General features: G+C 62.9%; 103 protein-coding genes and 3 pseudogenes (1 of these 106 only partly in view). 58 read left to right on the top strand and 48 right to left on the bottom strand.

The genetic code is table 11. From position 1 onward, the window contains the following. Positions 1-1105, top strand: partial view of an adenylosuccinate lyase gene (gene purB, locus GZ092_RS07480; RefSeq protein ID WP_293635767.1) — the 3' portion only. It extends 275 nt beyond the left edge of the window; 1105 of the gene's 1380 nt are visible here — the last part of the coding sequence; its start codon lies off the left edge, out of view; it ends in the stop codon at positions 1103-1105. Between the two features lie 264 nt (positions 1106-1369). On the opposite strand, the gene GZ092_RS07475 is transcribed toward purB, so the two are convergent. The 3 genes from GZ092_RS07475 to GZ092_RS07465 form a co-directional block, all read right to left on the bottom strand. Further along, positions 1370-1681, bottom strand: coding sequence for a DUF2007 domain-containing protein (locus GZ092_RS07475; protein ID WP_293635766.1), 312 nt, complete (start codon positions 1679-1681; stop codon positions 1370-1372). Between the two features lie 907 nt (positions 1682-2588). Further along, positions 2589-2999 (bottom strand): DUF3717 domain-containing protein, encoded by a 411-nt coding sequence (locus GZ092_RS07470; protein ID WP_293635765.1) that lies wholly within the window; start codon positions 2997-2999, stop codon positions 2589-2591. 73 nt (positions 3000-3072) lie between these two features. Further along, positions 3073-4035 carry a TerC family protein gene (locus GZ092_RS07465; RefSeq protein WP_293635764.1) on the bottom strand — a complete coding sequence of 321 codons (963 nt, stop codon included), beginning with the start codon at positions 4033-4035 and terminating at the stop codon, positions 3073-3075. Between the two features lie 283 nt (positions 4036-4318). Here GZ092_RS07465 and GZ092_RS07460 point away from each other — a divergent pair, with 283 nt between their 5' ends. Beyond that, positions 4319-4672 (top strand): phage holin family protein, encoded by a 354-nt coding sequence (locus tag GZ092_RS07460; RefSeq protein ID WP_293635763.1) that lies wholly within the window; start codon positions 4319-4321, stop codon positions 4670-4672. Here the strand turns inward: GZ092_RS07460 and GZ092_RS07455 are convergent. Further along, entirely contained in the window at positions 4628-6190 is a 1563-nt protein-coding gene (locus GZ092_RS07455; RefSeq protein WP_293635762.1) for a M48 family metalloprotease, read from the bottom strand. The genes GZ092_RS07460 and GZ092_RS07455 overlap by 45 nt on opposite strands. Before the next feature lie 177 nt (positions 6191-6367). On the opposite strand from GZ092_RS07455, the gene moaC reads away from it, so the two are divergent. Next, positions 6368-6856 carry a cyclic pyranopterin monophosphate synthase MoaC gene (gene moaC, locus GZ092_RS07450; RefSeq protein WP_293635809.1) on the top strand — a complete coding sequence of 163 codons (489 nt, stop codon included), beginning with the start codon at positions 6368-6370 and terminating at the stop codon, positions 6854-6856. Between the two features lie 150 nt (positions 6857-7006). Here moaC and GZ092_RS07445 read toward each other — a convergent pair whose 3' ends face one another. The 10 genes from GZ092_RS07445 to sucC form a co-directional block, all read right to left on the bottom strand. Further along, a complete protein-coding gene (locus tag GZ092_RS07445) occupies positions 7007-7396 on the bottom strand; it encodes a hypothetical protein (RefSeq protein ID WP_293635761.1) in 390 nt (129 codons plus the stop codon). Between the two features lie 80 nt (positions 7397-7476). Beyond that, the gene (locus tag GZ092_RS07440) at positions 7477-8601 is read right to left on the bottom strand and encodes a hypothetical protein (protein ID WP_293635760.1); all 1125 of its coding nucleotides are present in this window, start codon (positions 8599-8601) and stop codon (positions 7477-7479) included. A 436-nt stretch (positions 8602-9037) separates the two neighbouring features. Further along, complete coding sequence (locus GZ092_RS07435; protein ID WP_293635759.1) at positions 9038-10651, bottom strand: Wzy polymerase domain-containing protein; 1614 nt, start codon at positions 10649-10651, stop codon at positions 9038-9040. A gap of 177 nt (positions 10652-10828) precedes the next feature. Further along, complete coding sequence (tfpZ, locus tag GZ092_RS07430) at positions 10829-11596, bottom strand: TfpX/TfpZ family type IV pilin accessory protein (protein ID WP_293635758.1); 768 nt, start codon at positions 11594-11596, stop codon at positions 10829-10831. An 85-nt stretch (positions 11597-11681) separates the two neighbouring features. Then, positions 11682-12227: a pilin gene (locus tag GZ092_RS07425; protein WP_293635757.1), complete on the bottom strand. Its 546-nt coding sequence runs from the start codon at positions 12225-12227 to the stop codon at positions 11682-11684. A 447-nt stretch (positions 12228-12674) separates the two neighbouring features. After that, on the bottom strand, positions 12675-13241 hold the full coding sequence (locus tag GZ092_RS07420; RefSeq protein ID WP_293635756.1) for an FHA domain-containing protein: 567 nt from the start codon (positions 13239-13241) through the stop codon (positions 12675-12677). A gap of 39 nt (positions 13242-13280) precedes the next feature. Next, positions 13281-14066 carry a Stp1/IreP family PP2C-type Ser/Thr phosphatase gene (locus GZ092_RS07415; protein WP_293635755.1) on the bottom strand — a complete coding sequence of 262 codons (786 nt, stop codon included), beginning with the start codon at positions 14064-14066 and terminating at the stop codon, positions 13281-13283. 152 nt (positions 14067-14218) lie between these two features. Further along, a complete protein-coding gene (locus GZ092_RS07410; RefSeq protein WP_293635754.1) occupies positions 14219-14920 on the bottom strand; it encodes a TerC family protein in 702 nt (233 codons plus the stop codon). 117 nt (positions 14921-15037) lie between these two features. Continuing rightward, the gene (sucD, locus tag GZ092_RS07405; protein ID WP_293635753.1) at positions 15038-15931 is read right to left on the bottom strand and encodes a succinate--CoA ligase subunit alpha; all 894 of its coding nucleotides are present in this window, start codon (positions 15929-15931) and stop codon (positions 15038-15040) included. Between the two features lie 65 nt (positions 15932-15996). Next, on the bottom strand, positions 15997-17160 hold the full coding sequence (sucC, locus tag GZ092_RS07400) for an ADP-forming succinate--CoA ligase subunit beta (protein ID WP_293635752.1): 1164 nt from the start codon (positions 17158-17160) through the stop codon (positions 15997-15999). 241 nt (positions 17161-17401) lie between these two features. On the opposite strand from sucC, the gene argC reads away from it, so the two are divergent. Both argC and GZ092_RS07390 read left to right on the top strand, forming a co-directional pair. Then, positions 17402-18313: an N-acetyl-gamma-glutamyl-phosphate reductase gene (gene argC / locus GZ092_RS07395; RefSeq protein ID WP_293635751.1), complete on the top strand. Its 912-nt coding sequence runs from the start codon at positions 17402-17404 to the stop codon at positions 18311-18313. A 12-nt stretch (positions 18314-18325) separates the two neighbouring features. Further along, positions 18326-19459 (top strand): alcohol dehydrogenase family protein, encoded by a 1134-nt coding sequence (locus tag GZ092_RS07390; RefSeq protein WP_293635750.1) that lies wholly within the window; start codon positions 18326-18328, stop codon positions 19457-19459. A gap of 108 nt (positions 19460-19567) precedes the next feature. Here GZ092_RS07390 and recX read toward each other — a convergent pair whose 3' ends face one another. Both recX and recA read right to left on the bottom strand, forming a co-directional pair. Next, positions 19568-20047 (bottom strand): recombination regulator RecX, encoded by a 480-nt coding sequence (gene recX, locus GZ092_RS07385; protein WP_293635749.1) that lies wholly within the window; start codon positions 20045-20047, stop codon positions 19568-19570. Positions 20048-20159: 112 nt separating this feature from the next. Beyond that, complete coding sequence (gene recA, locus GZ092_RS07380) at positions 20160-21323, bottom strand: recombinase RecA (RefSeq protein WP_293635748.1); 1164 nt, start codon at positions 21321-21323, stop codon at positions 20160-20162. A gap of 188 nt (positions 21324-21511) precedes the next feature. Here recA and GZ092_RS07375 point away from each other — a divergent pair, with 188 nt between their 5' ends. From GZ092_RS07375 to GZ092_RS07340, 8 genes are all read left to right on the top strand, one after another. Then, positions 21512-22009 carry a MarR family winged helix-turn-helix transcriptional regulator gene (locus tag GZ092_RS07375; protein ID WP_293635747.1) on the top strand — a complete coding sequence of 166 codons (498 nt, stop codon included), beginning with the start codon at positions 21512-21514 and terminating at the stop codon, positions 22007-22009. Positions 22010-22163: 154 nt separating this feature from the next. Beyond that, on the top strand, positions 22164-22838 hold the full coding sequence (locus GZ092_RS07370; protein ID WP_293635746.1) for a response regulator transcription factor: 675 nt from the start codon (positions 22164-22166) through the stop codon (positions 22836-22838). 235 nt (positions 22839-23073) lie between these two features. After that, entirely contained in the window at positions 23074-24513 is a 1440-nt protein-coding gene (locus GZ092_RS07365) for a sensor histidine kinase (protein WP_293635745.1), read from the top strand. A 297-nt stretch (positions 24514-24810) separates the two neighbouring features. Further along, positions 24811-26196, top strand: coding sequence for a glutamine synthetase family protein (locus tag GZ092_RS07360; protein WP_293635744.1), 1386 nt, complete (start codon positions 24811-24813; stop codon positions 26194-26196). A 32-nt stretch (positions 26197-26228) separates the two neighbouring features. Then, the gene (locus GZ092_RS07355) at positions 26229-26741 is read left to right on the top strand and encodes a GNAT family N-acetyltransferase (RefSeq protein ID WP_293635743.1); all 513 of its coding nucleotides are present in this window, start codon (positions 26229-26231) and stop codon (positions 26739-26741) included. Continuing rightward, positions 26738-27871 carry an iron-containing alcohol dehydrogenase gene (locus GZ092_RS07350; protein WP_293635742.1) on the top strand — a complete coding sequence of 378 codons (1134 nt, stop codon included), beginning with the start codon at positions 26738-26740 and terminating at the stop codon, positions 27869-27871. The genes GZ092_RS07355 and GZ092_RS07350 overlap by 4 nt, the downstream gene beginning before the upstream one ends. 86 nt (positions 27872-27957) lie before the next feature. Beyond that, entirely contained in the window at positions 27958-28761 is an 804-nt protein-coding gene (locus GZ092_RS07345; protein WP_293635741.1) for a type 1 glutamine amidotransferase, read from the top strand. After that, positions 28758-30131, top strand: coding sequence for an aldehyde dehydrogenase family protein (locus GZ092_RS07340; protein WP_293635740.1), 1374 nt, complete (start codon positions 28758-28760; stop codon positions 30129-30131). Before GZ092_RS07345 ends, GZ092_RS07340 begins: the two co-directional genes overlap by 4 nt. A 126-nt stretch (positions 30132-30257) precedes the next feature. Here GZ092_RS07340 and GZ092_RS07335 read toward each other — a convergent pair whose 3' ends face one another. Further along, positions 30258-33242: a DNA topoisomerase III gene (locus GZ092_RS07335; RefSeq protein WP_293635739.1), complete on the bottom strand. Its 2985-nt coding sequence runs from the start codon at positions 33240-33242 to the stop codon at positions 30258-30260. A gap of 196 nt (positions 33243-33438) precedes the next feature. On the opposite strand from GZ092_RS07335, the gene GZ092_RS07330 reads away from it, so the two are divergent. From GZ092_RS07330 to GZ092_RS07320, 3 genes are read left to right on the top strand one after another with little or no spacing between them, the layout of a single operon-like run. After that, on the top strand, positions 33439-33963 hold the full coding sequence (locus GZ092_RS07330; RefSeq protein WP_293635738.1) for an SET domain-containing protein-lysine N-methyltransferase: 525 nt from the start codon (positions 33439-33441) through the stop codon (positions 33961-33963). A gap of 54 nt (positions 33964-34017) precedes the next feature. Continuing rightward, entirely contained in the window at positions 34018-34908 is an 891-nt protein-coding gene (locus GZ092_RS07325; protein ID WP_293635737.1) for a biotin--[acetyl-CoA-carboxylase] ligase, read from the top strand. Then, complete coding sequence (locus GZ092_RS07320; protein ID WP_293635736.1) at positions 34902-35579, top strand: SPOR domain-containing protein; 678 nt, start codon at positions 34902-34904, stop codon at positions 35577-35579. Before GZ092_RS07325 ends, GZ092_RS07320 begins: the two co-directional genes overlap by 7 nt. Positions 35580-35584: 5 nt before the next feature. Here GZ092_RS07320 and GZ092_RS07315 read toward each other — a convergent pair whose 3' ends face one another. From GZ092_RS07315 to nosZ, 7 genes are all read right to left on the bottom strand, one after another. Beyond that, positions 35585-36214: a nitrous oxide reductase accessory protein NosL gene (locus GZ092_RS07315; protein ID WP_293635735.1), complete on the bottom strand. Its 630-nt coding sequence runs from the start codon at positions 36212-36214 to the stop codon at positions 35585-35587. A gap of 7 nt (positions 36215-36221) precedes the next feature. Next, positions 36222-36704: a nitrous oxide reductase accessory protein NosL gene (locus GZ092_RS07310; protein WP_293635808.1), complete on the bottom strand. Its 483-nt coding sequence runs from the start codon at positions 36702-36704 to the stop codon at positions 36222-36224. A 65-nt stretch (positions 36705-36769) separates the two neighbouring features. After that, positions 36770-37582 carry an ABC transporter permease subunit gene (locus tag GZ092_RS07305; protein WP_293635734.1) on the bottom strand — a complete coding sequence of 271 codons (813 nt, stop codon included), beginning with the start codon at positions 37580-37582 and terminating at the stop codon, positions 36770-36772. 7 nt (positions 37583-37589) lie between these two features. Then, a complete protein-coding gene (locus GZ092_RS07300; RefSeq protein ID WP_293635733.1) occupies positions 37590-38522 on the bottom strand; it encodes an ABC transporter ATP-binding protein in 933 nt (310 codons plus the stop codon). Further along, positions 38500-39714: a nitrous oxide reductase family maturation protein NosD gene (locus GZ092_RS07295; protein WP_293635807.1), complete on the bottom strand. Its 1215-nt coding sequence runs from the start codon at positions 39712-39714 to the stop codon at positions 38500-38502. The genes GZ092_RS07300 and GZ092_RS07295 overlap by 23 nt, the downstream gene beginning before the upstream one ends. Positions 39715-39770: 56 nt before the next feature. Continuing rightward, on the bottom strand, positions 39771-42407 hold the full coding sequence (locus GZ092_RS07290) for a NosR/NirI family protein (protein ID WP_293635732.1): 2637 nt from the start codon (positions 42405-42407) through the stop codon (positions 39771-39773). Positions 42408-42472: 65 nt separating this feature from the next. Further along, complete coding sequence (gene nosZ / locus GZ092_RS07285) at positions 42473-44410, bottom strand: TAT-dependent nitrous-oxide reductase (RefSeq protein ID WP_293635731.1); 1938 nt, start codon at positions 44408-44410, stop codon at positions 42473-42475. Between the two features lie 247 nt (positions 44411-44657). Between nosZ and GZ092_RS07280 the strand changes: the two genes are divergently transcribed. From GZ092_RS07280 to GZ092_RS07270, 3 genes are all read left to right on the top strand, one after another. After that, positions 44658-45065 (top strand): c-type cytochrome, encoded by a 408-nt coding sequence (locus GZ092_RS07280; protein WP_293635730.1) that lies wholly within the window; start codon positions 44658-44660, stop codon positions 45063-45065. A gap of 11 nt (positions 45066-45076) precedes the next feature. Continuing rightward, entirely contained in the window at positions 45077-46099 is a 1023-nt protein-coding gene (locus GZ092_RS07275) for an FAD:protein FMN transferase (protein ID WP_293635729.1), read from the top strand. A gap of 69 nt (positions 46100-46168) precedes the next feature. Further along, positions 46169-46366, top strand: a complete 198-nt coding sequence (locus GZ092_RS07270; protein WP_293635728.1) for a hypothetical protein — start codon at positions 46169-46171, stop codon at positions 46364-46366. 63 nt (positions 46367-46429) lie between these two features. Here GZ092_RS07270 and ypfH read toward each other — a convergent pair whose 3' ends face one another. Continuing rightward, the gene (ypfH, locus tag GZ092_RS07265; protein ID WP_293635727.1) at positions 46430-47071 is read right to left on the bottom strand and encodes an esterase; all 642 of its coding nucleotides are present in this window, start codon (positions 47069-47071) and stop codon (positions 46430-46432) included. Between the two features lie 215 nt (positions 47072-47286). Between ypfH and GZ092_RS07260 the strand changes: the two genes are divergently transcribed. The 5 genes from GZ092_RS07260 to GZ092_RS07240 all read left to right on the top strand — a co-directional run bounded on the left by GZ092_RS07260 (position 47287) and on the right by GZ092_RS07240 (position 53433). Beyond that, the gene (locus GZ092_RS07260) at positions 47287-47763 is read left to right on the top strand and encodes a peptidylprolyl isomerase (protein ID WP_293635726.1); all 477 of its coding nucleotides are present in this window, start codon (positions 47287-47289) and stop codon (positions 47761-47763) included. A 169-nt stretch (positions 47764-47932) separates the two neighbouring features. Next, entirely contained in the window at positions 47933-48220 is a 288-nt protein-coding gene (locus GZ092_RS07255; protein WP_293635725.1) for a DUF2249 domain-containing protein, read from the top strand. A gap of 64 nt (positions 48221-48284) precedes the next feature. Next, positions 48285-49481, top strand: a complete 1197-nt coding sequence (locus tag GZ092_RS07250; protein ID WP_293635724.1) for an NnrS family protein — start codon at positions 48285-48287, stop codon at positions 49479-49481. Between the two features lie 229 nt (positions 49482-49710). Continuing rightward, positions 49711-51855: a PAS domain-containing sensor histidine kinase gene (locus GZ092_RS07245; protein ID WP_293635723.1), complete on the top strand. Its 2145-nt coding sequence runs from the start codon at positions 49711-49713 to the stop codon at positions 51853-51855. 297 nt (positions 51856-52152) lie between these two features. Further along, positions 52153-53433, top strand: a complete 1281-nt coding sequence (locus tag GZ092_RS07240; protein WP_293635722.1) for an MFS transporter — start codon at positions 52153-52155, stop codon at positions 53431-53433. Between the two features lie 922 nt (positions 53434-54355). Here GZ092_RS07240 and GZ092_RS07235 read toward each other — a convergent pair. Together GZ092_RS07235 and GZ092_RS07230 are read right to left on the bottom strand one after the other, a co-directional pair. Further along, positions 54356-54976 carry a flavin reductase family protein gene (locus GZ092_RS07235; RefSeq protein ID WP_293635721.1) on the bottom strand — a complete coding sequence of 207 codons (621 nt, stop codon included), beginning with the start codon at positions 54974-54976 and terminating at the stop codon, positions 54356-54358. A 98-nt stretch (positions 54977-55074) separates the two neighbouring features. Continuing rightward, a complete protein-coding gene (locus GZ092_RS07230; RefSeq protein ID WP_293635720.1) occupies positions 55075-55551 on the bottom strand; it encodes a thrombospondin type 3 repeat-containing protein in 477 nt (158 codons plus the stop codon). A gap of 369 nt (positions 55552-55920) precedes the next feature. On the opposite strand from GZ092_RS07230, the gene GZ092_RS07225 reads away from it, so the two are divergent. The 3 genes from GZ092_RS07225 to GZ092_RS07215 all read left to right on the top strand — a co-directional run bounded on the left by GZ092_RS07225 (position 55921) and on the right by GZ092_RS07215 (position 57962). Further along, a complete protein-coding gene (locus tag GZ092_RS07225; protein ID WP_293635719.1) occupies positions 55921-56481 on the top strand; it encodes a DUF1439 domain-containing protein in 561 nt (186 codons plus the stop codon). Between the two features lie 94 nt (positions 56482-56575). Then, positions 56576-56998 (top strand): VOC family protein, encoded by a 423-nt coding sequence (locus tag GZ092_RS07220; RefSeq protein WP_293635718.1) that lies wholly within the window; start codon positions 56576-56578, stop codon positions 56996-56998. Positions 56999-57167: 169 nt separating this feature from the next. Then, the gene (locus tag GZ092_RS07215) at positions 57168-57962 is read left to right on the top strand and encodes a hypothetical protein (protein WP_293635717.1); all 795 of its coding nucleotides are present in this window, start codon (positions 57168-57170) and stop codon (positions 57960-57962) included. A 27-nt stretch (positions 57963-57989) separates the two neighbouring features. On the opposite strand, the gene GZ092_RS07210 is transcribed toward GZ092_RS07215, so the two are convergent. After that, positions 57990-58412 carry a DUF1566 domain-containing protein gene (locus GZ092_RS07210; protein ID WP_293635716.1) on the bottom strand — a complete coding sequence of 141 codons (423 nt, stop codon included), beginning with the start codon at positions 58410-58412 and terminating at the stop codon, positions 57990-57992. A gap of 250 nt (positions 58413-58662) precedes the next feature. On the opposite strand from GZ092_RS07210, the gene GZ092_RS07205 reads away from it, so the two are divergent. The 5 genes from GZ092_RS07205 (at position 58663) to GZ092_RS07185 (ending at position 64869) form a co-directional block, all read left to right on the top strand. Then, a complete protein-coding gene (locus GZ092_RS07205) occupies positions 58663-60474 on the top strand; it encodes a 3'-5' exonuclease (protein WP_293635715.1) in 1812 nt (603 codons plus the stop codon). Positions 60475-60481: 7 nt separating this feature from the next. Continuing rightward, on the top strand, positions 60482-61411 hold the full coding sequence (locus GZ092_RS07200) for a hypothetical protein (protein WP_293635714.1): 930 nt from the start codon (positions 60482-60484) through the stop codon (positions 61409-61411). After that, entirely contained in the window at positions 61408-63147 is a 1740-nt protein-coding gene (locus GZ092_RS07195; protein WP_293635713.1) for an RNA-directed DNA polymerase, read from the top strand. Before GZ092_RS07200 ends, GZ092_RS07195 begins: the two co-directional genes overlap by 4 nt. Positions 63148-63625: 478 nt before the next feature. Further along, positions 63626-64603: a DUF4172 domain-containing protein gene (locus GZ092_RS07190; protein WP_293635712.1), complete on the top strand. Its 978-nt coding sequence runs from the start codon at positions 63626-63628 to the stop codon at positions 64601-64603. Then, a complete protein-coding gene (locus tag GZ092_RS07185; protein ID WP_293635711.1) occupies positions 64600-64869 on the top strand; it encodes a hypothetical protein in 270 nt (89 codons plus the stop codon). Before GZ092_RS07190 ends, GZ092_RS07185 begins: the two co-directional genes overlap by 4 nt. 454 nt (positions 64870-65323) lie before the next feature. Here GZ092_RS07185 and GZ092_RS07180 read toward each other — a convergent pair whose 3' ends face one another. Beyond that, the gene (locus GZ092_RS07180) at positions 65324-66454 is read right to left on the bottom strand and encodes a Fic family protein (protein ID WP_293635710.1); all 1131 of its coding nucleotides are present in this window, start codon (positions 66452-66454) and stop codon (positions 65324-65326) included. A 238-nt stretch (positions 66455-66692) separates the two neighbouring features. Further along, positions 66693-66905: a hypothetical protein gene (locus tag GZ092_RS07175; protein ID WP_293635709.1), complete on the bottom strand. Its 213-nt coding sequence runs from the start codon at positions 66903-66905 to the stop codon at positions 66693-66695. Positions 66906-67191: 286 nt separating this feature from the next. Here GZ092_RS07175 and GZ092_RS07170 point away from each other — a divergent pair, with 286 nt between their 5' ends. Next, positions 67192-67572, top strand: a complete 381-nt coding sequence (locus tag GZ092_RS07170; RefSeq protein WP_293635708.1) for a VOC family protein — start codon at positions 67192-67194, stop codon at positions 67570-67572. 55 nt (positions 67573-67627) lie between these two features. On the opposite strand, the gene GZ092_RS07165 is transcribed toward GZ092_RS07170, so the two are convergent. From GZ092_RS07165 to msrB, 3 genes are all read right to left on the bottom strand, one after another. Next, positions 67628-68593: a metallophosphoesterase gene (locus GZ092_RS07165; protein WP_293635707.1), complete on the bottom strand. Its 966-nt coding sequence runs from the start codon at positions 68591-68593 to the stop codon at positions 67628-67630. A 210-nt stretch (positions 68594-68803) separates the two neighbouring features. Further along, positions 68804-69424 carry a peptide-methionine (S)-S-oxide reductase MsrA gene (gene msrA, locus GZ092_RS07160; protein ID WP_293635706.1) on the bottom strand — a complete coding sequence of 207 codons (621 nt, stop codon included), beginning with the start codon at positions 69422-69424 and terminating at the stop codon, positions 68804-68806. After that, positions 69421-69921, bottom strand: coding sequence for a peptide-methionine (R)-S-oxide reductase MsrB (gene msrB, locus GZ092_RS07155; RefSeq protein ID WP_293635705.1), 501 nt, complete (start codon positions 69919-69921; stop codon positions 69421-69423). Before msrB ends, msrA begins: the two co-directional genes overlap by 4 nt. A gap of 320 nt (positions 69922-70241) precedes the next feature. Here msrB and GZ092_RS07150 point away from each other — a divergent pair, with 320 nt between their 5' ends. The 3 genes from GZ092_RS07150 (at position 70242) to GZ092_RS07140 (ending at position 72242) form a co-directional block, all read left to right on the top strand. Further along, positions 70242-70991: a tRNA-uridine aminocarboxypropyltransferase gene (locus GZ092_RS07150; protein WP_293635704.1), complete on the top strand. Its 750-nt coding sequence runs from the start codon at positions 70242-70244 to the stop codon at positions 70989-70991. A gap of 74 nt (positions 70992-71065) precedes the next feature. After that, positions 71066-71317 carry a hypothetical protein gene (locus GZ092_RS07145; protein ID WP_293635703.1) on the top strand — a complete coding sequence of 84 codons (252 nt, stop codon included), beginning with the start codon at positions 71066-71068 and terminating at the stop codon, positions 71315-71317. Positions 71318-71537: 220 nt separating this feature from the next. Beyond that, on the top strand, positions 71538-72242 hold the full coding sequence (locus GZ092_RS07140) for a glutathione S-transferase N-terminal domain-containing protein (protein WP_293635702.1): 705 nt from the start codon (positions 71538-71540) through the stop codon (positions 72240-72242). A gap of 46 nt (positions 72243-72288) precedes the next feature. Here GZ092_RS07140 and GZ092_RS07135 read toward each other — a convergent pair whose 3' ends face one another. Next, positions 72289-72927, bottom strand: a complete 639-nt coding sequence (locus GZ092_RS07135; protein ID WP_293635701.1) for a methyltransferase domain-containing protein — start codon at positions 72925-72927, stop codon at positions 72289-72291. A gap of 432 nt (positions 72928-73359) precedes the next feature. Here GZ092_RS07135 and GZ092_RS07130 point away from each other — a divergent pair, with 432 nt between their 5' ends. Then, positions 73360-74193: a transglutaminase family protein gene (locus GZ092_RS07130; RefSeq protein WP_293635700.1), complete on the top strand. Its 834-nt coding sequence runs from the start codon at positions 73360-73362 to the stop codon at positions 74191-74193. A 100-nt stretch (positions 74194-74293) separates the two neighbouring features. Here the strand turns inward: GZ092_RS07130 and GZ092_RS07125 are convergent, their stop codons facing one another. Further along, positions 74294-76396: a D-(-)-3-hydroxybutyrate oligomer hydrolase gene (locus tag GZ092_RS07125; protein ID WP_293635698.1), complete on the bottom strand. Its 2103-nt coding sequence runs from the start codon at positions 76394-76396 to the stop codon at positions 74294-74296. A 546-nt stretch (positions 76397-76942) separates the two neighbouring features. On the opposite strand from GZ092_RS07125, the gene GZ092_RS07120 reads away from it, so the two are divergent. After that, positions 76943-77776 (top strand): aldo/keto reductase, encoded by an 834-nt coding sequence (locus tag GZ092_RS07120; RefSeq protein WP_293635806.1) that lies wholly within the window; start codon positions 76943-76945, stop codon positions 77774-77776. A gap of 66 nt (positions 77777-77842) precedes the next feature. Here GZ092_RS07120 and GZ092_RS07115 read toward each other — a convergent pair whose 3' ends face one another. From GZ092_RS07115 to GZ092_RS07105, 3 genes are read right to left on the bottom strand one after another with little or no spacing between them, the layout of a single operon-like run. Next, entirely contained in the window at positions 77843-79483 is a 1641-nt protein-coding gene (locus tag GZ092_RS07115) for a M48 family metallopeptidase (protein WP_293635696.1), read from the bottom strand. Beyond that, on the bottom strand, positions 79470-79829 hold the full coding sequence (locus GZ092_RS07110; RefSeq protein ID WP_293635694.1) for a hypothetical protein: 360 nt from the start codon (positions 79827-79829) through the stop codon (positions 79470-79472). The genes GZ092_RS07115 and GZ092_RS07110 overlap by 14 nt, the downstream gene beginning before the upstream one ends. A 15-nt stretch (positions 79830-79844) precedes the next feature. Next, on the bottom strand, positions 79845-81440 hold the full coding sequence (locus tag GZ092_RS07105) for a CHASE2 domain-containing protein (RefSeq protein ID WP_293635692.1): 1596 nt from the start codon (positions 81438-81440) through the stop codon (positions 79845-79847). Between the two features lie 196 nt (positions 81441-81636). Between GZ092_RS07105 and GZ092_RS07100 the strand changes: the two genes are divergently transcribed. Beyond that, entirely contained in the window at positions 81637-82668 is a 1032-nt protein-coding gene (locus tag GZ092_RS07100; RefSeq protein WP_293635690.1) for an SDR family oxidoreductase, read from the top strand. Positions 82669-82715: 47 nt separating this feature from the next. Here the strand turns inward: GZ092_RS07100 and GZ092_RS07095 are convergent, their stop codons facing one another. Beyond that, positions 82716-83276 carry a DUF427 domain-containing protein gene (locus tag GZ092_RS07095; RefSeq protein ID WP_293635688.1) on the bottom strand — a complete coding sequence of 187 codons (561 nt, stop codon included), beginning with the start codon at positions 83274-83276 and terminating at the stop codon, positions 82716-82718. Between the two features lie 72 nt (positions 83277-83348). Beyond that, positions 83349-84249, bottom strand: a pseudogene (locus GZ092_RS07090) (formylglycine-generating enzyme family protein). Between the two features lie 390 nt (positions 84250-84639). Here GZ092_RS07090 and GZ092_RS07085 point away from each other — a divergent pair. From GZ092_RS07085 to GZ092_RS07075, 3 genes and pseudogenes are all read left to right on the top strand, one after another. Then, positions 84640-85437 (top strand): annotated as a pseudogene (locus tag GZ092_RS07085) (alpha/beta hydrolase); the annotation flags it as partial. Beyond that, complete coding sequence (locus GZ092_RS07080; protein WP_363254343.1) at positions 85411-86589, top strand: PAS domain-containing sensor histidine kinase; 1179 nt, start codon at positions 85411-85413, stop codon at positions 86587-86589. The pseudogene GZ092_RS07085 and the gene GZ092_RS07080, both read left to right, overlap by 27 nt. A 179-nt stretch (positions 86590-86768) precedes the next feature. Beyond that, complete coding sequence (locus tag GZ092_RS07075) at positions 86769-88148, top strand: leucine-rich repeat-containing protein kinase family protein (RefSeq protein ID WP_293635686.1); 1380 nt, start codon at positions 86769-86771, stop codon at positions 88146-88148. Positions 88149-88310: 162 nt separating this feature from the next. Here the strand turns inward: GZ092_RS07075 and GZ092_RS07070 are convergent, their stop codons facing one another. Next, positions 88311-88673 carry a collagen-like protein gene (locus GZ092_RS07070; protein ID WP_293635684.1) on the bottom strand — a complete coding sequence of 121 codons (363 nt, stop codon included), beginning with the start codon at positions 88671-88673 and terminating at the stop codon, positions 88311-88313. Between the two features lie 355 nt (positions 88674-89028). On the opposite strand from GZ092_RS07070, the gene GZ092_RS07065 reads away from it, so the two are divergent. The 6 genes from GZ092_RS07065 (at position 89029) to aroE (ending at position 95387) form a co-directional block, all read left to right on the top strand. Further along, on the top strand, positions 89029-89481 hold the full coding sequence (locus GZ092_RS07065) for a YsnF/AvaK domain-containing protein (RefSeq protein ID WP_293635682.1): 453 nt from the start codon (positions 89029-89031) through the stop codon (positions 89479-89481). A 49-nt stretch (positions 89482-89530) separates the two neighbouring features. Continuing rightward, positions 89531-90700, top strand: coding sequence for a YsnF/AvaK domain-containing protein (locus GZ092_RS07060; protein ID WP_293635680.1), 1170 nt, complete (start codon positions 89531-89533; stop codon positions 90698-90700). A 123-nt stretch (positions 90701-90823) separates the two neighbouring features. Next, positions 90824-91933 carry a pirin family protein gene (locus tag GZ092_RS07055; protein ID WP_293635678.1) on the top strand — a complete coding sequence of 370 codons (1110 nt, stop codon included), beginning with the start codon at positions 90824-90826 and terminating at the stop codon, positions 91931-91933. Positions 91934-92091: 158 nt separating this feature from the next. Continuing rightward, complete coding sequence (locus GZ092_RS07050; protein WP_293635676.1) at positions 92092-92508, top strand: response regulator; 417 nt, start codon at positions 92092-92094, stop codon at positions 92506-92508. Between the two features lie 198 nt (positions 92509-92706). Next, positions 92707-93633, top strand: a complete 927-nt coding sequence (locus tag GZ092_RS07045; protein WP_293635674.1) for a ketopantoate reductase family protein — start codon at positions 92707-92709, stop codon at positions 93631-93633. A gap of 926 nt (positions 93634-94559) precedes the next feature. Beyond that, positions 94560-95387 (top strand): shikimate dehydrogenase, encoded by an 828-nt coding sequence (gene aroE, locus GZ092_RS07040; RefSeq protein ID WP_293635672.1) that lies wholly within the window; start codon positions 94560-94562, stop codon positions 95385-95387. Positions 95388-95471: 84 nt separating this feature from the next. On the opposite strand, the gene GZ092_RS07035 is transcribed toward aroE, so the two are convergent. After that, the gene (locus GZ092_RS07035; protein ID WP_293635670.1) at positions 95472-96248 is read right to left on the bottom strand and encodes a TerC family protein; all 777 of its coding nucleotides are present in this window, start codon (positions 96246-96248) and stop codon (positions 95472-95474) included. A 333-nt stretch (positions 96249-96581) separates the two neighbouring features. Between GZ092_RS07035 and aroQ the strand changes: the two genes are divergently transcribed. Then, a complete protein-coding gene (aroQ, locus tag GZ092_RS07030; protein WP_293635668.1) occupies positions 96582-97031 on the top strand; it encodes a type II 3-dehydroquinate dehydratase in 450 nt (149 codons plus the stop codon). A 192-nt stretch (positions 97032-97223) separates the two neighbouring features. Continuing rightward, entirely contained in the window at positions 97224-97529 is a 306-nt protein-coding gene (locus GZ092_RS07025; protein ID WP_293635666.1) for a hypothetical protein, read from the top strand. Between the two features lie 163 nt (positions 97530-97692). On the opposite strand, the gene GZ092_RS07020 is transcribed toward GZ092_RS07025, so the two are convergent. After that, positions 97693-99918: a heavy metal translocating P-type ATPase gene (locus GZ092_RS07020; protein ID WP_293635664.1), complete on the bottom strand. Its 2226-nt coding sequence runs from the start codon at positions 99916-99918 to the stop codon at positions 97693-97695. Between the two features lie 55 nt (positions 99919-99973). On the opposite strand from GZ092_RS07020, the gene GZ092_RS07015 reads away from it, so the two are divergent. The 3 genes from GZ092_RS07015 (at position 99974) to GZ092_RS07005 (ending at position 102457) form a co-directional block, all read left to right on the top strand. After that, positions 99974-100432 carry a MerR family transcriptional regulator gene (locus GZ092_RS07015; RefSeq protein ID WP_293635662.1) on the top strand — a complete coding sequence of 153 codons (459 nt, stop codon included), beginning with the start codon at positions 99974-99976 and terminating at the stop codon, positions 100430-100432. A gap of 292 nt (positions 100433-100724) precedes the next feature. After that, positions 100725-101699, top strand: a complete 975-nt coding sequence (locus tag GZ092_RS07010; protein ID WP_293635660.1) for an ABC transporter ATP-binding protein — start codon at positions 100725-100727, stop codon at positions 101697-101699. Further along, positions 101696-102457: an ABC transporter permease gene (locus tag GZ092_RS07005; RefSeq protein WP_293635658.1), complete on the top strand. Its 762-nt coding sequence runs from the start codon at positions 101696-101698 to the stop codon at positions 102455-102457. The genes GZ092_RS07010 and GZ092_RS07005 overlap by 4 nt, the downstream gene beginning before the upstream one ends. 169 nt (positions 102458-102626) lie before the next feature. Here GZ092_RS07005 and dkgB read toward each other — a convergent pair whose 3' ends face one another. Continuing rightward, entirely contained in the window at positions 102627-103439 is an 813-nt protein-coding gene (dkgB, locus tag GZ092_RS07000) for a 2,5-didehydrogluconate reductase DkgB (RefSeq protein WP_293635656.1), read from the bottom strand. A gap of 173 nt (positions 103440-103612) precedes the next feature. Here dkgB and GZ092_RS06995 point away from each other — a divergent pair, with 173 nt between their 5' ends. After that, on the top strand, positions 103613-104740 hold the full coding sequence (locus tag GZ092_RS06995; RefSeq protein WP_293635654.1) for a DUF3616 domain-containing protein: 1128 nt from the start codon (positions 103613-103615) through the stop codon (positions 104738-104740). Positions 104741-104883: 143 nt separating this feature from the next. On the opposite strand, the gene GZ092_RS06990 is transcribed toward GZ092_RS06995, so the two are convergent. Continuing rightward, positions 104884-105114, bottom strand: coding sequence for a hypothetical protein (locus GZ092_RS06990; RefSeq protein WP_293635652.1), 231 nt, complete (start codon positions 105112-105114; stop codon positions 104884-104886). Between the two features lie 133 nt (positions 105115-105247). Here GZ092_RS06990 and GZ092_RS06985 point away from each other — a divergent pair, with 133 nt between their 5' ends. Further along, entirely contained in the window at positions 105248-106525 is a 1278-nt protein-coding gene (locus GZ092_RS06985) for an amidohydrolase family protein (protein ID WP_293635650.1), read from the top strand. Positions 106526-106674: 149 nt separating this feature from the next. Here GZ092_RS06985 and GZ092_RS06980 read toward each other — a convergent pair whose 3' ends face one another. After that, entirely contained in the window at positions 106675-107598 is a 924-nt protein-coding gene (locus tag GZ092_RS06980) for a restriction endonuclease (protein WP_293635648.1), read from the bottom strand. A gap of 223 nt (positions 107599-107821) precedes the next feature. Between GZ092_RS06980 and GZ092_RS06975 the strand changes: the two genes are divergently transcribed. From GZ092_RS06975 to GZ092_RS06965, 3 genes are all read left to right on the top strand, one after another. After that, the gene (locus tag GZ092_RS06975) at positions 107822-108160 is read left to right on the top strand and encodes an XRE family transcriptional regulator (RefSeq protein WP_293635646.1); all 339 of its coding nucleotides are present in this window, start codon (positions 107822-107824) and stop codon (positions 108158-108160) included. A 276-nt stretch (positions 108161-108436) separates the two neighbouring features. Further along, a complete protein-coding gene (locus tag GZ092_RS06970; RefSeq protein ID WP_293635644.1) occupies positions 108437-109906 on the top strand; it encodes an RNB domain-containing ribonuclease in 1470 nt (489 codons plus the stop codon). 125 nt (positions 109907-110031) lie between these two features. Further along, the gene (locus GZ092_RS06965) at positions 110032-110307 is read left to right on the top strand and encodes a YkvA family protein (protein WP_293635642.1); all 276 of its coding nucleotides are present in this window, start codon (positions 110032-110034) and stop codon (positions 110305-110307) included. Between the two features lie 192 nt (positions 110308-110499). Here the strand turns inward: GZ092_RS06965 and yjjJ are convergent, their stop codons facing one another. After that, positions 110500-111813: a type II toxin-antitoxin system HipA family toxin YjjJ gene (gene yjjJ / locus GZ092_RS06960; protein ID WP_293635640.1), complete on the bottom strand. Its 1314-nt coding sequence runs from the start codon at positions 111811-111813 to the stop codon at positions 110500-110502. Positions 111814-111979: 166 nt separating this feature from the next. After that, a pseudogene (locus GZ092_RS06955) lies at positions 111980-112119 on the bottom strand (type I glyceraldehyde-3-phosphate dehydrogenase); the annotation flags it as partial.

The following is a 112119-nucleotide window of genomic DNA, read 5'->3' as shown; positions in this document are numbered from 1 at the left end:
GAAAGCGGTCGAATACTGGATCAAGTCCAAGTTCGAGGCCCGGCCCGAGTTGCAGGCCGCCAGCGAATTCGTGCACTTTGCCTGCACCAGCGAAGACATCAACAACACCAGCCAGGCGCTGCAGCTCAAAAGCAGCCGCGAACTGGTGGTGCTGCCGGCGCTCGACAAGGTCATCGACAAGCTGCGCCAGATGGCGCATGCGCATGCCGACGTGCCGATGCTCAGCCGCACCCACGGCCAGACCGCCAGCCCGACCACCGTCGGCAAGGAACTGGCCAACGTCGTCGTGCGCCTGGTCAACACGCGCGAGAAGATCGCCGGCATCAAGCTGATGGCCAAGATGAACGGCGCCGTGGGCAACTACAACGCCCACCTGGCCGCCTGGCCCGACTTCGACTGGGAAGCCTTCAGCCGCCACGTCATTGAAACCCCCGAGCCGCTGGGCCTGGGCCTGACCTTCCAGCCCTACAGCATCCAGATCGAGCCGCACGACTACATGGCCGAGCTGTTCGACGCCGTGGCCCGCACCAACACGATTCTGATCGACCTGGCGCGCGACATCTGGGGCTATGTCAGCGTCGGCTACTTCAAGCAGCGGCTGAAGGAAGGCGAAATCGGCTCGTCGACCATGCCGCACAAGGTCAACCCGATTGACTTTGAAAACGCCGAGGGCAACCTGGGCCTGTCCAACGCGCTGCTGCGCCACATGAGCGAAAAGCTGCCCATCAGCCGCTGGCAGCGCGACCTGACCGACTCGACCGTGCTGCGCAACATGGGCGTGGCGCTGGGTTATGCCGTGCTGGCCTACAACTCGCTGTGCATCGGCCTGAACAAGCTGGAACTGAACGAAGAAAACCTGGCCGCCGACCTGGACAGCGCCTGGGAAGTGCTGGCCGAGCCGATCCAGACCGTGATGCGCCGCTACGCCGTAGCGGGCGCCTACGAAAAGCTCAAGGAAGTCACGCGCGGCAAGACCGTCAGGCCGGAAGACCTGCACGGCCTGATCCGCTCGCTGGACATTCCCGAGGCCGAAAAAGAGCGCCTGCTGGTGATGACGCCCGGCAGTTATGTCGGCATGGCCGCCGAGCTGGCTCGGCGAGTCTGAAAAAAAGCCCCCACGCTTGTCGCTTCGCGTACTGCGCTGCCCCCCGAGGGGGCCGCTGCGCCTGCGGTCTGGCAAAGCCAGTCCCGCGGCCCTGGCTGGTGGAGAATGCGCCCCCACGCTTGTCGCTTTGCGTACTGCGCTGCCCCCCGAGGGGGGCCGCTGCGCCTGCGGGCCCCTGCTGGTGGACTATTGCCCTCACGCTTATCGCCTGGCGTGCTGCGCTGCCCAAGGTTGAACTTCCCCTGAACTGACCCAGCGCTGCGTTCAGGCCACGTCTGCCGGCATGGCGGCGCCGCACTGCCAGCACTGCTCGAAGCCGCCCTCGACCGTTTCCCCGCAGCGGCACAGCCAGCGCCGCTGCGGCATGTTCTGCAGCGCGTCGAGCAAGGCGCGGGCGCCCGCCTGCTCATGGTCGTGGGTCAGCCAGATTTCCGGCTGGCACTGGTCGGGCGGCAACTCGCCGGCCACGCTGCCCAAAAAATAGCGCTGCACGCTGGCCGAATAGCCGGCCTGCTGCAGCGCGTCCGTCCACAGCGCGGCAATGGCAATGTTGGGGGCACGGGTCAGGCGAAGCATGCGGGCAGTTTACGCCGGAATCAGGCAACTCCTGAATTGATAGCTGTTAGCGTATGCTGGATGTGCGGAAACGGCTTTTTTCACTTAAAAACTTATAGCTGTTAAAGCTTTCGGTTCGCTAGCTTCAGATTCTATTTTTGGGCTTTGAGTGGGTTTTTCTGTGTTTTGAGGGGTGAGCGCCTGCCCGGCGGGGGGTGGCTTTCTTTTCGGGCAAAAAAGAAAGTCACCAAAGAAAGTTGCCTTGGGGCGGGATCGGATCAGAGCTGAACGCTCTGTCGGGCCATCGCTTCGCTCGGCCCTGGGTTCTCTGATCGGCAGCCAGGAGCCCATGCCGCAGCTTGCTGGTGCTACCCTTCGTTCGCCAACAGCTTCACGCTCTGCTTGATCGTTTTTTTGGTTCTTCAAACACTGCTGGCAGTTTCGTAGGTCGGATTAGCCGCAGGCGTAACCTGACCGTGAGGACGCTGAGTCGTGGCGCTTGTGATGAAGAATTCTTGATGGGACAGCGCTGATGCGCGCAGGGCGAGCAAACCAGAACAGGCAGAGCGTGAAGCTGTTGGCGAACGAAGGGTAGCACCAGCCAGCCACAGGCATGGCTAGCAGCACTAACCTCCAGGTGCCCAGGGCCCAGCGAAGCGACGGCCCGTCAGAGCGTTCAGCTCTGATCCGCTCCCGCCCCAAGGCAACTTTCTTTGGTGACTTTCTTTTTTGCCCGAAAAGAAAGTTACCCCCTGCCGGGAAGGCGCTCACCCCTCAAAACACAGAAGAAGCAACCCAAAGCCCCAAAAATAGCAAGCAAAAGAGACAGCCACCATGCGTATCACCAAGCAAGGCCAAACACAACTACCAACAAAACCATTGCTCTGCAGCAAGGTAGGCATTAACTAAAAAGCAGACAATCGACCGACTACTTCTTCTCCAGCGCCCGGTCGGCGTAGCGGCCAAAGCGCCAGGCCGTCGCCTGCCGGGTGATGCGCCGCCAGGTGATGCGTTTTTCAACCGGGCTCATCGACAGCCAGTGCTGCACTTCTTCGAAGGTGCGGCCGCAGCCCTTGCATTCTTCGTCGCCCTGGCTGGTAGAACAGATGGCAATACACGGCGTGTCGGCAGTGGTGTCGTACCAGGCATGCCAGGCGTGCATCGCCTCGGGTGAAAAATCCGCCTCGTCGGCGCTGTCCTGGTGCGCCAGCGCCATGCGCGCATAAATGCCGGCCAGGGCGCGCACCTCGGGCGCCAGGCTGACGCCGTCGGCCGAAGGGTTGCGGTGGCGCCAGTAATTGATGGCGGCTTCAAGGTCGATGATGTGGATGCCGGGCATGGGAAGCGAATCATAGCCAGCCCGGCCCGGCCGCGCTCCTTTGCCCCTGCCGGCTGGGGCTTCTCTGCCGGGCTTATCCGCGCGGCACGTCAGCCGACGCCGAACGCACGCTGAGCAGCATGGTCAGCGCCAGCACGCCGACCACCACGCCCAGCGACGCCATCACCGGAATCTTGTAGACGTCGATCAGGCACATCTTGGCGCCGATGAACACCAGGATCACCGCCAGGCCGTAATTCAGCAAATGGAACTTGTTGGCCACGGCGGCCAGCAAAAAGTACATGGCGCGCAGGCCCAGAATGGCGAACACGTTGCTGGTCAGCACGATGAACGGGTCGCTGGTGATGGCAAAAATCGCCGGGATCGAGTCGACCGCGAAAATCACGTCGGTCAGCGCCACCAGGCAGATCACCATGAACAGCGGCGTGGCGATTTTCTTGCCGTTCTCGACAGTCCAGAACTTCTCGCCGTCGTAATGCTTGCTGACCGGCAGGATGCGGCGCAGCAGCTTGAGCGCCGGGTTGTCGTCCAGCGCCGGCTCCTTGCCGGCGGCCCACCACATCTTGATGCCGGTCAGGATCAGGAAGGCGCCGAACACGTACAAAATCCAGTGGAACTGCGCCAGCAGCCAGCCGCCCACCAAAATCATGATGGTGCGCAGCACGATGGCGCCGATGATGCCGATCATCAGCACCCGCTTCTGGTAGTGCGACGGCACCGCGAAATAGGTGAAGATCATCAGGAAGACAAAGATGTTGTCCACCGCCAGCGATTTCTCGATCAGGTAGCCGGTCAAAAATTCCAGCGACTTGGTGTTGGCGATCTCGGCAGAACCTGTGCTGTCCCTCACCGCCCACCAGAACAGGCCGTTGAACATGAAGCTCAGCGCGACCCAGACCAGCGACCAGTTGAGTGCTTCCTTCACGCCGATGTCATGGGCGCCCTGCTTTTTCAGCACGACAAAATCAACGAACAGGGACACCAGAACAATGCCGATAAAGGCGGCCCACAGCCACAGGGGCGCAATGGTTTGCATGACAAGACCTTTTTAAAAAATGGAAGACGCAGGTGCGTCCCAAAAGGTCTTGCGGGAAAGAGCCGCACGGCTCCTTTATGTGCTCCGGCTGCCGTTTTGACGGGCAACGTATTGACGAAGCACAAGCGCTTGCAGCTAATGAGCCACAAGGTCGCTACTCCCCTTTCAGGTGACAAAAAGTATCGGTGTTTTGGAAATTCCACACGCTCTCTGCGGATTTGCGCAGGCGCCTGCCGGTCCGCAGCGCAGGCGGCGGCGTCAAGCCGGTGCTATCCTTCAAGCCATGAAACTCATCCTCAAATGGCTCCTGAGCGCCGCCGCCCTGCTGGCGGTGGCCTACCTCTATTCTGGCGTGACGGTGACCAGCTTCACCGGCGCGCTGGTCGCGGCGGCCGTGCTCGGTGCGCTGAACATGGTGGTCCGACCGCTGCTGGTGCTGCTCACGCTGCCGGTGACGGTGCTGACGCTGGGGCTGTTCCTGTTTGTCGTCAATGCCCTGATGTTCTGGGCCGCCGCCGGCCTGGTCAGTGGCCTGAACGTCAACGGCTTCGGCGCGGCGCTGCTGGGTTCGCTGATCTACTCGGTGCTGCAGCTAGCGATCGATTTTCTCCTGGAGCGCCTGTTCCTTAATGATTGACTCGGTCTGCCGCGTCCGGGTGTCGATGATCGATGCTTCCACATAGTCGGCGCTGCCCGGCTGGCTGCGCATCAGCCCCTGCGCCGCCTTGAAGCGGTCCAGCGCGGCGCCGTAGTCGAGCTGGGCGGCGCGGCTTTCGGCATCGGCCCGAATGGCGCGCACCGTCTGGTTCTGCTGCCCGTAGGCGACGGCCAGCAACTGCCAGGCGGCAGCATCTCGTGGATGCACGGCCACCCAGGTCTGCAGCGCCTGCGACACGTCTGGCGCGCGTTTCGCCGCCATCAGCGCTTTCGACATCAGCAGCAGTTCGGCCCGCGAGCCGGTCTTGCCGATATCGGCCGTGGCGGCCGCAGCCGGCACCTTGCCGTCCATCAGGTCCAGCTCGACAGCCAGCAGCTGCACCGCCTTGCCCGCCGCGTCCGTACCGGCGGCAAGTCCGGCAAGCCGGTCCAGCAGATTGCGCGCCGCAGCGAAATCACGCAGTTGCGCTGCGGCAAAGGCGCCGCCATAAAGCGTGCCGGCATCGCGGGCACTCACCACTGAGACCGCCGACGCGGGCAAGGCCGCCGACCTGCGCTGCGCTTCGGCGACCAGGGTGCGCAACACGTCCACGCCGGGAACGGCCAGAATGCGGGCGCGTACGGCCATCATGGCGTGCAGGCGCTGCGTCCGTTCGACAGCCGCCTGCTGACCGGCTGACGGCGCGGCCACCGTCGCCGCCAGCTGCACGCGGGCCTGCGCCTCGGCAATCCGTTCGGTGTTCAGCGGGTGCGAGCGCAGGTAGGGAAACGAGCCGTTGTCGTTGAGCCGGTTGGCCTGCTGGAGTTTTTCAAACATGGCCGTGATGCCCCGGCTGGCAAAGCCGGCACCCTGCATCACGCCAAAGCCGACGCGGTCGGCCTCACGCTCCATGTCGCGCGAAAAATTCAGCTGGCCCTGCGCCAGGATCGCCTGCCCGCCGACCATCGCGGCCGTGCCGGCATCGGGATGCCGGCTGGCCGCCAGTGCGCCAAGCACCATGGCGGCCAGCATCCACGGTGCCTGGCGCGACTGCTGCGTCATCAGGCGCGCAATATGCCGCTGCGTGACATGGCTCATCTCGTGCGCCAGCACGGCGGCCAGCTCATCGGCGCTGCTGACGCTGCTGATCAGGCCCAGGTGTACGCCGAAATAGCCGCCGGGCAGCGCAAAGGCATTGATGCTCCGGTCGCGGATCATGAACAGTTCCCAGGCAAACCGCTCGTCAAGTTCGGCCGACAACTCGCCGCGCGCACGGGCCGCCGTCATCAGGGGCTGCCAGATGCCCTGCAGGTAATCGGCCAGCACCGGGTCTTCGACCAGATCGGGGTCGCGGTAGATGCTGGCCGCAATGCGGTCGCCAATGCGGCGTTCGGCCGCAGGCGACAGATCGGAGTTGTCGCCCAGCGTCGGCAGCGAGCGGGCGCCGGGCGCAGGCAACAAGGTTCCGCCGCCCGGCGACTGGGCCGGCGACGCCGTGGTGACCGCTATCAGGACCATAGCTGCCAACGCCCGCTGGACGTGCGCAAAAGCACGTTCTGGCTTAAAAATTTGGGGGCAGGTCAATGAAGTCAAGGGCAGTCACCTTTGGGGCCGAAAGAAAGACGCAGGCAAGCCTCTTATGATGCGGCATCCTTGTAAAGGTTCTGTATCAGCATGACGACGCCCCTTTCTCCCATTTCCCCCCTCACCCATTTCGACGCCCAGGGCCAGGCCCACATGGTCGATGTTGCCGCCAAGGCGGCCACGCACCGCATTGCCGTCGCGCAGGGCCGCATCGACATGCAGCCCGCCACGCTGGCGCTGATCGTCTCCGGCTCCGCCAAAAAGGGCGATGTGCTGGGCATTGCCCGCATCGCCGGCATCATGGCCGCCAAGAAAACCAGCGACCTGATTCCGCTGTGCCACCCGCTGGCGCTGACACGCGTTGCGCTTGAGTTGGTGACGGCCCCGGCAGATGGCAACGACACCGGCAGCGTGACCTGCACCGCCACGGTGGAAACCGTCGGCCCCACCGGCGTCGAGATGGAAGCGCTGACGGCCGTGAATATCGCCCTGCTGACGATTTATGACATGTGCAAGGCGGTGGACCGTGGCATGACGATCAACGACGTGAAGCTGCTGGAAAAGCACGGCGGCAAGTCGGGCAGCTTTGTCAGTGGTTGACGGCTTGGCTTGACGGGCCATTCAAGACAGCTTGCGAACGGCCAAAGCGGCATCGGAACCGGCCTTTCCTGGCAAGCTTGCGCCCAGGGTTCGGCGTTTTTCCGACACCAGCGGATTCGATGGCTGGAGCGCCTTCTTCCTTGTTCCTGCTTATTTCTGCGGCGCCTTGCCGTTGGTGTTATCGCCGGGTTTGGCCGCAGACGCAGGCGCGGGCCTGACCGTGACTGAAAGCCGGTCGGCTTCGCTGCGGGCAGGCGCCACGCTGGCACCCTGGACCACTTCGGTGTTCGGGAAGCTCGACAGCGAAATCTGGGACATGGCCGCCCTTCGCTCGACATCGGTCAGCATCACCTCAAACACCATGACCTCTTTCTTGAGCTCGACAATCTTGGAGCGAATCACCCGGGACTGACCTTCCAGCGACAGATTGGTCGGAGCCGGGGCCGCCGTGGACTGCGCGCTGGAAGCAGAAAAGCCAGGCGCTGCGCAGCCCGACAGGAAAAAGGCCGCCAGGCCGGCCACGGTCATCAGTTTGGTCATCTCGTGCTCCCTTTCGTTGTTGATCATTCCACGCCATCGACCGCATCGCCTGCACGGCGGGCATTTTCATGGGATTTGTCCTAGCGCCAGGTCATGGAGCGCGACGGCGTGTGCCCTTCGATTTCGTTCAGCAGCTGGTCACGCCGGTAGGCATACCAGCGCTGCAGGCAGCCGCGATCCCGGCAAATCGATTCGCGCCTGCGCGCTTCCACATCATTCTGGCGCCGGAAGGCTGCGCGGTCGGCGGTGGCATTTTTTGCGCGCGCGTACACCCGGCCGACTTCATGGTTGAGCTGAAAAAGCTCGGCATCCGAGCAAATCATCTTTTCGGGCGCCGAGCGCGCCCTGCTGCAATCAAAACTGGCATCCGAACGCATTCCCGGGCGTTCATCCTGTGGCGCTTCGGATGCGGGCAAGGCGGCTTTGGCGACCTCGACCTTGCGCACTGGGGGGCTGGCAACGGGCACCGGGGAAGACGCTGGAGCGCTCTCCAGCCCCAGAATGGCCAACGCTGTGGCTTGATGCGCTTGTTCAGGTGCGTGCGCGGGCTGCGCTGCTGGCGCCTGCGCCTGCGTCTGGCGCACCGCCGCCAGCCCGTCGGCCGCAGACCGCGAACGCTCATCGGCCTGGCCGTAAGCGGCGGAATAAATGCGCAGGCTGTCCACATAAAGGAATTCGGCGCGCCTGAGCAACTCCGGCCGGCTGGCGTCAGGGGCAGAACCTGCCCCCAGCGCCAGCTGGGCATAATGCCCGCCCAGCAGGTATTTGCCATCGGCCGACTCGACCGAATCCGTGCCCTTGAGCTTGTCGGCCAGGCGGCACGACATCAGGAAAGCCACCTCGGCGTCGCGCGGACGGCGGGACGCAGCGGCATCCTTGCCCATCACCATAAACGACGCCATGTCCGTCGCCGTCAGGCCGGGCACGTCAGGCTGGAAAGGAAACCGCCCGTCCTGGCTGCCAGCCACGGCCGTTGCCGGCACCAGCGGACAGCTCGTGACCGGCCCGGAAGCCTGCGGCGCCGAAGCAGACGCCGTTGTTACCGCTTGGCCAGGCATGGGTAACCCCAAGGGGTCCAGCAGCAGCCATGCGCCGGCGATGGCTGCGGCAGCCAGCACGCTGCCCGAGATGAACACCTTGAGCTGCCGTGGCGTTGGTGCTGCCGTCTGCAGCGACGGAGCACCCGTTGCCGGAGGATCAGGCAAGGGCTGCCGTGGCGCGAGCCTGGCTTTTTTTGGTCCGCTTACAGTCTCGGGTGCTGCCGCCTGCAACGGCGATACATCTTCCTTCGGTGGCTCGGCCACAAACCGGGGATTCCTGGCGCTTGCTTCCAGCTTTCCGGGCTCAGGCCGAGGCAAGGGAACGCGTGTTTTCAGGGCTTCAGGCGCTTGCGGTGGGACAGGGCCACGTTTTTTCCAGGCTCCGGCGACAGCCGCAGCACCGAGCAATACCCCCGACGCAAAAACTGCCCCCTGACGCTTATCAATAGTCATGTCCGAACCATAGCGCGGCTGGCAAGCCAGCAAATGCACAAGTCACACTTTGATGCAGAACTTTCCCTTTATGCCATGCAACGATTTACAACCTTTTGCAGCGCATGAGGCATGCCATGCCGCTCGCCATGCCAGCGCCACATGCAGATCAAACCGCTCGCCGCGCTCCCGGGCCTGGAAACGGCAGGAAGGCCGGTTCCAGCATCAAGACGGCTTGGGGCCAGCCCTGCGTGCCGGACGCCAGCGGCGCAGCGTTTTGCCGGACCCAGCGCGCATGCTCCTTCGGAAAAGCAGCCCGGTAGCGCAGCAGGTAATACAGCGCCTCGTCATTGCGCCCCAGCATCACCGCACTTTCAATCACCTTTTCAATCACGCGGGGCTCGGGCGAATAGTGGAGCAATTCAATCGCCATGGCATGCAGGGCGGCGGCATTGTCAGGCGTGAGCGGTGTGATGCTCAGGTAGGCAAAGCGCGCCTGTTCCCGGAACATCCAGCTGCCCTGCACCTTGGCCAGCGTACCTTCGCGGTAGGCGGCGCTGCGCTTGTCAGGCGGCAGGTAAATCTGGCTGACCCGGTAGTAGCTGACCGCCACAGCGGCCAGAGTCACTATCATAATAATAGCTATAAGTGCCCGCAGATAGTGCGAAAACAGGCTATTTTGCTTGAATTTTGAGGAAAATGCCTGGTTCAAGCCGGGCTTTGCCTCTCGCGAGGCGAACAGCAACCAGGCCGCCAGCACGGCGGTCATCTGGAACGGCCCGTACCACAACGGGTATTCAAGCAAGCTGTGCAGGCCAATGACAGCCAGCACCGCCCAGGCCATCTGGCGCAGCGGATTGGTTTCACGCCAGGGCCGGGCGCGCCACGTCAGCCAGCCCAGCACACCGCAAATCACCACGGCCGCCGGAATGCCCAGTTCCACCGCCAGCTGCAGCGGCAGGTTGTGCGCGTTGTCCAGGATTTCGCAAAAGCGCGGACCGGCGTACAGGGTGATGAAGTGCGCATAGTCCAGTTGGCCCCAGCCCCAGCCCAGCCAGGGCTTGTCGGCAATCAGCGTCAGCACGTTGGACCAGAGGATCTTGCGGCTGGAGCAGCCCGTCGAATCGACCAGCCGGCCAAACAGGCCGCCACTTTGCATCCCGGTGGCCAGCGCCAGCAGCCAGGGCAGCAGGAGCACAGCCAGGCCGTACGCCAGCACGGCCTGCACGGCAAACACCAGCAGGTGCCGCCGGCGGGGCAGAAACCACCAGGCACAGAGCAAGGCGATCAGCCCCCATTGCAGCAGGCCGGTGCGCGAACTGCTGGCGGCATTGCCCAGCGCCAGCAGCAAGGCGAACCCATAAGCCCACCACGGCATCAGCCAACCCTGCATCTGCTGCTGTTCAGCAAGCTTTTCCCGCAGCGCCAGCCAGCCGATCAGCGCAGCCAGGCCAATGCTCGTCAGCGTGGCGAACTGGTTGCGCTGGCGCAGGTTGGCATAGGCTTCGCCTGCCTGCGGCTGGTTGATCCAGGGGCTCAGGGCCGGCGCCAGGCCGAAGTACTGCACCAGACCGATCAGCGCGCTGACGACGGCGGCCAGCACCCAGGCCAGCGTCACCAGCCCGGGATCGAGCCGGCGCCGGAACAGCCACAGAAAAACTGAGCACAGCGCCGACAGCAACCACGGCCAGACATTGGGCGTGGGGCCGGCGGTGTAGGGACTGAGCCAGGGCAGGAGCAGGAATGCGGCCAGAATGCAATTCTGCAGATACTGATTTTTCAAAAGTGACAGCAGATAAAGAACCGGAGGGCTTTGGGTAAACGCTGGATAGTAAGGCGTCACTCGATGGAGAGAAACGAATTCTCCAATTTACTAGCGGTTCATCAGTTCTTGATGAAAAGGCTGTACTGCCCAGCTCGTCCCTGCGGCCAGTCCAAACCGTTTAGTAAACTAACGCCCTTAAAACCCGTCACCGCGCAGGAACCCCTGGATCTGGCCCTGCTTGTCGAGCACGGCGATCCAGTCCTGGCGGGCAATGACCGGCAGGAAAAACCATTCTTTCAGGTCCACGCTTTTTTCCAGCGCCAGCTTGCGGGCAGCGTCTTGCTGGTCGGGGTGTTTTTCCAGGAACACTGGCAGGGGCTTGGCGCGTTTAAGAGACTTGAGCGCTGCCTCGCCTTCGTAAGGAAGGTAAAACTCGGGCCGCTCGCCATAATCACGTCCGCCTTGGATAGATTCAAACAAGACTTTATTGCGCTCTGAAGCATTTTTGGGCTCGCGGATGGCTACGGTTTGCGGGCCATCCAACCAATGCGGCTGCAAGGCGGCGGGCAAGGCGGCAACGGCAGCGCTGTCAAGTAATGGTGTAGCGATGACTTTGAAGCGGTCAATTTCCTGAACTAGGAACAACGGGCGGACTTGCCATACGGTATGCATTCCATAGCCCAGGGCAGCCAGTTGCAAGAGTGCAATCAGCGCCAGATCGCGCCACAGTTCTGCGAGTGGCTTGGAGGGGTTGAACACTACCAGCGTCAGCAGCGGGCCGCAAATCACATCGACTGTCACCACCAAGAAAAACAGTTCGCGTCCGCCCGACAGGTCGCGATAGGGAAAGGGATACCACAGGCCGAACACCACGGCAGCGGCCAGCAAAGCCATGCCGACACTGCACATTAGATGCCAAATGGCCGCTTTGAAGGCAAGGCGCAAACGGAAAGGAAAATTCATGTCTTCAAAAAATCAAAAAAGAAGGCAATTGCTGATTTTTAGTAAAAAAAAGAGCGCCGAAGCGCTCTTCTAGAAGACATTGATATTACCGGCACTCACCTGGAGCATACTTTGCCAGAAGCGAACCAGCTGTTCCGAAGCCAGCAGCGCCAGCTGCCTTGCAACGCCATTTAACTTGCGCTGTAGGCAAAGGAACTGGAGTTGTAGCCGTGGGAGCTGCTAATGCTGTACCACCTGTGCCATACACATCACTACCGCCTGTGTAAGGGGATACGATGATTGAGCCAGCACCAGCATTAGCTGTAGTTGTCATCGTGATAACACCAGTCAGACCGGTAATTACTACGTTTGCAACGTTCTTGCTTGCAACGGTCAGTGTGCCATCTGCAATTCCGGTTGCAGCTGTAGTTCCGTAGCCAGAAGCGTATCCAGATCCACCGCCTGTAGCGTTCTCGTTGGCAACCAATTTTGCATCAGCGATAAATCCCATACCCTCCGAAACTCGGGCTCGCACCGTGTAATCCTGATAAGCCGGCAAAGCCACAGCCGCCAAAATACCAATGATCGCCACAACAATCATCAACTCGATCAGGGTGAAACCCTTTTGAACCATTTGCATAGAACGCTTCATGAAAAACTCCTTGGTTGAAAAAAACTTGCGAAGAAACTATTGCAGATTGTGTGCCAGGTTGCAAAAAGTCACTTTATCTAGGCAACTCCAGCACAATTCTTGAAAAATCGAAGAAATAGTTACTTTTTTGATATATTTTGATATTGGCAGCGACATTTTTGTCACTGCCAATTCAAAATTGACAAGAGTGTTGCAAAAAACTGTCCGTTGATACCTTTAAATAGGTACACATCTGGACAGTGATCTTGCCCAACCGCAAAAAATCATCCCTTGATCGCAAGGTAGAAGGGACTATTCCGAAAGGGCAAGGCTTTGCCTCACGGCGCATTGTTCAGTTGAACGCAACCGTTCAGCGCTGGCCGACACAGTTGCAAATGGAATTTGCGGAGTTCCGCGTTGGAGATGGAAAGCGGCACAAGGCCGCAAGGCAGCGCTCCAGCCTGCGCCTCAACGCTGCACGAACTGCATCTGCGTTCCGGCCAGTTCCAGCTGATCGCCATCCCTGAGGGCCACGCCTTCCCGGCCGACCGCTGTACCGTTCACACGGGGCGGTGTGTCGCCTTCGACATGCGCCAGCGCAAAACCCCGGACGCCCCGGGTGATGGTGGCGATGGACACGCCGGCCTTGCCCAAGGTGGTCACGGGCTTGACGAGCGCCATTTCACGGCCGGCAGCGGCGCCCGACATCACCTTGATGGTGCCATTGACGGCGCTTTCACCGGCGTTGGCCTCGTCGACATACTGGAGCTTGTACTTGCCGATTTCGACCGTGTCGCCGTGGTGCAGCTGCTGCTTCTTGACGGTCTTGCCGTTGACGTACGTGCCGTTGGTGCTGTTGAGGTCTTCGATGTAGCCTTCGGCGCCTGACATCTGAACCACTGCATGTTCGCCGCTCACGGCCATGTTGTCGATCACGATGTCGTTGTAAGGCCGGCGGCCCAGCGACGTGCGGTCTTTCGTCAACTGGACTTCCTTCAGGACGGCCCCGTCCAGGGAAATGATCATTTTCGGCATTGCCGGTTCCTCCGAGTTTTGAATTTTTTCATCACGGCGCTATTTTCCCAGCATTCTGGACAGCAGGCCGCGCCGGGAATCGTCTTCCGAGGCCTGCACCAGCAGGACCGAGATATTGTCGCGTCCGCCGCTGTCGTTGGCCACCCGGATCAGCGCCGCTGCTTTTTGCGCCAAGGCGCCGGGGACATTCAGGATGGCTTCGATCACGGGGTCCATGACCATGTCCGTCAGGCCGTCGGAACACATCAGGTACAGATCGCCCGGCTCGACCCGGTAATCGTTTATTTCGGCTGAAACCGCATCCTCGACGCCCAGGGCGCGGGTGATCAGGTTGCGGTGCGGCGACATCAGGGCTTGCGCGGCCGTCATCAGCCCTGCGTCCACCTGCTCCTGCAGCAGCGAATGGTCTTTGGTGATTTGCTGCAGCACACCGCCGCGCAGCCGGTAGCAGCGGGAGTCGCCGATATGGCCGAGCACCAGCCGGGTTTCCAGAAAAACACCTGCCACCAGTGTGGTGCCCATGCCGGCCTGGTCAGGATTGGACGAGCCGGCGCTGAAAATCGAATGGTTGACCTGGTTGATGCAGGTTTCCATCGTGCGGCGCAGATCCTTGCTGGATGCCCGGTTGCCGGCCTGCGACAGCCACGCCGTCAGCGCCTGGCTGAGAAAGGCGACCGCCATGCTGCTGGCCACCTCGCCGGCGTTGTAGCCGCCCATGCCGTCTGCCAGCAGGCACAGGCCGGTCTTCGGATCAAACGCCAGAGCATCTTCATTGTTTTTGCGCACCAGGCCCTGGTCGGTTTGCGCGAAGATTTCATACATCATGGGATGCCGGGCATGACTTCTGTTGGATCGGCTTGCCCTGTCGAATGCATTGATCCAACCGGCGGTGCCTTAATAAACCGGCCGTGTCCCGCCAGTCTCGGCTGCACGTTAACAGACGCTCAAGCATGTAACAAGGAATTAATGCGCAGTTTTCAGCCCGCGCCAGCCGGCTTTCTGCCGGCCTGTATCACCTTGCCCATCACCAGCACCAGCAGCGCGCCGGCAGCGGCCACGGCATACCCCCAGTACGCGCCTTCGGGCAGGTAAGGCTTGAAGGCCGGATCGGTGTAAGCCATCTGGCCGGCAATCCAGCCGAGCAGCATGGCGCCCAGGGTGATGACAACCGGAAAGCGTTCCATCAGCTTCAGCACGAGCTGGCTGCCTCCTATGATGATGGGAATGCTCACCAGCAGGCCAAAAATCACCAGTGCCAGCTGGTGCTCCTGATGCGCACCCTGCGCCGCGCCGGCAATTGCCAGCACGTTGTCCACGCTCATGACCAGGTCGGCAATGATGACGGTCTTGACCGCGCCCCAGAGCTTGTCGCTGGAGTTGATGTTGTGTTCACCTTCATCTTCCGGGACCAGCAGCTTTACGCCTATCCACAGCAGCAAAAGGGCGCCGACGATCTTCAGGTAGGGAATGGACAGCAGCGCCAGCGCGAAGGCAATCAGGATCACCCGCAGGACGATGGCACCGGCCGTCCCGTAAATGATGCCCTTGGTGCGTTGCTGGGCGGGAAGGTTTCGGCAGGCCAGAGCTATGACCACGGCGTTGTCGCCCCCCAGCAGAATGTCGATCATGATGATCTGCCCCACTGCCAGCCAGAAGCTGGCCGTCATGAACTCTTCCATGGAAACCTCTTGAGAAATGAAAAAGACCGATTGTCAACGATGACAACCGGCCTTTCTATTGTGGCTAACCGCAGTCTGCGTCAGCTTGCGCCATACCCTGCGGGTGCGCGCGCCTGTTTACAGCAAAGCTTTGAGCAGCTTTGCCATTTCCGACGGATTGCGCGTGATGGTGAAGCCGCAGGCTTCCATGATGGCCAGCTTGGCATCGGCCGTGTCGGCACCGCCAGAAATCAAGGCACCGGCATGGCCCATGCGCTTGCCGGCTGGAGCCGTCACGCCGGCGATGAAGCCGACGATGGGTTTTTTCATGTTGAGCTTGCACCATTCAGCGGCTTCGGCTTCGTCCGGGCCGCCGATTTCGCCAATCATGATGACGGCGTCGGTGTCCGGGTCGTCGTTGAAGGCGCGCATCACGTCAATGTGCTTGAGGCCATTGATCGGGTCGCCGCCAATGCCGACAGCTGTGGACTGGCCCAGGCCGATTTCGGTCAGTTGTGCGACGGCTTCATAGGTCAGCGTGCCTGAACGCGACACGACGCCGATGCGGCCCTTGCGGTGGATGTGGCCGGGCATGATGCCGATCTTGATCTCTTCAGGCGTGATCAGGCCGGGGCAGTTGGGGCCCAGCAGCAGCGTGCGCTTGCCGCCAGCGGCTTCCTTGGCCTTCATGCGGTTGCGCACTTCGAGCATGTCCTTGACCGGGATGCCTTCGGTGATGCAGATGGCCAGGTCCAGGTTGGCCTCGACGGCTTCCCAGATGGCAGCGGCGGCACCAGCAGGCGGCACGTAGATCACCGACACGGTCGCGCCAGTGGCATTGGCCGCTTCGCTCACGTTGGCAAAAATCGGGATGCCTTCGAAGTCTTCGCCGGCGCGCTTGGGGTTCACGCCCGCCACAAAGGCTTCTTTGCCGTTCGCGTAGTCACGGCACATGCGGGTGTGGAATTGACCGGTCTTGCCGGTAATGCCTTGCGTGATGACTTTGGTGTTTTTGTTGATGTAGATCGACATGGGGTTACCTGTTCAGTTGGGGACAGAGCTGGACTGCTGCGCAGTCTGCGGTCTGTCCCGCAAAATTATTTCGATACGGCTTCGACGATTTTGGTGGCCGCGTCGGCCATGGTGTCTGCGGCAATGATCGGCAGGCCCGAGTCGGCCAGCATCTTTTTGCCCAGGTCTTCGTTGGTACCCTTCATGCGCACAACCAGCGGCACACTCAGGTTCACGGCCTTGCAGGCGGCGATGATGCCGTCGGCAATGGTGTCGCACTTCATGATGCCGCCGAAGATGTTGACCAGGATGCCCTTGACTTCCGGGTTCTTGAGCATGATCTTGAAGGCTTCGGTGACTTTCTCGGCCGTGGCGCCGCCGCCGACGTCCAGGAAGTTGGCCGGCTCGCCGCCGAACAGCTTGATGGTGTCCATGGTGGCCATGGCCAGACCGGCGCCATTGACCAGGCAGCCGATGTTGCCGTCCAGGCTGATGTAGGCCAGGTCGAACTTGCTGGCTTCGACTTCAGCCGGGTCTTCTTCGTCCAGGTCGCGGTAGGCGACGATGTCGGCGTGGCGGAACAGCGCGTTCGGGTCAAAGTTGAACTTGGCATCCAGCGCCATCAGCTCGTTCTTGCTGTTGCGGTTCAGCGGGTTGATCTCGACCAGCGACGCGTCGGTGTCCATGTAGCACTTGTAGAGCTTCTGGAAGATGTCCACGGCCTGGGCGGTGGACTCTGCCGGCAAGCCGATGGCGTTGGCGATCTTCGTGGCTTGTTCTTCGCCCAGACCGGTCAGGGGATCGATGAACTCGGTGATGATTTTCTCGGGCGTGGAATGGGCCACTTCCTCGATGTCCATGCCGCCTTCGCTTGACGCGATGAAGGCGACCTTTTGCGTGGCGCGGTCAGTCACCAGGGAAACGTAGTATTCCTTCTGGATGTCGGCGCCGTCCTCGATGTACAGGCGGCGGACCTTCTGGCCTTCGGGGCCGGTCTGGTGCGTGATGAGCTGCATGCCCAGGATTTCGCCGGCGATGCGCTTGACGTCTTCAATCGTCTTGGCAACCTTCACGCCGCCGCCCTTGCCGCGTCCGCCGGCATGGATCTGCGCCTTGACCACCCACACCGGGCCGCCGAGCTTTTGCGCGGCTTCCACCGCCTCTTGCACCGTGAACGCCGGAATGCCGCGCGGCACTGGCACACCAAAATTGCGCAAGATTTCCTTGCCTTGGTACTCGTGAATTTTCATGAAAAACCTTCAGGATTCAGTAAGAAGAGGGGTGCAACAGGAGCTGGGCAAGGCTGTTGGGAAGTGAAAAACAGGCCATATCGGCGCAAAACCAGCATGTTAGCGTTTACTGCAGGCAGCAGCACGGAACTGTATCATGCTGCGACGCACCAAACTTATATGGTTCTTACACAGACAGGCACGAGAAACCGAACCCTGAATATTGGCCCTGCGAAACAGTGGTCTTAGCTTGAAAGTATTTATGCCCAAAATTTTTATCGACGGCGAAGCCGGCACCACCGGCCTGCAGATTCGTGAGCGTCTGCAGGCCATGCCGCAGATCGAACTGGTCAGCATTGCCGCCGAATTGCGCAAGGACCCGTCTGCCAAACGCGACCTGATGGCGCAGGTGGACCTGGTGATCTTGTGCCTGCACGACGATGCAGCACGTGAATCGGTGGCCATGATCGACTCGCTGCCGGGCAAAAAACCGAAGATCATCGACGCTTCCACGGCGCACCGTACGGCGCCAGGCTGGGTGTTCGGGTTTCCCGAATTGATGGCAGGCCAGCGCGAAGCCGTCATGGCAGCCGACCGCGTGGCCAACCCGGGTTGTTACGCCACCGGCGCGATTGCGCTGATACGGCCGCTGGTCGATGCGGGTCTGATGCCGGCCGACTTTCCCCTGAGCCTGCCAGCGGTCAGCGGTTATTCCGGCGGCGGCCGCCAGATGATCGAGGCTTATGAAGCCGGCACCGCACCCGCGTTCGAGCTGTATGGCCTGAGCCTGGAACACAAGCACCTGCCCGAAATCATGAAGTACACCGGCATGCGCCGTCGGCCGGTGTTCATTCCCTCGGTGGGCAATTTCATCCAGGGCATGCTGGTGCAGTTGCCGCTGCACCTGGACCTGCTGCCCGACCAGCCGAGCGCCGCGCATCTGCATGACGTATTGTCCAGCCACTATGCCGGCAGCGAATGGGTGACCGTCGAAGCCGCGCCCGAATCGGGCAAGCTCGATGCACTGGCGCTCAAGGACACGAACAAGATGGAATTGCGGGTGTTTGGCAATGACAGCTACCACCATGCGGTGCTGGTGGCGCGGCTGGACAACCTGGGCAAGGGCGCATCGGGTGCGGCGGTGCAGAACCTCAAGCTGATGCTGGGGCTTTGAACCCTGGCAGTCATGACACCTCAAGACCCCAAGCGCTTTGCCCTGAAAGCCAGCCAGCCCACGATGAAGGCGGTGGTCACCACCGGCCACGGCGGTTACGAGCAGCTGGTCTACCGGGACGTCCCGGTTCCTGTGCCGGGGCCGGGCGAGGTACTGCTGCAGGTGCTGGCGTCCAGTGTCAACAACACCGACATCAACACCCGACTGGGCTGGTACTCGGCCGCAGTCACCACGGCTACGCAAGACGCGGCAACCGCGGTGAAGGCCAACGCCGCCAGCCCCATACCTGACGGCGGCTGGGGTCAGCCCACGCCCTTCCCCTTCATCCAGGGAACCGACTGCTGCGGCCGCGTCGTGGCCGTCGCCCCGGGCGGCAACGCGCGCCTGATCGGTCAGCGCGTGCTGGTTCGCCCCAGCATGCGGCCCTCGGGCTTCGGCTCTCTGGACAACCTCTGGATGGGTTCGGACTTTGACGGCGCCTTCGCGCAGTTCGTCAAGGTACCCGCCAGCGAGGTGTTTGTGGTCCACAGTGACTGGAGCGACGCCGAACTGGCCACCATCCCGTGTGCGTACGGCACCGCCGAGAACATGCTGCACCGGGCCAATTTGCGCGCGGGCGAGCAGGTGGTGGTGGCAGGCGCGTCGGGCGGCGTCGGTTCGGCGGTGGTGCAACTGGCCAGGCGGCGCGGCGCCAGCGTCACGGCCATTGCGGGAAAATCCAAGATGGCGCACGTGAAGTCGCTGGGCGCCGACCGCGTGGTGGCGCGCGATGACGACCTGGTGGCCTGCCTGGGCGAGAACACGGTGGACCTGGTGGTGGACAACGTCGCGGGGCCGGCATTTGGCGACATGCTCAAGCTGCTCAAACCCGGCGGCCGCTATGTCTCGTCGGGTGCGATTGCCGGTCCGCTGGTGACGCTGGACCTGCGCACGCTTTACCTGAAAAACCTCACACTGCTGGGCTGCACGGCCTGGGACGAGCCGGTGTTTGCCAACCTGGTGTCCTACATCGAGCGCGGCGAGTTGCAGCCGCTGGTGGCGCAAAGCTTTGCGCTGGCGCAGATCGCGCAGGCGCAACGCGCGTTTCTGGACAAGACCCATGTCGGCAAGTTCGTGCTGATTCCGCCCGCGCCCGACCAGGCGTGACGCGCCGGCTTGGCGCGGCCCAAGCCGACGTTTCCTGGTTGCTGGGCTGCGGTCAAAAGCGGGGATGCCGGATGACACTGCACCAATCTGGCCTGCAGGGCGGCTTCGTCAGTCCTCGTCGGCGCCAGCGTGCGACACCACGCGGCGAATCACGTCGCCGCCAAAGCCCCGGGCTGCCAGGAAGCGCATCTGTTTGGCGCGGGCGGCGGCATCCGGCGCTGGCCCGTCAAACTTTTTGCGCCAGATGGCCTGGGCGCGTTCGAGTTCGCTGCTTTTGAGGCGATTGACGGCCTCTGCCACCGCTTCGGCGCCCAGCCCCTTGTTCAGAAGCTCGTACTTGATGCGTGAAGCACCAAACCGGCCGGAACGACGGTTGATGACCGATTCGACAACCCGCGCTTCGCTGATGAAATCCTTGGCCTGCAGCTCATCAAGCACCTGCGCCAGCTGGCCCAGCGTTTCCTCATGGTCTTTCAGCTTGCGTTCCAGTTCGGCGCGCGAATGTTCGCGGCCGGCCAGGTAACGCAGCGCGCGGCCCTTGAGCGACAGGCCAAAGCCCGCGCGGACGGCGGGTTTGGCTTCGTTCATGCGGCGGCTCCCGCGCAAGACGTTATTGCGTCGCACATGACAGCTATGCTTTCAATAGCTGCTTGCGCCCGTGGAGACTGCGAAAAAGCCTGATTTGGCATGTAAAACCGGCTCAGGACGCGATCGGCGCGACCGGCGGCAAAGGCGCCATCAGTGCTTTGTCGGCAGTCGCCTTCAAAGGCTTTTCCGCCTTTTCGGCTTTCTCGGGCTTGGCGGCTTTCTCAGGTTCGGCGCTGCCTTGCGCAGCCTGGACCGGCGGAATGCCCAGCGATTCGCGCACCTTGTTCTCGATCTCGATGGCCAGCGCCGGGTTTTCCTTCAGGAATTCGCGTGAGTTGTCGCGGCCCTGGCCGATTTTTTCGCCGTTGTAGGCATACCAGGCACCGGCTTTTTCAACGATGTGGCCAGCCACACCCAGGTCGAGCACTTCGCCCAGCCGGCTGATGCCCTCGCCATACAGGATGTCGAACTCGGCCATCTTGAACGGCGAGGCGACCTTGTTCTTCACCACCTTGACGCGGGTTTCATTGCCGATGACCTCGTCGCCCTTCTTGATCGAGCCGATGCGGCGGATGTCCAGCCGCACCGAGGCGTAGAACTTCAGCGCGTTGCCGCCGGTCGTGGTCTCCGGGCTGCCAAACATCACACCAATCTTCATGCGGATCTGGTTGATGAAGATCACCATGCAGTTGGCCTTCTTGATGGTGGCGGTCAGCTTGCGCAGCGCCTGGCTCATCAAACGCGCCTGCAGGCCGGGCAGCGAGTCGCCCATCTCGCCTTCGAGTTCGGCCTTGGGCGTGAGTGCCGCCACCGAGTCGATGACGATCAGGTCCACCGCGCCCGAGCGGGTCAGCGAATCGACGATTTCCAGCGCCTGCTCGCCGGTGTCGGGCTGCGAGATCAGCAACTCCTGCAGGTTGACGCCGAGCTTTTGCGCGTACTGGATGTCCAGCGCGTGCTCGGCATCGACGAAGGCGCAGGTGCCGCCGATTTTCTGCATTTCGGCAATCACCTGCAGCGTCAGCGTGGTCTTGCCTGACGACTCGGGGCCGTAGATTTCAACCACCCGGCCACGCGGCAGGCCGCCGACGCCCAGCGCAATATCGAGGCCCAGCGAGCCGGTTGACACCACCTGGATGTCTTCAATCACCTCGCCGGCGCCCAGCTTCATGATGGTGCCTTTGCCAAATTGTTTTTCAATCTGGGCCAGCGCGGCGGCCAGCGCCTTGGCTTTTTCGGTGTTCAGGCCGGGAGCGGTCTTGTTCGGTGCGTCCATGACAAATTTCCTTAAAAATCAACGGGGTAAAAAGTTTTTGCACGCCTTTTTCACCAAGAATTTCAGACTGCTGTTGGCTGCAGTACTGGGTGCATGAACAGTACTTTATGGGCAACATAGGTCAAAGTAAACCCTGTTTTTAGTCAGTTTGCCTGATGAAATCATGCTGACTCAGTTAGCATGGCCGGATGGATGAAACAACCCTCTCAAGCGCCCATGCGGGCTACGACACCACCTGGCGGCTGACGCACCTGGGCCGCTTGATGGGCGAGGCGCTGCGCCGTTTTGACGCGCGGGTGCTGGCGCTGATGGCCGGCAGCATCGAGGTGCCGCTGGCGCTGTCCAACCTGGCGGCGCGCGACCAGGTCGGGGCGGCGCACATCCACATCACGCGGCACCTGGCCGTGGGCGGCTCGCGCCTGACCGACCTGGCGCTCAGTGCCGGCATGAGCAAACAAGCCATGGGCGACCTGGTCGATCAGTGCGAAGCCTGGGGCATCGTCAGGCGCGAAGCCGACCCCTACGACCGGCGCGCCCGGCGCGTGGTGTTCACCGAATCCGGCCTGGCGTGGCTGGAGGCTTTTCGCTGCGCCGTGGCGCAGGCCGAAGATGAATTCCGGCAGGCGGTGGGCGACGATGTGGCGACCGTGGTGGCGCTCGGCCTGGAAGCCTATGCCGGTCCCTGAGCGGCCCCGGCGCCTGTGCAGGCGCATCCGCAACGTGCCCGCGCCAATCTGTGGGCCGACCCGGTAAATACCCCCACCCGAAGCCTAAAATCCGAAGGGAAAATAACTTTCATTCCGCACGCCTTGATGCGGCTGATTTCTGGGAGACAAGTCCATGCGTATCTTGATTGCCGAAGACGACCAGGTTCTGGCCGATGGCTTGCTGCGCACGCTGCGCGCGTCCGGCGCTGCCGCCGACCATGTGGCCAGCGGCACCGAAGCCGATGCCGCCCTGCTCACCAACACTGAATTCGACCTGCTGATCCTGGACCTGGGCCTGCCGAAAATGCACGGCCTGGAGGTGCTCAAGCGCCTGCGCGCACGCGGCTCCACGCTGCCGGTGCTGATCCTGACGGCAGCCGACAGCGTCGAGGAGCGCGTCAAGGGGCTGGACTACGGCGCCGACGATTACATGGCCAAGCCGTTTTCGCTGCAGGAGCTGGAGGCGCGGGTGCGCGCGCTGGTACGCCGGGGCATGGGCGGCGCGAGCAGCACCATCAAGCACGGCCCGCTGATCTATGACCAGGCCGGCCGGGTGGCGACCTTCGACGGCCAGATGATCGAGCTGTCGGCGCGCGAACTCGGCCTGCTGGAGGTGCTGCTGCAGCGCGTCGGCCGCCTCGTCAGCAAGGACCAGTTGGTCGAGCGGCTGTGCGAATGGGGCGAGGAAGTCAGCAACAACGCCATCGAGGTGTATATCCACCGGCTGCGCAAGAAGATCGAAAAAGGCCCGGTGCGCATCGCCACCGTGCGCGGGCTGGGCTACTGCCTAGAAAAAATCCCAGGCTAGAAATGGTGCCCCCACGCTCCCCACTTCGTGTGGTTCGCTGCCCCCCGGGGGGGCCACTGCGCATGCGGTCTGGCAAAGCCAGTCCCGCGGCCCCTGCTTGCAACGCCATGCCCAGCGTGCCATTCGAATCCGCCTTCGCCAGTTCAAGCCGCAGGGCCGGCTTTGCCGGACTGCAGGCGGGCGGCCCCCTCGTGGGGCAGGGAGCTACACGCAGTGAGCGACCGTGGGGGCCTTCTTGAGGCTTTTTCAACGCGAGCGGCGCAGCCTGTTCGGCGAGATCCTGGACTGGATGCTCACGCCGCTGTTGCTGCTCTGGCCTATCAGCCTGGTACTGACCTGGCTGGTGGCGCAAAACATTGCCGGCAAGCCCTTCGACCGGGCGCTCGAATACAACGTGCAGGCTCTGGCCAAGCTGCTGGTGGTCAAGAACAACCAGGTCCAGTTCAACCTGACCGCACCAGCGCGCGAGATTTTGCGGGCCGACGACACCGACCTGATTTATTACCAGGTGATGGGCACGCGCGGCGAATACCTGAGCGGTGAACATGCCATGCCCGCGCCGCCGGACGAGGAAATGGCTGGCGACGGCGAAGTGCGGCTGCGCGAGGACATCATCCTCGGCGAAGAGGTTCGCGTCGCCTACACCTGGATCAAGGTGGAACTCAAAGGCGCAACGCCCGCCACCCTGCCGGTGCTGGTGCAGGTGGCCGAAACGCTGGAAAAGCGCAAGACGCTGGCCACCGAGATCGTCAAGGGCACGATGGTGCCGCAGTTCGTCACGCTGCCGCTGGCGGTGCTGCTGGTATGGCTGGCGCTGGTGCGCGGCATCAAGCCGCTGGCGCAGCTGGAAAAGCGCATCCGCGCCCGCAAGCCCGACGACATGAGCCCGCTTGATGAAACCGGCGTGCCCGAGGAAGTCGTGCCGCTGGTCGATTCGGTCAACGACCTGCTGAGCCGGCTCAAAGCGTCGCTGTCCACCCAGCGGCGCTTCCTGGCCGACGCCGCGCACCAGCTCAAGACGCCGCTGGCCGGGCTGCGCATGCAGGCCGACCTGGCACAGCGCGAAACCGATGCCGAGCAGCTCAAGAGTTCGCTGCGGCACATCGGCCAGGCCAGCATCCGCGCCACCCACACCGTCAACCAGCTGCTGGCGCTGGCACGCGCCGAAACCACCGGCCGGGCGCTGGCCAAGCAGCGCGTGGACCTGGTGAAAATCGTCTCCGACGTCATGGCCGACTCGGTGCCGCGCGCACTGGACAAGCGCATCGACCTGGGCTATGACGGCCCGGACGCCGGCGATGACTCCACCCATCTGCAAGGCAATGCGACGCTGCTGGGCGAGCTGGTGCGCAACCTGGTGGACAACGCCATCAACTACACGCCGGTGGGCGGCCATGTCACGGTGCGGCTGATGGTGGACCGCTTCAGCGGCATTCTGGTGCTGATCGTCGAGGACTCGGGGCCGGGCATTCCAGAGTCGGAGCGCGAACTGGTGTTCCAGCCCTTCTACCGTGCGCTGGGAACCAACGTGGATGGCTCGGGCCTGGGCCTGGCCATCGTGCAGGAAATCGCGCAGCAGCATGGCGCGTCGATCACGGTCGAGGACGCCGACCTGCCGGGCCATCCGGACTCGCCCGGCACCCGCGTGACGTTGCGGTTTGTCGGCATGGCCTGAGTCAAGCCGGGCAAACGCTAAAAACGAATAAAACAGGCTCTTGCGCAAGCTGCGCATGCACATACAGCTATTTTTTATATAGCAAAAATGATACTGTCGGCATCTCCTGGTTGAACAGCCTGGCCGGTAAGCCTTTGTGTGCTTTGAGCAAGCGCGGCCTCCTTCAGACCGGACCTGGCAGCCGCGCCACATCGGGCGTTAGTCCTATACCCACTGGGCGCTGGCAGGCGCAAACTTCAAGCTTGGCTTACCCGGGCCGGACAGGCGGCCCACCAGACCCACCGCAAGGAGTTCAGCATGGAGACACCCGCATCGGAACACAGGCTTCATCCCGCCGTGGAAGCGGTCAAGGCGTCGGGCGCGGGCAAGGTCAAGGTGGCGGTCAGCGACATCGACGGCGTGCTGCGCGGCAAGCTGCTGCACAAGGACAAGTTCTTCGGCGTGGCCGAGGCGTATCCGGACGGCGGCTTCGGCTTTTGCGACGTGGTGCTGGGCTGGGACATGACGGACAGCTGCTACGACAACACCGCCAGCACCGGCGGGCCGCACGGCTTTCCCGATGCGCTGGCGCGGCTCGACCTGGACACCTTGCGCCATGTACCGTGGGACGACGGCGTACCCTTTTTCCTCGGCGAATTCGTCAATGCCGACGGCTCGGCCCACGCGCTCTGCCCGCGTCAGACGCTCAAGCGGGTGCTCAAACGCGCTGAAAAAATGGGTTTCTCGGTCATGACCGGCATGGAATTCGAGTGGTTCAATTTCCTGGAAACGCCGCAAAGCTGGGCCTCCAAGCAAGGCGTGAACCCCGAACCGCTGACGCCCGGCATGTTTGGCTATTCGCTGCTGCGCATGATGCGCAACCGCGAGTATTTCAAGGCGCTGATGGACGAGATGCCGGCCTTCGGCATTCCGATTGAAGGCCTGCACACCGAAACCGGCCCGGGCGTGCTGGAAGCGGCCCTGGGCTTCAGCGAGGCGCTGGCGCAGGCCGACCGGGCCATCCTGTTCAAGACCGGGGCCAAGGAAATCGGCATGCGCTTTGGCATCATGCCCAGCTTCATGGCCAAGCCGCACGCCAGGCTGCCAGGCTGCAGCGGCCACATCCACCAGAGCCTGTCGGACGGCAAAAGCAACCTGTTTTACGACGCCGGCAACCCGCGCAGGATGAGTCCGCTGTTTGAAAGCTATGTCGCCGGCCAGGTCGCCTGCATGATGGACTTCGGCCCGATGCTCTGGCCGACCATCAACAGCTACAAGCGGCTGGTCGATGGCTTCTGGGCGCCGGTCAAGCCGACCTGGGGCCTGGACAACCGCACCGCCAGCTTCCGGGTGATTGCCGGCAGCCCGAAAGCGACGCGGCTGGAAACCCGCTGCCCGGGCGCCGACGTGAACCCCTACCTGGCCATGGCGGCGGTGATAGCCGCCGGGCTCGACGGCGTGGAAAAAGGCCTGAAGCTCACCGCGCCGCCGATCACCGGCAGCAACGCGGGCGCTGACAACATCGCCCGCGCACCGCGCACCTTGATCGAAACCACGCACCTCTTCAAACAATCGGAAATTGCCCGCGACTGGCTGGGCGACGGGTTTGTCGACCACTTCGCCGCAACGCGCGAATGGGAATGGCGCCAGTGGCTCGATGCGGTGACCGACTGGGAACTGAAGCGCTATTTCGAGATCATCTAGGCATGCCAATCAAAGTGAACATGGATATGGATATGGATATGCACATACGGCGACTGCAGATGGCGGATGCGCCCGAATACCGGGCGTTTCGCCTGCGCGGCCTGCGCGAACACCCCGACGCCTTCACCTCCAGTTTTGAAGAAGAAAACCTGCGCCCGCTGGCCTACACGCAGGGGCGGCTGGGCACGCCGATGACCGAAAAAATCTGGGGTGCCTTTGTCAACGGCGCCCTGGCCGGCATGGTCGGCCTGAGCCACGAAACACGCGTGAAAAACCGCCACAAGGCTGCGCTGGTCAGTATGTATGTGGCCGGTGAATTCACCGGCCGGGGCCTGGGCCGCGCCTTGGTGAACACCGTGCTGCAGGACGCGCGGGCCTGTAGCGTGGAACTCGTCGTCCTGACGGTGACCGACAGCAACCGGGCCGCCTGCGCGCTGTACGCACGAGCCGGTTTCTCAGCCTTTGGCGTCGAGCCGGATGCCATCCGGGTGGACGGCATCGCTTTTGGCAAACAACACATGTTTCTTCAACTCCCCTCCTCATGAGCATCACCACCTTTTCCTTTCCCACGCCCATCCATTTCGGCGCCGGCGCGCGCCGCCTGGTGGCAGCGCACCTGCTACAGGCCGGCTTCAGGCGCCCGCTGGTCGTCACCGACCGGGCGCTGGCCGCGCTGCCGGTGATGGCTGAATTTTTGACGCACCTGGAAGGCCTGCAAGTGGAGGTGTTTGCCGGCGTGTTCGGCAACCCGACCCGGCGCCAGGTGATCGCCGGCAGCGCCGCCTACCAGGCGCACCGGGCCGACTGCGTGATCGGCTTTGGCGGCGGCGCGGCGCTCGACGTGGCCAAGGTCGTTGGCCTGGCGGCCACCGGCGCTGGCGACATCCTGGACTACGCCTGGGACCATCCACAGGTGCGGCCCATCGAAGGCGAACTGCCCTACTTCGTCGCCCTGCCCACCACGGCAGGCACCGGCTCGGAAGTCGGCCGCTCCAGCGTCATCAGCGAGGACGACACGCACCTCAAGCGCGTGGTGTTCAGCCCCCGGCTGCTGGCCCGGGCGGTGTTTGCCGACCCCGAACTCACGCTCGGCCTGCCGGCGCAGGTCACCGCCGCCACCGGCATGGACGCGCTGACGCACAACATCGAAAGCTATCTGTCGCCCGCCTGGCATCCGCTGTGCGACGGCATTGCGCTTGAAGGCACGCGCCTCGCGGCGCGGGCGCTGCACACCGCCGTCAGCGAGCCCGGCAACCTGCAGGCGCGCAGCGACATGATGATGGCCTCGATGATGGGCGCGATTGCCTTCCAGAAAGACCTGGGCGCGGTGCATTCCTGCGCGCATGCGCTGGGTGCCGTCTGCGACATGCACCACGGCCTGGCGAACGCGCTGATGATCGACACCGTGCTGGCCTGGAACCAGGAAGCGGCGCCGGCCAAGTTCGACGAACTCGCGCATGTTTGCGGCCTTTCGGGCGGCGGCGACGCGCTGGTGCCCTGGCTGCAGCAGCTGAAAAGCAGCATCGGCCTGGGCGGCACCCTGTCGGGCCACGGCGTCAAGCCGGCGCAGCTGCCCCGGCTGGTCGAGATTGCCACGGCCGACATCTGCCACCAGACCAACCCCCGGCCGTGCAGCGCGGCCGATTTTGAAGCCTTGTTCAACGCCGCCCTGTGAGCGCGGCCCGACACCCGGATTGGTGGCCGCGTTGCTGAATTCCAGAAAAAATATTCCTTCCTCCTCCTCTCAACCAAGAAAAAATCATGCCCGCCTCCAGCCGTTTGAAAATTGGTCTTTCCGCGTGCTTTTCCCACGCCGACCCCACACGCTCGATGTTTTCCAACAAGACGCTGCAGTATGTCGAGCAGTCGATAGCCCACTGGCTGATGTCCTCGGGCTCGATGGTCGTGATGGTGCCCTGCCCCACCGGCAGCACCCAGCGCGGCGATGTGACCTATGCGCATTACGCCCAGTGGCTCGACGGCCTGGTGCTGCACGGCGGCGCCGACGTCTGGCCGGGCAGCTATGGCGAAACGCCGCTGGAAGACCGCTGGTCGGGCGACAAGGTGCGCGACGAGTACGACAAGTCGCTGGTCGCCGCCTTCGAGGGGCTGGGCAAGCCGGTGTTCGGCGTCTGCCGTGGTCTGCAGCTGCTCAACGTGGCGTTCGGCGGAACGCTGTACCAGGACATCACGACGCAGGTACCGGACTCTTTCATGCACCGCGACGCCGACACCTACGACCTGAACTTTCACAGCGTGGACATCGTTCCCGGCACGCGGCTGTCACGGCTGTACCCCGGCGTGGAGCGGGCGCGTGTCAACAGCATCCACCACCAGGCCATCAAAGACCTGTCGCCCGAGTTCGAAGCCGAGGCCTTCAGCGTGACCGACGGCATCGTCGAGGCGATACGCCGCAAGGACCCAGCCAAAAGCTATATTGCCGCGCTGCAGTGGCATCCCGAATTCCACAAGTCCGGCTCGGACACGATCGACGACGGTGCCGTGCTGAAGGATTTCCTCGGCGCCGTGGCCGCCGCCAAAATCGCCCGCGCCGCCGGCTCATGAACCGGCTGGCCGTCCACAACCCTGCCACCGGCGCGCTGATCACCGAACTGCCGGCAGACGATGCGATGTCGGTGGCCGCCAAGGCCAGCCGGGCGCGCGCCGCCCAGCCGGCGTGGGCACGGCGACCGCTGTCGGATCGACAGGCATGCATCGAGCGTTTTCGCGGTGGCATCGTGGCCGAACTGGAGCCATTGTCGCGCATCATGACTAGCGAAACCGGCAAGCCCATCAGCATGTCGCGCAACGAACTGAACGGTTTGCTCGGCCGCATTGACTTTTTCCTGGCCGAAACCGGAACTGCCACGGCTACGCAGACGGTCTTCAGCGAAGCCGGCATGCTGGAACAGATCGAGCACCTGCCGCTGGGTGTGGTGGCGAACATCTCGGCCTGGAACTACCCCTGGTTTGTCGGCGGCAACGTCTTCATCCCGGCGCTGCTGACCGGCAATGCGGTGCTTTACAAGCCGTCCGAATACGCCGCCATGACCGGCCTGGCCATCGCCCGCCTGCTGCATGCGGCGGGCGTTCCAGGCGATGTGTTCGCCGTGCTGACCGGTGGCGGCGAAGTCGGTGCTGCCCTGCTGGACCAGCCCATCGACGGCCTGTTCTTCACCGGCTCGCATGCCACCGGCGTGAAGATTGCCCAAGCGCTGGGGCCGCGCCTGGTCAGGCTGCAACTCGAACTCGGCGGCAAGGACCCGGTCTATGTCTGCGACGACGCGAATGTTCAACATGCCGCCGCCGCGCTGGCCGATGGCGCGATGTACAACACCGGCCAGAGCTGCTGCTCGGTCGAGCGCATCTACGCGCATGCCAGCATTCACGACGCGTTCGTCGAGGCTTTCCTGTCCACGGTCAAGGGCTTCAGGGTCGGCGACCCGATGCGTGACGACACCTACATCGGCCCCCTCACCCGCGCGGCGCAACGTGACGTGCTCGATGCTCAGGCAGCCGACGCACTGGCTCGGGGTGCCACCTTGCTGACCGGTGGGCATCGCCTTCCCGGTCCCGGCCACTGGTATGCGCCGACGGTGTTTTCAGGCGTCAGCCACGCCATGGAACTGATGCGCGAGGAAAGTTTTGGCCCGCTCATCGGCATTCAGAAGGTGTCGGGCGACGACGAAGCGGTGGCCTTGATGAACGACAGCCGCTACGGCCTGACCGGCGGCGTCTTCACGCCCGACGAGGCGCGCGCCCGCCGGTTGCTGGCGCAGGTGAATGCCGGCAGCGTGTACTGGAACTGCTGCGACCGGGTCAGTCCGCGCCTGCCGTGGAGCGGCTGCGGCGACTCGGGGCTGGGCCTGACGCTGTCCACCTACGGCATCCAGGCGTTTACGCGACCCAAGGCCTGGCATTTGCGGCGGGCTTGACGGCGCACGCCAGCAGTCGGCATCAAGCCGCCAGCAAAAAAAGCATCAAAAGCGCCCTTTACGCAGGCAGGACGGACACCACCAGCTATCAATAGCCTAGCAAGCACAATAATCCTGCCGTCTGCCTCAGCTCAAATGCTTGCCCACGATCCCGGCCAGCTCGAACATCGTCACCTGCGGCTTGCCAAACACGGCCAGCAGCTTGGCGTCGGCGTTGATGGCGCGCTTGTTGGCCGGGTCCTGCAGGTTTTGTTCCTTGATGTAGTCCCACAGCTTCTTGATGACCTGCGGACGCGCCACCTGTTCGGTGCCGATCACGGCAGCCAGCGCGTCGCTGGGCTTGAGGCCCGCGCCCGGCGTGGTCTTGCGGGCGACCTTGGGCTTGTCGGTCTTGACGGCCACTTTTTTGGCCGCGACCTTGTTGGCGGCGGCTTTTTTCGCTACCGGCACGCCTGACGCCTTGACAGCCACGGTCTTGCCAAACGGCGTCTTCACGGTGCCGCCAGGGGTACGGGCGGCCGCACCCGGCTTGGGCGGAAACTTGGACGGCGCAAATTCAAAATTCACCTTGCCCGCTTCCTTGTCCCACGCCAGGTGCGCCTTGAAGGCGCGGCGCGTGCGCATCGAGACAAACTTGTCGAGCAAATCCGTCTTGCCGGTGGTCAGCAGTTTCACCATCTGCTCGCGCTCGATGGGCTGCTGCAGGATCACCTGGCCGGTCTTGAAGTCGCAACTCGGCACCGGCTGGTCCAGGGTGGGGACCGACTTTTCGCAGACATAGTTCTTGCCCAGTTCATAAACGGCAGCGGCGCACTTGGGACACGCGCCCAAGGAGGTTTGGTCGCCAAAATCGATGATTTCGCCGCTGTCTTCCTTCTTGTCGTCGCCAAAATCGAATTCGAGCTTGTAGTTCTTGGTTTCCTCGTCGAACTTGATGACCATCTCTGCGGTGAAGGGCCACCCGGCCTTGGAACGGAAACCTTCCAGCGGGCCGATTTTCTTGTCGCGCAGAAACTGCTCGACCTCCGCCAGCTCGAAGGTCCGGCCCGCCGGTGTCTTGCCGAAGCTGAAACCGCAGCCTTCGGCGGCAGGGTTGTCGGTATTGCCGACGCAGGCGTAGCGCCGGTAGTTTTCCTTGATCACGCCGCCGCAGTTGGGGCAGCGGGCCTGCAGCGTGGCGTAGTCACCGGGAATGCTGTCGCGGCTGTAGCCCTTGGCCTTTTCGACCAGATTTTTCGTCATGGCGGCAATCTCGGCCATGAAGGTTTCCCGACTGAGCTTGCCCTGCTCCATCTGCGCCAGCTTGTACTCCCACTCGCCGGTCAGCGCGGCCTTGGACAACTCCTGCACATCCAGGCCGCGCAGCAGCGTCATCAGCTGGAAAGCCTTGGCCGTCGGAATCAGCTCGCGGCCTTCGCGCAGCATGTATTTTTCGGCGATCAGCCCTTCAATCGTGGCGGCGCGGGTGGCCGGCGTGCCCAGGCCTTTTTCCTGCATGGCAGCGCGCAGCTCCTCGTCGTCGATGGTCTTGCCGGCGCCTTCCATGGCGCCGAGCAGCGTCGCTTCGCTGTATCTGGCGGGTGCGCGGGTCTTCAGGCCCTTGGCATCGGCCGATTCGACGCCGACGCGTTCGCCGGGCTTGACCGGAACCAGGCTCTGGCCCTTGTCGCCTTCCTTGGCGTCCGCCACCTCGTCGGCGGCTTCCTTGCCGTAGATGGCCAGCCAGCCCGGCTTGACCAGCACTTTTCCTTCGGTCTTGAAGCTGTGGCCGACCGACAGGGAAATACGCGTCGTGACGAGGAATTCGGCGCTCGGGAAAAACACCGCCATGAAGCGGCGCACCACCAGGTCATAGAGCTTTTGCTCGGCGTCGGACAGGCCGCTGGGCGCCTGCAGCGTCGGGATGATGGCAAAGTGGTCGCTGACCTTGGCATTGTCGAAAATGCGCTTGGTCGGCTTGACGTAGTTGCCCTTGAGGGCCGTGGCGGCGTGCGGCGCCAGATGGCGCATGCTGCTGTTGGCCAGCATTTCAAAGGTCTGTTTGACCACCGGCACATAGTCCTCGGGCAGCGCGCGCGAGTCGGTACGCGGATAGGTCAGTGCCTTGTGGCGCTCGTACAGGCTCTGGGCAATCGACAGCGTGGTCTTGGCCGAAAAACCGAACTTGCCGTTGGCTTCGCGCTGCAGCGAGGTCAGGTCGAACAAAAGGCCTGCGGCCTGGGTGGTCGGCCTGGATTCCTCGGTCACGGTGGCCGTCTGGCCGCGCACGGCGTCGGCAATGGCCTTGGCTTCGCGTTCGGTCCAGAGCCGGTCGGCTTTCAGTTCGGCATCTAGCTCTGCGCCTTCGCCGCTGGCGGCATTGGCGGTGGCACGCTTCCATTTCGGGTCGAACCACTTGCCCGGGTATTCGCCGGCTTCAGCGCCAAAAACGGCATGGATTTCCCAGTAGTCGCGGCTGACGAACTTGCGGATTTTTTCCTCGCGCTCGACCACCACCGACAGCGTCGGCGTCTGCACCCGGCCGACAGTGGTCAGAAAGAAGCCGCCGTCGCGTGAATTGAAGGCGGTCATGGCGCGCGTGCCGTTGATGCCCACCAGCCAGTCGGCCTCGGAGCGGCAACGCGCCGCGTCGGCCAGCGGCAGCATCTGCGCATCGCTTCGCAGCGCGGCAAAACCGTCGCGGATGGCGGCGGGCGTCATCGACTGCAGCCACAGCCGCTTGATCGGGTGTTTGCTTTTGGCGTACTGCTGGATCAGCCGGAAAATCAGCTCGCCCTCGCGGCCCGCGTCGCAGGCATTGACCAGCGCGCCCACGTCTTTTCGCTTGGTCAGCTTGACAATGGCGTTGAGCCGCGTCTTGGTCTTGTCCATGGGCTTCAGGTCAAAGTAAGGCGGGATCACCGGCAGGTTGGCAAAGCTCCACTTGCCGCGCTTGACGTCGAACTCTTCGGGCGCCTGGATTTCGACCAGGTGGCCGACCGCCGAGGTGACGACCCAGTCTTCGCTTTCAAAGTACTCGTCGTGCTTGTCGAACTTGCCCGCCGTGGGCGTGAGGGCGCGAACGATGTCTTGCGCCACCGAAGGTTTTTCGGCAATTACCAGTGTTTTCATAAATACTTCTTCTGACTTTTCCATCTTCGGGGAACGCTGTCCCCGGATTGCGCCAAAGCGGCTTTTTCAATTTCTGGCGCCAGAAAACGGCTGTCAGCCACGGGCCAAGGTCCGTCACTACAATACCGCTTCCTCGCGCATGTACGCGCGCCAGTGCGCACGCACACACATGAATTAACCATACCAAAAAACCGCCGTGCCCAAAAAACAGGCCTCTGCTTACCCTGCAACCGCTGCGGCTGGCAGCAGCCGGCGCCTGCAGACCCGCCGCTCGGGCGTTCATGGCAAGGGCGTGTTTGCCGTGCAGGACCTGGCCGAAGGCGAGACGCTGATCGAATACCTTGGCGAGGTCATCAGCTGGCCCGAGGCGTTGCGACGCCATCCGCACGACCCGGCACAGCCGAACCACACGTTTTACTTCCACATCGACGACGGCCGCGTGATTGACGCCAAGGTTGGCGGCAACTCGTCGCGCTGGATCAACCACAGCTGCCAGCCGAACTGCGAGGCCGACGACACCGGCGGACGGGTGTTCATCAAGGCGCTGCGCAACATCCCGGCAGGCGAGGAACTGTTCTACGACTACGGGCTGGTCATCGATGCCCGCTACACGCCCAAACTTCTGGCCGATTACCCCTGCTGGTGCGGCGCCGCCCACTGCCGGGGCACGCTGCTGGCGCCCAAGGCCAGAAAAAAAGCACGCAAAAGCGCCGAAGGCTGAGCCTGCGCGGCCGGCCAGAACCTTTTGTCCTCTACCTTTTACCGTTCCCCGCCCATGACCCCGCCCTTGCATTCCCTGCCGCCGATCCGCTGGCCCGCCGAAGCCATCTGGGAAGCCGTGGCGCCCGAGCTGCCCGGCTTCACGGTCGAGGTGCTGCCCGAGATCGATTCGACCAACAGCGAGCTGATGCGCCGCTTCAAGGGCGCGCCCGGCCGCCCGCCGCAGCCCGAGCCGCTGCTGCTGGTGGCCGAGCAGCAAAGCGCCGGACGCGGCCGGCTGGGCCGCAGCTGGCAAAGCCGGCGCGGCGACAGCCTGACGTTCTCGCTCGGCCTGCCGCTGGTGCCGGCGGACTGGTCGGGCCTGTCGCTGGCGGTCGGCATCAGCGTCGCCGAAAGCCTGGACCCGCCCGGAGCCGGACAGGCGCGCCATGCCGCCAGGCCGCGCATCGGCCTGAAATGGCCGAACGACCTGTGGCTGACCACGCCGGAGGGCGAGCGCAAGCTGGGCGGCATTCTGGTCGAGACGGCCAGCGGGGAAGGCCTGCGTTACCTGGTCATCGGCGTGGGTATCAACATCCGGCCGGTGACGCTGGCTGATTTTCCCCCAACGGGCGCGGCCCCGGTGCCGCCCGCCGGCCTGCAGGCGCTCGATGCAGGCCTGGACGCGCCCGGGGCGCTGCTGCGCATCGTGCCGGCGCTGGTGCAGGCGGTGCAGGCCTTCGCGCAGTTCGGCTTCGAGCCCTTCCAGGCGCGGTTTGCCGCGCGCGACGTGCTGGCTGGCCGCGCCGTGCAGCTGACGGACGGCACGCAGGGCACGGCCTACGGAGTGGCCGACAACGGCGCGCTGCGCGTGCTTGCCGCGGGCGGCATGGTTGAAGTCACCAGCGCCGAAGTCAGCGTGCGGCCTGTCGCCCCGGGATTTGCCGGGGGCGCGGCGCCATGCTGAGGGCATTGGCCCTGGCGCTGCTGCTGGCCAATGCGCTGTACTTCGCCTGGGGCCAGGGCCTGCTTGCGGCCTATGGCCTGGCGCCTGCGCGGCAGTCCGAACCCGAGCGGCTGGCGCAGCAGATCCGGCCCGAAGCGCTGCAGCTGGTCCTGCCCGCTGCGCCCCCGTCTCCACCGGCGCTCAGCGCTGCTGTCCGCACTCCACCTGCGCTTCCCGCCGGCGTGTCCTGCCTGCAGGTCGGTGTGTTCACCGAACGTCAGGCACGCACGCTGCGGCCGCGTCTGAAGGCCGGCCTGCCCGAAGGCAGCTGGTCGTTTGAAAGCAGCGGCGATTCGGTCCGCTGGATCATTTACATGGGCAAGTACATCAGCAAGGCGGCGATGAACCGCAAGCGCCAGATGCTCCAGCAGCTGGAACTGCCTTTCGAGCCGCCCCTCAGCCCGATGCTGAAGCCCGGACTGTCACTGGGCAGTTTTGCCTCCAGGACTGACGCCGAGGAGGCCCTGGCGCAGATGAACCAGCGCGGCCTGCGCAGCGCAAAAGTGGTGCTGGAACGGCCAGAACTGCCCAGCCTGTGGCTCAGGCTGCCGGCGGTGGACAGCCGGATGCGAACCCGGCTCGATGCCCTTACCCCGCAGTTCGCGGGCAAGGCAGTGCAGGCCTGTAGCTGAGGGCTTCAGTGCCCGTGCGCCGCTGTAGCCCTGAGGCCGTGCAGCAGTTCAGGGGTGACGTCGGAGGCGCTGAGCAATTCTCCGCCGTGCGCACGCACAAACCGCTGTGCCGCAGCGGCTTCGGCAAATGCCGGCAGATTCCCGGTCCGCATCGGTCCCCGGGCCGACGAGCCGTGTACATAAGTGGCATTGCGCGCAGGCACCCAATGGCCATTGTCGGCATCGCTCACATAGCTGGCAACGATATCGTCCGCGTGATGGCCCTGGCTGTAGCGCGCCACATCGTGCAAGTACACGAACAAACTCAGGGGCGAGTCAAAAAACTGGGCATCGCCATTGCCCAAAATGACCTGCGCAGCCCAGTCCCGCGAACGCGCCGGGTACATGCCGCAGACCGGGCAGCGCGCATCGGCAGGCACCACGCGTGGCGCGGTAAGCGGCAGCCCCGACGCCGGATCGTAAGGCGTGGGAGGTGCGACCACACAGACGTCAGGCGCCATGCCGGGTGATGTGCCTGACAGCGCGTTGTGCAGGACAGGTACGCTCCACGCGGCCAGCACCCCGCCCAGGACAATGGCGGCCAGCGCCAGTGCCCCAAGCGCCTTCACCGGCTTGTGTCGGGACAACAGCGTCATGGTGTGCTTACATCCGTGTGTCGTGCGAGGCCCCGCCGCTCAGATCGACCATGTCGGGCTTGATATCGGCAAAGCGCATCACCTTGCCGCCGTACTCGACAGCAAATTTGTTGGCGTCGGTTTCCTGGGCAAAGCTGGCAATCGTCGGCCCCATGGAGCCGTGGCGCTTGCTGCCCAGTACATAGACGGCGGTCCTGGCGTCAATCCAGTGGCCGATAGGGTGTTCCCATTCGGCCTGGCCCATGTCCTGCACATAGATGGCGCTGGCGTGGCGCACCTGCTCGCCCGCCAGCAAGGTGTTGAACAACTCCACCATGTCGCAGAAAAAGCTCGGCTGCGCCTGGCCCACATAGTGCACCTGCGCCTTGGGACCGGGGTAGTCGGCCAGCAGCATGCCGTCGAGCTCGCAACTCGTCGAGCGGTCTATCTCGACCGGCGCCAGGGCGGTGGCCTCGGTCGCCTTGTCGCAGGCTGACAATCCCAGGCCCATCAGGGCGCTGAGCACGAAGGTCCGGGCGAGTGAGCGCACCGACAGGTTTAAGAATTTTCCATGGGTCATTTGAATCTCCAGCGCGCGACCAGCAAGGGCAACGCAATCCATACCAGCATGACACCTCCCAGCAGCGCCTGGCTGCCCATCGAGGCCGGAACGATGGTCGAAAGGCCATAGAGCGTGCGCACGTCGTCGAGCGAGAACACATTCAGGATGCGAAACACATCCGCCGGATTGAGCAGCAGCAGCCAGGCAAAAACGTCGCCCCCAAAGCGGCCGCCCGTGGCCACCAGCACGCCCAAAAGCAGCAGGTCGAACACCAGCACGAAGAAAAACCACAGCGCAATCGCCATGCCCGAGGCCCGCGTGCGCTCGCGCGCCACCACCGACAGCAGCACGGCCAGGCTCAGGAACGCCAGGCCCAGCAGCACCGAGCTGACCATGAAGCCAAAGTAGTGGTACAGCCCGGCCCAGCTCAGTTGCTGGTACAGCAGCACGGCGACCAGGCCGAAGCCGGCCAGGGTCGAGAGCGTCAGCGCGGCGGCAAGCCCGAGGTACTTGCCCAGCAGCAGCTCCAGCCGCGTGATGGGCAGCGACAGCAGCAGGTCGAGCGAGCCGCGCTCGCGCTCGCCAACGATGGCGTCAAAGCCCAGCAGCAGGGCGATCAGCGGGATCAGGTAAATCACCAGACTGACCAGGCTGGCAATGGTCACTTCAATGGAGCGAAAGCCCACGGCGCCCTGCTGCGCGCCGCCAAAATAGGCGATCACCAGCGAGAACACGGTGAACACCAGCGCCACTGCCAGAACCCAGCGGTTGCGGATGCGGTCGCGGAATTCCTTGGCGGCCAGGGTGAAAATTTGCGTCAGTTCCATGGCGGTCTCATTCGGAAAAGCCGAAGAACAGGTCTTCAAGCGAAGGTTCGCGCAGCGCCAGGTCGCGCACCTGGTTGCCAAAGGGGGCCAGCACGGCCAGCACCGTCATCTTGTGCTCGCGCGGGCAGGCCAGGCGCAGGCCGCCCGGCAGGGGTTCGGCGGTGCTGCCCGTCGCCGCGTGCAGCGCCTGCGCCAGCGCGTCCATGCAGGCGGGATCGAGTGCCAGGTCAAATACCAGCGGTATCTGCGCCTGATCGCGCAGCGCCTGCACGCTGCCCAGCGCCTGGATGCGGCCATTGGCCATGATGGCGAGCCGGTCCACGCGTTCCTGCAACTCGGCCAGGATGTGCGAGGTGATCACGACGGTGACGCCGCTGGTCTGCAGCGTGCGCAGCGTGGCGTAGAAGTCGCGGATGGCCTGCGGGTCGAGGCCGTTGGTGGGCTCGTCGAGGAACAGCACCTGCGGCGTGCCCAGCAGCGCCTGCGCAAACCCCAGGCGCTGGCGCATGCCCTTGGAATACTCGCGCACCGCACGCTTGCCGGCGTGCGCCAGGCCCACGCGTTCGAGCAGCCCGGCGCATTGCTCCAGCGGCGCATGCTTGAGGCGGGCGAAAAAGCGCAGGGTTTCCAGCCCGCTCAGGTTGTCGTAGAGCACGACGTTTTCAGGCAGGTAACCGATGTGCCGGCGTGCAGCGCGAAAGCCCCGGCCGAGCACCGGCGCGCCGCCGAGCACGATGTTGCCCGTGGTGGCGGCCTCCAGCCCGAGCATCATCTTGAACAGCGTGCTTTTGCCCGCGCCGTTGTGGCCGATGAGGCCGAAAATCTCGCCGCGCGCGATGTCGAGGTCCACGCCATCGACCGCATGCACCGCGCCGTAATATTTGGTCACGCCGCGCAGCGAAACTGCCGCTTGTGCGTCAACCGGGGAAGTACTTGCCACGCCAGGAGCTCCAGTTCGTATGTTCAGGGTGCATGTGGGGGTGTGCGTCGACGACCGAGGGTACGCGCAACACGGGAAACTGCTGGCCGACCAGGCGCAGCGCCTGCACTGCCGGGCTGGCCATCAGCAGCTTCATGGCGGGGTAGCGCCAGGTCAGGCGATCGACCATGTCATTGGCCTCATAGGGCACGTCGCCAATGCCGTTGCCGTCGCGGTCCCAGCCGATGTAGTTGCTCCAGTAGTTGCCCACCTTGCCGCCCCAGGCTACGTCCTTGGTGCCCACATAGCGCACCTGCTCGCGGTTGCCGATGAATTCGTTGCCTTCCACGACATTGTGGATCACGCCCGCCGAGAGATGCGCGCCGACGAAGTTGTCCACCACCAGGTTGCGCCGCAGGGTGACGTACTCGACGTCGTAGATGAAAAAGCCGCGCTGGTTGCCAGCCACGACGTTGTCCTCGACCACCGAGTCCTGCACCGAGCGCAGCATGATGCCGTGGTCGGCGTTGCCCCAGGCGCGGTTGCCGCGCACCGTCTGCTCGCGCACTTCCATCAGCGCCAGACCGCCGCGGTTGTAGTAGGTGTCGTTGCCTTCCCACAGGTTGTAGTAGGACGTCATGTAGTGCGTGCCGTAGCGGCTGTGGTGCAGCTTGTTGCCCCGGAACACCGCGTGGTGGGACACGTCCACATACATCGCGTCGCGCACGAAACTGATGTTGTTGTCGAGAATCTGCGCGCGCTGCGAGTTGTAGAGCTGGATGCCGTTGCCGCGCCGCGCCGAGTCGAAGTCGCGCTTGCCGGTAATGGTGTTGCCCTCGATGCGCACATCGTTCACCTTTTCGACCCACAGGCCGAACAGGTTGTAGGTCAGGTCGCAGTGCTGCACGACGGCACGGTCGGAGCCGGGATAGAGGTAGATGCCGGCGTTCTGGTCCTGCAGGCTGCTGCCCGAGTCGCGAACGATCAGGCCTTCGATCGTGACATCGGTCGCGGTGACGCGGATGGTGTCGCCCAGGTTGCCGCCACTGATGGTCGGGCGGTCGATGCCGCGCAGCGTCAGCGGCTTGTCGATCCGCAGATTGGCGCGGTAGTGGCCGCGCTGCACCTCGATCACATCGTCTGGCGCAGCAGAAGCAATGGCGGCCTGCAGGTCTTGCCCTGGCCGCACCGCCACCGTGGCGGCATGCAGCATGGGCAGACCCGCCAGGGCCAGCAGCGCGGCACAGGCCAGCCGCAGTAACGCAGACTTCATAAAACCAGCCAACCGAGCGACTTGAACACCAGGAACAGTGCCGCGCCAATCATCAGGTTCTTGAAGCCCACATAGCTCACCATGTCCATCACACCAGCCACACGGTAGTGGTCGCGCCACCACAGGCCGTCCTTGACGTAGCGCTTGCCTGACAGGCGGATCAGCACCTCATAGACGCTCCAGCCAAACCACCAGCCAATGATGGCGCCAGAAGACAGGGTGCCCATGGCGGTCATCACCCAGGCCACGCTGGCCGCGATAGCCAGCGAGATACCGGCAATCTGCAGCGCGCGCTGCGAGCGCCAGCCGTCCTTGCTCCAGGGCCACAGGTGGTCGCGCACTTCCAGCCACAGCCACTGCAGGCCACGCGCACCGTTCTTGTGCGCCGGCAACACCGGCGGTGTGGGCATGCGCGGGTCGGGGCCGTTGACCGCCTTGGCGCTGATCTGCCCGGTGAAGCTGGTGGCGGGGTAGATCGGGATGAAATAGCCGTTCTTGCCAATCGGCGTCATTTCCAGGCCGTCCTTTTCGCGGCGCTTGCGTTCCTTGGCCAGCGGCGGGCAGCCCTTGGTGTCGGTGTACAGAATCATGCAGTCCAGGCAGTGCAGGCACTCGCGGTGGTCGATGCGGCCATCGGCGTCGATCGCCTGCGCACCGCAGCCCACGGCACAGGCCTTGCAGCTGTTGCAGTCCTGCTTGCGCTTGAGGCCAAACCACCGGAAGGTGCTGGGCATGGCCAGCGACGCCCCCAGCGGGCAGATGTACTTGCAGTAGGGCCGCTCGATGAAGATCGACAGACCAAGGATGGCGGCCACGAACAGGCCGTAGGGCCAGGCGCGGTTTTGAATGCCGACCAGGAAGGTGGTCTTGAAGGGCTCGACCTCGGAGAGCTTCTCGGCCAGGCCCATGGAGAACATCGACACCGTGATCAGGCCAAAGAAGACGATGTACTTGAGCCATTTCAGCCGGTCGTGCCAACGCTGTGGCACCTGCGTCTGAAAGCGCTTGAAACCAATCTTGCGCGCCACCTTGTAGATGGCCTCAGACAGCGAGCCAAACGGACACATCCAGCCGCAAAACAGCCCGCGCCCGAACAGGAACACGGTGATGATGATGAAGACCCAGAACAGGAAGATGAACGGGTCGGACAAAAACAGCGACCAGGTCCACTGGAACAAGAGTGCATGAAACCAGGTCAGCACCTGCGTGATGGACGGCTGCGCCATGGCGCCAAAGCCGACGAAGCTGATCGACAGCGCCCACGCGGTGTACTTGAAGGCGTTGACCGGCCACTTGTTCTTGTGCGTGGACAGGCGCGTGAGCTTTTCGCGGTAGGCATAGACCACCGTGACGATCACCAGCAAGATGGCAAACAACACAATTTCGACCGCGCGTGACTTCCAGATGCGCACCCAGGGGGCATCGGGCTCAACCACCTTGGGTCGGCCGCCTTCGAGCATGGAGGCAGGCAGCCAATAGGGCGTGTCAAAGCTGGTAAAACTCTTGGCGCCGGTGGTGCGGTCAATGCCGTTGCCCAGCAGGCTCAGCTTCCAGGGGTAGGCGTCGGAAAATGCCTTGGAGCGGATGATGAAGATCGCCGATTCGTTGAAACGGGGCGCACCCGCAGCTTCCACGCCATAAAGGTTCAGGTAGTCGAGGTCGCGGAAGGTGAACGAGTCGGCGCCCTGTTTGACCTGCACCCGGTCATACAGGCCACCGCGCACAAAGCCAGAACCCTTGAACGATTCGCGCCCGCGTGTGCGGATCACGAAAATGGCGTGCTCGCCGTCCTTGAGTTGCTGCTGGAGGCTTGCCCAGCCGGTGGCGCCAAGCACACTTTTGCCAATGTCGGGATGGCTCAGGTCGCCAAACCACAGTTCGATGAAAGGGTCGGCGCTGCGCTCCTGGCCGAGCTGCTCGGGCATCACCAGCAGGTGCTGCACCGCGCCGCGCCCCACCAGTTCGTCCCAGGTGAGCGCATTGCCCGTCACCTTGTAGCGCGCTGGCTCGCGCATCGTGGGCGCCAGAATGCCGACCTGGCGGGCCACGCTGGTGCCCGAAGTCATCATGACCTGGTTTTGTGCGATGACGGTGACGGTGGCGCCAGAGATGGCGTCCAGGCCGATCACGCCCTCGTCTGGCCGCGACTGGCCGATCTCGATCTTGTCGGCAATGGACTTGCCGAGGTACTGGTCGTTGAATTTGAGCAGCGCGGACTCGGGAATGCCCAGCAGCAAGATGGGCTCGGAGTGCTTGAGCACCTTCACGCCGACAAAATGTCCCGTCTTGTCCATGCCGATCAGCGTCACCACGGGCTTGCCCGAGTAGGCGGGTGTGTCGGTGATGTCGGTCGAGAGCATCACGTAGCCCAGCAACTGGCGGCCGTCGCCGGCCTTGTCGTAGGCTTCAACGTAAGGCGGCTGGCCCTTGCGTTCTGAAAAATGGGTTGCGCCCGGGAAAACGTCCTTGCACGGCAGCAGCGCGCACATGTCCCTGGCGGTGGCCAGGTCGGCCGGGAGTTCGGCTTCGTAGGTGCCTGATCCCGCAGCCTGTGCGTGTGGAGAAATGGCTGTCAGCGCAAGAACGAGCGCGACCCACAGTGCCGCCAGAAAGCGGGATGGAGGCAAAAACATCGGATATCCAGACTACAAAAAGGGGCAGCGCACCACAGTTAGCGCGCTGCCCCGGGCTGGGCTTTTCAAGCCTCGACCAGCATGCGCGAGCGCATTTCAAGGTGCAGCGCGTGGCAGAAGTTGGTGCAGTAAGCCCAGTACACGCCCGGCTTGTCGGCCATGAAGGTGACCGACTTGGTCTCCTGCGGGTTGACGATGAAGTTGATGTCGTACTTTGGAATCGCAAAGCCGTGCGTCAGGTCTTCCACCTTGTCGAGGTTGGTGAGGATGATGGTCACCTCGTCGCCGCGCTTGACGGTCCACTCACGCAGGCCGAAGGTGGGCGCCTGGGAGGTGAGGTACACCGTGACCTTCTTGCCCTTGCGTTCCACCCGGCAATCTTTCGCGTCCTTGACGGCGTTCGGAAACTCGTTGATGTCGTACACCTGGCGGGTGCGGATCAGGTTGCGCGGGATGATGATGGAGTCGTGCGGCTCGGAGTACACCGCATGGTCGGCCACCAGCTTCATCTTGTCGCCGCTGATGTCGATCAGTTGCGCCGTCTCGGGATGCAGCGGGCCCACAGGCAGGAAGCGGTCCTTGGAAAACTTGTTGTCCGACAGGAAGTACTTGCCATCGGCGTTCTTGGTTTCACCCATGGAGGTGAAGCCGTGACCCGGCTGGTACTGCACGTCGAGGCGGTCCACCACCGGCTTGGCGGTCTTGTCGCCCTTGTAGGACTTGATGGCGGCTTCCACGTTCCACTTGACGATCTGGCTGTCCAGAAACAGTGTGGTGTAGGCGTTGCCGCGGCCGTCAAAGCCGGTATGCAACGGGCCCAGACCGATTTCGGGCTCTGCCACCACGGCATCGCGGGCTTCCTTGAGTTCGCCGTCGAACCACTTGAGCACCAGCGCGTGCTCGATCAGCGTGGCCGTGGGCGAGAGCTTGCCGGAGCAGGCGTAGTACTTGCCGTCCGGGCTGGCATTCACACCGTGCGGGTTCTTGGACACGGGCACGTAGCAGACCAGCGAGGTCTTGGGGTCGGGGTTGCCGTCCTTCGTGCCATCGACCACCGGCACTTTGGAGCCGCCGTAGGTCTTGAATTTTCCGGCCTTCACGGCTTCTTCGATGCGGGCAATGTTGAAGAAGAGGCAGCCGTCACGCTCGGCGGACATCATGTCCTCGTAGTGCACGCCCTTTTCAGTGTTGTACTGGTTCGTGCAGGCCAGCTTGCCGTCATAAGAACTCGCAACCAGATCGCAGTTGCCGTCGATCAGCACCTGCCAGCGCATGTCCATGGTCTCGGCATCCACGCAGCTGAAGATGGAGCGGTAGTTCTTGGTGTCATCCATGTTCTTGCCATCGTTGACCAGAGGGATGGCGAATTCACCACCGCAGAACACACGCGTCGTGTGGTTGATGGCCTGGTCCACCGGGTCGCGCTTGTCGGGGAAAGTGCCGTGGAAACCCTGCACCAGCGGAATCTCGGTGATCTTGTCGGTTTCCATCGTATCCATGCGGATGCGCGCCAGGCGGCCATGGATTTTGTCGTTCACGAACATGTACTTGCCGTCGTAGGTGCCATCCTTGTACGACGGGTGTATGTGGTGCGTATCACCGGTGTGGTACTTGAGGCTGCCATCAGGCTTGGTACCCAGAATCTTTTTCGATTCGTTGGTAATGCCCCAGCCGACCAGGCAGTCCATGTTGAACACAGGAATGCGCTTGAACAGGCGGCCGGACGGCAACCCATAGATCCGGCATTCGCCCGAGTGACCGCCTGAAGAGAAAGAGTAGTACTCGTCGAGCTGGCCAGGCGGCACCTCGTATTTACTCAAATCGGACACGGCGTGCGAGGCTGCCGGGGCCGAGGCCGCAGCCGAGGGCGCCGCGCCGGCTGCAGGCTTGTCGTTGCAGGCGGCGACGCCTGCCGTCAAGCCGGCAAGCGCAGCGGTGTTGATGAATCTGCGGCGTCCCATCACGCTGGGTGGATTGGACGGAGTGTCTGGCTTTTGGCTCATGATGAAGTTCCTGAATAAATACATACCAGCTGCCTTGCGGCCGGCGCTTGTGCAATCACAGCCCCTATGTTCGATTCAAGAGCCTTGGAAGATATTGACATTTGTCAAAGATACATTTTAAATACCATTTTTTATTCTTGTCAAAGATACATTTCCAATACAATTTTCATTTGTACGAGTACTATCAAATCACAGTGCATTTTTTCTGAGCTGTCTAGAATTTGCCCACTTTCCAACGGAGTCTTCCATGCATAAACCACTGAACGTCCTGGCCATCGCGGCGCTGGCCTTTTTTCTGACCGCTTGCGGCGATAAAAACCAGGCCACGCCGGCCGCATCGGCTCCAGCACCCGTGGCAGCGCCAGCCCCCGCACCGGCGGCCCCCGTGGCGGTTGCCGATAACGCGGTCGGCAAGAGCACGTTCAACAACACCTGTGCCCTTTGCCATGCCTCCGGCGCGGCAGGCGCACCCAAGACGGGCGACAAGGCTGACTGGGGACCGCGCATTGCCCAGGGCAAGGACACGCTCTACAAGCATGCGCTGGAAGGCTTCAACGGCGCCAAGGGCGCCATGCCGGCGCGCGGCGGCAGCACCACGCTGTCAGATGACCAGGTCAAGGCGGCTGTGGACTACATGGTGGGTCTGGCAAGCTAAAGGACAGTGTCATGATGCTCAAGCCTCGCCTGAACCAGGGACGCCGCCGTCTGCTTGCCGGCTTGCCCCTGCTGGCCACCGCCCTGTTCCTCAAACCGGCGCTGGCCGAGCCGAGCGTGAGGCAAGCCTCGCGTACCCTGATGGGAACGCGCGTGGACATCACCGTGCAAGGCCAGCGTGCTGACGAATCAGACATGGCGATGGCTGCCGCCTTTGCCGAAATGACGCAGCTGAGCGACATGATGAGCCGCTACCGCATCGACAGCGAGGTCAGCGCCCTGCACCTTGCTGCGGGGCTGCAACCGGTCGTGATAGCGCCCGAGACGATGCACGCACTGAAAATGGCCAGACACATGTCCGAGCGCAGCCAGGGCGCTTTTGACATCACGGTCGGGGCATTCAACGGCTGGAACTTCGATCCGGCCCAGGCTGTGATTCCGGATGCAGCGGAAATTGCGCGCGAGTTGCCGCTGGTGAACTACCGCGATCTGGTTCTCGACGAAAAATCCGCCACTGCCTATTTGCGCCGCCGTGGCATGCGCGTCGATCTGGGCGGCATTGCCAAACTCCCCATACTGCAGGCCGGCATGGCGGTGCTGAAACGCCATGACATCAACAATGCCATGATCAATGGCGGCGGCGATGTGCTGGTCAATGGGCAACTGCAAGGACGTGACTGGCGCGTGGGCCTGCGCGATCCACGTGCGCCGGAGCGCATTCTGGGCGTGCTGGCATTGAGCGAAGGCTTTGTGGCCGCTTCGGGGGACTATGAGCGCAGTTTTCTACAGAATGGCCGACGCTACCACCACATCCTGAACCCCAGGACCGGCCAGCCGACACACGGCCCGCATGGCGTGACCCTGGTGTCGCGCAAGCTTGAAGACATCAACGGCCTGGGTGCGGCCATCATGGTGGCAGGCGCCTCTGCGGGTCGCCGTCTTCTGGAGCCTCTGCGGGGTGTGGACACCCTTATCGTCGGGGCTGATCAGCAACTGTGGCTCTCGCCGGGCATGGCCACACGATTGCGCACCTGAATCGATTGAGCGCAGGGCGATGGCATGGAGCTGCTGACCCATTGATTTTTCAGCCTGCTTTTAAATGGCATGGGTTTGAACACGCAGCAAAATCAACAGATTGCGCATTCAGATGCGATTGCCCTGCAACCATCCCTCATGCGCCATGACGGAAGCACACCGACCGGCAAACGAATTTTTGGATTAAAAATGCCTTTTGCGCACACCCCATATGCGCGAGCAGCTATTTATTCAATAGCAAAAAATACTGCTTTTTGCATTCTGTGACTGCCAGTCAAGCGGGCTCTGCCAAAGAGCCAATTTCTTTCTTGCCGCTCAAGTCCCACCGTCTTACAGCGCCTTCCAGAAGCGCAGCGGCACGCAGGTCTGCAGCCGCGTGATCGCCTGGTCCATCAGCGCCGGATGCAGCTCGTGCGCCAGCGTGCTGGCGACATCGAGCGTGGCGTCGGCGCCAAGTTCCATCAGGTGCGCAAAATCATGGCGGACGCGGGCCACCGGCACCACTGTGTCCTGGTTGCCGTGCAGGAAATGCAGCGTGGTGAGCGCCGGCGCCCTGGCAGGCCAGGCGGCGTAGCAGCCGCCAAAGGCCAGCACCCGGCCGGCCAGGCCGTCGTGCGCATCGCTCAGGGCCAGCGCCAGGCTGGCACCGGCGCCAAAGCCGAGCAGCGCGGTGTCGGACTGCAGCACGTTGAAACGCTGCTGCTGCGCGCGCACGAAATCGGCCAGCGCCCCGACGGCCTGCGCCAGCGCTTCGGCGCTGACCGGCGCATTGGCCGACGGCAAGGTCAATCCTTCGGGAATCAGCACCGCCGCCTGGGCAAACGCATCGCCCAGCCGGTTGCCCAGTTCCAGCAAGTCCAGCGCCGTGCCGCCGGCGTCGTGCAGCAGCACGAACAGCGGCCGGGGGCTTTGGGCGCCTGAAAGCAGCTCAATGGTTTCAACAGCGCAAGGATTCGTCGGCAGGGTGGTCATGAGGTCGGGACAGGATTGAAATACGGGCCTGAATTATGAAAGCATGGCCAGTTTGCTGCCCGCAGCGCACGGCCGGTGTAGTCCGGATTCCCGGCTGGCTGCGCGATGGCGCTGGTTGCCGCACAGCACATGCTCCATCGTTGCTAAGATCATTTCCCCGAAACGGGCTGACCGCGCAATCGGCACAGCCCCCTTTTTGCAGAGAACTTTTGTCCATGAAAATTGAAAAAAATACCGCCGTCACCCTGCGCTTCAAAGTCTCTGACGCCCAGGGCAAGCTGATCGAGGACGGCAAGGAGCCGATGGTTTACCTGCACGGCGGCTACGGCAACACCCTGCCGAAAATCGAGGAAGCGCTGGACGGCCGGGAAGCCGGCTACCAGACCACGCTGGCGCTTGACGCCGAAGACGCCTTCGGCCTGCGCGATGAAGACCTGGTGCGCACCATTCCGCGCAGCCAGTTTCCGCCCGGTGTGAAGGTGGGCGGCCAGCTCGAAGGCCAGGGCAGCGATGGCCGCAAACAGGTCTTCAACGTCGCCAAGATCAAGGGCGACACGGTGATCCTGGACGCCAACCATCCGCTGGCCGGCAAGGCGCTGCGCTTCTCGCTCAAGGTCATCGACGTGCGCCTGGCGTCCGACGATGAAATCGCGCACCAGCATGTACACGGCGAACACGGCCACAAGCACTAGCCCCCACGCTCCCGCTGCGCCTTGCGGCCCGGCACACCGGGATGATTTCGCGCTGACAACACATTCTGTGCGTTCACAAGACAAAGCCATATCCCTGTTGGTCAAATAGATGTATTATCAATGCATCTTTTAAACCGGTTCCTGAGCCGCCTTTTTGATCGGATTTTCCATGACCGTCTGCGCCACTCCCACCCCTGTCGATGTCCGCAAGCTGGCGTTGCATGACCGCTACCCGGTGGCCTCTGCTGCCTTTAACCTGCTCGATGCCGGCGAAAGCATGGAACTGGTCCACGACCAGGACCTGAAGACGCTCAAGCGCCTGTTCGAATCCAGCCTGCCCGGGAAATTTTCCTGGGTCGGGGTGGAACAGGGTCCGGCGGTATGGCGCGCATCCATCACCCGGCTGAAGTCCGGACACGGCAACGGTGGCTGCTGCGGCGGCTGCGGCGGCGCCTGAGCGGCTTCACGCCCGGCCGCCCTGGCGCACAGGCTGACCTGGCGCCTTCTTGAAAGACTTCCTGATGTCCCCACTCCTCCAGCTCAATAATCCGTCCGCCGCACCCGCCGCATCGCCGCCCGGTTTTGCCCTGTGGCAACTCGGATTCAGGCCGTTCTACCTGCTGGCCAGCGTGTTTGCCGCGCTGTCCATCGGCCTGTGGGCGTTGCAGTTTGCCGGCTGGCTGGGCACGCCTTACCTGGCGGGGCCGATGTGGCATGCGCACGAGATGCTGTTCGGCTTCACGCTGGCGGTCGTCGTCGGGTTCCTGTTCACCGCCGGGCGCAGCTGGTCCGGCCGGCCGACGCCGACCGGCGCGGCGCTGATGGCACTGGCCGCGCTCTGGGTGGCCGGACGGGCGCTGGTGCTCACGCCCTTCGGCTGGGCGGCGGCGATCGTCAATGTCGCCTTTCCGCTGGCGGCCGCCATCGGGCTGGCGATTCCCTTTATTGCGGCGCGCAACAAGCGCAACTATTTCTTCATTGCGCTGCTGCTGCTGATGGCCGCTGCGGTGCTGGGCATCCACCTGGCGCAGCTGGGCGTTACCACGCTGCCCGGCTGGATCGGCATCCAGGTCGCGCTGGACGTGGTGCTGTTCATCATGGCGGTGATGGGCGGGCGGGTGATTCCGATGTTCACCAACGCCATTGACGGCGCCGGCGCCACCAAGCGCCCGTGGCTTGAAAAAGCCGCACTGGGCTCGACGCTGGCCCTGCTGCTGGCCGATATGCTGCCGCTGCACGGTGCGCCGCTGGCGCTGCTGGCCGGTGTCTGCGCCGCCGCACATCTGGCGCGCTGGGCGCTGTGGCAGCCCTGGAAAACCTTGCGCACGCCACTGGTCTGGGTGCTGCATGTGGCCTATTTCTGGATTCCGGTGTACCTGGTGCTGCGCGGACTGGGTGAAATGGGCCTGGTGTTGCCGTCTCTCGCCAGCCATGCGCTGACGGTTGGCGCCATCGGCGGGCTGATCATGGGCATGATGACGCGCACCGCCCTGGGCCACACCGGACGGCGGCTCAAGGCCAGCCGTAGCGATGTGGCGTGTTACCTGCTGGTGCTGGCCGCCGCATTGATCCGCGTGTTTGTGCCGCTGCTCATGCCGGCGCAACTTGTCCATGCCGTGCTGGTATCGGCGTCGCTGTGGTCTGCCGGCTTTGCGCTGTACGCGGTGACCTACTGGCCGGTGCTGACGCGGGTGCGGGTGGACGGCAAGCCGGGCTGAACGAATTTCGCCGTGCGCAGCGGCAGGCAGGGCGCGGCGCCTGCACTCATCGCGCGCGCCCTTCCCTTCTCCGGCACTCGGCAATGCCCGGCAGTCCACTCCGATCACCCTCTTTCGATCACAACCTTTCATAACATTTGCTGAAGTTGCAGCGTGTTACGCTGACGCAGCGGAGCCCCTCTTGTGCCCGCACAGCTTATCGACAGTGATAACTGGAACGAAAGAATTTATGCCGCGAATCGGTGATCCTTGCAACGCTCGCGGGCAACACGGAGCGCTTGAAAGCTTCAACGATGTCCGGCAGCAGGAAACACTGCTCAAGGCGGGTGCCCTGCAGGACGCCATTTTCAACAGCGCCAACTTTTCCAGCATCGCCACCGACGAAAAAGGCGTGGTGCAGATTTTCAACGTCGGCGCCGAGCGCATGCTCGGGTACGCGGCTGGCGATGTCGTCAACCAGGTTACCCCGGCCGATATTTCGGACTCGAAAGAACTGGTGACCCGGGCCGTCACCTTGAGCCTGGAGTTTGATACCCCGATCACGCCCGGCTTTGAAGCACTCGTCTTCAAGGCCTCGCGCGGCATCGAAGACATTTACGAGCTGACGTACATCCGCAAGGACGGCAGCCGTTTTCCGGCCGTGGTGTCGGTGACGGCACTGCGCGACGACCAGGCGGTGATCATCGGCTACCTGCTGATCGGCACCGACAACACGGCGCGCAAGCAGGCCGAAGAAGCGCTGCTGGAAGCCGGCGCCCTGCAGAACGCCATTTTCAACAGCGCCAACTTTTCCAGCATTGCCACCGACGAAAAAGGCGTGATCCAGATTTTCAACGTCGGCGCCGAACGCATGCTGGGCTATGCAGCCGCCGACGTGCTGAACCAGATCACGCCGGCCGACATTTCCGATCCGCAGGAAGTCATCGTCCGCGCTGAAGCGTTGAGCGTTGAACTCGGGACCCTGATCACGCCCGGTTTCGAGGCACTGGTGTTCAAGGCTTCGCGCGGCATCGAGGATATTTACGAGCTGACCTACATCCGCAAGGACGGCAGCCGTTTTCCGGCGATTGTCTCGGTCACGGCGCTGCGCGATGCGCACGAAGGCATCATCGGCTACCTGCTGATTGGCACCGACAACACGGCGCGCAAGGAGGTCGAGGCGGCGCAGGTGGCGCTTGACCAGCGAACGACTGAACTGCTGCGCACCGAGCATGCGCTGCGGCAGTCGCAAAAGCTCGAAGCGCTGGGCCAGCTCACCGGCGGCGTGGCGCATGACTTCAACAACCTGCTGGCGGTGATCAGCTCCTCGGTCGAGTTGCTGCGCAGTGACAAGCTCCCGGTGGACCGGCGTGGCCAGTACCTGGACCGGATTTTCGACACGGTCGGGCGCGCAGCCAAGCTCACCAGCCAGCTGCTGGCCTTTGCCCGGCAACAGCCTTTGAGCCCTGAAGTCTTCAATGTGGACCAGCATGTGCAGGGCGTGATCGATCTGGTGCGCCCGCTGATGGGTGCGCAGGTGCAGATTCATCTCGAGCCGTGTGGCAGCCAAAACAGCTGCTTCGCCGAGGCGGACATCAACCAGTTTGAAACGGCGCTGGTGAACCTGGCGGTCAACGCGCGCGACGCCATGAACGGCAACGGCCGGCTCACCATCAAGGTGCAAAAGGTTGACAACGTACCGGCCGGTTCTGGACGTGACCTGCGGCCAGGCGATTTCGTCGCCATTTCGGTCACCGACACGGGCTGCGGCATTGCTGCCGACAACCTGGAGGCGATTTTTGAGCCCTTCTACACCACCAAGGAAGTGGGCAAGGGCACCGGCCTGGGCCTGAGCCAGGTGTTTGGCTTTGCCAAGCAGTCAGGCGGCGAGGTCAAGGTCAGGAGCGAGCTGGACATCGGTTCGGTATTTACCCTTTTCCTGGCACGTGCCGAGCACGCGGCCACATCCGAAGCCGTGGCGGCCGCTGCCGAACCCGGCGCCGAGGCCCGCAGCATCAGCGTGCTGGTCGTCGAGGACAACGAAATACTGGCGCAGATGACGTGCGAGATTCTCAACATCCTGGACTACCACACGACCTGGGCAGCCAATGCCACGGCCGCGCTGGATTTGCTGACCGAGGACGCCAGCCGCTTTGACCTGGTGTTTTCCGACGTGATCATGCCGGGCATGAGCGGCATTGAATTCGGCGAGCTGGTGCGCAAACGCTACCCGGGCCTGCCGGTGGTGCTGGCCAGCGGCTACAACGAGGTCATGGCCGAGCGCGGCAGGCACGGCTTTGAACTGATTCAAAAACCCTATGTTTCCGACACGCTGGTGCGGGTCTTTCGCAAGACGATGGCCGAGCACATGGCGGCCAGCCGCAAGGTACCCTGAAACGCAGGCCAGGCCGTATTGCCAGGGTATCCGTCAGCGGGTGGAATGCTTTCCTGATCCGCGAACAGCCAGACACCGCTCTGTTTTTAATAGCTTCCCGCGCCGGTCCAGCAAGCGCAAATGCCTTTTTTGATGCCAAATCCAATGCACCAGGGTGTTTTTTTGCCGTGCTGGGCTGCCCTTGGGATTTGGCAATCCATCGCTGCCTGTCCGTCAGTCCCGCAAAGGCGAAAATCCAGCGACACGGGCTGAAACGCGCAAACGCCAGCCGGTGTACCCTCAACGCCCACAACTGCCATGAACCCCCTCCCACTACCCGCCCACGCAGTCGCCGAACGGCCCGCAGCACCGCCTCATCGCCCGCTGTGGGCCATTCTGTTCGCCCTGACCACTGCCTTCGCGCTGAGCCAGGCCTACCGCACCGTCGCCACCCTCATGGCCGCGCCGCTGCAGGCCGACTTTCACCTGGATGCGCAGGCGCTGGGCCTGTTTGCCGGCGCCTTTCACTTTGCCTTTGGCGCGATGCAGCTGTTCATGGGCATCGGCATTGACCTGCATGGCGTGCGGCGTACCGTGCTGACGGCGTTTCCGGTGGCGATTGCCGGCTCGGCCCTGTCGGCGCTGGCCACGTCGTACCCGATGCTGGTCGCCGGCCAGGTGCTGATCGGCATCGGCTGCGCGCCGGCTTTCCTGGTGTGTACCGTGTTCATTGCGCGGCACCTGCCGGCCAACCGGTTTGCAGCGATTTCCGGGCTCACGCTGGGCCTGGGCGGCATCGGCATGCTGCTGACCGGCACGCCGCTGGCCTGGCTGATCGAGGCCACCTCGTGGCGCATGGGATTCTGGGTGCTGGGCGCGGTCGCGGTACTGGCCTGGAGCCTGATTTACGTGCTGGTACACGAGCCGGCGCTGCCCGCCGCCATGGCGCAGGCCCGGGGAACGCAAGTCCGGGAAACGCTGGGCCAGGCGATTGGCAAATTCGGCGCACTGTTTTTGCTGCCGCATACGCTGGGCATCGTGCTGCTGGCTGCCGTGTGCTATGCGTCCTTCATCTCGCTGCGCGGTCTGTGGCTGGGGCCGATACTGATGCAGCGCCACGGTTTTTCGCTGGTGCAGGCGGGCAACGTGGCGCTGGCGATGTCACTGGCCTCACTGATCGGCCCGCCGCTGTTTGGCCGCTTTGACCCGGGCCCGAAGCACCGGCGCCGCTGGATCGTCGGTTTCACACTGGTACTGGCCATTCTGTTTGCGGCGTTTGCGATGGGGCACAGCACGCTGGTGGACGTGGGCGGCCCCATCGTCATTGGCCTGCTGTCGGGCTACACGGTGCTGCAGTATGCCGACGTGCGCTCCGCCTACCCGCCTGAAATCACCGGCCGTGCGATGGCGGTGTTCACCATGGCGATGTTCCTGGGCGTGGCCGGCATGCAGTGGCTGACCGGCATCGTCGCGTCCGTGGCCCTGGCCCGGGGCATCGAGCCCTTCACCGCCGTGCTGGCGAGCATTGCCGCGCTGCTGGTGGCCGGCGCGCTGGCGTTCACTGTCTTGCCGGGGCCGGCGCACCGCGCTACGGCCTGAAACTTTTTGCTACTTTTTTCATAGCTGAATTCGCATGTTGGATATGCGCTAAAGCCATTTTTTACTGGCTGTTAGTAGCTGTTTACCTTGCTGCAGGTCAACGGTTTTGTCGGACCTTGTATTTTGGGCTTTTCTGGGTGTTGAGTTGCTGCGTTTTTTGTTTTTGTACTTTTGGCTTTTGTGGATTCTTTTGTGGTTTGAGGGGTGAGCGCCTGCCCGGCGGGGGGTGACTTTCTTTTCTGGCAAAAAAGAAAGTAACCAAAGAAAGTTGCCTTGGGAGCGGGAGCGAATCAGAGCTGAGCGCTCTGTCGGGCCATCGCTTCGCTGGGCCCTGGGTTCTCTGATCAGCGGTTTGGTGGCGATGTCTGAAACTGGCTGGTGCTACCGCTCGTTCGCCAAGAGCTTCACGCTCTGCCTGATCTGGCTTGCTTGCGCTGCGCGCGTTGTTTCCGGGTGTTCGCTGGTGGGCTGGTGGTTGTGAAACAACGATTGTCCTTTTCACTGTTCGCCTCGCTCTGCATTGACCGGGGAAAAAAGGGCAAAAAAACTGCCAGCAGGTTTGAAGTACAAAGAAAATGATCAAGCAGAGCGTGAAGCTGTTGGCGAACGAGCGGTAGAACCAGCAAGCTACGCCATGGGCGACTGGCCGCTGATCAGAGAACCCAGGGCCCAGCGAAGCAACGGCCCGACAGAGCGCTCAGCTCTGATCCGCTCCCGATCCCGAGGCAACTTTCTTTGGTGACTTTCTTTTTTGCCAGAAAAGAAAGTTACCCCCCGCCGGGCAGGCGCTCACCCCTCAAACCACAAAAGAATCCACAAAAGCCAAAAGAACAAAAACAGAAAACGCAGCAATCAAAGCGCAAGCACGTAGGCAACCAAGCCGTTTGATTGATCAATCGGCCGCTGGAGCCGCCCTAAAGCCTCAAGCCGGCCGGCGCATCCTGAACAACTGCTCCGGGCCAATGCTGAAATAGTCGGCCGGCCCGCCGCCGCGCAGGATGTGGCCAGCGCCGGCCGTGTCGTACACGCCGTCCTTGAGCAGGCGCTGGGCAATGTGTACCGCCACCACCTCGCCCAGCACCAGCCAGGTCGGCACTTTCGCGCGATCGGCTCCCTGCAGCTGGACGATCTGCGTGGTGCGGCATTCGAACGACACCGGGCTTTCCTGCACGCGCGGCACCGAAATTATTCGCGACGGCGCCGGCGTCAAGCCCGCCAGCTCGAATTCACTGACCTCGGGAGGCACGGCGGCGCAGGTCTGGTTCATCGCCTCGGCCAGCGGGCGCGTCGCCAGGTTCCAGACAAATTCGCCGGTCTGCTCGATGTTGCGCAGCGTGTCCTTGTAGCCGATGCTGGCAAAGCCGACGATGGGCGGCGTGTAGTTGAACGCGTTGAAAAAGCTGTAGGGCGCCAGGTTCAGGCTGCCGGCCGGGCTGCGCGATGAAATCCAGCCGATGGGGCGCGGCCCGACGATGGCGTTGAACGGGTCATGCGGCAGACGGTGGCCGCTGCGCGGTTCGTAGAAGTGAGTGGTGTCAGGCAAGGAAACAGGCTCCGAAATGGGTGAAAGGTCAGGTTCAGGCGCAGCACGCACCTTACCGCAGGCCGGCCTGCCCGTCTGTCGCCCCGGTGGCGGCCTGGCTAGCGGCGGTTCGGAATATCGGGCCGGGGATCGATGCGGTCCGAAATACCGTCGCCATCCCGGTCGCGCCGGTGGCTGCGTTCCACGCGGTTGGGCGCGCCGCTGTTGTTCGGGCGGCGGTCAAGGCGGTTGGGAACGCCGTCGCCGTCCCGGTCACGGTCAAAGCGGTTCGGAATGCCGTCGCCGTCCCGGTCGCCGTGGCCACGGCCCGGACGCGGTCCGTACACGAAAGGCCTTCCCGGGCGCGGCCCCGGCACGACAACCACCGGCGGCGGCAAAGGTCGGTTGTAGCCGCGTGGGTAGCCATACCCGAAACCATCGGAGCGGTAAATCGTGCCGCCGCCCTGGATATACACCGGCTGCTGGATCACCTGGGGAGGCGGTACGTCGTAGCCATAGGTCTCGTAGCCCGGCGACGGATACACCGCGCAGCCGCTCAAGGCTGCAGCCGCGCAAAGCACTAAAAATGTTCTCATGAAAGCTCTCCCGTCACGCGCCTGTCAGAAACGGCAGGCCCATGCATTGTGTGTCTGGCGACGTGTCGCAGCGATGTGCGCCGGTCAAGAATACATGTCCGTTCGTTACCAGATGTATATCTGTTGCAGGGTTTAATTTGCTCTGTTTTTAATAGCTGCCCATGTCCGCCAATATTGCGCAAATGGCCTGTTTTATTGAAAACCTGCGCCTTGTTTCCGGCGTCATCGCCTGCCCAGCGGAACCGACCCGGCCGCAGCGCGTCTGACACTAAACTGGCGGCGCAAGCCCCAAAGGCGACAGGCACACAATGCAGCGCATCCAAACCGGATGCACCCCCCAACACAAGGAAACGGATGAATCGCAGACGCATGCTGACACTCCCCGCCTGGCTGCTGGCAGCCGGCGCGGCGGGTCCGGGCCTTTCCGGCGTACACGCTGCCGACCGGCCGGGCTACACCGTGTCCACCGGCCAGCTGGAGCAGGCCGTGGCCGAGCGGTTTCCGCTGCGTTACCCGGTTGGCGGGCTGCTGGACCTGATGCTGCTGACGCCGCGCCTGCGCCTGCTGCCCGAGCTGAACCGGCTGGGCGCCGAGATGCCGGTCGAAGCCGCCGGCCCGGCGCTGGGCCGCCGCTACAGCGGCACGTTCGATGTGGATTTCGCGCTGCGCTATGAAGCGCGCGACCGGACCGTGCGGGCGCACCGGTTGCGCGTCAATGCGCTGCGCTTTCCCGACCTGCCGCCGGGGCCGTCGGCGCTGCTGGACGCCTATGGCATCGCGCTGGCCGAGCAGGCGCTGGGCGAAGTGGTGTTGCACACCCTTCGCCCGCAGGACCTTGCGCTGCCCGACGCCATGGGGCTGCAGCCCGGCAGCATCACCGTCACCCCCAAGGGGCTGGCGGTCACTTTCGTGGTTGCGCCGCCACGCTGAAGCGGCGTACAGCACTGCGCCGGGCCGCTTGCAATTGGAAACGCCGGCCTGCCGGTCAGCGCCGATACTCGCCGGTTTAAGAGTGAAGGACCGCATGGCGACCCAGATGTATGTCAACCTGCCCGTCAAGGACCTGGACCAGTCGGTCGATTTTTTCACTCGCCTCGGCTTTGCCTTCAACCCGCAGTTCACCGACAGCAACGCCACCTGCATGATCATCAACCCTGACAGCTTTGTGATGCTGCTGGTCGAAAACTTCTTCAAGACCTTCACACCCAAGAAAATCTGCGATGCCCGCCGGCAAACCGAAGTGCTGATCTGCCTGTCCTGCGACAGCCGCGAACAGGTCACCGACATGGTGGGCCAGGCCATTGCCGCAGGCGGCACCACGCCCAACCCGCCGCAGGACCACGGTTTCATGTACCAGCATGGTTTCCAGGACCTCGACGGCCACCTGTGGGAACTCATGTACATGGATGCCCGCGCCATGTCCCCGGCCGAACCCATCCTTTCCTGAACGCGAAACAGGTCTGGCGGCCGGCCCAGCGACCGGCCGCCACCCGAGCGGCGGGGCCATGAATCAAAAAAACGCCTTGCTTTTGCAACAAGGGGTGACGCCAGACACAGTTTTATGGCAAATAATGAGGTGCTTACAGGTTTTGATTCTTTTCAGGCAAGGCACGCACATGGACTCCCAAACTTTTACCGTCTTGATGGCCGTCGCCGGGCTTGCCGCAGGCTTTGTGCTGTGCTGGCTGCTGATGCGCGGCCGCAGGCCTGCTCCCACACCGCAGGCCAGGCTGGAGCAAGCAGAACTGGCGCATGCCAAGGGCCGTATCCGCCAGCTCGAAGACGAACGCAACCTGGCCATCAAGAACCATGACGACCTGAAGCACGAAACCGCCCGGGCACGCAGCGTGACCAATGCGGTCAGGAAGGACACCGCACAGCCGGCCGAACACGCCACCCAGGTCGCCGCGCTGCAGGCGCAACTGGCTGAGCTGCAGGCGCAGGAACAGGCCACGCGTGCCGATGCCGCCAAGGCCAGGTCCGAAGCCCTGGCCGAGCAGGCCCAGGCCAAGGAATACTTCCGCTCACTGGAGAAAAACCAGCAACTCGCCGCCGCCAGCGCCCAGGCGCTCAAGCTTGATGCCGACCGGCTGCGCGAAGCGCTGGACCTGGCCCGGAAAGAACAAACCCGCTTGCTTGCGCTGGAGCAGGAAAACGCCACGCTCAAGCGCAGCGCCGCCGCCATGGCAACTTCTGCGCAGGCAGCGCGTCCGGCCGCTGCGACGGCGCAAGCCACGCAATTGCCGGTGCTGGAAGAACAGGTGCTGGCGCTGCAAAACCTGGAAAAAGCCATCAAGAAAGAGTTTCAGTTGCTGTCCGAAATCCAGCGCAACGTGACACTCACGTCTGCCACCCGCCACGAGTTCAACGACAGCCCCGAGGCACGCACCGGCAACGCGACAGCCGCCTGAAAGCGGACTGCCGGCAAGGCCCGGCGGCTACTTGCCTTCGCGCACCAGCCGCACCGCGCCCGGGGAGTTGCGCTCCCCTTCCCCGGCACTGCCTTCGGTGAACGCCACATACATGAAGTAGCCCTTTCCGACGCTGCTGGACGACCAGAAACGCGCAGCCGGCGTTGCCGGAAAAGCCACCGGATCAATCGCCGCCTGGCCTTCCCCGGCCTCGCGCACCGCCACGATGCCCGAGAGTTCCTTCAGGGTCGGCAGGCGCCAAGGCTTGCCGGAAGTGGCAGCCGTTTTGGCGCGCGCCTCGGCACCGAAAAAGTTGGAAAACACGGCCGTGTTGACGCAGGTAGTGCCCTTCCAGTCCATGCCTTCAGCGCAGCGCCGCCATACCAGGCCGGTCTTGCTGTCGGAGATTTCCTGTCCGTCTGCCGACGGCGTGTAACGCGGTGCGGCCATCGCTGGCGCAAGCACAAGGCTACCCAAAACAAGAAACAGGCTGGAAATTTTGGCCGTAAGGGCATGCAGTTGCATAAAGTGGGTACTCCATAAACCGCCCATCGAACCAGGCGTGATTCCGGATGCTAACGACCTTTTTTCAAAGATGCACCTAGGGAAGCTACGTAAAGCGGCCGGAGCGTGTCAGTCAGACGGCCCCAGTTTGAGCGCATGATGTACGTTACAAATTGATAATAAATGTGACTTTTTGATGGCGACTCTTATTCCTGCTATGGGCACCTGCATGCCCCGAATGACCTCTGGCGAGCGCCGCCTGGCCGAGCGGCTGGAGCAAAAGCTCGACGACGACTATTTGCTCTGGTACGACGTGCCCGTTGGCCCCAAGCAGTCGCACCCCGACTTTGTGGTGCTGCACCCCCGGCGCGGCCTGCTGATTCTGGAAACCAAGGACTGGCGCCTGGAGACGGTCCAGCAGGCCACCCGGCAGGCGTGGGACCTGCTGGTCGATGGCCGCATCAAGGTGGTGATGAGCCCGCTGGCACAGGCGCGGTTTTGCGCCATTCAGGTCGTCAACGCGCTGGAACGCGACCCGCAACTGGTGCAGACAAGCGGCCCGCACCAGGGCAAGCTGGCGTTTCCATGGGGCCACGGCGTGGTCTTCACCCGCATCACGCGCAGGCAGTTCGACGCCGCCGGGCTGGGCGAGGCGATTGAGCCGCAATACGTGATCTGCCAGGACGAAATGCTGGAAACCGCCGACGTTGAAGCCTTTCAGCAGCGGCTCTGGAACATGATTCCGCACGCGTTCGGCCGGGGCGTGATGACGCTGCCGCAGCTTGACCGCGTGCGCTGGAACATGTTTCCGCAGGTGCGGGTGCAAACGCAGGGCGCGCTGTTTGACGACAACGACCCGGACGCCGACTTCCCCGACATGCTGCGCGTGATGGACCTGCAGCAAGAGCAGCTGGCAAGATCACTGGGCGACGGCCACCGGGTGATTCACGGCGTGGCCGGTTCGGGCAAGACGATGATCCTTGGCTACCGCGCCGAATACCTGGCCAAGGCCAACACGCCCGCCTCCAAACCCATCCTGATTCTTTGCTACAACGAGCCGCTGGCCGTCAAGCTCGCCAGCGTGATGGACAGCAAAGGCCTGTCAGACCGGGTGCAGGCGCGGCATTTTCACAAGTGGTGCCGCGACCAGCTGGTGGCGTTTGGGCAGGATTTGCCCGCGCACCACCTGTCCGTGGGCCAGAAGATGGACGAGATGGTTCTGCGCGTCATTCACGGCGTGGACCGCGCGCAAATCCCGTCAGGCCAGTACCAGGCCGTGCTGATCGACGAAGGCCACGACTTTGCGCCCGAATGGCTCCGGCTCGTCACGCAAATGGTGGACCCGGCCACCAACAGTTTGCTGTTGCTGTATGACGACGCGCAAAACATTTACGAGCGGGCGCGCGCCAAAAATTTCAGCTTCAAAAGCGTGGGCGTGCAGGCGCAGGGCCGCACCACCATTTTGAAAATCAACTACCGCAACACCCGCCAGATTCTTCAAACCGCCAGCCTGATTGCCGCCGACCTGCTGACCGCAGACGACCAGGACGACGACGGCATTCCGCTGCTCAAGCCCATCAGCTGCGGCCGCGACGGGCAAGCGCCGCTCATCATCCGCCTGCCCAGCCTGCAGGGCGAGGCCTTCAAGATTGCCGACCTCTTGAACGCCGCCCACCATGAAAACCACGCCTGGGGCGACATGACCGTGATCTGCCGGCGCTACGACGAAATGGACGCATGCGCACACGCGCTGAACCGCACCAGGCTACCGCACCAAGTGCGCAAAGGCTCAGGCAGCTTTCACCCCAACGAAGACACGATCAAGTTGCTGACGATGCACGCCAGCAAGGGGCTGGAGTTTCCGGTGGTGGCGCTGGTGGGCGTGGGGCGGATGCCTGCTGCGGGCGAGGATGAGCGGCAGGAGGCGCGGTTGTTTTATGTGGGGGCGACGCGGGCGACCGGAAGTTTGATCTTTACCGCTAGCGCATCCAACAAGCTCTTCAAATAAACTAAATATGTCTCTTAAACATACACCTCAAACATTATGGGACAAAGGGCAGCTTTGTTTGGCCAAGAAGTTATGCGATATATACACAGACTTCTTGAATGAAAAAGGTTGGCTAAAAAACTACCAACCCAAAACCTCAGGTGATATCGGCGGTGCATCTTCAGCTCAAGCACAAGACCATGTGACTAATAGATTCCTGAACTCTGCGGCAAGAATGCAATACGTATGCATTGATGTAAATAATGAACAGCCTAAAAGTCGGATGATGGTGCTAGATCAACTAGCACAAGGCGAAATATTTATCCTTGACTTAGCTGCAGGCCATGGTGCTGGGACTTTATCTATTCTCTCAACGATATGCGAACTACGCGATCAAAAAATTATACCGACCTTGCCGTTAAATGTAAACATCAGAGGAATTGATATGTCTCCTGACGCGCTTAACTATTATGCCGAAATACTCGAAAAATTAAAACCATGGTTAGCTACAAATGCAATATATACAAAATTGACATTTTCTGTGTGCGACATGAACATCAGCGGTCAAATTAATGAGGTTCTTGACGATTTTTTTGAAGAAGCGAAGGCAAAAAAATCAAATAGATTTCTATGCACTATTTCAGCTGTATCAGGTATAAAAAAAGAAGGAGTTGAGCGGATGATGGACTCCTTGAAATTGATTGCAGCCAGGCTAAGCCATAAACAAAAATCTAGTTCTTGGCTATGGGTCGAACCTAAACTGGAAAAATCATGGTTAGGTACGTTTGTTGAATCAATAAGTTTTACACTCAAACAGATATTTAGCGGTTCAAGTTCTTCAAGCGACTCAGAGGAAGATATATCTAAAGCTCCAACGCGGAATTTTCAATGGATAGATCCCATTAATGACCACGTCACAAATAGCAGAGTTGTAGTAATGCAATTTAAAAATTTATGAGTGCAATTACTCCTGATCAGTTACTTCTAATCCGTGCTCTAAATTCGACCAAACAGAGTTATTTCCCGAGCTACATGGGCCTTAGAGTTTTAGGAAAAAATCTTTCCATACAAGATCCAGCTTACATTCATAGAATGCTTGAGCGAAGGATAGCCTCATGCGACAAATGGAGCTACAAACCTTTTCAGTTATACAAGGGTTCATCAAACCACAATGGAAAGTTGGTCCACGAATATCGGGACTGTGTTGCCCCAAATCCATCTACGGCTCTTGCGGGCGCTCACATACTGGCAATCCTAGCCTCAACCCCCTCATTTGCAGTTTCCACACAGGTCTACAGCTACCTTTGGCCAAAATCGACCAGTTCAGGCTCTAGCTATAGCTTTTTTGCGGAAGGCTATAAGCGACGCAACAATGAAATATTCCGAGCGCTTCAAGGAAATGACAAAATCGCGGTAGTAGCTGACATTAAAAAATTTTATCCATCGGTTAAAATTGAAAGCATTACAAAAAGCTTGAAAGGCCTATTTCAAAATATACCAAATGGATCTAGCGATGGGTTTACAAACTTCTTCGTTCAACTTTTAAATGCTAGCAATGGAGGCATCCCAATTGGCCCGGCACCTGGCCACCTATTGGGTCACGTCGCATTGTCGCAAGTTGACTCCGATTTATACAAAAAATATGGATCGAATTATTTTAGATATGTGGATGACATTGTTATAGTATGCAAGAGCGCTGATCGAGCCGTTGTTCTTAGCGACATAGAAAACAGCGTCGAGCGCAGTAATTTCGAATTAAATTCATCTAAGACAGAGTATTTAACAAAAGAAGAATGGAATTCTAGCAATATTAGTGCCGATATCCCATTTGAAGATGACTTTCGCTCCTTTACTCGCGAATTAACGATTTATTTAGCTCTCTATGAAGGTCGTACGCAATCGTTAAGCGATAGATTGAAAGGAGCTGGATTTAGCATCCCAATTGAAAGACTTAAAACCTTATCAAATTATTCTAGATTTCGATATTTTTTACGTCGTCAAAAATCTATAACTGAAGTGCTTAAGACCTTACACGTACTCCGATTAGATGAAAATTATTTCGTAGAAAAAGCGATGGCTCTTAAAAATCTTTACGAGCAGTCACTATTAGAATTATGTAGCGAATCGTTGACTTCACCGCACCTTCGTCGCTGGAAGATTCAGAGAGCGAGAAGACTCGTAAACGTTTTGTTTTATCTACGTACCTTTTCAGAATGGGGAGGACCACAAGATGCTTTTCAAGCTTTTCCAGAACTCGTGGAGCAAGCATCACTTGCCAACGCATTAAAAGGTGGCATTGTTAATCCCGTGCTCCCGTTCTTTGGGCAAGCACCTGCAGCTTTCGCGGAGCTATGGAAAGAACACGGCAAAACTCAGGCGGTGCTCAACTTAGAACCGCAATTAGATGATGCTAAATTAAACTCACTAGTGCTTTTAAGACTTCACGGAACTGTCGCGCAATCTGCTCTTCCCGACATTCCAAAAACTCCAACTGGTCAGTTGCTCCTCTCAACAAATGATGAGTCGCCAAAGTCGCGCACTGCGTCAGATTTATCGTTTGAAGACGAATTTGAATCACTTAGAATAAATACGACTGGAGAGGAAATATGCACTCTCGCCCGAACTAGACATTCAATCTTAGAAGGCGCGCCTCTTGAGGCATTATCTTTAATTGGATCAGAATATATGAGTTAAAAAACTTGGGTAAGTTTAATTAAATTTTATTTAATACACCCACGGATACGGACGCGAGTGCAGGTAGACAAAAAGTAATGTCTTTTTAATCTTCAATTAATAGCCTGCTGTGCGGTAAGGCCCTATTTGGCATAATTTTTTTCGCCAAACTTATTTAGCCAGTCAGTTACAAACCTTTTAAAGCTGAGAAATATTTTTCTCAAGTAGCTTCTGCACTGCATCTGCCTGAAAGAAAAGTTTTAGACTCAGGTCTTGCAATGAAAAACAACTTTACTTGACACCTGTGCGCTCAAAGGGTGCGGGAACAGCAGGTTCATGGAGTATTCAAATTAACGATTTTTCGTTATTAATTTTGTTTTTTTAATTTGTATACAAGTGCTTGAGCCAAAGACAAAACTCGAATCTTCCCGCAGCGCTTTGAGGCGTATTTCTTAAAATACACCTCAATTTCTGAGTTGCATTACTTACAATGCGGCTCATGCCCAATCCAACACCACCACCGACAGCACCCGCACCACGCTACATCTGGCAGCACGGTGCCTGGCCGAGGCTGACCTTCGACGCCTTGGCGCTGGCGCCAGCGCTGGACCAGGCCCGGCTGGCGCAAGGCAAGTTGCTGGGTTTGCTGGAGGCAATTGGCCTGGAGCAGGCGCAAGAGGTGCAGCGCGAGTTGTGGGTGCAAGAGGCGCTGGCCACAGCAGCCATTGAGGGAGAGCAACTCGACCTGGAATCGGTCCGCTCATCGGTGGCGCACCGGCTGGGCCTGGCCGATGCGCCCGGCCATGACCGCACTGCAGACGGGCTGGTGCAGGTGATGCAGGATGCGCTGGCCAACTCCCACGATGCGCTGACCCTGGACCGCCTGTGCCGTTGGCAGTCGGCCTTGTTTCCGGGTGGCACCTCGGGCATTGCGCGCATTGCCGTGGGGCGTTTGCGCGACCATGCCGACGCCATGCAGATCGTCAGCGGCGCGCCCGGGCGGGAGCGGGTGCATTACGAAGCGCCACCCTCGCGTCAGGTGGCAGCGGAAATGGCGCAGTTTCTGGCGTGGTTCGAGGCCACCAGGCCTACCGCTCATGCACCTGGGCTTCATGGCATCGCGCGGGCGGCGCTGGTGCATGTGTGGTTTGAGTCGATTCACCCGTTTGAAGATGGCAATGGCCGGCTGGGGCGCGCTTTGGTTGACATGGCGCTGGCGCAAGACATGCAGGCGCACGACCCGGCTACCCATGCCGCCCTGGTTCGCGTGTTTGGCATGGCCCGCCAGATGCTGAAAACCCGCACCGCGTATTACGACGAACTCAACCAGGCGCAGCGCTTGCACGGCGTCAAGCTTGATGCCGCCGCCATTGACCTGACACCCTGGGTGCAGTGGTTTGTGCGGCATTTACACAGGGCTGCATGGCCTGCCAGGCGGTCGTGCGGCAGGCGACAGAAAAGGCGGTTTTCCGCATGAAGGCGGGTCAATGCGGCTTGAATGCGCGGCAGCACAAGGTGCTGGAACGCCTGCTGGACGCAGGGCAAGTGGCGCTGGGCGGCGGTTTTCTGGGCGGCATGACCAACGAGAAGTACGCCAGGATCACCGGCACGTCCAAAGCCACTGCGACGCGGGATTTGACGGACCTGCTGGTCAAGGGCTTGCTGCGCGTGGAGGGCGTTGGCAAGGCAACGCGCTACGCGGTGAACGTGCCGGGGTGGCACCAGCCTGCACTCAAGCCATAGTGCCAGGCGTCCGTTCAGGCCGCTGTCAAACTGGCGTTTGAATTCGCGCATGGTCCAGTTTTGGCGGGATGCGGTCAGTCATAACTTCCCTGCGTCATACCCGCGAAGGCGGGTATCCAGACGCGTTTGAGCGTTTCAGCCCGTGTTGCTGGATTCCCGCCTTCGCGGGAATGACGGATGGGGAGTTGTTGATAGCCACATCGTAAGCAGCCGTGCCTCGCCTTGCTGCTCGTACTCAACAATGTGCCAGCCCATCTCGAAATTGGTGCACACCGGCTACCCGCTTAACGCCACGTGCCACGGTGTTGCGGGCGGACAGGACCAGCGCATGGATGCTGGAATACAACGCCGATTCAGCATCGGGTACGGCAGACGCCATGCGAGACACTTTTTTCATGGCTGATCGTTATTTAATTTGATAGCTGCTCGCGCACATTCCACAAGCGCCAAGTGCCTATTTGGCACATAACGCATATCCCGTGCTGCGTCCACCGCCCTCCAGCTTGCGCAGCACGCCGCGCGCCAGCAGATCATTGATGTCGCGTAGCGCCGTGTCCGCAGAGCACTTGCCCAGCGCGGCCCACCTGGCGTTGCTGAGCTTGCCTTCAAAGCCGTCCAGCACGCGGTTCAGCACCTGGGTTTGCCGCGCATTCATGGGCGTGCCGGCCCAGCGTTGCCAGAACCGGGCCTTGTCCAGCACGCCGGCCAGCGTGGCGTCTGCGCCTTGAACGGCGCGCAGCAGGCAGCCCAGAAACCACCCGAGCCAGGGCGTCACGTCCAGCGGGCCTTTTTGCGTGGCCTCCAGCTGGTCGTAATAGTCCTTGCGCTCGCGCTGTATCTGGGCGCTGAAGCTATAGAAGCGCTGACGGGTGCCTTCGGCGCGCGCCAGCGCCATGTCGCCCACGGCGCGGCTGATGCGGCCATTGCCGTCGTCAAACGGATGCAGGGTCACCAGCCACAGGTGCGCCAGCCCGGCTTTGATCAGGGCGTCGCCCACCGGGGCGGCCTCGAACCACTTCAGGAACGCATCGGTTTGCGCAAGCAACGTGCTGGCAGGCGGTGCGGTGAAATGCACTTTCTCCCGCCCCACAGGGCCGGACACCACTTCCATGGGACCGCTGGCATCCGTGCGCCATGCCGCCACGGTGATGCGCACCCGGCCGCTGTAGCCGGTGGGGAACAAAGCGGCGTGCCAGCCAAACAGGCGCTCTGCCGTCAGGGACTGGTCAAAGTGGCGGGTGGCGTCCAGCACCACATCCACCACGCCGTCCACCTTCCGGTCGCTGGGGGCCAGTGCGCCAATGTCCAGCCCCAGCCTGCGCGCGATGGACGAGCGCACGGCGTCCAGGCTGAGGCGTTCGCCTTCTATCTCGCTGGTCTTGATGACTTCCTGGGTAAGCACCTGCAAGGTCGCTTGTTCACGCTGGGCCATGCCCAGCTCAGCCATGCGCCCCATGAGCTGACCTTGCGCCCGGTGCACCTGGGCCAGGGGTGCGGCCAGTGCGGCAACGTCGCAGGTGAGGTTTGGCCAGTCGGGCAGTTGCCAGATATAGCGCGGATTGCGGGGGGGTCGATGGGGACGCATGCGGCGATTGTCGCGTTTATTCACCGCAATTTTTACGGCAAATAGTACCCAAATACGGCTCACCGCCGTTGTTCCGGATGCTTTTTGCTACACACTTGATAGCTGCTTGCGCAGACGGGGCATGCACCAGAGGCATTTTTCGCTTGAATCTCAGCCTGAAAATCAAGTGCTGCACAGCAGCATGCGGCGGTGGCCGCCGGTTTGGCCCTGCCCTGTCCAGGTTGCGGTCCAAGCGGTGTCAGCGCCAGACGTAATGGCCCCTGACCAGGTGGCCGTGTGAGCGGTGGGCAGGCACCCATACCTTGTGCTTGCGGTGCTGTTGATGTTTGATCATCTGGACGTTATGCACTTTGGCGCTGCCTGAATCGAAGTTGACCGTACCCGCCTTGGCGGCTGACGCGGCGAAGGAAACGACCAGCGCGGCCAGCGAAAGAAATACTTTGTGGTTCATGTCAATGTCCTGCTGAAGCGTTGTGAAACCGTTGCGAAGCCTCTGAAGTATCAAGGGCCGGTGTAAAGACTTGAACAATCAGAAAAATTAATATTGATAGCAGACTGCGCAGTCAGGGCCAGCGGAAGCGACCGATTTCACATGAAAGCAGCCCCTGCCAGCCGATGGCGTGTGCCGCTCTGAATGCCGCGCCCGGTGGCTCGGGCCAGCCAGGCATTGACCCGTTATCCATTACCATTCCCCCGGCCCTACTTCGCCCGCCACCGGGCACCCAACGGAGAAAATTATGTTCAGTCACGTCATGCTTGGTGTTAACGATCTGGAAGTTTCAAGGAAGTTTTACGATGCGCTGCTCGGCACGCTGGGAATGAGCCCGGGGGTTGCCAACAAGAACCGGTATTTCTACCGCAGCCCTACGGGTTCGTTCGCCATCACCACGCCCATCAATGGCGAACCCGCGACGCACGGCAATGGCAGCACCATCGGGTTTGACGTGGCGTCGCCGGAACAAGGTGACGCATTCCATGCGGCCGGCCTTGCCAACGGCGGCACGACGTGTGAAGAACCGCCGGGGTTTCGGGATGGCGCGGTCGGCAAGATCTACCTGGCGTATCTGCGCGACCCCGACGGCAACAAGCTCTGCGCGCTGCACCGCCCGGCCAAATAAGCCATGCGGCGGCCCTGGCCGTGCGGGGCCGGCAGCCAGGGCCTGCCACAGGCGACTACTTCTTGCGGCATTCAAACGCCCCTTCGTCGCGCACGGCGTTGTCCACGTCAATGAATCGCCACTTGGCGTTGCCGGCCGACAGCGACAAACGCATCACGCCAAAGGTTTCCAACTGCTTCTCGCTGCCCGCGCGTACCGTAGCGTGCGCGTAAGTTTCTGCGCCGCCGGTGCCGACTACAAATGAGCGCATGCCGCCGGTAGCGGACAGCGTGCCGTCTGCGGTCATGGGGGCAAAGCGCTCGTATTGGTGCTCGTGGGATTGCAGCACCACATCGGCCTTGGCCTGGTCCAGGATGTCCCACATGGCGGTCATCTTGGTGTTGTCGCCATCGGGCGCCGAGGTGAAGCGGGCGTGGTGCCAGGCCGCCGCCACACAGGGCTGGGCGGTGGCCAGCTCCTGCTTGAGCCACTGTGCCTGGACTGAAGCGGCTGTCGCATCGATGTTGCTGTTCAGCGCAAACACGGTCCAGCCGTTTTGGTCAATGCGGTAGTAGCCGGTGCGCTTGCCATCGGGGTTGGCCTTGGCCCCAAAATAACCGAAGTAATCGTTGCTGTCGCCGCCTTCATAGTCGTGGTTGCCTGGAATTGCGAAGGTTTTATTGATAAACCGGCCCCAGGTTTTTTCATAGCAATCGGTGTAGCCCAGGTTGGAGCCGGCCAAAAAATAGGCATTGTCTCCAAGGGTCAGCACGTTGGAATTGCTGCCCGCGTCAGCCAGCTGGCGTTCGACCAGCTTTGCTGTCTTTTCGGCAGCCGTGTCACGCGGAGGCCGAAGAAGACACTGCGCAATATCACCTGCCGTCATCACCTCCCACGGGGTCGTGGGGTTGGCCTGCACGACCGGAGGCACGGCGCCGCCGCCGTCGCCGCCCCCGCAGCCCACCACCACCGCGCCTGCCAGCGTGGCCAATAAACCGACCCGAACTGCCCGCATGATGCCCGGCCAAAAGTTATCGCGCATACCGTGTTCTTTCTAAAGGATGACCTTGTGTGAGGAGTTGCATGGTAACTGCCGGTTGCCATCAGGAAAAAGGCAGGTCCAAACGGGTCACAAATCCCGGCCACCATGCCTTAGGCGCTGCGGCAGGGCCACAGGCCAATACACGCTGCCACCAATTTCAGCAGCCCTGCGGCGAATGCGGCCGCTGGCGATGGGGTTACCCGCAAGCGCTCAGTTCTTGGTGCCCCAGACTTCCGCGACGCGGCTGTCCCTGCCGCATGTCAGGCGGTAATAGTTGTAGCGCAGCGGGTTCTTTTTGTAGTAGCTCTGGTGGTAGTCCTCGGCCAGGTAAAAGGCCGATTCCGGAGCGATCTCGGTATGGATTTCCTTCAGCACGCCGGACTTCAAGAGGGCCGCCTTGCTGGCTTCAACCAGGGCTTTTTGTGCCGGGCTGTTGTAGTAGATGGCGCTGCGGTATTGGTCGCCGACATCGCAAAATTGCCGGTCCTTCACGGTCGGGTCAATGTGGCGCCAGAAGAAATCAAGCAACACCGGGTAGCTGACAACGCCGGGATCGTAGGTCAGCCGAACCGCCTCGGTGTGGCCGGTGCCGCCGGCGCTCACCGTCTGATAAGTGGGGTTGGCAGTTTTTCCGCCGGTGTAGCCCGACTCGGCGGCGATGACACCGGGCAGTTTTTCAAAGTCGGCTTCCACGCACCAGAAGCAGCCGCCGGCAAAGATCGCCGTTGCTCTCTGGCCTGCAGGGGCTGGCGCTGAAGGGGTCTGCGCGCCGGCCTGGCCGACCAGCAGGGTCAGGGCCAGGGCGGCAAGGGATTGAAGCCAGTTTTTCATGTGCGCAACTCCGGTAGTTTTTCGCCTGCGGGAATGAACTGAAGCGCAACGCCGTTGTTGCAATAACGCAAACCGGTCGGTTGCGGGCCGTCCTTGAACAGGTGGCCCTGATGGCCGTTGCAGCGGGCGCAGTGGTATTCGGTGCGCGGCCAGATCATGCTGAAATCAAGGCGCGTCTCTACGGCGTCGGGAATCACATTGAAAAAGCTGGGCCAGCCAGTGCCGCTGTCGAATTTCAGTTCGCTCTTGAACAAGGGCAAATTGCAGGCGAAGCAGACATAGGTTCCGGCACGCTTTTCATCGTTCAGCGGGCTGCTGCCAGCGCGCTCGGTGCTGTCCTTGAACAGCACTGCGTAATTTGCAGCGGGCAACTGTTGCTGCCACTCGGACCTGGATTTCATGAGTTTGGTCATTGCCATGGCAAGTTCACTGAAGGGAAGCACGGCCAATGCCAGGAAGACCTGGGCAAAGCCATGCAGGATTTTGCGACGTTTCATGTGGACTCCTGTGACGTGGTGGCGGGGATGTTGAAAAAAACAGACCTGTCACGTCAGTCGGCTGCGCACGGTTTTTTCTTGTCGGAAACGTGAATGCAGGCAGAACTCCAAATCGAAACAGTCGGCCATCGCGCATCTGCCGCAGCCTGCCAGTTTAGACAACAAAGCGGCGCGGCGGCTTGGGAAATGGCAACAACCCGTTTGACTACCGAGCCATTTCCAGCCCCGTCAGCGTGGGGGTCCCAAGCGTCCTGGCACGCCGGAGTATGGCGTGGGACTGTGCAGCTTGCCGGCCGCCATGCTGCGCTAGACTCGCGCCCATGCCCCACGCCGTCTCCCGCCTGCGCACCGCGCGACTGGCGCGCAGTTCCAAACCCTTTCTGGCCCGTGGCGGGCCGCGCGGCGAGCGCTGCGCCGGTTGCCGCCTGCTTCCCAGCCACTGCCTGTGCGCCTTGCGCCCGCTGGTGCCGGTGCGCGCCGGGGTGTGCCTGATCATGGCCGACATCGAGCCGCTCAAGCCGAGCAACACCGGCTGGCTGATTGCGGATGTGGTGGCCGACACGTTTGCCTTTGGCTGGGCGCGCACCGAGGTGGACCCTGCGCTGCTGGCGCTGCTGGCCGATCCGCAGTGGCAGCCCTACCTGGTGTTTCCGGGGGAATTCGTGGCCGACGGGCGGGTCGTGTCACAGTTGCAAGCCGCCCATCCGCATGATGGCAGGCGGCCGCTGTTCGTGCTGCTCGACGCGACCTGGCCCGAGGCGCGCAAGATGTTTCGCAAAAGCCCTTACCTCGACCATTTGCCGGTGCTCAGCCTGCAGGGCGAGCAACTCTCGCGCTACCGGCTGCGCCGGGCCAAACGCGCGGACCATTTCTGCACCTCGGAAGTCGCTGGTCTGTGCCTGGAACTGGCCGGCGAGCCGCATGCGGCGCAGACGCTGGAGGCTTACCTCGATGTGTTCACCGGCCATTACCTGAACGCCCGGCAGCAGTTGCCCGTGGAGAACGACGACGCGGCGCACCAGCGCCTGCGCAGCCTGCGTTTGCCGGACGGCAGTGGCGCTGGCGCCTGACGCCAAATTGGCGTCAGCGACAATCAGCCTTAATCCCCAAGGCAACCTCGCCCTACCAGAAAAGCAGCAACACCATGACCGAAGACCTGAACCGAAAGAACGAATTGAAGAAGATGGCGCTGTGCGAATCGTGCGCCGGCATCCAGCGCAACTGGCGCAAGGCACCGGGCCATCCCGAACTGGTGCAGGGCGGCAACCGCCAGGAAAAGCGCGGCGCCAGTCTGGTCACCCTCACCAGCTACCGCTGCGACCGCTGCGGCACTGCGTGGGAATACGAAAACAACAGGGCCAACCAGCACGCCGGCTGGTCGGTGGTGGGGCGCTAGGCGCTGCCGGTCTTTTCCGCCGGCAAGCGCTCACCGCGTGCGCTTTCAAAATTAGAACGGGCAGCGCCGGGCAGCTGTTTACCCGCCGGTGTCAATCCGTCCCGGTGACCTGCATCACCGGCGTGGACTTGCGATGTGCGGCTGCAGGCCAACGGCCTTCGGGCCAGAATGCGTGCTCCCGTGGGGCCTTTGTCCCGCATTCACCGCCCCAGGAAGCCGAATGAACGATCTTGCCGCCTTTCCCGTGACCCAGAAATGGCCCGCCCTGCACCCTGACCGGCTTCAGCTGTATTCGCTGCCCACTCCCAACGGTGTGAAGGTTTCCATCCTGCTGGAAGAAACCCGGCTGCCATACGAGGTGCACCTGGTCAGCTTTGAAACCCAGGACCAGATGACGCCGGAGTTCCTGTCGCTCAACCCGAACAACAAGATTCCAGCCATCCTGGACCCGAACGGTCCGGGCGGCAAGCCGCTGGCGCTGTTCGAGTCGGGCGCCATCCTGCTCTACCTGGCCGACAAGACCGGCCTGCTCATTCCGCAGGACGCGGCCGGCCGCTACGAGACGATCCAGTGGCTGATGTTCCAGATGGGCGGCATTGGTCCGATGTTTGGCCAGCTGGGCTTTTTCAACAAGTTTGCCGGCAAGGACTATGAAGACAAGCGACCGCGCGATCGCTACGTGGCCGAAGCGCGGCGCCTGCTCGGCGTGCTGGACCGGCGGCTGCAAGGCCGCGACTGGATCATGGGCACGCAGTACAGCATTGCCGACATCGCCACCTTTCCGTGGGTGCGCAACCTCGTCGGCTTCTACGAGGCCGGGGAGCTGGTGGGATTCGACGACTTCGCGCAGGTCAAGCGGGTTCTGGCGGCTTTCGTGGAACGGCCGGCAGTGGTCAAGGGTCTGGCCATACCGGAACGGCCCTGAAGCTAAAGCGCTGAATCCGGAAGGTGGGGTTCCCGCCCTGCCGGGCTCAAGTTTCGGGCTTGACCCAGGTGAACACGCGCACCGGCGGGACGTTGACGACTTCCCACTTCTTTTCAGGCTTGCCAAGGTAGGGCGACACGAAGCTTGATACATGCGCTCGCACCTGGTAGGCGACAAAGCGTCCGCCCGGACGCAGCACACGCGCCACGCTGGACGCCACCCGGTCAGAGACCTCGGCCGGCATGGTGGAAAACGGAATGCCCGAAATGATCGCATCGGGCGCGGGCAGCCTGCGCGCGCTCAGGAACTCGTCCAGGCGCTCTGCGCTGCCGAGTTCGACACTGAAGCGCGCATCGCGGATCGACGCATGCAGGCGCTGGTGAAATTCGGTGTCCAGCTCGATGGCCAGCAGTTGCGCGTTGGACGCCATGGCGCGCAGGAACGCCGAGGTCGTTCCGCCGGTGCCCGGCCCCAGTTCGACCACCATGCGCGCGTCGCCGATGCGCGCGCTGCGCACCAGCCGCTGCTCCAGCTGGCGCGAACTCGGAATGACAGAGCCGACCTGGGCCGGGTTGCGCACAAACCCGCGAAGGAACTGGAAGCTGTCCCGCAGCTGGCCAAAAGCCGGACTGACGCAAGGTGCGGCGGCATGGCCTGCCTGCCCTTCAACGCGTTGCTGGTTCATGGTGCGAGTCCTGTCGTGGCTGGTGTGCTTTCAGTCAGCGTTGCGTTGTCGGTGCCAGGCCTGCTCCCCGAGTCTTCGCTGCAGCGCTGCCATGTGTTTTTATTCTGAAGCAGCAGCGTCCTGGCGTTTGTCAGACGTTGCCTTGTCAGCATGGGAACATTCACCGCACCGCAGCACCCCGGGGGCGGCAGGCCGGAACGGGAGCCGGTGTTGACGATCGCTTTGATTGCTATTTTTTATATAGCATCAAACCAATGCCAGTCCAGCGTAAACGTCTACTTTAATCAATTTTTCATCTGCTGGCCATGCGCTTGCGGCTGAAACAGTTCGCACCTGCACAGCCGCCGGATTTCAGCCTACAAGCTGGACATGACAGGCACGCTAAGCTAAAGCTTCTCGCGCCCTCCCTGCCATTTTTTTACCTTTCCCTCCATGAAGCTCAAAGCTGCCTGTTCCATCAGCGTGACCGCTGCCTCGGATTGCCCCATGGTGGCGATGTTGCGCCCGCGCAGCGGCCAGACGCAGTGGGTGGTCAGCGAACGCTACGACCTGCACCCCTGGGCGCCGGTGGACGAGTTTGCCGACGGCTACGGCAACCTGTGCCAGCGCCTGGTCGTGCCGCAGGGGCAGATGCAAATCAACGTCGAAGTGGTCATGGAAGTCGAAGACCACATCGCGGTGGCGCATGACGCGCCCAAGACGCCCATCACCGAACTGCCCGCCGACGTGCTGCACTACCTGCTGCAAAGCCGCTACTGCCCGTCGGACATGATGCAGGACCAGGCGCTGACCGTGGTCGGACTGGCACCGCCCGGTTATGCGCAGGTCGAAAAGATACGCGCCTGGATTCACGACAACCTCGAATACCGCTACGGCGTCAGCACCCCGAGCACTGATGCGCTCGACACCCTGGAGCATGGCGCAGGCGTGTGCCGCGATTTTGCGCATGTCGGCATTGGCCTGTGCCGCAGCCTGCAGATTCCGGCGCGCATGGTGGTCGGCTACCTGCACGGGCTCAAGCCGATGGACCTGCATGCCTGGTTCGAAGCCTTTGTCGGCGGTCGCTGGTACACCTTCGACGCCACGCAGGACGCGCCGCGCGGCGGCCGCATCGTGCTGGCCTACGGCCATGACGCGGCCGACGTGGCGTTTATCTCGGACTACGGGCTGCAGCCGCTGCAGCTTGACGACATGCAGGTCGAGGTGATGCTGGCGGAGAGTACCTTGCCGCTGGACGCCGTCCAGAACGACGTCAGCAGCCAATAGCCATGCGGACACGACGAACGCGCTGCCTGTTTCAATCCCCATGAAAAAAGCCCGTGGCGCACAGGCGGCGCCACGGGCTTTGCAAGAGACTTGAAAACGATCAGTCGGCGATGGTCAGCACGTTGTTGGCAAACGTGATCTGGTCAGCAGCAGCCGGCTTCGTCTGGATCGGCGGCACGTTGGCAGTGCTGATCGGGTTGGCAACGGTGCCGTTCAGGCCGCGCGGCACGGTACGCACCACCTGGCTGGCCGGCAGGGCGGCGCCCGATTTCAGGTTGGCATACATCATGTCCATTGCCTGGATGAAGTAGCGGTGCAGCGGCACCAGGCGCTCCGGATAGCCCGGTAAGGCGAGGAAGGCGTCGAAATGCTGGGCATTGGTCACTTCGATGTACGACAACTTGCTAGCGGTGCCTTCCACGATCTTGTTCATGCCGTAGTAAGGCCGGCCAGTGAAGGCCACCGGCAGCAGCGTGTCGGCCCGGCCCTGCACGATCAGCGCCGGCTTGCCGCGCAGGTTGGCGCTGCGCACCACTTCCTTGATGCCCTGCTGCACGCGCACCGCGTTGGCGCTGGTGCCGGTAAACAGCTCGCGCATGCACAGCGCGCCGGCGATGTTGTAGTCCTGCACGTTGCCGGCCGACAGCGAGGCCGCATCGAGCAGCGGCCCGCCCAGGCTGAGGTTGTTGACGATGTTGATGCCGATGGTTGGCGGCACGCCGTTGGACGCGCCGAACGAGGTCGCCAGCGAAGCCGCACTGACTGATGTCGGTGCGCCGGTGGCACCCGTCGCGGCAAAGCTGTAGCCGCACAGGTTGTCCTTGACGCTGAAGCGGCCGTAGGTGTTGGCATAGGTCAGCCCCACCGACAGCGTGGCAAACGAGTAGTGCGATGCCTGCAGCACAGTGCTTTCCGGCTGCCATCCGGCCTCGATCAGCTTGGCCATGGCGCTGGCGGCCTGCTCGGCGGTCGTGGTGCCGGTGACCAGGCCGTTGGCCTGAAGGGCGCTGCAGCGGTTGGCGGCAATCGTGGGGTTGACGGAATTGAAGGCGTTCGTCGTGGGCGACACCAGCGCGGCGCAGGGCTGCAGCAGGTTGGCCAGCGTGAAATAGTCGTACAACGGCTTGCCGGTGCCGACCAGGGTGGTGGCGCCGCGCTTGACGCTCAGCCGGTTGTCGGGCGCGAGCTGGACTTCGGGCTCGGCCACGGCCACGCCGCTGATCAGGCCCTGCGTGTCCTGCTCGGCCGCCGCCAGTGCCGAGCCGGCACCATTGGACACGCTGGAGGCAATCACGATGGTGTTGGATGGCGTGAGCTTTTTCAGGTGCGTCACGCCGTCACGGGCCAGGTCGCCGTATTTTTCATTCAGCACGAAATAGGCGAATTCGACCGACTGCAGCGTCCACTTGCCCCAGTCCTTTTCCGGGTTTTGCTGCGAATGCGCATGCTTGACGGCAAAGCGGTTGGGCGTGGCTGCATTGAAGGTGGCCAGTTCGGCGGCGCTCAGTCCGGCAGTGAAGATCGAGTTCTTGCCGGCCGTGGCAGCATCGGTGCGAACGCCGTTCTGCCCGTTGACGGTGTTGTTCTGCAGGTCGTGAATGCCGGTGCCGGTGCCCTTGTCGGTATAAGCCACGGCGCAACCGTTTTTCAGGCCCCATTCGCCGGACGAGCCGATGGCGCCGTAGACGCCGCGCGAGCCGCTGGAGGTGCCGGTGACGATGCAGGCATTGGCCGGGTTGAAGGTGGCGGGCACCTGCACCAGCATGGTGATGTTCTGCTTGCCGGTGCCGTCGTCCGAATAGGCGATGAACTCGGTGCCGGCGATCTTGCCTTCGCTGGTGGTGATGACGCCCTTGGCATCGACGTTCGGCCCATACAGCGTGCCGTAGCCGCCAGCCGCGCTGATGTCAAGGATGGCGCGGTAGTTGTTGAAGATGGCGAGCTTGCGCAATTCGGCAGGCGTTGGCTTGAGCGGGTCGGCGACGGCTGGCGCGGTACCGCCCAGTCCGGTCTTGCCCAGGCCGGCGGTCAGCAGGTCGTCGCTGCTGCCGTCATAGCTGGCGGTGGCGATGGCACCCAGGTAGCTCGGCTTGATGTTGGTGCTCTCGACCGGGTCGCTGCTGCCGCCGCAGGCGCTCAGCGCGAGTACGGCTGCGGCCAGCGTGGTCAGCTTCAAGGTCGTGTTCTTGCGTGGAATGCTCATGTCTCGCCTTCTTGTGTTGATTTGTTCGTTCACATACTTTTCACGCACGCCTGTTCCAGGCAATCTGACGCTTGGCGCCAGTTTGTCCCTCAGGGATGCGAAGCCTCAGCAGCCCGAGACCCCTCGGAATGACGTGCTGAAGTCAGCTGGATGATGGTCTGTAAGACTGGGCGTTTCAATTCCGTACGAATACTTACCGGGGTAAGCGAGCTTGACGGCTCCGTAAAAAAACACGCGACTCCATTTACGGAAAAATTACCCCTGCTGGCGGTGGACCGCCCATCGGTGGCGGCGTCTCAAGCCAGCCAATAGGACTCCCTGTTTGCCTCGAGAGGTCACCTGATTCAATTCCTTTGTGCTGCGTGGCTTTTGAAGTTCAGGCAAATTTCTCCCATGCACCTTCCGCCAGCCCTTTCCCGTGGTGCGGACCGGCGCATGGGCCTGCGCCAGTCCGCACGCGCACTCGCCGTCCTGTCGGTAGCGGCGCCGTGGTGGACTGGGGCACTTGCGCAAACCCGACCACCTGCGCCACAGCAGGCCATCCCCATGACAGCCCCAATCGACACCCGCCCCATTCCCTCGACCGGAGAAGCGCTGCCGGTCATTGGCTGCGGCACCTACATCGGCTTTGACCTGGCCCCGGGCACGCCCGGCCACGCCCAACTGCCGGGCGTACTGGAGGCGCTGTTTGCCGCCGGCGGCTCGGTGCTCGACAGCTCGCCGATGTACGGCCGTGCCGAGAGCACGACCGGCGAGTTGCTGGCCGCCGCCGGCAGCCGCGCCCAGGCCTTCGTCGCGACCAAGGTGTGGACCAGCGGTCGCGAAGCCGGCCTGGCACAGATGGCGCAGTCGTTTGCCCGCCTGCGCACAGAACGCATCGACCTGATGCAGGTGCACAACCTGATGGACTGGCGCGTGCAGCTGGGTTCGGTGCGCCGCTTGCAGGACGCCGGCCGGGTGCGCTATGTCGGCATCACCCACTACACCGCGTCCGCCTATGCCGAAGTCGAGGCGGTGCTGCGCGCCGAAAAGCTCGATTTCCTGCAGATCAACTATGCACTGGACGACCGCGCTGCCGCCCAGCGTTTACTGCCGCTGGCGCAGGAACGCGGCGTGGCGGTGCTGGTCAACCAGCCTTTTGGCGGCGGCGGACTGCTGCGGCGCCTGGCCGGCAAGCCGCTGCCCGGCTGGGCAACCGACATTGGCTGCACCCGCTGGGCGCAGGTGCTTCTGAAGTTCGTGCTGAGCCACCCGGCCGTGACCTGTGCGATTCCGGGCACCGGCCGACCCGCGCACATGCAGGACAACCTGGCGGCGGGCCGGGGCCAGGTGCCCGATGCGGCATTCTGGCGTCGGCATGCGGATTCGCTGGGGTTGTAAGGGCTGGCGACGGGGCCACCGGCCGGGCAAAGCCTGAACCAGGACGTTTTTCCTTGCCCAGCCGCCCTACGGCGTTTTGAAAAGCTTTTTCGCAATCTGGTCGCTTTTTTCCTTGGTCTTGCGATCGACCGTTTCCTGTTCGGACGGGCTGGTGGCGGCCTGCGTGCAGCGCGCCGACACGCGCCGGAAGTTCTTGCCGCAGTTTTGCGCCATGCGCTTGGCCTCGTCCCAGCCCTGCGCCTCGCCGTAAAAACGGATGGCATCGGGCCAGGCTTCCTCGGCATTCTGGAAGTAGCCCATGCCCTGGTCCATCACCTTTTTGGCAGCGGCGGTTTGACGGCCATCCTGAAGCCGCTTGCTGCGTTCCTGGTAGGTTTTCCAGGCCCGGTCCGGTTCAGACAGAAAGTTCGCTTCCAGTACCTGGCCAGGGTCTGATTTCTGCCTGCCCGCCAGCGCTGGCTGCTCGTTCAGCACGGTGTACAGCGCAAACAGGGGCACGGCATGCGTGGCAGTGGGGCCCGTCGCCGACTTCCTGGCCAGTTCCAGGGATTTCGGCTCTTTGGGTGCGTTGATGACCTTGAAGGCCAGCGCGTAATTGGCCAGGATGGCTGCCGTGCGCCTGTCCTGCAAGGCTTTTTGCAAGGGCCTGGACACCGGCTCCTTGCTGACCTGAATGTCGGGAAACGGCGCGACAGCCACGCCCAGCGCATCAATTCTTTCCTCGGTCGGCGGGTGGTCGCTGCGCACTTTTGCCGACACCTTGTTGATGTCGAAGGCCATCTGCTGCAGGGCGGCACCCAGGTTGCCGCTGAATTCGCCGCTCGACTGGGCGAACGACTGGCTTGCGGCGTTGTTGCCGGCCTTGGGATTCTGCTTGACGGCGTTGTCCATGGCTTGGAGCTTGATGGTCTTGAGCATCTGCTCGTTCTTGCCTTTTTCGCGCTGTTCGTTGTCCTCTTCCCAGCTGGCCTGGCGCTCCAGAAAGGCCTTCATGCCATGCTCGTACGAATAGCCCAGCTTCAGGCTGATGTTGAGGCCGAAGTTGTCAGCCGCGCTTTCCTGCGAGCGGCCATACACCGTGGTGACCAGCCCGCGTCCCAGCGTGTAGGCCGTGACCAGGCTGTCAACGTCATTCCAGCCGGTGGCCTGGGCGGTTTTTCGCGCCACTGCCACGCCCATGGCCAGAAAGCCGGTCACCGTGTCGGCACTTTGCACCGCGCCTTCCAGCTCGTGGTAGTGCAGGTAGACATGCCCGAACTCATGGCTGAGCAGGGCTGCAAGCTCGTCTTCGCTCTGCGCCGAGGTCAGCCACGGCATGGAAATGTAAATATTTCCGGCACCGGTCGCATAGGCCTGCAGGGCATCGCTGGCCAGGATATGCACGCCGCCGGGCCAGTCGGCCACGCCAGCCTGTGTTTTGATGCGGGCATACACGCTGTTCAGGTAACGCTGCAGGTCAGGGGCATTGACCAGGCCAAAACCGCGCGCGCGCTGGTTGAGCACATCCTGCGCGGCATCGGGCCAGGCACGCGCGGCAGGTGGCGGCAGCGCGGCGGTGGGGCTGACAGGGACGGCTGGCGTCAGGAACGGCAGCGACGGCATGCCCTTGGGCATGGTTTCGCAGCCCGCCAGCACCACCAATGACAAGGCCATTGCGCCGGTCTGCAACGTGCGCCAGGGACGCGCGGGAACGTTATTTGCAGGCATCTTTTCCAGCTCCCGGTGTGGCAATGGTTGCATTCATGGCCGACTGCGAGGCGGTGCCGCAGCTGGCGGTGCTGTCGCGGCTGATACGCACCTGCATGCCACGCAGCCAGTAGTTTTGTCCGCCGATGGCGACCTGGTGAAAGCCGGTCTTGGTCGATTGAATGATTAGCGGCAGCCCGGCTTCTGCCACGCTGACCTGGCGCACGGCCACGGCTGCACCGGGCTGGTCGTACAGGTCCAGGCTGGCCAGGGTGCTCGGGCTGGGCGCAATGACCTTGCCTTGCGCAAGCGCTGCAGAAACGGGTAGCGCCAGCAGGGCGATCAGCAGGGGAACATGCAATTTCATTGGTTGTCCTTCGGGTTAGGTCACTGGCGGGGATGCGGGAAAGGGGGGCGTCGCGACACTTGCTGCAGCGGTTGTTTTGAAAAGGGCCTGGATCTTTTTCATATAACCCAGGCCCTCGGCCAGCAGCGTCATGCCCACCAGCTCGACCACGGGCAGCATGCCGATGCGGAAATGGGACTGCAGCCAGCCGATCAGGACCATGACCGCCACGGTTTGAAGCGCCAGCCGCGCCAGCCAGGCCAGCGCATTGACCGGCAGCCGGAGCAGCCGACGGGTCCGCTCCGGTTGCGCCTGGAAGCGCGCATGCAGGCTGGCCAGCGCTGGCGGCCAGCCACGCAGCTGAAACGACCGGATCAGTTTTGCCTGCAATGCATCCCAGGCCAGATGCACCCCGAAGACCAGCAGGATGGCCAGCAGGCCCGGCTTGAGCAGCGCCCATGACGGCGGCATCGTCCATTCGGCGCTGAGCTTGTAGTCGCCTGCGTAGGTCAGCAGGTTGTCCAGCGCCATGGCATGCATGTAAATGCCCGGCGTGACGCGGTGGACGGGCGAATCTGCGAAATCGTTGAAGCCCGGGACGTTGGCACCCACCAGCACATAGCGCCCGGCCAGATAGGGCGCCAGCTCGCTTTCCGACAGGGTCGCCAGCTGGGCCATGGACAGCGTCTGGTGGTAGGGGCACAAGGGCAGCCGGTCGGCGTCCCAGAGCTGGCGCAGCACACCGGGCACCAGTTGCCAGCGGTCAGGCGCGCCGGGACGACAGTGCGCCAGGCGTTCTGGCCGGTGGATCTGCGGGGCCGAGTTGTGTCCCCACACCAGCGCCATGGGCACGGTTTCCTCCCCCAGGTCCAGGTGCGCCACGTCCTGCGCCATGGCCAGGGCGGCGCTGCGGTAGGCCGGCTGCTTCAGCGGCTCGCTTGCAGGGCCGGACACCCAGCCGTCATCGGTCAGGTGGCGGCTGAGCTGGTAGCTCCAGGCCAGACCATCCAGCGGATCGGGAAGGTAGTCCACGCCCACCAGCGTGAAACAGGCCGGTGCGGCGCCGGGCTGGTCAGCGCCCAGGCCGGCGCGAATGGTCAGGCGGCCGGTTTGGGGCGAGGGCATTGCCGCCAAAAATACCGGCACCTTGAATTCATTCTGAATCCTGCACAGCGCCTGGCGCAGGCTTGAAATGGTCGGATCATCGCGTTCCTGGCCGAAGGTGATGTCCAGCATGATGGCTTTGGGCCGGGCATTCGGGTCGCCCGCCAGGCGAAGCAGCCCGTCGGCATGGTCCTGGTAGCTGATGGGCCAGGCGCTTGCGCTGCTGTCGAGGAATTCCCGGTCGTACATTGCCACCGTGATCTGCTCGCGCATCACGGCCGGATAGTGGAACTGCGCCGTCAGAGGCGCCTGCGCACGGGCCATGAAACGCGTCAGCGCCATGCCGCTGGCGTTGAGCTTGTCGCCCAGCCAGAGCATGGTGAACGACACCACGACCAGGATCAGCAAGGCCCAGAGCGGTGCAAACCGGCTTCTGCCTCGATAGGCAGGCGTGCTGGTGCTGACGCTCAAGGCGTCGTTCAAGTCGTTACCCAGCCGGCTCAAGAGCTTCATTGTTTTCATCGGCATGCCGGGAAACCGGTTCTGCCTGTCCCTGCGAAAGAAGCAATGTTACAAAATGTGCAACAAGTCTATCCGCAGTCAGGCACTCGCCGAAAACTGATGGGCCGGCGCCCGATTCGGGCCGGCACCTTCGCCGATTGACAGCCGGGTTTTTGCACCGGACGATTGAACCCATTGACCACTCCTTACTTCAGGCCCGCCCATGCTTAACACCCACCCCGACCACTTACCGGCGCCCGTCGTCGTCCTGACCGGCGCTTCCAGCGGCATCGGCCATGCCACCGCGCTGGCTTTTGCGCGTACGGGCGCGCACCTGGTGCTGGCGGCGCGCGGCCCCGAGGCGCTGGACAAGGTGGCGGCTGAATGCGAGCTGCTCGATGCCCAGGCGCTGGCCGTGCCGACCGACGTGACCGATGCCGACGCCATGCAGGCGCTGGCCCACGCGGCCATCCAGCGCTTTGGCCGCATCGACGTCTGGATCAACAACGTCGGCGTCGGCGCGGTCGGCGCGTTTGACACCATGCCGATGGAGGCGCACGAGCGCGTGATCGCGGCCAACCTGCTGGGCCACATGAACGGCGCGCATGCGGTGCTGCCGCACTTTCGCCAGCGCGGACGCGGCACGCTGATCAACATGATCTCGTCAGGCGGCTGGGTTCCGGCGCCGTATGCCGCCGCCTACACCGCCAGCAAGTTCGGGCTGCGCGGCTTTTCCGAGGCGCTGCGGGCCGAGCTGGGCAGCCTGCCCGACGTGCATGTCTGCGAGGTCTACCCGACCTTTGTCGACACGCCGGGCCTGTTCCATGGCGCCAATTACACCGGCAAGCGCCTGCACCCGCCGCCGCCGGTGCTGGACCCGCGCGCGGTGGCCCAAACACTGGTGGCATTGAGCCGGGCGCCGCACGATGTCACGGCCATCGGCAGCATGGCGATTCCCGGACGGCTGGCGCATGCCGTTGCGCCCGGGCTGACCGGCCGCCTTGCGCGCTGGCTGACCGACCGGTCGCTGGAGCGCGCCGACCCGGCACCGGTCACCAACGGCAATCTGTTCGAGCCCTCACGCGTTCACACCATCGACGGCGGCTACCGCACGCTGGCGGTGCGCGCCATGCCGGTGGCGGCGGTAACGCTGGCCGGTGCAGTCGGGCTGGGGCTGCTGTGGGCCATGAGCCCGCGCCGGAGCCGGCCTCAGGACGCGCGGCGGATGGCCAAACAGCCCAGGCCAGCACGCTGAACCGCCGCCAGGCGCAGGCCCGCTTCAGTCCGTCGGCTGCCGGCCGCTCACCAGCCGCCTGAACCGGGTCCGCCCTTGACCGGCCCGACCACTTCGGGCGTGATCCAGCCGGCATAAAAACCGCCCGGCTGCGGCTGCACCTGCAGGCCGTCCACGCGGCAGTCCAGGTGCTGCGGATAAAACCCGAAATGGCCGGCCAGCGCCTCGTAAGGCGCCAGCGGATGCGCATACGACCAGGCCACGCGGTCGAGCAGGCCGCCGCCGGGCAACCGCACCGACCAGTAGGCCGCCTCGCCTTTCCATTCGCAGTGCGACGCGCCGCCCGCCGGCACCAGCCAGTCGGTGCGCACGTCCTGCGCCGGAATATAAAAGCCGGGCGGGCTGGCGGTTTCCAGCAGGCGCAGCGTGCGGCGGCTGCGGGCAATCTCCTGGCTGCCGGCCATCACGACCACTTCCCGGCCGTCAGGCACCAGCCGGGGCGGGCGCGGATAGTCCCAGACCGACTCCTGGCCCGCCCCGGTGGGCAGTGCAAAGGGCGGGCGTTCGGCGCCGGTGTGGCGCCACAGGGCGGTGGCCCGGGCCAGCCGGTCGGCATTCTTGCGGTCCATGCGGCACTCCTGAAAAAACTTCACATTGCACAAAAAACCGGCAGGCCGGCGGAGCCGCTATTTTTTCAGCCTTCAGCGGTCTGCGCTGTCCGCTTCAAGCAGCAGCCGCATGCCGACCAGGGTATAGCGGGTCTGCGGCGAATTCCAGTTGCGGTAGCTGCAGCGCGAATACAGCGCCCAGGTGTGCCAGGAGCCGCCCCGGCGCACGCGCACCGTGCCGTCGGCCGGGCCGGGCGGATCGACGGCCGGCGAGGCGGCGTAATACGCGTCGTCATGCCAGTCGGCGGTCCATTCCCAGGCATTGCCGAGCATGTCGTGCAGGCCGAAGGCGTTCGGCCTGAAGCTGCCGACCGGCGCGGTGAAGGCATGGCCGTCTGACCCCGGCTGCGCCTGGGCGCGCAGGGCCGGCCAGTGGCGGGCGGCATCGGCGTCGAAGGTGTTGGCGATCTGCAGCAGCGACTCGGGCGGGTTGCCGCTGTAGTAGCGCGACGTCGATCCGGCGCGGCAGGCGTATTCCCACTCGGCTTCGCTCGGCAGGCGGTAGCGCCGGCCTTCTTTCTGGCTCAGCCAGCGGCTCATCGCCACGGCATCGTTCCAGGTGACGTTGAGCACAGGGTGCGCGTCGTCCTGCGCAAAGCCCGGATTGCGCCATGAATACTTCGGGTTCGAACAGGTCGCCGCGTTGCGACGCGGCCGGGTCGTAGGCCGGGTTGTAGCCGTAGCCGCCGGTGCCGTCGGCCACCGATTCGGGCACATGGCCCGAAGCCTCGATGAACTGGCGGAACTGGCCGACCGTGACCTCGTGCTGGCCCAGAAAAAAAGGCCGGCTGATGCGCACCCGGTGCACCGGCGCCTCGTCGGCCAGTTCGACAAAGCGCCGCAGCTCGTACTGCGGATAGTCGCGCGCCAGCGCCTGCGGGGTTTCGTCGCTGCCCATCAGGAACTCCCCGGCGGGCACCCGGACAAACTTCATGCCCAGCGAGTTTTCAAGCACTTCGGGCGCGGACGGCGCGGGCCCTGAGGCACAGGCCGCCAGCAGCAGCGGGCTGGCGAGCAGAAAAAGCAGGAAGCGTGGGTTCATGGTGTTTCAACATGTCAACTCTGAAGCACCACTTTAGGGCATCTGGCGGATGACTGTCTTCACGATGGTGCAACCGGGGTGCAATGCGCAGTTCCCGGGGCGGGCCGGCCGCAACCAGCAACCCGGTGAAACCTGCGGCAGCCCGGCAAGTTATGGAATTGAAGACCACAAGCTCAACACGTGTCCTGACGATTTCACCAGCAATGTCTCTGGTGCAGCGGTTCTTTCAGGCCTATGCTTTTGCTCTGGCCTGAAGGCCTTTATTTGCACTGAATGCAAGCCATGACTGTCGAGCGGCGCCATCACGTTCAAGTCGCCGGCAGTGGTCCGGCAACCCTCTTCTTTGCCCACGGCTTTGGCTGTGACCAGACCATGTGGCGGTTGGTGCAGCCGGCCTGTGCCAGGCGCTTTCGCACGGTGACCTTCGACCTGGTCGGCGCCGGTCAGTCGGACCTTTCGGCGTATGACCCCCAAAAATACAGCTCTTTGCAAAGCTATGCCGATGACGTGCTGGAACTGGTCAGTCAATTCGGCCAGGGTCCGGTGGTTTTCGTCGGCCATTCGGTCAGCGCCATGATCGGCCTGCTGGCCGACCTGAAAGCGCCTGGCCGCATCGCCGCCCAGGTGATGATCGGCCCGTCGCCGTGCTACCTCAACGACGGGAATTACACCGGCGGTTTCGAGCGCGCGGACATCGATGCGCTGCTCGGCAGCATGGACAACAACTACCTCGTCTGGTCGAGCACGATGGCGCCCGTAATCATGGGCGCGCCCGACCGGCCGGAACTCGGCGCGGAACTCGCCAGCAGCTTTTGCCGCACCGACCCGGACATTGCCAGGCAGTTTGCCCGCGTCACCTTTTTGTCCGACCACCGCGCGCAACTGCCCCGGCTGACGACGCCCACGCTGATCCTGCAATGCAGCGACGACCTGATCGCCCCGGTTGCAGTGGGCCAGTACATGCGCCAGGCGATGCCGAACGCCACGCTGAAGATCATCAACAACATCGGCCATTGCCCGCACCTGAGCGCGCCGGGCGCCATCACCGAGGCGATCAATGACTTCCTGGTCAGCCAGGGGCTGGAAACTCAAAACACCATCCCTGCAGCGATTGCCAGCGAAGCGCAGGACCTGCTCGACCAGGCCCCCTGCGGGCTGGCGCAGACCGATGCGCAGGGACTGCTGCGCCGGGCCAACCTGGTGTTTTGCCAATGGCTGGGCTACACCCCGGGCGAGCTGGTCGGCCAGCGCAAGTTCCAGGACCTGCTGACCACGGGCTGCCGCATTTTTCACTGCACGCATTCGCTGCCACTGCTGCAGCTGCAGGGCTCTGTCTCCGAAGTGCGGGTGCAGATGCTGCGCAAGGACGGCCAGCAGCTGCCCATGCTGCTCAATGCGCGCCGGCATGCGCAGCATGGCGAGGTGGTGGATGAATTCGCCGTGTTTGTCGCGCAGGACCGCGACAGGTATGAAAAGGAACTGGTGCAGGCGCGAACCAAGCTCGAAGCCATGGTCGCGCATGCCAACGACCTTCAGGCCGAAGCCAGCGACCGGGCGATATTTGCCGAGCAGATGGTCGGCATCGTCAGCCATGACCTGCGCAATCCGATCATGGCGATGCTGATGAGCGCCGAACTGCTGGGCAAGGGCGGCGTCACCGCCGACCAGTCGGATGTGCTGGACCTCATCCTGAGGGCTGGCGACCGGGCCAGCCGCCTGATTGCCAATCTGCTGGACCTGACGCAGGCGCGGCTGGGCAGCGGCCTGTCGGTGTCGCCGGCGTCCATCGACCTGCACGCGACGGTGGCCGGGGCGGTGCAGGAACTGTCACAGGTGTATCCGGGCCGTGTGCTGCGCCATGTGCGGCAGGGGGCCAGCCGGTGCACGGCCGATGCCGACCGGCTGGCGCAACTGGTCGGCAACCTGGTGTCCAACGCCATGGCCTATGGCGAGCCCGGCGCGCCGGTGGTCGTCACCTCGACCCGGGAAGATGCGTTTTTTTCGCTCTCGGTACACAACCATGGAAGGCCGATTCCCGCCGGCATCGTGGACGGACTGTTCGAACCCATGGTGCGCGGCTGCGAACAGGTGAACGCCGACCGCAGCGTGGGCCTGGGCTTGTTCATCGTCAGCGAGATCGCCAAGGCGCACGGGGGCACGGTGTCGGTTACGTCGACGCTGGAAGGGGGAACGGTGTTTACCGTGGTGATCCCGCAAGCGCCCGAGGCCTGAGAACCTGGGGCGCTATTTTTTCAGTAGCTGCCAGCGCTTGCTGCATGTGCGTAAACCCCGGTTTTGATACGAAATGATGGCCTTGAAGAGGCCAGGCGCCCTGACCGCAGGTGTTGATACGGCCTGGCAGATGAATCCAGGCCGCTGGCCTGCGCGCGGCTTCGTGTCCAATACCCACGATGAACGCACCGCACGACACCGAGTCCCTGTCCGCCCTGGACATGCTGGGGCAACTGCGCGCCGGCGCGCTGGCCGGCAGCCGCCGGCTGCGCCTGTCCTGCGGGCTGGAGACCTTTCCGCCCGAGATATTCACGCTGGCCGACACGCTGGAAATCCTCGACCTTTCCGGCAATGCGCTGAGCGCACTGCCCGACGACCTGGCGCGGCTGCACCGGCTGCGCATCATTTTTTGCTCGAACAACCGCTTCACCGAACTGCCGGCAGTGCTGGGCCGGTGCGCGCAGCTGGAGATGATCGGCTTTCGCGCCAACCGGATTGGCCGGGTGCCGGCCGCCGCGCTGCCGCCGCGCCTGCGCGCGCTGGTGCTGACCGACAACCAGATTGCCGAACTGCCGCCCGCCCTGGGGCGCTGCACGCAACTGCAAAAACTCATGCTGGCCGGCAACCGGCTGAACGCCCTGCCGCCGGAAATGGCCGCCTGCACCCGGCTGGAGCTGCTGCGCATCGCCGCCAACCGCTTCACCGCCCTGCCCGACTGGCTGCTGGCGCTGCCGCGCCTGGCCTGGCTGGCGTTTGCCGGCAACCCGCTGGCCGACGCCGGTGAGGCCGGTAAAACCGCCGCGCCGGCCGATGCGCCGCTGGCCCGCATCGACTGGGCCAGCCTGCAGCCTGGTGCGCTGCTGGGCGAAGGCGCATCGGGCGTGATCCGCCAGGCGCTCTGGCAACGCGGCGACACGGCACTGCCGGTGGCGGTCAAGCTGTTCAAGGGCGCGCTGACCAGCGACGGCCTGCCCCGGCATGAAATGGCAGCGTGCATCGGCGCCGGCGCGCATCCGGCCCTGATTGCCGTGCATGGCCGCATCACCGGCCATCCGGCCGGCAGCGATGGCCTGGTGATGGCGCTGGTGGCGCCGCGCTTTGGCAACCTGGCTTTGCCGCCCAGCCTGGACTCGTGTACCCGCGACGTGTATGACGTCAGGGCGCGTTTCACGCCGGACGCAGTGCTGCGGCTGGCGCGGGGCGTGGCGTCGGCAGCCGGCCAGCTGCATGCGCGCGGCATCCTGCATGGCGACCTGTATGCGCACAACATCTTGTGCGCGGACGACGGCCAGGCGCTGCTCGGCGACTTTGGCGCGGCCTCGTTTTTTCCGCCGGACGACGCGCCGCTGGCGCTGGCCCTGCAGCGCATCGAGGCGCGGGCGTTTTCCTGCCTGCTGGAAGAACTGCTGGCCTGCTGCCCGGCACCGGCCAGTGCGCAACCTTCGGCGCTGGCGATGATGGCTGCCCTGCAGGCCGACTGCGCGCAGCCAGACACTGCCAGCCGCCCGCTGTTTGCCGACATCGTGCAGCGGCTGGGGCAGTGCCGTCAGCCTGATTAAAGCGGCTGGACGGCTGAACGGAAACGCTCCTGAATCAATAGCTGCTGATGCTTACAGGCCCTGCGCAAATGGCATTTTTCATGAATCTTCAGCATTTCAAGCCGCCATAAAAAAACGCAGGTGGAAATCCACCTGCGTTTTTAGGGGGTGTAATTGAAAAAATTACTTTTGCGGGACGACGATGACGGTGTCGCCGCCGGTTTTGCCGGTGTCGCCCTTGCTGCCGTCAGCACCGGTTGCGCCCGTAGCGCCGGTGTAGCCGGTGGAACCTGTCGAGCCCGTCGAACCGGTGGAGCCCGTGGCGCCGTCATTGCCGGTCGCACCCGTGGCGCCAGTGGCACCCGTTGGGCCGGGAACGGCCACCGTTGAACCGGTCGAGCCGGTGGCACCCGTGGCGCCGGCCGGGCCTGCAGGACCGGGAACCACGACGACCGGTGCGGCGGCAGGCGGCGCAACCGTGGTTTTTTCGCAGGCGGTCAGGCCGAGCATTGCAACCAGGGCGGCCAGCAGTAAGGAGTGTTTCATGGGAAGACCTTTGAGGTGAAGAATACGCCGCACATCAAATTCATTGTGCGTTGACAGATTTTTCTTGCCGCGACATTTAACAGTCACTGACAAGCTGTAACGGTAATTTACTGAACAAGTTCAGTCCTGGGTGTAGGACGGGTTCACAAGCTGCTGTCGCCTTTGAGCCGCTGCTGCTTTTGCGCACCCGACGGCCACAGCCGGCTTGTCCTGATGCCTTTTGACCATGCCTCCTGAAGCAAGGTGCCTGAAAAAGCGCCTGTAGGTATCGGCTGACGGTATTTACGACGAAGTTCTTTCAGCCTGCGTGTGGCAGCACTGCAAAGATGATTGTTCATTCGGTCAACCCCACAACATGAATTCCGCCACACCCCCCACCACCACGCCCTTCAACAATGCAGCCGGCCCTGCAGACACCGGCCAGCGCATTGTCATTCCGGTGCTGGCCGAGCAGGCGCAGGTCCACCTTGAACGCGAACACACCGGCACGGTGCGGGTGCGCAAGGTGGTTCACCAGGTCACCGAGCCGTTAGCCGCTCAGGGCTACCGCGAAGTCGTCGAGACGACGCGCGTGCCCGTCAACCAGGTGGTCGAGGCGACCGAAGCGCCCCGGACACTGGGCGACCTGCTGGTGATTCCGGTGTACGAGGAACGGCTGGTGAAGCAGCTGGTCCTGGTCGAGGAAATTCATGTGCGCCGCCGGCGTGAATCCTTCGAGCACACCGTGGCGGCTTCGCTGCGGCGCGAGGAAGTGGTGATCGAGCGCCTGGACCCGGTCACCCAGCAGTGGGTGGCGGACAGGCCTTGAGAACCGGTTTTTTTGTCAGTCAACCCTGATCATTTTTAGGAGTCAAGCCATGCAGACAGTAGTAGGTGTTTTTGACACGGTCAATGAGGCCCAGGAGGCGCGCGACGCCCTGGTGGACAGCGGTTTCGACATCAGCGAAGTCCGCATGCAGTCCAACCCGGCGACGCAGACCGGCGACACCCTGACCACCACCGACCGCACCATCACCGGCACGACCGCAAGCCATGAGGACGAAGGCTTCATGGCAGGCATCGGGCGGTTTTTCAGCGAACTTTTCGGCAGCGACGACAACGAGCATGCCGGCCACTATTCCGAAGCGGTTCGCCGGGGCAGCACCGTCGTCGCGGTGACGGTGTCGGACTCGGAACGGGTCGACCAGGCACGCTCCCTCCTGGCGGCGGCCGGCGCGGTGGACATCGACAAGCGCAGCGAAGGCTGGCGCGAGGAAGGCTATGAGGGCTTCGATCCGTCGGCCCAGCCTTATCATCCCGACCAGATCGCCGCCGAGCGCAGCCGTTACCAGAACAACAGCCTGCGTTCGTCCGACGACCTGCTGACGCCTGACGCCAGCCGCCAGGTGGCGCAGGGCACAGTGCTGCCGGTGGTGCGCGAAGAACTGGAAGTGGGCAAGCGCGAAGTCGACCTCGGCACGGTCCGGGTGTTCTCCCGCACCGAAACACGGCCGGTCGAGGAACAGGTGCAGTTGCGCGAAGAGCGCGCCGACATCGAACGCAGGACCGTGGACCGGCCTGCCACAGAAGCCGACCTGAAGGCTTTCGAGGGCGGCTCGATCGAAATCCATGAAACCGCAGAGCGGGCCGTGGTCAGCAAGACCGCCCGCGTGGTGGAAGAAGTGGTGGTCGGCACCGATGCCAGCACCCGCACCGAAACGGTGACGGACCAGGTGCGCAACACCGTGGTGGATGTGGACAAGAGCGGTGCCAAAGCCATGGGCACGGGCATGGGTGAACCGGACTACCGCAGCCACTACCAGGCCAACATGGCGTCGATGGGCGGCAGCTATGAAGACTATGCACCGGCCTACCTGTACGGATCGACCCTGCGCTCTGATCCGCGTTATGCCAACCGTTCGTGGGACGATGTCGAGGCCGATGCCCATACTGACTGGACCAGCCGCAATCCCAATGGCAACAGCACCTGGGAAAATACCAAGCAGGCGATTCGCCACGGCTGGGAAAGCATGACCGGCCAGCGTTAAGCACGGCACGGGGCATAGCCCTCAAGCCCGGCGGCAAGGTGTCAAAGCACCGGTCCGCCGGGCTTTTTGCTTGAATCAGCGCGCCTTGGCCCTACCTGTATTTTTTGAGACGAAAGCGTTTTTATGTCCTCCCTGCCCGTTGACGCTGTAATTCCTGCAGACTCGCCCGTTCTGAGCATCGCGCCATTGGGCTTCCCGTGGCCGACGGTCGATCCCTTCCTGTTTTGTGTGCATCACGACGACGCCTACCCGGCTGCCAATGCGCAGAACGGCCCTGCCGCGACGCTTGCCGGGCGCGACATCGGACAGGACTTCAGCCGCAAGGACGGCTGGAGCATGTACCACGGCAGCTCGGTGCCAGGCTTTCCGGCGCATCCGCACCGGGGCTTTGAAACCGTGACCATCGTGCGCAAGGGACTGATCGACCATGCCGATTCGCTCGGCGCAACCGCGCGTTTCGGGGGTGGCGATGTGCAGTGGCTGACCGCCGGCCAGGGCGTGGTGCATTCGGAAATGTTTCCGCTGCTCGACCAGCACGGCCCGAACCCGCTGGAGCTGTTCCAGATCTGGCTGAACCTGCCGGCGGCCTCCAAGATGGCGGCGCCGCACTTCACCATGTTCTGGGCGCAGGACATCCCGAAATTCACGGCCACCGATGACGAAGGCCGCAGCACCGACGTGGCGGTCATCACCGGCCGCCTGAGCGGGGCCAGTGCCGATGTGGATGCGCCCCTGCCGCCACCGCCCGATTCCTGGGCCGCGCAGCCTGACGCCGACGTGGCGATCTGGACGCTGCGCATGGCGCCCGGCGCGCGCTGGACGCTGCCTGCCGCCATGGGCAAGGACACCCGGCGCCAGTTGTATTTCTTCAAGGGCGACTCCGTCAGCGTGGCCGGCCAGGCGGTGCAGCAGGCCAGCGCCATCGCGCTGCGCGCCGATGCAGCGGTGGAACTGGTCAACGGCGCGAAAACTTCCGAATTTTTGCTGCTGCAGGGCCGGCCGATTGGCGAGCCGGTGGCGCAGCACGGCCCGTTCGTCATGAACACCGAAGCCGAGATCCGGCAGACGTTTGCCGACTACCAGCGCACCCGGTTTGGCGGCTGGCCGTGGCCTGATGCGGCACCGGTGCATACAAGCGCGCCCGGCCGGTTCGCGCGGCATCCCGGTGGTGCCGAAGAGCGGCCTGAAGCTGGCGCGATGGACGCGGGTCCGGCCGTGTCGTCGTCCGACTGAGGCACATCGCGCCCTGCCAGCCATTGCTTGACACACGCGTTGTCCTACCCTGGCTGGCGTCATCGGATGGCGGCACCTGTTCAGCCAGCGTGTTTCCCTGGTTCAGGGAGATGTCCTGACGGGCAGCATCAGCAGCCAGCCAACTACACAGGTCCTCCATGCAAACCTTGATTGCCTACCTGGTTGAAGACAACCCCACCGTTCGCACCAACCTGATTGAGACGCTCGGAGAAATAGCGCAGCTGGAAATTACCGCGCACTCGGCCACCCAGCATGAAGCCAGCCAGTGGCTTGTCCGCCATTCGCAATGGCACCTGGCTATCGTTGACCTGTTCTTGAGGGAAGGAAGCGGCCTGGGCGTGCTGGTCGCGTGCCGCCAACGCGCGCCTTTCCAGAAAGTCGTGATCCTGACCAACTACGCCACGCCGGAAATCCGCAAACGCTCGGTGGCGCTGGGGGCGGACGCGGTTTTCGACAAGTCCACCGAACTCGACAGCCTGATGGATTACTGCATCGAGCAGACCCGCAAGCTGGCCGGAAAACACCCTGACGCGCCGGGTCTGGCTGCCTGCTGAACTGACTTTCAGCCTCAAAAAGGCTTCCTGCGCACGTCAGTGGCGCATCAATAGCTATAAATTCAGTAGCAAACATCCTTCAGGTGCATTGAATGCCGTGATGCGCGTGCAAGGCCAGCTTGCGCCGGCCTGTGGCGGCTTGCGCATGAATCATCAGCCTGCGCCAGAATCGCTTCACTTATTGGTGAGGAGCAAGCTGTGAAAATTGGAATCCTGGGCGCGGGTGCGCTGGGTTGCGCGATGGGCGGCGTGCTGACCGAGGCGGGCCATGAGGTCTGGCTTATCAACCGCAACGCGGACCAGGTCGAGGCGATGACGCGCCGGGGGCTGGTCCTGCGCACCGGCGGCGTGGACCGCACGGTAGCGGTGCGTGCGGCCACGACGGCGCAAGCGGTGGGCACGGTGGACCTGGTGATCGTGCTGGTCAAGTCCTTCCACACCGCCGAGGCGATGCAGGCTGCGACGTCGCTGCTGGCACCAGACACCACGGTGCTGTCGCTGCAAAACGGCCTGGGCCATGAAGACATCCTGGCCGGCATCGTCGGCCGCGAGCGGCTGCTGGCCGGCAAGACCTATGTGGGCGGCACGCAGCTGGCGCCCGGCCATGTGCTGGCCGGCACCGTGAACAAGCTGACGCTGATGGGAGAACCGGGCGGCGGCGTGTCGGAGCGCGTGCTGCGCATTGCCGCGCTGTTCAACCAGGCGGGGCTGGACACCCGCGTCAGCGAAAACATCATGGGCAGCATCTGGGACAAGCTGCTGGTCAACGTGGCGACTGGGGCGCTGAGCGCCATCAGCCGCCTGCCCTACGGACTGCTTTACCAGTCGCCCGAGCTGCAGGCCTGCGCCGTGGCGGCCGTGGCCGAGGCGATGGGCGTGGCCCGGGCCAGCGGCATCACACTCAGCATTGCCGAGCCGGTCGATGCGTGGCACATGGCTGGCGCCGGCCTGCCCTTCGAGTTCAAGCCGTCGATGCTGCAAAGCCTGGAAAAAGGCTCGATCACCGAGATTGATTTCATCAACGGCGCGGTGGTGCGCCAGGGCGAAAAGGTCGGCGTGCCGACGCCGGTCAACCGGACGCTGGTGGCTTGCATCAAAGGCATTGAGCGCGGGTTGGCAGGCTGAGATGGCAGCCATCCGATATTTGCTATTGAATGAATAGCTGCCTATGCAATGACAGCAAGCGCAGGAAGCACTTTTTATCTGCAGATTTGTAATCTGCTGGCTCTGTTGCTTTGATTTCTGCGTTTTCTTTTCTTTTGCTATTTTGGTTTCTTCTGTGGTTTGAGGGGTGAGCGCCTTCCCGGCGGGGGGTAACTTTCTTTTCTGGCAAAAAAGAAAGTAACCAAAGAAAGTTGCCAGGGGGCGGGAGCGGATCAGAGCTGAACGCTCTGTCGGGCCATCGCTTCGCTGGGCCCTGGGCACCTGGAGGTGAGGGCGATTAGCAATGCCTCTGGCCGGCTGGTTCTACCGCTCGTTCGCCAACAGCTTCACGCTCTGCTTGATCGACTTCTTTGTGCTTCAAGCACTTTTGGTGGTTCCACAGCCACCGACCCACCAGCCTAAACACGGCAGGCGAGGAAGCAAAAAAAGGTACTGCCGAAAACACTGCGCGCAGCGCAAGCAAAGATGATCAGGCAGAGCGTGAAGCTGTTGGCGAACGAGCGGTCGAACCAGCAAGCCATGCCATGGGCTGCTTGCCAGCGATCAGAGAACCCAGGGCCCAGCGAAGCGATGGCCCGACAGAGCGTTCAGCTCTAACCCGATCCCAAGGCAACTTTCTTTGGTGACTTTCTTTTTTGCCAGAAAAGAAAGTTACCCCCCGCCGGGAAGGCGCTCCACACCCAAAAATCCAAATGCAGCCAGCAAAAGATACAGCAACCCCGCGCAACACCAGGCAAGGCAAGTAGTTACGCAGATTCAAGAAAAAGCGGGCCTATCGCCGCCGTTCCGATTTCCCGGCTTCGGCACCTGCCCGAGCGTGTAGCATCTGGCGCCAGCCACACCGACGCCACGGAGCGGGACGGTGTGCTTTATCCGGAGCCCCAGGCATGACAGACCGCTACGCCGTGATCGGCAACCCCATTCACCAGAGCAAATCGCCGCTGATCCACGGCTTGTTCGCGCTGGCCACCGGCCAGGACATGGACTACACCGCCATCGAAGGCGCGCTGGACGGGTTCGCCAGCGCCGTCGATGCGTTCCGCGCCGCCGAGGGGCGGGGCCTGAACATCACCACGCCGTTCAAGCTCGACGCCTTTGCCTATGCGACCGAGCGCTCGGAGCGCGCCGAGCTGGCGGGCGCGGCCAATGCATTGAAGTTTGACGGCGACCGGGTGCTGGCCGACAACTTCGACGGTATCGGTCTGGTGCGCGACGTGGTGCATAACCTGAACACCCCGCTCAGGGGCAAGCGCGTGCTGATGCTCGGCGCGGGCGGTGCGGCCCGGGGCGCGCTGCTGCCTTTTCTGGCGCAGCAGCCTGCCCAACTGGTGATTGCCAACCGCAGCCTGGACAAGGCGCAGGAACTGGTGCGCATTGCCACCGCATCGGGCGCCGGCCCGGTGCGCGGCTGCACCTACGCAGACCTGGCGGGGCAGGCCTTTGACGTGGTGTTCAACGCCACCTCGGCCAGCCTGCACACCGAACTGCCGCCGGTGCCGGCCAGCGTTTTTACACCCGGCTGCCTGGCCTATGAGCTGGCCTACGGCAAGGGACTGACGCCCTTCCTGCGCCTGGCGAAAAGCGCCGGCGTCCAGCAACTGGCCGACGGCGTCGGCATGCTCGCCGAGCAGGCCGCCGAAGCCTTTGAATGGTGGCGTGGCGTGCGGCCGGACACCCGCGCCGTGATCGAAAAACTGACCGTTCCGCTGGTATGAGAAAGCGTCATGTGGGCGCCCGGCGGCATGTACCTTGCGAACGGACGAAACAGTCATTCGCAGCCGGCAAAAACCGCGCCGCCGTCACGAACCCACGATGCTGCCAGCCACAGGCGTTGAGACCTGTGCCTTGGCCAGGCGCTTGGTGCGGGAGCGGATGTTGAGCGCCTCGACGCTCAGGGAAAACAGCATGGCGACATAGACGTAGGCCTTGGGCACATGCACGTCGAAGGCTTCGGCGACCAGCAGCGTTCCCACCATCGTCAGGAAAGCCAGCGCCAGCACCTTGATGGACGGGTGCCGGTCCACGAATTCGCCGATCGGCTTGGCCGCAAACATCATCACGGCCACCGACGCCACGACGGCGGCCACCATCACGCTGATGTTGTCCACCATGCCGACAGCGGTGATCACGGAGTCGAGCGAAAAAACAATGTCCACGATGCCGATCTGCACAATCGTTCCCCAGAACAAGGTGGCACCGGCCTTGACCTTGTCGACGCCGGCACTGACCGCGTCGGACTCACGCGCTTCGACCTCCTGGAAAATCTCGTGCGAGGCCTTGTACAGTAGGAACAGTCCACCGCCAAGCAGGATCAGGTCGCGGCCGCTGATTTCCTGGCCCACCACGGTAAAAAGCGTCGTGGTCAGCGTCATGACCCACGCCAGGCTGAACAGCAGCGCAATGCGCGAGACCATCGCAAAGCCCAGCCCCAGGCGGCGCGCCACATCCCGCTTTTCAGCGGGCAGGCGGCCCACCAGGATGCTGATGAAGATGATGTTGTCGATGCCCAGAACAATTTCAAGCGCCGCGAGCATAAAAAAAGCGATCCAGATGTTCGGGTCGGAAAGTAGTTCCATGGGTGTCTCAGAAAAGAAGGTAAAGCCTGCCAGTCTAAAGAGATCGTCAGGGTACAGTCACTGGCACCGCCCATGAATCCACAGGCTGCACATGGCTTATGCAGGCCGTCGTGAATCCGGCAAGGCAGTGTCCGAAGCGTTTTTGCACGGGCTGTTTGCCGGGCTGAGCTTCAATTGCCAGGCCGCGCGAGCGAAGCCGCAGACAGTGCCACTGGCACGGCCAGGCGAAGCAACGCCGTTATCGTTTTTAATGCAGATTGGAATCGTCCGCTGCGGCCTGTCTGCACGGGCGAGGCACTCTCTTTTGTTCGTTCAAACCTCACAGGAAACCCCATGAAAATCCTCACGCTCAACGGCGTCAACCTGAACATGTTCGGCAAGCGCGACCCCAGTCAATACGGCACCACCACGCTGGCCGAGATCGATGCCAGATTAGCCGCCCTGGGCCAGGAACTGGGCACCGACGTTGAATGCTTCCAGACCAACCTCGAAGGCGAGATGTGCGAGCGCATCCACCGCGCCCATGGCGAAGGCGTGGACGCGGTGCTGATCAATGCCGGCGCCTGGACGCACTACAGCTACGGCATCCGCGATGCGCTGGCGATTTTGAGCTGCCCGATCGTCGAGGTCCACATGTCCAACATCCATGCGCGCGAGCCGTTTCGCCATGTGTCGGTGCTCGCCGACATCGTGCGCGGCCAGATCTGCGGCTTTGGCACCGACAGCTACCTGCTGGCGCTGCGCGCTGCCGTGTCGGCAGTGCAGTCCGCCGCCAGGGCTTGAGGCTTTTCAACCCGTTCCCCGGCAAACTACACCATGCGCCATTCAATCGCCATGATCACTTTGTCAGACAAGCTGCGTGAAACGCTGAAATTGCGGCCAGGCGTCATGGCGTGATTGGCGCGTCTGGACAATGCAAAGGATGGCGAGCGTGTAAGTTTCAGGTAAGCAAAAAGATTAATGCTGCACTGCAACATGAACGCTTCTTCCTTATCGCTTCAAAATGGCCTCGAAGACATTCTGGGAGACCTGCGCTTTGCACGCAGGAAGGGCGACCTGGGGCGTCTGGCCCTGGTGGCCTACTGCGAGGTTCGGCGCTGGGCGCGCCAGGCCGAGGCACAGGAGCTGGCCAGGCATTCATCGGCGCTGTTCAGCAATTTTCCGCATGCCAGCCGCGACGACTTCCTGGCCGCGGTGGACGAGTTGATTGCCGAACTTGAGCAGGCCCGTTGCAGCATTGCCAGCGCGCCAGACGGCAGGTTTTCCGACGCACTCCACTGACGCCAATTCGCATCAGCGTGGATTCGTTTTAGCCTGCCAGCGGATTTTTTAGCATCAAACAGGTCTTTTGCGCAGGCTGCGCATGTGTTGGCAGCTATAAATTGAGTAGCAAAAACCGCCAGGCGCCTTGCGCACCGTGACGGGAATTCAGGACTATTCCGCGCTAGCGGCGCAGCAGCCGCAGGCCGTTGGCCACCACCAGCAAACTCGCCCCCATGTCGGCGAACACCGCCATCCACATGGTGGCGCTGCCAAACACCGCCAGCACGAAAAACACCGCCTTGATGCCCAGTGCCAGCGAGATGTTCTGCCACAGCACGGCATGCGTGCGCCGTGACAGACGAATCGTCTCGGCAATGCGCTGCAGGCTGTCGTTCATGATGACCACGTCGGCCGCCTCGATGGCAATGTCGGTGCCCGCGCCACCCATGGCAAAGCCGATGTCGGCCTGCGCCAGCGCCGGGGCGTCATTGATGCCGTCGCCGGTCATGCCGGTCGGGCCGTACTGGGTTTGCAGCTGGCGAATGGCGGTCAGCTTGTCTTCGGGCAACAGGTTGCCGCGCACGTCGTCAATGCCGGCCTGTGCGGCAATGGCCCGTGCGGTGGCGGTGTTGTCGCCAGTCAGCATCACCGGCACCACGCCCAGCGCCTTCAATTCGGCCACCGCCTCGCGCGAGCTGTCGCGGATGGTGTCGGCCACCGCAAAAAAGCCCAGCACGCCTTGCGCGCCGGCCAGCAGCGTGACCGTGCGGCCCTGCGCTTCATGCACCGCCAGCACCGCTTCCAGCGCGGGAGAGCATTGACCGCGTTCCTCCATCAGCCGGTGGTTGCCCAGCACATAGCTGCTGCCATCGATGCTGCCCTGAACGCCCCGCCCCGCCACCGCGCCAAATGCTTGCACCGCAGCAGCGCCGGCAGGGAGGCTGTCGGCCAGCCCCTGGGAAATCGCCTTCGACACCGGATGGTCGGAGCGATCCGCCAGCCGGGCAGCGACCTGGCCGATTTGCCCCCTGTCGGCGTCGCCCCAGGCCTGCCAGTCGACCAGCGAGGGCGTGCCCTGGGTGAGGGTGCCGGTCTTGTCGAGCGCCACGGCTTTCAGGCGGCGCGCTTCTTCCAGATACGTGCCGCCCTTGATCAGAATGCCGCGCCGCGCCGCAGTGGCCAGCCCGCTGACCACCGTCACCGGCGTGGACACCACCAGCGCGCACGGGCAGGCAATGACCAGCAGCACCAGCGCCTTGTACAGCGCCTCCAGCCAGGTCCAGTCGAGCAGCAGCGGCGTCAGGAGTGCCACCGCCAGCGCCATCACGAACACGGTCGGCGTGTAGACGGCGGCGAAGCGGTCAATCATCGTTTGCGTGGGCGCGCGTTTGCCCTGCGCCTGCTCGACGGCGTGGATGATGCGGGCCAGCGTGCTGTCCTGCGCGGCGGCGGTCACCGTCAGCTCCAGCTCGCCGGTTTCGTTGATGGTGCCGCCGAACACGCTGTCGCCCACGGCCTTGTCGACCGGCAGGCTTTCGCCGGTGACCGGCGCCTGGTTCACCGCGCTGGCGCCGGCCGTGACCGTGCCGTCCAGCGGAATGCGGCCGCCCGGCCGGACGCGCACCGTGGCACCCAGCGGCACGTCATTCAGCGCCACCGTCTGCCAGCTGCCGCCGGGCTGGCGCATGTCGGCGTCTTCGGGCGCCAGCGCCATCAGGCCCTTGATGGCGTTGCGGGCGCGGTCCACCGCCATCGCCTCGATCAGCTCGGCGATGGAATACAGCGCCATCACCATGGCCGCCTCGGGCCACTGGCCGATCAGGAAGGCGCCGGTCACGGCCACCGTCATCAGCGCATTGATGTTGAGCCGGCGCTTGAACAGCGCGGTCAGGCCTTTTTGGTACACCTCCAGCCCCGCCAGGTAGATGGCAACCAGCGCCACCGCCATGCCGGCCAGCGTCCACGGCAGGCCTTCGGGCGCGAAAAAGCCGATGGCCTCGGCCACGCCCGCCAGCACCAGCGCGGCGACCAGCCGGGGCAGGCCCGAAGGCACGCTGCCATGGTCGTGTTCGTGGTCATGCCCATCGTGGTCGTCGTGCGTGCCATGCGCGCCGTCACCGGCTGCGGCGGTGGCAAACGGCTGCATCTTGTAGCCCGCCTGGCCAATCGCCGCGACAGCGGCCTGCAGCGCGTCGTCCGGCGCATCGATCGCCAGCGTTCGCGCCACCAGCTGGAAGTTCAGCGAGCGGATGCCCTGGATGGGTTCGAGCACGCGGCGGATGTCGTTTTCTTCCACCGGGCAGTCCATCGACGGGATGCGAAAGCTTTTGACGCCTACGGGCACGGGCCCTGTGGTGGCGGAGGGAATGTCTTTGGTTTTTTCGGTGTGATCGCAGCAATCGTTCATGGTTTTCTTTCCTGTGCGACCATTACAAACCATGAAGCCACTTGAAGGTCAAGCCATGCCTGCCGAAAAACCCCTGCACCTGATCGGGAAAGCCGCCGCCCTGAGCGGCGTCAGCACCGCCAACATCCGTTTTTATGAAAAGGAAGGCCTGCTGGCGCCCGGCATGCGCGCGGCCAACAGCTACCGCAGCTATTCAAGCGGTGACATTCACCAGCTCAGGTTCATCCGGCTGTGCCGGGCCATGGACATGTCGCTGGGCGAAGTCCGGACGCTGCTGAACCTGGACCTGGCGGAAAAAGCCGACTGCGTCGCCGCCAATGCCACGCTCGAATCGCACATCGCGCATGTCGGCGAGCGGCTTGCCGAACTGCAGGCGCTGCAGCAAGACCTTCAGGATTTGCGCGCCCGCTGCGACGGCACCGGGCCGCAGTGCCGCATCATGGAAGCGCTGCATGAACGAGCCAAACACCTGCCGCGTGAAGACGCCAGGGCGCGGGCGCACCGCCATGTGTGATGCAGCGACGCGCCAAGTCCTGACGCGTAGCACGGAAATCAGGCGGTTCACCGGCGAGTGCCAAACGCCCTGTCCCCGCCATGCCATCACGATGGGAAACCCGCGCAAAAACAGGCGACCGCTAAACTCGCACACCCTGCCGCGCACGCAGCCCCGCCAAGCCTTGATGCCCGCAACGCACCCGGCGGCCTACTGGGCAAGTGCCGCGCCGCATTCTGCAGGTGCTCCATTTTTAATAGCTTCCAGCGCCCGTGGTGATTGCGCCAACAGCCTTTTTTTATAAGAATTTCCTGTGCAAACGATTATTTCCATTCAAAAGCTGAGCAAGGTGTATGCCTCGGGGTATCAGGCCCTCAAGTCGGTGGACCTTGACATCCGGCGCGGCGAGATTTTCGCGTTGCTGGGCCCCAACGGCGCGGGCAAGACCACGCTGATCAACATCGTCTGCGGCATCGTCAAGCCCAGTTCGGGCAGCGTGACGGCCGACGGACACGACATCGTTCGCGACTACCGTGCGGCGCGCGGCATGATTGGGCTGGTGCCGCAGGAGCTCTCGACCGACTCGTTTGAAACCGTCTGGTCCACCGTCAGCTTCAGCCGGGGCCTGTTTGGCAAGCCGGCGAACCCGGCGCACATTGAAAAGGTGCTGCGCGACCTGTCGCTGTGGGACAAGAAGGACAGCAAGATCCTGACGCTGTCGGGCGGCATGAAGCGCCGGGTGCTGATTGCCAAGGCGCTGTCGCACGAGCCGCGCATCCTGTTTCTCGACGAACCCACCGCCGGGGTCGATGTCGAATTGCGCCAGGGCATGTGGCAGATGGTGCGCAACCTGCGCGAAAGCGGCGTCACCATCATTTTGACGACGCACTACATCGAGGAAGCCGAGGAAATGGCCGACCGCATCGGCGTCATCAACAAGGGCGAGCTGATTGTGGTGGAAGACAAAGCGGTGCTGATGCGCAAACTCGGCAAGAAGCAGCTCACGCTGCAACTGCGCGCGCCGCTGCAAACCCTTCCCGGGGCACTGGCCGGTCTGCCGCTGGAGCTGACCGAAGGTGGCCAGACGCTGGTCTACACCTTCGACACCCAGCAGGAGGAAACCGGCATCGGGGAGCTGCTCAAGCAGCTCGCCGGCCTGGGCATCGACTTCAAGGACCTGCATTCGAGCGAGAGTTCGCTGGAAGACATTTTTGTCAGCCTGGTGCATGCGGGCAAACCGGCACAGCCGCCGGCCATCGACACGAAAAACAACAAGGAACTGGCATGAACTGGTACGGCATCCGGGCGATCTACCGGTTTGAAATGGCGCGCACCTTGCGCACGCTGGCGCAGTCGATCATTGCGCCGGTGATCTCGACGTCGCTGTATTTCGTCGTGTTCGGCGCGGCCATCGGCTCGCGCATGGGCGACATCGACGGCATCAGCTACGGCGCCTTCATCATTCCCGGCCTGGTCATGCTGTCGCTGCTGAATGAAAGCATCTCCAACTCGGCCTTTGGCATCTACATGCCCAAGTGGTCTGGCACGATTTACGAACTGCTGTCGGCGCCGGTGTCTGCCATGGAGGTGGTGATGGGTTACGTCGGCGCGGCGGCGAGCAAGTCGGTGCTGCTGGGCTTGCTAATCCTGGCGACGGCGCGGCTGTTTGTGCCCTACAGCATTGCGCACCCGTTCTGGATGCTGTGCTTTTTGCTGCTGACCGCCGTGACCTTCAGCCTGTTCGGTTTCATCATCGGGCTGTGGGCCGACAACTTCCAGAAGCTGCAGATCGTGCCGTTGATGGTGGTCACGCCGCTGACCTTTCTGGGCGGCGCGTTTTACTCGATCAACATGCTGCCGCCGCTGTGGCAAAAAGTCGCGCTGTTCAACCCGGTGGTCTACCTGATCAGCGGCTTTCGCTGGAGCTTTTACGGCGTGGCCGATGTCAACGTCGGCATCAGCGTGGCCGCCATCCTGGGCTTCCTGGCGCTGTGCCTGTGTGCGATCTGGTGGATTTTCCGCACCGGCTGGAAACTCAAGGCCTGAGCGCCTCCGGTCGCTATGCTTCTGGTAGCTGCTTGCGCTCGCCACCAAAGCGATGCAGGCAGATTTGGCTTGAATTTTTGGAACCACAGCAAGCGGCGGGGCGGTCCGATGGAACACCGGACCAACCTCATACGGCCAATCTGGAGGGCGACGCCCAACCCTGTGCCAGTCAGTCCCAGACAGGCGCCAGGGCTTTGGGATCAACTTCGCGGCCGCCCCGGTCCAGAGCAGCGATCTGTGCCATCTCGTCCTCTGTGAGTTCAAGCTGTTGCGCCTGCAGGTTGCTTTCCAGGTTGGCACGTTTTGTTGACGAGGGAATCACCGAAAACCCCAGCTGCATGGCCCAGGCCAGTGCAACCTGCGCGACGCTTGCACCGTGCTGCTTCGCAATTTGCCCAAGCACCGGGTCCTGCAGCACCTTGCCATAGGCCAGCGTCATGTACGAGGTGATGTGAATGCCCTGGCTGCGCGCAAAATCCACGACCTTGCGGTTTTGCAGATAAGGGCTCAGCTCGATCTGGTTGGTGGCAATGTTGCCGGCACCCACCAGCTTGATGGCGCGTTGCAGGTAGTCGATGTTGAAGTTGGACACCCCGACCAGCCGGCTCAAGCCCTGTGCCTTGGCCTGCATCAGCGCGCCCAGGGTTTCTTCCAGCGGCACCGGCTGGCCGGGTGCCGGCCAGTGGAGCAGCGTGAGGTCCACCTGGTCCGTGCGCAGCTTGGCCAGACTCTCCTTGAGGCTGGGAATCAGCAGCTTTTGCGCAAAGTTGTCGGTCCAGATCTTGGTCGTGATGAACACATCTCCGCGCGGCACGCCGCTGGCGGCAATCGCCTGGCCAACCTCGGCTTCATTGCGGTAGATCTGTGCGGTGTCGATGGCGCGGTAACCCAGTTCAAGCGCGGTGCTGACGGAGTCGATGACGACCTGGTCTTTCAGGCGAAAAGTGCCCAGGCCGAAAGCGGGAATGGTTGAAGGCGTCACGTTGGTTTCCTTTTTTGAAGAGAGATAGGCAAGCCACCTTACTGGCAGGTGAAAACAATGGGCGGGCAAAGGGACTTTGCGACATGCCAGAGCAGCCACACCGTCGCGAACATCGAGCCGCCAGTCCGCCATCAAGCAGTGACGCACACTCCGCACTCCGCTACAGTGCCGCGATGCACATGACACGATCACATGCCCCATGGCTTCAGCGGCTGCTCACCCTGGGCCTGAACCTTGGCCTGAGCGCCAACCTGCTTGCGCAGCCAGCGCCGCCCAGCGTCAAACCCGACAGCGGGCCGTGGGACAGCGGCGCCGGTTTTCACTTTGACCTGAAAAAGAAGAAGCTGCAAAAAACCCGCCAGTCCGTCAGCGGCATGGCCTGCAACCTGGACGCCAGGCAGCAGCGTATCTGCCTGCTGGCGTTTGACGAAGGCGCCGAAGCCCGTTATGCCTTCGTTGGCCCGCAGGCCCTGCGCATCGACGCCGAGCCCGTGGTGCTGCGCGACACCACCGACGAGCTCGACGCCGAAGCTGCCGCCACCGACGGCCGTTATTTTTACGTCACCGGCTCGCATTCGGCCAAGCGCGGCGACTGCGCCAGCAACCCCGGCAGCCGCCACGTGATTCGCTTCAGGCTCGACCCGGCCACGGGCCGCGCCTTGCGCTCGCCAAACGGCGCGCTGGTGGACCATGCCGACAGCGGCAGGCTCTGGCCGCTGATTCAGGCGCAGCCCGAGCTGGCCCCCTATGTGGGCGATCGCAAATGCCTGGGCGACGAGCCACCCAGCGAAGCGCCCACGCTGGCCGGCCAGCAAGGCGTGAACATCGAAGGCATGGCGGTGCAAAACGGGCAGCTGTATTTTGGTTTTCGCGGCCCGGTTTTAGAGGGCGTGGCCCGGGTACTGGCTGTGAATGCCGAGGCGCTGTTCAGCCCTCAGGCAGCCAGCGCCCCCAAGGCCACCGTGACCCGCCTGGCGCTGGGCCAGCGCCGCGGCATTCGCGACATGGTGGCCGTCAAGACCGGCTTTTTGCTGCTGGCCGGACCCGACGACAGCCGCGCCAGCCAGGACGCGGGCTGGACGGTGGCCTGGTGGGACGGCAAGGCCGACGCAAGCCGCGTGGTGCAGCCCAAAATCCTGGCGGCGCTGGACCTGGGCAGCGTGAAATTGCGCCAATGCGACAAGGAACTCAAGCCCGAGGCCATCACGGTGCTGGAAGAAACGCCCGCAGCCTACAAGCTGCTGGTGCTGTCGGACGGCCTGTGCGACGGCGGGCCGCTGGCCTTCACGGTGGCGCGCTGAGAGAATCCGCATTCATCTGGCCAAATTGCTCCCGAAATAATAGCTATCAGCGCAAGCGAGTATTGCGCAAAAGGCATATTTCAACCATTTTTCAGCTGCCCGGCCTGCGTTAGCCCGTCATTCCTGCGCGGGAATGACGCGCCTCAGGCCAGCAATGCGGCACTCACTGCGGCTTCATCCAGCACGGCAAACGCCATGTTGTGCCGGTCAGTCAGCGGGCCGCCGCCCGGAACCACCTGGCCATCGGCATCCTGACCCAGCGCTTTGAACTTCCACATCGCGCCAATCAGCTTGAGGTTGCCGACGCACTGGCCCTGGCGGTCGAGGACACGAACCACCTGGTCGTTCGTGCGGTGCAAGGTGAGTTGATTCAAGGCGGTGGTTCCGGTCGGGTGGGTTGTTCAAAGGTCCAGCGAAGAGTTTAGCGACCCGCGCAATCCGCGCCCTGAAAATCCCTGGCCGGTTAATCTCGGGCCTTGCCGAATCCTTATTTGAAAAGGCCGAAAGATGCTTGATTTACTCGTCAACAACGCCAGCCTGCCCGACGGCCGCACCGGCATGTCGGTGGCCGTGCAAGCGGGCCGCATCACCGAAGTCTCGCCCGGCCTGGACGCCCCGGCGCACGAAACCATCGACGCTGCCGGCTACCTGCTCAGCCCGCCCTTCGTCGATGCCCATTTCCACATGGACGCCACGCTCAGCTACGGCCTGCCGCGCGTCAACGCCAGCGGCACGCTGCTCGAAGGCATCGCGCTGTGGGGCGAACTCAAACCCCTGCTGACAGCCGACGCCCTCATCGAACGCGCCCTCGCCTACTGCGACTGGGCCGTCGCCCGGGGCCTGCTGGCGATCCGCAGCCACGTCGATACCAGCGACCCCAGCCTGCTGCCGGTCGAGGCGCTGCTCGAAGTCAGGCGCCGCGTCGCGCCTTATATCGACCTGCAACTGGTCGCCTTTCCGCAGGACGGCGTGCTGCGTTCCAAAGGCGGCCTGGAGAACCTGAAACGCGCGCTGGATATGGGCGTGGACGTGGTCGGCGGCATCCCGCACTTCGAGCGCACCATGCTTGACGGCGCGGCCAGTGTGCGGCTGCTGTGCGAACTGGCCGCCGAGCGCGGCCTGCTGGTCGATATGCACTGCGACGAGAGCGACGACCCGCTGTCGCGCCACATCGAGACGCTGGCCTTCGAGGCGCAGCGGCTGGGCCTGCAGGGCCGCGTCAACGGCTCGCACTGCACGTCGATGCATTCGATGGACAACTACTACGTCAGCAAGCTGCTGCCGCTGATTGCCGAGAGCGGCGTCAGCGTCATCGCCAACCCGCTGATCAACATCACGCTGCAGGGCCGGCACGACACGTACCCGAAGCGGCGCGGCATGACCCGCGTGCCCGAACTGATGGCCGCCGGCGTGAACGTCGCCTTCGGCCACGACTGCGTGATGGACCCGTGGTACGGCATGGGTTCGGGCGACATGCTCGAAGTGGCACACATGGGCTTGCACGTGGCGCAGATGACCAGCCAGCAAGGCATCCGCGCCTGCTTCGACGCGGTGACGGTGAATGCGGCGAAGGTGATGCACCTCGAAGGCTACGGCTTGCAGGCGGGCTGCGACGCCAGCTTCGTGCTGCTGCAGGCGCGGGATACGGTCGAGGCGATTCGGTTGAGGGCTAACCGGCTGAAGGTTTGGCGCAAGGGGATGCTGGTGGCCGAGACGCCGGAGGTGGTGGCGCGGTTGGAGTTGCCGGGGCGGGCTTCGGAAACCCGCTTCATGCCTTTCCAATAGACGCCTGATTGACTTGGGCATGCCTGGCCAGGCAAGGCGAATGCTGCAGGACCCGCCTCTGACTTTCAAGGTAAATCCAGCGATGGTCACTTTTACCTTGAAGAAAACTGCTCGGTGCATCCAAGTGCTGCAGCGTACTGGTCAAAATATCAACCTTCCTCGAAATAGTCGGAATCAACACGCTTGACCACGTAAGACGCTGATACTGAAACACCCACATCAAAATCAATCATCAGGGCAGATAACGCTTTGCCGTCAATGAGAACAACCTTTGTGTCGATTCTTGACGCGTAATCAACCGCTTCCGCCGTGTATGTCGAAGTGGTGATGAAAACGCCTTTTCTAGCACGCTGGCCTTGAAGTGCCCCAACAAACTTTTGAATTTCGGGGCGCCCCACTGATCCTTGCCAGCGTTTCGCTTGAATGAAGATGGCGTCAAGGCCGAGACGATCTTCCTTGATGATTCCGTCAATACCGCCATCGCCTGTTTGCCCAATGCGCTCGCCCGCATCGCGTCTGGAACCACCGTAGCCCATCTTCACAAGCAGATCAACAACAAGTTGCTCAAAAAATATGGGTGAGCAGCTCAGGATTACGGAAAGCAGTTCCTGCGCGAGTTGCTCACGCAAGCCTTGGTAAGCAAGCTCGATTGCTTCCTCTGGGGTTGTTGTAGCCGCAGGTATTGCTGCAGTCAGCCCCAAGGCGGTTGTAGTCCCGTTCGTTGATTTGGAAATATCTTTGAATTCCATGAACTCCGGGAACTGCTCCAAAAACTTTCCATCTATTCGAATCGGATTTGTTGACAGAATTTTGAGCCCTCTGCCAGTGATCTTGAACACTCCACGCTTGGGCGACTCGATGAGGCATGCCTTTTTTAAGTATGTTCTTGCCCAACCGATCCTGTTTTTGAAGATCCCCTGCTGTCCGCTTGGTAGCAGTTCTGCGCGCTCTGCATCGGACAATTTGAAATATTTACCCAACGATTCTTCGGCTTCGCGGAGGGAGTGCTCTTTGCTGTCACCGAGAAAATCCAGAAAAGGAAGCATACAAATTTGGTAGTCGGGAATAGCCATGCCCAGAGGATAACGGCACCAAAGATTAGGAAACGAAGTAATCAATAAGTCTTGACTGGGCAGCTTCGGTCGAATTCTGATCTTGAGGGTAATCAAAACTGAGTGCGCAGGGCTTGGGAAAGCTTGGCGACACCAACTTTCGCATCGTCTTGAACTGCAAGCTTTTATCAATTTTTGTTAAATCAAAACTTGACAATAATATCTATTCGTTAAACTATGGTTTATGCCAAAATCAGCCTCAGCTCTGGAAACCCTCCCACCCGCCGCCACCGCCGCGCTGCGAAAACTCGGCGCTGACCTGACCACCGCGCGCAAGCGGCGCAAGCAGTCCCTGCGTGCATGGGCCGTGCGGCTGGACGTTTCCGTCCCCACGCTCATGAAGATGGAAAAGGGCAGCGCGGCGGTGTCTATCGGCGTGTACGCCACGGCGCTCTGGATCATCGGCCGCCATGAAGCCTTGGGCCTTGTGGCCGATCCGAAAGAGGATGCCGCTGCGCTTGAAAACGAGATCAGTGTGGCAGCCCAGCGGCACCGCCGCAGCCCTGCAACGCCCAAGGAATGAGCAACATGGCTGAAAAGTAGATTTCCCAAGACCGCCTGTTCCTATGGGGGCTGGGCAATCCATCCCGGCCGGACTCAGGTCCAGTGGGTGGATTTTTCGAATTCCAAACGGAAAATTCAAGTCAAACAAGCCTTTTGCGCTTACTGGACATGCGCAGGCAGCTATTTTATTTATAGCATTTATTCAAGGAACGCTGAAAACCTTGCCGCTCTGCAGTGCCGCAAGCCCAAACCGCAGCCAGCGGGTAAAGTAAACCAACTCCACCACGGCCACCGCATGAACCCCATCAACCTCCACCAGCTCGCCGTCGAGGCCATGCGCACCCGGGGCCTGCTGCCCGCTTTTGCGCCGCAGGCCTTGCAAGAGGCCGAGGACGCGCGCCAGGCAGCGCCCGAACGCAGCGGCGCCATCCGCGACCTGCGCCATATGACCTGGTTTTCCATCGACAACGACGACACGCGCGACCTGGACCAGCTGAGCGTAGCCGAGGCGCTGCCGGATGGCGCCGCGCGTCTCCTGGTGGCGGTGGCCGATGTGGACACCAAGGTGGCTCCCGGCAGCGCAGTCGATGGTCATGCGGCCGCCAACACCACGTCGGTGTACACGGCGGCCGGCGTGTTCCCGATGCTGCCCGAAGTGCTGTCGAACGACCTCACCTCGCTGCATCAGGACCAGGAGCGCCTGGCGGTGGTGGTTGAGATGCAGGTCGAGGCCGACGGCACAGTCTCTGGCTCCAGCGTTTACCGGGCACGGGTCGTTAACCGCGCCAAGCTCACCTACGACGGCGTGTCGGCATGGCTCGACGGCACGGCGGCCGCACCGCCGCAGCTCGCCAGCGTGGACGGGCTGGAGCATCAGCTTCGCCTGCACGACACCCTGGCCAGCCAGTTGCGGCAATGGCGCCAGACGCGCGGCGCGCTGAATGTCAACCCTGCTTCTGCCCGGCCGGTGTTTGAGGACGGGCAGCTGGTGGACCTGCGCCCCGATGTGAAAAACCGTGCCATGGACCTGATCGCCGACCTGATGATTGCGGCCAACGGCGCGACGGCGCGCTATCTGGTGGAGCAGGGCTTCCCGTCGCTGCGCCGCCTGTTGCAGGCACCCCGTCGCTGGGACCGCATCGTCCTGCTGGCCGCCAGCCACGGCGTGCAGCTGCCCGCGCTGCCCGATGCGCTCGCGCTGGACCACTTCCTGAATGCGCGCCGGCTGGCCGACCCGGCCGGGTTTGCCGACCTGTCGCTGGCGGTGGTCAAGCTGCTGGGCTCGGGCGAATATGCGGCCGCTCCGGCTGCAGCGGCCGGTGCGCCAGCGGCCACGGGCATGGGCCACTTCGGGCTGGCGGTGAACGACTACGCGCATTCGACCGCGCCCAACCGGCGCTTTCCCGACCTGGTGACGCAGCGCCTGCTGAAAGCCGCCATTGCCGGCGAGGCGCTGCCGTATTCGGCCGAACAGCTTGCCGACATCGCCAAGCACTGCACGCTGCAGGAAGACAACGCCAGCAAGGTAGAGCGCCAGGTGCTCAAGGCCGCAGGCGCGTGGCTGCTGCACGGGCGCATCGGCGAGGTGTTCGACGCCATCGTCACCGGCGCCGCGCCCAAGGGGACTTTCGTTCGCATCTCCAGCCCGATGCTTGAAGGCCGGGTGGTGCGCGGTTTTGAAGGGCTGGACGTGGGCGATACCGCGCGCGTCAGGCTGCTGGCGGTGGATGCGGAAAAAAGCTTCATCGACTTCGAGCGCGCCTGAGCGCTGCGTGCCGCCCGCCGGGCGGGCGAATGTAACGCCCGGTGAAAACCCCTTGCAGTCGCCCCGGCCAGCGCCATCTGCGCTGGATACGGTCCCGCCGGGAACCGATTGAGGAAAGAACCGCCATGTTGAAACGCCTGACCCTGCTCTGGACTGTCGTGCGCGGCGACGCGCGGCAGTTGTGGTTTGCGCTGCGTCATCCGGATGCGCCGGGCTGGCTGAAATGGGGCACTGCGCTGATTGCGCTGTATCTCTTTTCGCCCATTGACCTGATTCCCGACGTGCTGCCGGTGATCGGCATGGTCGATGATCTGGTGCTGGTGCCACTGGCGATCCGCTGGCTGCTCAAGCGCCTGCCGCCGCACATTGCCCAGGCAGGTGCAAGGCGACGCGCCGGCTGAGGCCATGCGCGGGCGCCGGGGCCGGTTAAAGCAGAACCCGCCCGACTGGCCATCACGGCGGCAAGGAATACCGCATGATTCGCTACTCAATCAATAGCTGCAAACGTATATGCAGCGAGCGCAAAAGGCTTATTTGATGCTGAAACTGTCGTTTACCAAACTGAACGAACGCGTTGCAGCGCGCGGGCAGCGCTACAACGTGCGCAGGGTTTGCAGGTTGTGCCCCGCCATGGCGCGAAAACCTGCCGAGATTCGCGCGTCCTGTGCGGCGCTTTGCCAGAAGGCGATGGCCAGTTCCCGGGCCTGCGTCCACTGGTCGAGCGTGGCGGCGCTGGGCTGCAGCGGGCGGGCGGCAAAATCGCGCGGCACCAGTTCGCCGCCCACCGGCGCGTACAGCATGGGCAGCATGTCGTAGGTGGGCGACAGCCGCCAGTCGTCGTCGTCAAGCAACAGGGAAATGTTGCCGTAGTGCCGGTCGGTGTTGGCAATCAGCACGCCGTAGGCTTCCAGCAAGCGCAGGTGCGCCGCGTCCTGCGGCCTGAGCAGTGAGCGCGCCTCCATGCGGCGGGCGGTGGCGGCCCAGTTGTCTTCCTCGCCGACATACTGCGCGTCATAGACCTGCAGCGACACCATGCCGATGCGCCCGGCGGGGGTGCGGTCAAAGCGCTCGGACTCCAGGAACATGCGGTTGTCGATCAAAAACACCTGCGTGCGGGCGGCGGGCAGGCCGGCGCCGGCCAGGGTTTGCAGCGCCAGGTGCTCGCACACCAGCAGGTCGCGGGTGCGCTGGTCCACGTCGGAAGCGCCTGCGGGCGAGAATTTGACGATCACCGCGCGGCCACCCGTCAGCGTGCAGAACTTGGGCTGCTCGCCGCCGGCTGACGAGCCGGGCAGCGCGCCCCGCATGGCCTGCTGCGCCAGGCGCGGGTAGTCGGCGCTGGAGGCCGCCCGCGAAGCACGCTCGCCCAGCGTGTGAAAACGCTCGAAGGCCGGATCGCCCACGATCAGGTTGCCCGGCAGGTCGTCGCCAAAGCTGGCCAGCGCCTTGAGCGCGTCGTCGGCGCTCCAGTGGCGCGGATCGGCCGCCAGCCCGAGCGCGGGATGGGTGTGGGCAAAGGTGCGGCCCATGAAGCCCTGCGGGCGCATGTCGTCCAGAAACCAGGGCAGGCCGGCGTGCAGTTCGCTCACGCCATCGGCCTCGTCAACCCAGAAGCGCCCGCCCGGCAGCGGCACGATACGGCCAAACGGCGTGACCTGCCCGCGCGCATCGACGCGCATCACCGGCAGCTCGCTCCCCGCGCCCGGAATGCGGCGCGGCAGCAGGTAGCGCCGCGCCCGTGCCGCGCCGGTCTGGCGCACATCGCCTGCCGCCAGCAGGGGCGCCAGCGCGCGCGACACGGTCGATTGGCTCACGCTCAGGCGCGCCTGCAACTCGGCGCTGGTGGCCACGCCGCCTTGCGCGCGCAGGGTGGCCAGCAGGGCGTCATTCAGTGCGTGGGTTGCCATTGGCGAGGTTGATGAATAGATTTATGCATAAATACTTTCAGCCCTCATCATAGCTATCTGCGAATTTTTTCATATTTTTTGAATAGATACTTTCCAAAATAAGAGGATAAAGTCCGGGCAAAAAAAACGCACCCGAAGGCGCGTTTTTGACGAAAGCAAAGAAGGTTTACTTCGACACGACCCGCGCCATTTCCAGGCACTTGTTTGAGTAGCCCCATTCGTTGTCGTACCAGGCGACGATCTTGATGAAGGTGCCGTCCAGCGCAATGCTGGCGTCCGCGTCAAAAATCGAAGTGCGCGTGTCGC

It is taken from the genome of Polaromonas sp., from assembly GCF_010365105.1.
In the GTDB taxonomy this organism is placed as follows: domain Bacteria; phylum Pseudomonadota; class Gammaproteobacteria; order Burkholderiales; family Burkholderiaceae_C; genus Polaromonas.
The sequence above is the reverse complement of the archived record's forward strand: the minus strand, read 5'-3'. Positions and strand labels throughout refer to the sequence as shown.

What these genes read in the sequence shown, in the direction of transcription:
- GZ092_RS07025 (WP_293635666.1), top strand. Translation starts at nt 97,224, where the DNA reads ATGAACGCTTCTTCCTTATCGCTTCAAAATGGCCTCGAAGACATTCTG.
- GZ092_RS07150 (WP_293635704.1), top strand. Translation starts at nt 70,242, where the DNA reads ATGCCCCACGCCGTCTCCCGCCTGCGCACCGCGCGACTGGCGCGCAGT.
- GZ092_RS07320 (WP_293635736.1), top strand. Translation starts at nt 34,902, where the DNA reads ATGCTGAGGGCATTGGCCCTGGCGCTGCTGCTGGCCAATGCGCTGTAC.
- GZ092_RS07145 (WP_293635703.1), top strand. Translation starts at nt 71,066, where the DNA reads ATGACCGAAGACCTGAACCGAAAGAACGAATTGAAGAAGATGGCGCTG.
- GZ092_RS07310 (WP_293635808.1), bottom strand. Translation starts at nt 36,704, where the DNA reads ATGGGCCTGGGATTGTCAGCCTGCGACAAGGCGACCGAGGCCACCGCC.
- GZ092_RS07410 (WP_293635754.1), bottom strand. Translation starts at nt 14,920, where the DNA reads ATGGAAGAGTTCATGACGGCCAGCTTCTGGCTGGCAGTGGGGCAGATC.
- GZ092_RS07210 (WP_293635716.1), bottom strand. Translation starts at nt 58,412, where the DNA reads ATGGCCGCACCGCGTTACACGCCGTCGGCAGACGGACAGGAAATCTCC.
- GZ092_RS07200 (WP_293635714.1), top strand. Translation starts at nt 60,482, where the DNA reads ATGTCTCTTAAACATACACCTCAAACATTATGGGACAAAGGGCAGCTT.
- GZ092_RS07055 (WP_293635678.1), top strand. Translation starts at nt 90,824, where the DNA reads ATGTCCTCCCTGCCCGTTGACGCTGTAATTCCTGCAGACTCGCCCGTT.
- GZ092_RS07125 (WP_293635698.1), bottom strand. Translation starts at nt 76,396, where the DNA reads ATGAGCATTCCACGCAAGAACACGACCTTGAAGCTGACCACGCTGGCC.
- GZ092_RS07340 (WP_293635740.1), top strand. Translation starts at nt 28,758, where the DNA reads ATGAACCGGCTGGCCGTCCACAACCCTGCCACCGGCGCGCTGATCACC.
- GZ092_RS07460 (WP_293635763.1), top strand. Translation starts at nt 4,319, where the DNA reads ATGAAACTCATCCTCAAATGGCTCCTGAGCGCCGCCGCCCTGCTGGCG.
- GZ092_RS07050 (WP_293635676.1), top strand. Translation starts at nt 92,092, where the DNA reads ATGCAAACCTTGATTGCCTACCTGGTTGAAGACAACCCCACCGTTCGC.
- GZ092_RS07005 (WP_293635658.1), top strand. Translation starts at nt 101,696, where the DNA reads ATGAACTGGTACGGCATCCGGGCGATCTACCGGTTTGAAATGGCGCGC.
- GZ092_RS07345 (WP_293635741.1), top strand. Translation starts at nt 27,958, where the DNA reads ATGCCCGCCTCCAGCCGTTTGAAAATTGGTCTTTCCGCGTGCTTTTCC.
- GZ092_RS07060 (WP_293635680.1), top strand. Translation starts at nt 89,531, where the DNA reads ATGCAGACAGTAGTAGGTGTTTTTGACACGGTCAATGAGGCCCAGGAG.
- GZ092_RS07305 (WP_293635734.1), bottom strand. Translation starts at nt 37,582, where the DNA reads ATGGAACTGACGCAAATTTTCACCCTGGCCGCCAAGGAATTCCGCGAC.
- GZ092_RS06985 (WP_293635650.1), top strand. Translation starts at nt 105,248, where the DNA reads ATGCTTGATTTACTCGTCAACAACGCCAGCCTGCCCGACGGCCGCACC.
- GZ092_RS07390 (WP_293635750.1), top strand. Translation starts at nt 18,326, where the DNA reads ATGACACCTCAAGACCCCAAGCGCTTTGCCCTGAAAGCCAGCCAGCCC.
- GZ092_RS07375 (WP_293635747.1), top strand. Translation starts at nt 21,512, where the DNA reads ATGGATGAAACAACCCTCTCAAGCGCCCATGCGGGCTACGACACCACC.
- GZ092_RS07225 (WP_293635719.1), top strand. Translation starts at nt 55,921, where the DNA reads ATGCTGACACTCCCCGCCTGGCTGCTGGCAGCCGGCGCGGCGGGTCCG.
- GZ092_RS07350 (WP_293635742.1), top strand. Translation starts at nt 26,738, where the DNA reads ATGAGCATCACCACCTTTTCCTTTCCCACGCCCATCCATTTCGGCGCC.
- GZ092_RS07120 (WP_293635806.1), top strand. Translation starts at nt 76,943, where the DNA reads ATGACAGCCCCAATCGACACCCGCCCCATTCCCTCGACCGGAGAAGCG.
- GZ092_RS07465 (WP_293635764.1), bottom strand. Translation starts at nt 4,035, where the DNA reads ATGCAAACCATTGCGCCCCTGTGGCTGTGGGCCGCCTTTATCGGCATT.
- GZ092_RS07290 (WP_293635732.1), bottom strand. Translation starts at nt 42,407, where the DNA reads ATGTTTTTGCCTCCATCCCGCTTTCTGGCGGCACTGTGGGTCGCGCTC.
- recA (WP_293635748.1), bottom strand. Translation starts at nt 21,323, where the DNA reads ATGGACGCACCGAACAAGACCGCTCCCGGCCTGAACACCGAAAAAGCC.
- GZ092_RS07215 (WP_293635717.1), top strand. Translation starts at nt 57,168, where the DNA reads ATGGACTCCCAAACTTTTACCGTCTTGATGGCCGTCGCCGGGCTTGCC.
- msrB (WP_293635705.1), bottom strand. Translation starts at nt 69,921, where the DNA reads ATGAAACGTCGCAAAATCCTGCATGGCTTTGCCCAGGTCTTCCTGGCA.
- GZ092_RS06975 (WP_293635646.1), top strand. Translation starts at nt 107,822, where the DNA reads ATGCCAAAATCAGCCTCAGCTCTGGAAACCCTCCCACCCGCCGCCACC.
- GZ092_RS07065 (WP_293635682.1), top strand. Translation starts at nt 89,029, where the DNA reads ATGAATTCCGCCACACCCCCCACCACCACGCCCTTCAACAATGCAGCC.
- GZ092_RS07420 (WP_293635756.1), bottom strand. Translation starts at nt 13,241, where the DNA reads ATGCCGAAAATGATCATTTCCCTGGACGGGGCCGTCCTGAAGGAAGTC.
- GZ092_RS06980 (WP_293635648.1), bottom strand. Translation starts at nt 107,598, where the DNA reads ATGGCTATTCCCGACTACCAAATTTGTATGCTTCCTTTTCTGGATTTT.
- GZ092_RS07445 (WP_293635761.1), bottom strand. Translation starts at nt 7,396, where the DNA reads ATGACCAAACTGATGACCGTGGCCGGCCTGGCGGCCTTTTTCCTGTCG.
- GZ092_RS07260 (WP_293635726.1), top strand. Translation starts at nt 47,287, where the DNA reads ATGAAAATTGAAAAAAATACCGCCGTCACCCTGCGCTTCAAAGTCTCT.
- GZ092_RS07095 (WP_293635688.1), bottom strand. Translation starts at nt 83,276, where the DNA reads ATGGACCGCAAGAATGCCGACCGGCTGGCCCGGGCCACCGCCCTGTGG.
- GZ092_RS07245 (WP_293635723.1), top strand. Translation starts at nt 49,711, where the DNA reads ATGCCGCGAATCGGTGATCCTTGCAACGCTCGCGGGCAACACGGAGCG.
- GZ092_RS07425 (WP_293635757.1), bottom strand. Translation starts at nt 12,227, where the DNA reads ATGAAGCGTTCTATGCAAATGGTTCAAAAGGGTTTCACCCTGATCGAG.
- GZ092_RS07270 (WP_293635728.1), top strand. Translation starts at nt 46,169, where the DNA reads ATGGGTTTGAACACGCAGCAAAATCAACAGATTGCGCATTCAGATGCG.
- GZ092_RS07355 (WP_293635743.1), top strand. Translation starts at nt 26,229, where the DNA reads ATGGATATGCACATACGGCGACTGCAGATGGCGGATGCGCCCGAATAC.
- GZ092_RS07250 (WP_293635724.1), top strand. Translation starts at nt 48,285, where the DNA reads ATGTCCCCACTCCTCCAGCTCAATAATCCGTCCGCCGCACCCGCCGCA.
- sucC (WP_293635752.1), bottom strand. Translation starts at nt 17,160, where the DNA reads ATGAAAATTCACGAGTACCAAGGCAAGGAAATCTTGCGCAATTTTGGT.
- aroQ (WP_293635668.1), top strand. Translation starts at nt 96,582, where the DNA reads ATGAAAATCCTCACGCTCAACGGCGTCAACCTGAACATGTTCGGCAAG.
- GZ092_RS07175 (WP_293635709.1), bottom strand. Translation starts at nt 66,905, where the DNA reads ATGAACCACAAAGTATTTCTTTCGCTGGCCGCGCTGGTCGTTTCCTTC.
- aroE (WP_293635672.1), top strand. Translation starts at nt 94,560, where the DNA reads ATGACAGACCGCTACGCCGTGATCGGCAACCCCATTCACCAGAGCAAA.
- GZ092_RS07275 (WP_293635729.1), top strand. Translation starts at nt 45,077, where the DNA reads ATGATGCTCAAGCCTCGCCTGAACCAGGGACGCCGCCGTCTGCTTGCC.
- GZ092_RS07255 (WP_293635725.1), top strand. Translation starts at nt 47,933, where the DNA reads ATGACCGTCTGCGCCACTCCCACCCCTGTCGATGTCCGCAAGCTGGCG.
- GZ092_RS07335 (WP_293635739.1), bottom strand. Translation starts at nt 33,242, where the DNA reads ATGAAAACACTGGTAATTGCCGAAAAACCTTCGGTGGCGCAAGACATC.
- GZ092_RS07295 (WP_293635807.1), bottom strand. Translation starts at nt 39,714, where the DNA reads ATGCTGCATGCCGCCACGGTGGCGGTGCGGCCAGGGCAAGACCTGCAG.
- GZ092_RS07190 (WP_293635712.1), top strand. Translation starts at nt 63,626, where the DNA reads ATGCCCAATCCAACACCACCACCGACAGCACCCGCACCACGCTACATC.
- GZ092_RS07185 (WP_293635711.1), top strand. Translation starts at nt 64,600, where the DNA reads ATGAAGGCGGGTCAATGCGGCTTGAATGCGCGGCAGCACAAGGTGCTG.
- GZ092_RS07110 (WP_293635694.1), bottom strand. Translation starts at nt 79,829, where the DNA reads ATGAAATTGCATGTTCCCCTGCTGATCGCCCTGCTGGCGCTACCCGTT.
- GZ092_RS07035 (WP_293635670.1), bottom strand. Translation starts at nt 96,248, where the DNA reads ATGGAACTACTTTCCGACCCGAACATCTGGATCGCTTTTTTTATGCTC.
- tfpZ (WP_293635758.1), bottom strand. Translation starts at nt 11,596, where the DNA reads ATGAATTTTCCTTTCCGTTTGCGCCTTGCCTTCAAAGCGGCCATTTGG.
- GZ092_RS07180 (WP_293635710.1), bottom strand. Translation starts at nt 66,454, where the DNA reads ATGCGTCCCCATCGACCCCCCCGCAATCCGCGCTATATCTGGCAACTG.
- GZ092_RS07315 (WP_293635735.1), bottom strand. Translation starts at nt 36,214, where the DNA reads ATGACGCTGTTGTCCCGACACAAGCCGGTGAAGGCGCTTGGGGCACTG.
- GZ092_RS07475 (WP_293635766.1), bottom strand. Translation starts at nt 1,681, where the DNA reads ATGCTTCGCCTGACCCGTGCCCCCAACATTGCCATTGCCGCGCTGTGG.
- argC (WP_293635751.1), top strand. Translation starts at nt 17,402, where the DNA reads ATGCCCAAAATTTTTATCGACGGCGAAGCCGGCACCACCGGCCTGCAG.
- GZ092_RS07325 (WP_293635737.1), top strand. Translation starts at nt 34,018, where the DNA reads ATGACCCCGCCCTTGCATTCCCTGCCGCCGATCCGCTGGCCCGCCGAA.
- GZ092_RS07100 (WP_293635690.1), top strand. Translation starts at nt 81,637, where the DNA reads ATGCTTAACACCCACCCCGACCACTTACCGGCGCCCGTCGTCGTCCTG.
- GZ092_RS07195 (WP_293635713.1), top strand. Translation starts at nt 61,408, where the DNA reads ATGAGTGCAATTACTCCTGATCAGTTACTTCTAATCCGTGCTCTAAAT.
- GZ092_RS07470 (WP_293635765.1), bottom strand. Translation starts at nt 2,999, where the DNA reads ATGCCCGGCATCCACATCATCGACCTTGAAGCCGCCATCAATTACTGG.
- msrA (WP_293635706.1), bottom strand. Translation starts at nt 69,424, where the DNA reads ATGAAAAACTGGCTTCAATCCCTTGCCGCCCTGGCCCTGACCCTGCTG.
- GZ092_RS07240 (WP_293635722.1), top strand. Translation starts at nt 52,153, where the DNA reads ATGAACCCCCTCCCACTACCCGCCCACGCAGTCGCCGAACGGCCCGCA.
- GZ092_RS06970 (WP_293635644.1), top strand. Translation starts at nt 108,437, where the DNA reads ATGAACCCCATCAACCTCCACCAGCTCGCCGTCGAGGCCATGCGCACC.
- GZ092_RS07130 (WP_293635700.1), top strand. Translation starts at nt 73,360, where the DNA reads ATGAAGCTCAAAGCTGCCTGTTCCATCAGCGTGACCGCTGCCTCGGAT.
- recX (WP_293635749.1), bottom strand. Translation starts at nt 20,047, where the DNA reads ATGAACGAAGCCAAACCCGCCGTCCGCGCGGGCTTTGGCCTGTCGCTC.
- GZ092_RS07280 (WP_293635730.1), top strand. Translation starts at nt 44,658, where the DNA reads ATGCATAAACCACTGAACGTCCTGGCCATCGCGGCGCTGGCCTTTTTT.
- GZ092_RS07115 (WP_293635696.1), bottom strand. Translation starts at nt 79,483, where the DNA reads ATGCCTGCAAATAACGTTCCCGCGCGTCCCTGGCGCACGTTGCAGACC.
- GZ092_RS07360 (WP_293635744.1), top strand. Translation starts at nt 24,811, where the DNA reads ATGGAGACACCCGCATCGGAACACAGGCTTCATCCCGCCGTGGAAGCG.
- GZ092_RS07105 (WP_293635692.1), bottom strand. Translation starts at nt 81,440, where the DNA reads ATGCCGATGAAAACAATGAAGCTCTTGAGCCGGCTGGGTAACGACTTG.
- GZ092_RS06965 (WP_293635642.1), top strand. Translation starts at nt 110,032, where the DNA reads ATGTTGAAACGCCTGACCCTGCTCTGGACTGTCGTGCGCGGCGACGCG.
- GZ092_RS07170 (WP_293635708.1), top strand. Translation starts at nt 67,192, where the DNA reads ATGTTCAGTCACGTCATGCTTGGTGTTAACGATCTGGAAGTTTCAAGG.
- GZ092_RS07205 (WP_293635715.1), top strand. Translation starts at nt 58,663, where the DNA reads ATGGCGACTCTTATTCCTGCTATGGGCACCTGCATGCCCCGAATGACC.
- GZ092_RS07070 (WP_293635684.1), bottom strand. Translation starts at nt 88,673, where the DNA reads ATGAAACACTCCTTACTGCTGGCCGCCCTGGTTGCAATGCTCGGCCTG.
- GZ092_RS07165 (WP_293635707.1), bottom strand. Translation starts at nt 68,593, where the DNA reads ATGCGCGATAACTTTTGGCCGGGCATCATGCGGGCAGTTCGGGTCGGT.
- GZ092_RS07230 (WP_293635720.1), bottom strand. Translation starts at nt 55,551, where the DNA reads ATGAGAACATTTTTAGTGCTTTGCGCGGCTGCAGCCTTGAGCGGCTGC.
- nosZ (WP_293635731.1), bottom strand. Translation starts at nt 44,410, where the DNA reads ATGAGCCAAAAGCCAGACACTCCGTCCAATCCACCCAGCGTGATGGGA.
- GZ092_RS07135 (WP_293635701.1), bottom strand. Translation starts at nt 72,927, where the DNA reads ATGAACCAGCAACGCGTTGAAGGGCAGGCAGGCCATGCCGCCGCACCT.
- GZ092_RS07220 (WP_293635718.1), top strand. Translation starts at nt 56,576, where the DNA reads ATGGCGACCCAGATGTATGTCAACCTGCCCGTCAAGGACCTGGACCAG.
- GZ092_RS07015 (WP_293635662.1), top strand. Translation starts at nt 99,974, where the DNA reads ATGCCTGCCGAAAAACCCCTGCACCTGATCGGGAAAGCCGCCGCCCTG.
- yjjJ (WP_293635640.1), bottom strand. Translation starts at nt 111,813, where the DNA reads ATGGCAACCCACGCACTGAATGACGCCCTGCTGGCCACCCTGCGCGCG.
- GZ092_RS07370 (WP_293635746.1), top strand. Translation starts at nt 22,164, where the DNA reads ATGCGTATCTTGATTGCCGAAGACGACCAGGTTCTGGCCGATGGCTTG.
- sucD (WP_293635753.1), bottom strand. Translation starts at nt 15,931, where the DNA reads ATGTCGATCTACATCAACAAAAACACCAAAGTCATCACGCAAGGCATT.
- ypfH (WP_293635727.1), bottom strand. Translation starts at nt 47,071, where the DNA reads ATGACCACCCTGCCGACGAATCCTTGCGCTGTTGAAACCATTGAGCTG.
- GZ092_RS07455 (WP_293635762.1), bottom strand. Translation starts at nt 6,190, where the DNA reads ATGGTCCTGATAGCGGTCACCACGGCGTCGCCGGCCCAGTCGCCGGGC.
- GZ092_RS07020 (WP_293635664.1), bottom strand. Translation starts at nt 99,918, where the DNA reads ATGAACGATTGCTGCGATCACACCGAAAAAACCAAAGACATTCCCTCC.
- GZ092_RS07140 (WP_293635702.1), top strand. Translation starts at nt 71,538, where the DNA reads ATGAACGATCTTGCCGCCTTTCCCGTGACCCAGAAATGGCCCGCCCTG.
- GZ092_RS06995 (WP_293635654.1), top strand. Translation starts at nt 103,613, where the DNA reads ATGCACATGACACGATCACATGCCCCATGGCTTCAGCGGCTGCTCACC.
- GZ092_RS07075 (WP_293635686.1), top strand. Translation starts at nt 86,769, where the DNA reads ATGAACGCACCGCACGACACCGAGTCCCTGTCCGCCCTGGACATGCTG.
- GZ092_RS07415 (WP_293635755.1), bottom strand. Translation starts at nt 14,066, where the DNA reads ATGATGTATGAAATCTTCGCGCAAACCGACCAGGGCCTGGTGCGCAAA.